Annotated in this window: 106 protein-coding genes and 2 pseudogenes (2 of these 108 only partly in view); 52 read left to right on the top strand and 56 right to left on the bottom strand. The window is 70.8% G+C overall.

All coding sequences use genetic code 11. The features are described 5' to 3' along the window. Positions 1-261, top strand: the 3' end of a protein-coding gene (locus O1G22_RS30335) for a hypothetical protein (RefSeq protein ID WP_270084229.1). Its footprint begins 507 nt before the window's first position; only the last 261 of its 768 coding nucleotides appear in the window; its start codon lies beyond the left edge, outside the window; its stop codon occupies positions 259-261. Here the strand turns inward: O1G22_RS30335 and O1G22_RS30330 are convergent. After that, a complete protein-coding gene (locus tag O1G22_RS30330; RefSeq protein WP_270084228.1) occupies positions 198-965 on the bottom strand; it encodes a hypothetical protein in 768 nt (255 codons plus the stop codon). The two genes, O1G22_RS30335 and O1G22_RS30330, sit on opposite strands and share 64 nt — an antisense overlap. Before the next feature lie 146 nt (positions 966-1111). Between O1G22_RS30330 and O1G22_RS30325 the strand changes: the two genes are divergently transcribed. Beyond that, a complete protein-coding gene (locus O1G22_RS30325; protein WP_270084227.1) occupies positions 1112-1939 on the top strand; it encodes an adenosylcobinamide-GDP ribazoletransferase in 828 nt (275 codons plus the stop codon). 57 nt (positions 1940-1996) lie between these two features. Continuing rightward, positions 1997-2602, top strand: coding sequence for an RDD family protein (locus O1G22_RS30320; RefSeq protein WP_270084226.1), 606 nt, complete (start codon positions 1997-1999; stop codon positions 2600-2602). On the opposite strand, the gene O1G22_RS30315 is transcribed toward O1G22_RS30320, so the two are convergent. The 4 genes from O1G22_RS30315 to O1G22_RS30300 all read right to left on the bottom strand — a co-directional run bounded on the left by O1G22_RS30315 (position 2557) and on the right by O1G22_RS30300 (position 8367). Further along, positions 2557-3207 (bottom strand): spherulation-specific family 4 protein, encoded by a 651-nt coding sequence (locus O1G22_RS30315; RefSeq protein WP_270084225.1) that lies wholly within the window; start codon positions 3205-3207, stop codon positions 2557-2559. The genes O1G22_RS30320 and O1G22_RS30315 overlap by 46 nt on opposite strands. Next, positions 3204-4673, bottom strand: a complete 1470-nt coding sequence (locus tag O1G22_RS30310; protein ID WP_270084224.1) for a hypothetical protein — start codon at positions 4671-4673, stop codon at positions 3204-3206. Before O1G22_RS30310 ends, O1G22_RS30315 begins: the two co-directional genes overlap by 4 nt. Continuing rightward, positions 4670-6166: a GT4 family glycosyltransferase PelF gene (gene pelF / locus O1G22_RS30305; protein ID WP_270084223.1), complete on the bottom strand. Its 1497-nt coding sequence runs from the start codon at positions 6164-6166 to the stop codon at positions 4670-4672. The genes O1G22_RS30310 and pelF overlap by 4 nt, the downstream gene beginning before the upstream one ends. A 161-nt stretch (positions 6167-6327) precedes the next feature. Then, entirely contained in the window at positions 6328-8367 is a 2040-nt protein-coding gene (locus O1G22_RS30300) for a hypothetical protein (protein WP_270084222.1), read from the bottom strand. A gap of 372 nt (positions 8368-8739) precedes the next feature. Between O1G22_RS30300 and O1G22_RS30295 the strand changes: the two genes are divergently transcribed. From O1G22_RS30295 to O1G22_RS30265, 7 genes are all read left to right on the top strand, one after another. Further along, positions 8740-10278 (top strand): leucyl aminopeptidase, encoded by a 1539-nt coding sequence (locus O1G22_RS30295; protein ID WP_270084221.1) that lies wholly within the window; start codon positions 8740-8742, stop codon positions 10276-10278. Between the two features lie 293 nt (positions 10279-10571). After that, positions 10572-11960: a dihydrolipoyl dehydrogenase gene (lpdA, locus tag O1G22_RS30290; protein WP_225096814.1), complete on the top strand. Its 1389-nt coding sequence runs from the start codon at positions 10572-10574 to the stop codon at positions 11958-11960. 61 nt (positions 11961-12021) lie between these two features. Continuing rightward, positions 12022-13815, top strand: a complete 1794-nt coding sequence (gene sucB / locus O1G22_RS30285; protein WP_270084220.1) for a 2-oxoglutarate dehydrogenase, E2 component, dihydrolipoamide succinyltransferase — start codon at positions 12022-12024, stop codon at positions 13813-13815. Between the two features lie 221 nt (positions 13816-14036). Further along, positions 14037-14660, top strand: coding sequence for a GntR family transcriptional regulator (locus O1G22_RS30280; protein ID WP_270084219.1), 624 nt, complete (start codon positions 14037-14039; stop codon positions 14658-14660). Positions 14661-14951: 291 nt separating this feature from the next. Next, on the top strand, positions 14952-17654 hold the full coding sequence (aceE, locus tag O1G22_RS30275) for a pyruvate dehydrogenase (acetyl-transferring), homodimeric type (protein ID WP_270084218.1): 2703 nt from the start codon (positions 14952-14954) through the stop codon (positions 17652-17654). 57 nt (positions 17655-17711) lie between these two features. Continuing rightward, positions 17712-18737: a helix-turn-helix transcriptional regulator gene (locus tag O1G22_RS30270; protein ID WP_270084217.1), complete on the top strand. Its 1026-nt coding sequence runs from the start codon at positions 17712-17714 to the stop codon at positions 18735-18737. Positions 18738-18813: 76 nt separating this feature from the next. Further along, a complete protein-coding gene (locus O1G22_RS30265; protein ID WP_225102321.1) occupies positions 18814-19332 on the top strand; it encodes a DUF4240 domain-containing protein in 519 nt (172 codons plus the stop codon). On the opposite strand, the gene O1G22_RS30260 is transcribed toward O1G22_RS30265, so the two are convergent. Together O1G22_RS30260 and O1G22_RS30255 are read right to left on the bottom strand one after the other, a co-directional pair. Continuing rightward, a complete protein-coding gene (locus tag O1G22_RS30260) occupies positions 19299-19502 on the bottom strand; it encodes a hypothetical protein (RefSeq protein WP_270084216.1) in 204 nt (67 codons plus the stop codon). The two genes, O1G22_RS30265 and O1G22_RS30260, sit on opposite strands and share 34 nt — an antisense overlap. A gap of 41 nt (positions 19503-19543) precedes the next feature. Next, entirely contained in the window at positions 19544-20509 is a 966-nt protein-coding gene (locus tag O1G22_RS30255) for a peptidoglycan recognition protein family protein (protein ID WP_428986519.1), read from the bottom strand. A 423-nt stretch (positions 20510-20932) separates the two neighbouring features. On the opposite strand from O1G22_RS30255, the gene O1G22_RS30250 reads away from it, so the two are divergent. Continuing rightward, positions 20933-22123 (top strand): MarP family serine protease, encoded by a 1191-nt coding sequence (locus tag O1G22_RS30250; protein ID WP_270084215.1) that lies wholly within the window; start codon positions 20933-20935, stop codon positions 22121-22123. Positions 22124-22132: 9 nt separating this feature from the next. On the opposite strand, the gene O1G22_RS30245 is transcribed toward O1G22_RS30250, so the two are convergent. Further along, complete coding sequence (locus O1G22_RS30245) at positions 22133-22612, bottom strand: GNAT family N-acetyltransferase (protein ID WP_270084214.1); 480 nt, start codon at positions 22610-22612, stop codon at positions 22133-22135. 80 nt (positions 22613-22692) lie between these two features. On the opposite strand from O1G22_RS30245, the gene O1G22_RS30240 reads away from it, so the two are divergent. Continuing rightward, positions 22693-23586 carry a TIGR01777 family oxidoreductase gene (locus tag O1G22_RS30240; RefSeq protein ID WP_270086591.1) on the top strand — a complete coding sequence of 298 codons (894 nt, stop codon included), beginning with the start codon at positions 22693-22695 and terminating at the stop codon, positions 23584-23586. Between the two features lie 247 nt (positions 23587-23833). Continuing rightward, positions 23834-25207 (top strand): NAD(P)/FAD-dependent oxidoreductase, encoded by a 1374-nt coding sequence (locus tag O1G22_RS30235; RefSeq protein ID WP_270084213.1) that lies wholly within the window; start codon positions 23834-23836, stop codon positions 25205-25207. Between the two features lie 18 nt (positions 25208-25225). Here O1G22_RS30235 and O1G22_RS30230 read toward each other — a convergent pair whose 3' ends face one another. Continuing rightward, complete coding sequence (locus O1G22_RS30230) at positions 25226-26683, bottom strand: NsdA family TPR-like regulatory protein (protein ID WP_270084212.1); 1458 nt, start codon at positions 26681-26683, stop codon at positions 25226-25228. 260 nt (positions 26684-26943) lie between these two features. On the opposite strand from O1G22_RS30230, the gene lipB reads away from it, so the two are divergent. From lipB to O1G22_RS30210, 4 genes are all read left to right on the top strand, one after another. Then, entirely contained in the window at positions 26944-27741 is a 798-nt protein-coding gene (gene lipB, locus O1G22_RS30225) for a lipoyl(octanoyl) transferase LipB (RefSeq protein WP_270084211.1), read from the top strand. Between the two features lie 123 nt (positions 27742-27864). Then, a complete protein-coding gene (gene lipA / locus O1G22_RS30220; RefSeq protein WP_225102302.1) occupies positions 27865-28830 on the top strand; it encodes a lipoyl synthase in 966 nt (321 codons plus the stop codon). Positions 28831-29051: 221 nt separating this feature from the next. Continuing rightward, positions 29052-29249 (top strand): SCO2195 family GlnR-regulated protein, encoded by a 198-nt coding sequence (locus tag O1G22_RS30215; protein ID WP_225102303.1) that lies wholly within the window; start codon positions 29052-29054, stop codon positions 29247-29249. A 69-nt stretch (positions 29250-29318) separates the two neighbouring features. Then, entirely contained in the window at positions 29319-30008 is a 690-nt protein-coding gene (locus O1G22_RS30210; RefSeq protein WP_225102304.1) for a DUF4191 domain-containing protein, read from the top strand. A gap of 3 nt (positions 30009-30011) precedes the next feature. On the opposite strand, the gene O1G22_RS30205 is transcribed toward O1G22_RS30210, so the two are convergent. From O1G22_RS30205 to O1G22_RS30195, 3 genes are all read right to left on the bottom strand, one after another. Next, positions 30012-30512 (bottom strand): flavin reductase family protein, encoded by a 501-nt coding sequence (locus tag O1G22_RS30205; RefSeq protein ID WP_270084210.1) that lies wholly within the window; start codon positions 30510-30512, stop codon positions 30012-30014. Between the two features lie 134 nt (positions 30513-30646). Beyond that, complete coding sequence (locus tag O1G22_RS30200; protein WP_270084209.1) at positions 30647-31861, bottom strand: acyl-CoA dehydrogenase family protein; 1215 nt, start codon at positions 31859-31861, stop codon at positions 30647-30649. A gap of 139 nt (positions 31862-32000) precedes the next feature. Then, positions 32001-32468, bottom strand: coding sequence for an RDD family protein (locus tag O1G22_RS30195; protein WP_270084208.1), 468 nt, complete (start codon positions 32466-32468; stop codon positions 32001-32003). A 210-nt stretch (positions 32469-32678) separates the two neighbouring features. Here O1G22_RS30195 and glnA (O1G22_RS30190) point away from each other — a divergent pair, with 210 nt between their 5' ends. Continuing rightward, positions 32679-34088, top strand: a complete 1410-nt coding sequence (gene glnA, locus O1G22_RS30190; RefSeq protein ID WP_225102308.1) for a type I glutamate--ammonia ligase — start codon at positions 32679-32681, stop codon at positions 34086-34088. A gap of 155 nt (positions 34089-34243) precedes the next feature. Here glnA (O1G22_RS30190) and O1G22_RS30185 read toward each other — a convergent pair whose 3' ends face one another. The 21 genes and pseudogenes from O1G22_RS30185 to O1G22_RS30085 all read right to left on the bottom strand — a co-directional run bounded on the left by O1G22_RS30185 (position 34244) and on the right by O1G22_RS30085 (position 47367). Beyond that, the gene (locus O1G22_RS30185; RefSeq protein ID WP_270084207.1) at positions 34244-35503 is read right to left on the bottom strand and encodes a tyrosine-type recombinase/integrase; all 1260 of its coding nucleotides are present in this window, start codon (positions 35501-35503) and stop codon (positions 34244-34246) included. Positions 35504-35579: 76 nt separating this feature from the next. Beyond that, on the bottom strand, positions 35580-35852 hold the full coding sequence (locus O1G22_RS30180) for a helix-turn-helix domain-containing protein (protein WP_270084206.1): 273 nt from the start codon (positions 35850-35852) through the stop codon (positions 35580-35582). Positions 35853-35878: 26 nt separating this feature from the next. After that, positions 35879-37321 (bottom strand): DNA primase family protein, encoded by a 1443-nt coding sequence (locus tag O1G22_RS30175; RefSeq protein ID WP_270084205.1) that lies wholly within the window; start codon positions 37319-37321, stop codon positions 35879-35881. After that, entirely contained in the window at positions 37318-38271 is a 954-nt protein-coding gene (locus tag O1G22_RS30170) for a bifunctional DNA primase/polymerase (protein WP_270084204.1), read from the bottom strand. The genes O1G22_RS30175 and O1G22_RS30170 overlap by 4 nt, the downstream gene beginning before the upstream one ends. Before the next feature lie 88 nt (positions 38272-38359). Next, positions 38360-38848, bottom strand: coding sequence for a single-stranded DNA-binding protein (locus O1G22_RS30165; protein ID WP_270084203.1), 489 nt, complete (start codon positions 38846-38848; stop codon positions 38360-38362). A 5-nt stretch (positions 38849-38853) separates the two neighbouring features. Beyond that, the gene (locus O1G22_RS30160) at positions 38854-39042 is read right to left on the bottom strand and encodes a hypothetical protein (protein ID WP_270084202.1); all 189 of its coding nucleotides are present in this window, start codon (positions 39040-39042) and stop codon (positions 38854-38856) included. Further along, positions 39039-39635: a hypothetical protein gene (locus O1G22_RS30155; protein WP_270084201.1), complete on the bottom strand. Its 597-nt coding sequence runs from the start codon at positions 39633-39635 to the stop codon at positions 39039-39041. The genes O1G22_RS30160 and O1G22_RS30155 overlap by 4 nt, the downstream gene beginning before the upstream one ends. Before the next feature lie 13 nt (positions 39636-39648). Continuing rightward, the gene (locus O1G22_RS30150) at positions 39649-39843 is read right to left on the bottom strand and encodes a hypothetical protein (protein ID WP_270084200.1); all 195 of its coding nucleotides are present in this window, start codon (positions 39841-39843) and stop codon (positions 39649-39651) included. Next, a complete protein-coding gene (locus O1G22_RS30145; protein WP_270084199.1) occupies positions 39840-40112 on the bottom strand; it encodes a hypothetical protein in 273 nt (90 codons plus the stop codon). Before O1G22_RS30145 ends, O1G22_RS30150 begins: the two co-directional genes overlap by 4 nt. Positions 40113-40252: 140 nt before the next feature. Further along, complete coding sequence (locus O1G22_RS30140) at positions 40253-42493, bottom strand: FtsK/SpoIIIE domain-containing protein (protein WP_270084198.1); 2241 nt, start codon at positions 42491-42493, stop codon at positions 40253-40255. 140 nt (positions 42494-42633) lie between these two features. After that, a complete protein-coding gene (locus O1G22_RS30135; RefSeq protein ID WP_270084197.1) occupies positions 42634-42939 on the bottom strand; it encodes a hypothetical protein in 306 nt (101 codons plus the stop codon). Next, positions 42936-43112: a pRL2-8 gene (locus O1G22_RS30130; RefSeq protein WP_270086590.1), complete on the bottom strand. Its 177-nt coding sequence runs from the start codon at positions 43110-43112 to the stop codon at positions 42936-42938. The genes O1G22_RS30135 and O1G22_RS30130 overlap by 4 nt, the downstream gene beginning before the upstream one ends. Further along, positions 43109-43426 (bottom strand): hypothetical protein, encoded by a 318-nt coding sequence (locus O1G22_RS30125; protein ID WP_270084196.1) that lies wholly within the window; start codon positions 43424-43426, stop codon positions 43109-43111. The genes O1G22_RS30130 and O1G22_RS30125 overlap by 4 nt, the downstream gene beginning before the upstream one ends. Positions 43427-43491: 65 nt before the next feature. Continuing rightward, positions 43492-43821: a hypothetical protein gene (locus O1G22_RS30120; RefSeq protein ID WP_270084195.1), complete on the bottom strand. Its 330-nt coding sequence runs from the start codon at positions 43819-43821 to the stop codon at positions 43492-43494. Continuing rightward, positions 43818-43979 carry a hypothetical protein gene (locus tag O1G22_RS30115; RefSeq protein WP_270086704.1) on the bottom strand — a complete coding sequence of 54 codons (162 nt, stop codon included), beginning with the start codon at positions 43977-43979 and terminating at the stop codon, positions 43818-43820. The genes O1G22_RS30120 and O1G22_RS30115 overlap by 4 nt, the downstream gene beginning before the upstream one ends. Positions 43980-44002: 23 nt before the next feature. Further along, the gene (locus O1G22_RS30110; protein WP_270086703.1) at positions 44003-44569 is read right to left on the bottom strand and encodes a hypothetical protein; all 567 of its coding nucleotides are present in this window, start codon (positions 44567-44569) and stop codon (positions 44003-44005) included. Positions 44570-44621: 52 nt separating this feature from the next. After that, positions 44622-45041, bottom strand: a pseudogene (locus O1G22_RS30105) (DNA cytosine methyltransferase); the annotation flags it as partial. Continuing rightward, positions 45038-45688 (bottom strand): GGDEF domain-containing protein, encoded by a 651-nt coding sequence (locus tag O1G22_RS30100; protein ID WP_270084194.1) that lies wholly within the window; start codon positions 45686-45688, stop codon positions 45038-45040. The gene O1G22_RS30100 and the pseudogene O1G22_RS30105, both read right to left, overlap by 4 nt. Continuing rightward, on the bottom strand, positions 45685-46701 hold the full coding sequence (locus O1G22_RS30095) for a DUF2637 domain-containing protein (protein ID WP_270084193.1): 1017 nt from the start codon (positions 46699-46701) through the stop codon (positions 45685-45687). Before O1G22_RS30095 ends, O1G22_RS30100 begins: the two co-directional genes overlap by 4 nt. After that, positions 46698-46991, bottom strand: a complete 294-nt coding sequence (locus tag O1G22_RS30090) for a hypothetical protein (protein ID WP_270084192.1) — start codon at positions 46989-46991, stop codon at positions 46698-46700. Before O1G22_RS30090 ends, O1G22_RS30095 begins: the two co-directional genes overlap by 4 nt. Positions 46992-47184: 193 nt before the next feature. Continuing rightward, positions 47185-47367 (bottom strand): hypothetical protein, encoded by a 183-nt coding sequence (locus tag O1G22_RS30085; protein WP_270084191.1) that lies wholly within the window; start codon positions 47365-47367, stop codon positions 47185-47187. A 910-nt stretch (positions 47368-48277) separates the two neighbouring features. Between O1G22_RS30085 and O1G22_RS30080 the strand changes: the two genes are divergently transcribed. Next, the gene (locus O1G22_RS30080; RefSeq protein WP_270084190.1) at positions 48278-48673 is read left to right on the top strand and encodes a GntR family transcriptional regulator; all 396 of its coding nucleotides are present in this window, start codon (positions 48278-48280) and stop codon (positions 48671-48673) included. Between the two features lie 117 nt (positions 48674-48790). On the opposite strand, the gene O1G22_RS30075 is transcribed toward O1G22_RS30080, so the two are convergent. From O1G22_RS30075 to O1G22_RS44930, 4 genes and pseudogenes are all read right to left on the bottom strand, one after another. Further along, positions 48791-49953 (bottom strand): IS3 family transposase gene (locus O1G22_RS30075; RefSeq protein ID WP_270084189.1). Its coding sequence is split into 2 segments (ribosomal slippage): positions 48791-49666 and positions 49669-49953, totalling 1161 coding nucleotides; the frame shifts between segments, so codons are not numbered across the junction. A gap of 203 nt (positions 49954-50156) precedes the next feature. Then, positions 50157-50666 (bottom strand): flavoprotein, encoded by a 510-nt coding sequence (locus tag O1G22_RS30070; protein WP_270084188.1) that lies wholly within the window; start codon positions 50664-50666, stop codon positions 50157-50159. A 50-nt stretch (positions 50667-50716) separates the two neighbouring features. Then, positions 50717-51952, bottom strand: coding sequence for a helix-turn-helix domain-containing protein (locus O1G22_RS30065; RefSeq protein WP_270084187.1), 1236 nt, complete (start codon positions 51950-51952; stop codon positions 50717-50719). A gap of 177 nt (positions 51953-52129) precedes the next feature. Beyond that, a pseudogene (locus O1G22_RS44930) lies at positions 52130-52213 on the bottom strand (IS5/IS1182 family transposase); the annotation flags it as partial. Positions 52214-52380: 167 nt separating this feature from the next. On the opposite strand from O1G22_RS44930, the gene O1G22_RS30060 reads away from it, so the two are divergent. The 5 genes from O1G22_RS30060 to pspAB all read left to right on the top strand — a co-directional run bounded on the left by O1G22_RS30060 (position 52381) and on the right by pspAB (position 56412). Then, positions 52381-53070, top strand: a complete 690-nt coding sequence (locus O1G22_RS30060) for a hypothetical protein (RefSeq protein WP_270084186.1) — start codon at positions 52381-52383, stop codon at positions 53068-53070. Between the two features lie 126 nt (positions 53071-53196). Continuing rightward, the gene (locus O1G22_RS30055) at positions 53197-54144 is read left to right on the top strand and encodes a reverse transcriptase family protein (RefSeq protein WP_270084185.1); all 948 of its coding nucleotides are present in this window, start codon (positions 53197-53199) and stop codon (positions 54142-54144) included. Between the two features lie 360 nt (positions 54145-54504). Further along, positions 54505-54762, top strand: coding sequence for an SCO2583/SCO2584 N-terminal domain-containing protein (locus tag O1G22_RS30050; RefSeq protein WP_225102309.1), 258 nt, complete (start codon positions 54505-54507; stop codon positions 54760-54762). A gap of 116 nt (positions 54763-54878) precedes the next feature. Next, positions 54879-55796 carry a zinc metalloprotease HtpX gene (gene htpX / locus O1G22_RS30045; protein ID WP_270084184.1) on the top strand — a complete coding sequence of 306 codons (918 nt, stop codon included), beginning with the start codon at positions 54879-54881 and terminating at the stop codon, positions 55794-55796. Positions 55797-55827: 31 nt separating this feature from the next. Continuing rightward, a complete protein-coding gene (pspAB, locus tag O1G22_RS30040; protein ID WP_270084183.1) occupies positions 55828-56412 on the top strand; it encodes a PspA-associated protein PspAB in 585 nt (194 codons plus the stop codon). Positions 56413-56437: 25 nt separating this feature from the next. Here the strand turns inward: pspAB and O1G22_RS30035 are convergent, their stop codons facing one another. After that, positions 56438-56719: a hypothetical protein gene (locus tag O1G22_RS30035; RefSeq protein WP_270084182.1), complete on the bottom strand. Its 282-nt coding sequence runs from the start codon at positions 56717-56719 to the stop codon at positions 56438-56440. A 150-nt stretch (positions 56720-56869) separates the two neighbouring features. On the opposite strand from O1G22_RS30035, the gene O1G22_RS30030 reads away from it, so the two are divergent. After that, on the top strand, positions 56870-57616 hold the full coding sequence (locus tag O1G22_RS30030) for an alpha/beta hydrolase (RefSeq protein ID WP_270084181.1): 747 nt from the start codon (positions 56870-56872) through the stop codon (positions 57614-57616). Between the two features lie 52 nt (positions 57617-57668). On the opposite strand, the gene O1G22_RS30025 is transcribed toward O1G22_RS30030, so the two are convergent. Beyond that, a complete protein-coding gene (locus O1G22_RS30025; protein ID WP_225102314.1) occupies positions 57669-57983 on the bottom strand; it encodes a hypothetical protein in 315 nt (104 codons plus the stop codon). Positions 57984-58148: 165 nt separating this feature from the next. Here O1G22_RS30025 and O1G22_RS30020 point away from each other — a divergent pair, with 165 nt between their 5' ends. Together O1G22_RS30020 and O1G22_RS30015 are read left to right on the top strand one after the other, a co-directional pair. Beyond that, entirely contained in the window at positions 58149-58517 is a 369-nt protein-coding gene (locus O1G22_RS30020; RefSeq protein WP_270084180.1) for an arsenate reductase family protein, read from the top strand. Between the two features lie 119 nt (positions 58518-58636). Then, positions 58637-59344, top strand: coding sequence for an RlpA-like double-psi beta-barrel domain-containing protein (locus O1G22_RS30015; protein WP_270084179.1), 708 nt, complete (start codon positions 58637-58639; stop codon positions 59342-59344). 3 nt (positions 59345-59347) lie between these two features. Here the strand turns inward: O1G22_RS30015 and O1G22_RS30010 are convergent, their stop codons facing one another. Beyond that, positions 59348-60205 carry an alpha/beta fold hydrolase gene (locus O1G22_RS30010; protein ID WP_270084178.1) on the bottom strand — a complete coding sequence of 286 codons (858 nt, stop codon included), beginning with the start codon at positions 60203-60205 and terminating at the stop codon, positions 59348-59350. 80 nt (positions 60206-60285) lie between these two features. Here O1G22_RS30010 and O1G22_RS30005 point away from each other — a divergent pair, with 80 nt between their 5' ends. The 8 genes from O1G22_RS30005 (at position 60286) to O1G22_RS29970 (ending at position 69559) form a co-directional block, all read left to right on the top strand. Then, complete coding sequence (locus O1G22_RS30005) at positions 60286-60750, top strand: MarR family winged helix-turn-helix transcriptional regulator (protein ID WP_270084177.1); 465 nt, start codon at positions 60286-60288, stop codon at positions 60748-60750. 152 nt (positions 60751-60902) lie between these two features. Continuing rightward, positions 60903-61934 (top strand): glutamine synthetase, encoded by a 1032-nt coding sequence (glnII, locus tag O1G22_RS30000; RefSeq protein ID WP_270084176.1) that lies wholly within the window; start codon positions 60903-60905, stop codon positions 61932-61934. Positions 61935-62002: 68 nt separating this feature from the next. After that, positions 62003-63931 carry a hypothetical protein gene (locus tag O1G22_RS29995; RefSeq protein WP_270084175.1) on the top strand — a complete coding sequence of 643 codons (1929 nt, stop codon included), beginning with the start codon at positions 62003-62005 and terminating at the stop codon, positions 63929-63931. 320 nt (positions 63932-64251) lie between these two features. Further along, positions 64252-64821 carry a winged helix-turn-helix domain-containing protein gene (locus O1G22_RS29990; RefSeq protein ID WP_270084174.1) on the top strand — a complete coding sequence of 190 codons (570 nt, stop codon included), beginning with the start codon at positions 64252-64254 and terminating at the stop codon, positions 64819-64821. 69 nt (positions 64822-64890) lie between these two features. After that, entirely contained in the window at positions 64891-65943 is a 1053-nt protein-coding gene (locus O1G22_RS29985) for an NAD-dependent epimerase/dehydratase family protein (protein ID WP_270084173.1), read from the top strand. A gap of 33 nt (positions 65944-65976) precedes the next feature. Next, positions 65977-67251 carry a sensor histidine kinase gene (locus tag O1G22_RS29980; RefSeq protein WP_270084172.1) on the top strand — a complete coding sequence of 425 codons (1275 nt, stop codon included), beginning with the start codon at positions 65977-65979 and terminating at the stop codon, positions 67249-67251. Continuing rightward, a complete protein-coding gene (locus O1G22_RS29975; RefSeq protein ID WP_270084171.1) occupies positions 67236-67889 on the top strand; it encodes a LuxR C-terminal-related transcriptional regulator in 654 nt (217 codons plus the stop codon). Before O1G22_RS29980 ends, O1G22_RS29975 begins: the two co-directional genes overlap by 16 nt. A 149-nt stretch (positions 67890-68038) precedes the next feature. Then, on the top strand, positions 68039-69559 hold the full coding sequence (locus tag O1G22_RS29970) for a DUF1996 domain-containing protein (protein WP_270084170.1): 1521 nt from the start codon (positions 68039-68041) through the stop codon (positions 69557-69559). A gap of 65 nt (positions 69560-69624) precedes the next feature. On the opposite strand, the gene O1G22_RS29965 is transcribed toward O1G22_RS29970, so the two are convergent. Continuing rightward, positions 69625-70020, bottom strand: coding sequence for a hypothetical protein (locus tag O1G22_RS29965; protein WP_270084169.1), 396 nt, complete (start codon positions 70018-70020; stop codon positions 69625-69627). A gap of 96 nt (positions 70021-70116) precedes the next feature. On the opposite strand from O1G22_RS29965, the gene O1G22_RS29960 reads away from it, so the two are divergent. The 5 genes from O1G22_RS29960 to O1G22_RS29940 all read left to right on the top strand — a co-directional run bounded on the left by O1G22_RS29960 (position 70117) and on the right by O1G22_RS29940 (position 75392). Then, a complete protein-coding gene (locus tag O1G22_RS29960; protein ID WP_270084168.1) occupies positions 70117-70644 on the top strand; it encodes a tetratricopeptide repeat protein in 528 nt (175 codons plus the stop codon). A 60-nt stretch (positions 70645-70704) separates the two neighbouring features. Then, positions 70705-72627, top strand: coding sequence for a hypothetical protein (locus O1G22_RS29955; protein ID WP_270084167.1), 1923 nt, complete (start codon positions 70705-70707; stop codon positions 72625-72627). 111 nt (positions 72628-72738) lie between these two features. Then, on the top strand, positions 72739-73617 hold the full coding sequence (locus tag O1G22_RS29950) for a metal-dependent hydrolase (protein ID WP_270084166.1): 879 nt from the start codon (positions 72739-72741) through the stop codon (positions 73615-73617). After that, complete coding sequence (locus O1G22_RS29945; protein WP_270084165.1) at positions 73617-74639, top strand: PDR/VanB family oxidoreductase; 1023 nt, start codon at positions 73617-73619, stop codon at positions 74637-74639. The genes O1G22_RS29950 and O1G22_RS29945 overlap by 1 nt, the downstream gene beginning before the upstream one ends. Positions 74640-74675: 36 nt before the next feature. Then, positions 74676-75392, top strand: coding sequence for a TetR/AcrR family transcriptional regulator (locus tag O1G22_RS29940; protein WP_270084164.1), 717 nt, complete (start codon positions 74676-74678; stop codon positions 75390-75392). Here the strand turns inward: O1G22_RS29940 and O1G22_RS29935 are convergent. Next, the gene (locus O1G22_RS29935; RefSeq protein WP_225097137.1) at positions 75389-75745 is read right to left on the bottom strand and encodes a 5-carboxymethyl-2-hydroxymuconate Delta-isomerase; all 357 of its coding nucleotides are present in this window, start codon (positions 75743-75745) and stop codon (positions 75389-75391) included. The genes O1G22_RS29940 and O1G22_RS29935 overlap by 4 nt on opposite strands. A gap of 33 nt (positions 75746-75778) precedes the next feature. Beyond that, positions 75779-81187 carry a pullulanase-type alpha-1,6-glucosidase gene (gene pulA / locus O1G22_RS29930; protein ID WP_270084163.1) on the bottom strand — a complete coding sequence of 1803 codons (5409 nt, stop codon included), beginning with the start codon at positions 81185-81187 and terminating at the stop codon, positions 75779-75781. Between the two features lie 188 nt (positions 81188-81375). Here pulA and O1G22_RS29925 point away from each other — a divergent pair, with 188 nt between their 5' ends. Then, positions 81376-83460: a carbohydrate-binding module family 20 domain-containing protein gene (locus tag O1G22_RS29925; RefSeq protein ID WP_270084162.1), complete on the top strand. Its 2085-nt coding sequence runs from the start codon at positions 81376-81378 to the stop codon at positions 83458-83460. A gap of 56 nt (positions 83461-83516) precedes the next feature. Here the strand turns inward: O1G22_RS29925 and O1G22_RS29920 are convergent, their stop codons facing one another. The 4 genes from O1G22_RS29920 to O1G22_RS29905 form a co-directional block, all read right to left on the bottom strand. After that, a complete protein-coding gene (locus tag O1G22_RS29920) occupies positions 83517-85187 on the bottom strand; it encodes a glycoside hydrolase family 13 protein (RefSeq protein WP_270084161.1) in 1671 nt (556 codons plus the stop codon). A 170-nt stretch (positions 85188-85357) separates the two neighbouring features. Continuing rightward, entirely contained in the window at positions 85358-86263 is a 906-nt protein-coding gene (locus tag O1G22_RS29915) for a sugar ABC transporter permease (protein WP_270084160.1), read from the bottom strand. A 19-nt stretch (positions 86264-86282) separates the two neighbouring features. Then, positions 86283-87287 (bottom strand): carbohydrate ABC transporter permease, encoded by a 1005-nt coding sequence (locus O1G22_RS29910; RefSeq protein WP_270084159.1) that lies wholly within the window; start codon positions 87285-87287, stop codon positions 86283-86285. Positions 87288-87392: 105 nt separating this feature from the next. Next, positions 87393-88667: an extracellular solute-binding protein gene (locus O1G22_RS29905; RefSeq protein ID WP_270084158.1), complete on the bottom strand. Its 1275-nt coding sequence runs from the start codon at positions 88665-88667 to the stop codon at positions 87393-87395. 381 nt (positions 88668-89048) lie between these two features. Between O1G22_RS29905 and O1G22_RS29900 the strand changes: the two genes are divergently transcribed. Both O1G22_RS29900 and O1G22_RS29895 read left to right on the top strand, forming a co-directional pair. Continuing rightward, positions 89049-90083: a LacI family DNA-binding transcriptional regulator gene (locus O1G22_RS29900; RefSeq protein WP_270084157.1), complete on the top strand. Its 1035-nt coding sequence runs from the start codon at positions 89049-89051 to the stop codon at positions 90081-90083. A gap of 68 nt (positions 90084-90151) precedes the next feature. After that, on the top strand, positions 90152-91081 hold the full coding sequence (locus tag O1G22_RS29895; RefSeq protein ID WP_270084156.1) for a phosphatase PAP2 family protein: 930 nt from the start codon (positions 90152-90154) through the stop codon (positions 91079-91081). On the opposite strand, the gene O1G22_RS29890 is transcribed toward O1G22_RS29895, so the two are convergent. Then, the gene (locus O1G22_RS29890) at positions 91069-94077 is read right to left on the bottom strand and encodes a bifunctional [glutamine synthetase] adenylyltransferase/[glutamine synthetase]-adenylyl-L-tyrosine phosphorylase (RefSeq protein ID WP_270084155.1); all 3009 of its coding nucleotides are present in this window, start codon (positions 94075-94077) and stop codon (positions 91069-91071) included. The two genes, O1G22_RS29895 and O1G22_RS29890, sit on opposite strands and share 13 nt — an antisense overlap. A gap of 932 nt (positions 94078-95009) precedes the next feature. Between O1G22_RS29890 and O1G22_RS29885 the strand changes: the two genes are divergently transcribed. From O1G22_RS29885 to O1G22_RS29875, 3 genes are read left to right on the top strand one after another with little or no spacing between them, the layout of a single operon-like run. Next, positions 95010-95897 carry an alkaline phosphatase family protein gene (locus O1G22_RS29885; RefSeq protein WP_270084154.1) on the top strand — a complete coding sequence of 296 codons (888 nt, stop codon included), beginning with the start codon at positions 95010-95012 and terminating at the stop codon, positions 95895-95897. A 1-nt stretch (position 95898) separates the two neighbouring features. Then, complete coding sequence (locus tag O1G22_RS29880) at positions 95899-97170, top strand: MFS transporter (RefSeq protein WP_428986419.1); 1272 nt, start codon at positions 95899-95901, stop codon at positions 97168-97170. Further along, entirely contained in the window at positions 97167-98186 is a 1020-nt protein-coding gene (locus O1G22_RS29875; RefSeq protein ID WP_270084152.1) for a TolB family protein, read from the top strand. The genes O1G22_RS29880 and O1G22_RS29875 overlap by 4 nt, the downstream gene beginning before the upstream one ends. A 9-nt stretch (positions 98187-98195) precedes the next feature. On the opposite strand, the gene O1G22_RS29870 is transcribed toward O1G22_RS29875, so the two are convergent. The 4 genes from O1G22_RS29870 to glnA (O1G22_RS29855) all read right to left on the bottom strand — a co-directional run bounded on the left by O1G22_RS29870 (position 98196) and on the right by glnA (O1G22_RS29855) (position 104503). Then, positions 98196-99170 carry an antibiotic biosynthesis monooxygenase gene (locus O1G22_RS29870; protein WP_270084151.1) on the bottom strand — a complete coding sequence of 325 codons (975 nt, stop codon included), beginning with the start codon at positions 99168-99170 and terminating at the stop codon, positions 98196-98198. Next, on the bottom strand, positions 99167-101893 hold the full coding sequence (locus O1G22_RS29865) for a molybdopterin-dependent oxidoreductase (RefSeq protein ID WP_270084150.1): 2727 nt from the start codon (positions 101891-101893) through the stop codon (positions 99167-99169). Before O1G22_RS29865 ends, O1G22_RS29870 begins: the two co-directional genes overlap by 4 nt. Further along, a complete protein-coding gene (locus O1G22_RS29860) occupies positions 101890-102717 on the bottom strand; it encodes an FAD binding domain-containing protein (protein WP_270084149.1) in 828 nt (275 codons plus the stop codon). Before O1G22_RS29860 ends, O1G22_RS29865 begins: the two co-directional genes overlap by 4 nt. A gap of 424 nt (positions 102718-103141) precedes the next feature. After that, a complete protein-coding gene (gene glnA, locus O1G22_RS29855) occupies positions 103142-104503 on the bottom strand; it encodes a type I glutamate--ammonia ligase (RefSeq protein ID WP_270084148.1) in 1362 nt (453 codons plus the stop codon). 282 nt (positions 104504-104785) lie between these two features. Between glnA (O1G22_RS29855) and O1G22_RS29850 the strand changes: the two genes are divergently transcribed. Next, positions 104786-106006 carry a globin domain-containing protein gene (locus O1G22_RS29850; RefSeq protein WP_270086589.1) on the top strand — a complete coding sequence of 407 codons (1221 nt, stop codon included), beginning with the start codon at positions 104786-104788 and terminating at the stop codon, positions 106004-106006. Between the two features lie 5 nt (positions 106007-106011). Here the strand turns inward: O1G22_RS29850 and O1G22_RS29845 are convergent, their stop codons facing one another. After that, positions 106012-106221, bottom strand: coding sequence for a hypothetical protein (locus tag O1G22_RS29845; protein WP_270084147.1), 210 nt, complete (start codon positions 106219-106221; stop codon positions 106012-106014). A gap of 80 nt (positions 106222-106301) precedes the next feature. Next, positions 106302-106745 carry an RrF2 family transcriptional regulator gene (locus tag O1G22_RS29840; protein ID WP_270084146.1) on the bottom strand — a complete coding sequence of 148 codons (444 nt, stop codon included), beginning with the start codon at positions 106743-106745 and terminating at the stop codon, positions 106302-106304. Positions 106746-106900: 155 nt separating this feature from the next. Here O1G22_RS29840 and O1G22_RS29835 point away from each other — a divergent pair, with 155 nt between their 5' ends. The 5 genes from O1G22_RS29835 (at position 106901) to O1G22_RS29815 (ending at position 111943) form a co-directional block, all read left to right on the top strand. Next, positions 106901-107602, top strand: coding sequence for a thioredoxin-like domain-containing protein (locus O1G22_RS29835; protein ID WP_270084145.1), 702 nt, complete (start codon positions 106901-106903; stop codon positions 107600-107602). Next, positions 107602-108234: a DUF305 domain-containing protein gene (locus O1G22_RS29830; RefSeq protein WP_270084144.1), complete on the top strand. Its 633-nt coding sequence runs from the start codon at positions 107602-107604 to the stop codon at positions 108232-108234. Before O1G22_RS29835 ends, O1G22_RS29830 begins: the two co-directional genes overlap by 1 nt. 258 nt (positions 108235-108492) lie before the next feature. Continuing rightward, positions 108493-110430, top strand: coding sequence for a S53 family peptidase (locus O1G22_RS29825; protein ID WP_270084143.1), 1938 nt, complete (start codon positions 108493-108495; stop codon positions 110428-110430). Between the two features lie 376 nt (positions 110431-110806). Next, complete coding sequence (locus O1G22_RS29820) at positions 110807-111307, top strand: hypothetical protein (RefSeq protein WP_270084142.1); 501 nt, start codon at positions 110807-110809, stop codon at positions 111305-111307. A 204-nt stretch (positions 111308-111511) separates the two neighbouring features. Further along, entirely contained in the window at positions 111512-111943 is a 432-nt protein-coding gene (locus O1G22_RS29815; protein WP_270084141.1) for a hypothetical protein, read from the top strand. A 286-nt stretch (positions 111944-112229) separates the two neighbouring features. On the opposite strand, the gene O1G22_RS29810 is transcribed toward O1G22_RS29815, so the two are convergent. Together O1G22_RS29810 and O1G22_RS29805 are read right to left on the bottom strand one after the other, a co-directional pair. Further along, positions 112230-113447: an MFS transporter gene (locus tag O1G22_RS29810; protein WP_270084140.1), complete on the bottom strand. Its 1218-nt coding sequence runs from the start codon at positions 113445-113447 to the stop codon at positions 112230-112232. Between the two features lie 96 nt (positions 113448-113543). Then, on the bottom strand, positions 113544-113849 hold the 3' portion of the coding sequence (locus tag O1G22_RS29805; protein WP_270084139.1) for an endonuclease/exonuclease/phosphatase family protein. 744 nt of this gene lie beyond the right edge of the window; the window shows 306 of its 1050 coding nt (coding positions 745-1050); the start codon falls outside the window, past its right edge; it ends in the stop codon at positions 113544-113546.

Below are 113849 nucleotides of genomic sequence, written 5' to 3'. Positions count from 1 at the left end.
GCCTACACGACGGCGGGTGCGGTGACCATGGCCATGGTGGCCGAGGTGCTGGTCAAGGAGAACCTGGCGGGCAAGGAGCATCTGGCGGCGCTGATGGCCGTGGGGACGCTGTGCCTCGCAGTGGCGGTACGGCACCGGTTCGGGCGCGAGCTGCGACTGCGGCTGCGCCGCGCGTACGGCCACCGGATGCGACGCGGTCAGCGGCGGCCGCCGGGCAGCCGTACCGAGCGGGGGTCGGGCTTGCCGCCGATCCAGTCCTGAAGCGCGCGGCGCGGCCGGGCCCAGCGGCGGTCGTGGCGGTAGGCGCGCAGCGCGGCCTTGGCGCGGGCGCGGGGGCGGCGGCCGTAGAAGCGGCGGGCCCACGGGGAGCCGGGCCGGGCCAGCCGGATCGCGCCGACGAGCGCGACGAGGGGCACGACGATCCCGAACACCGCGGTGCGGGCCTTGCCCTTGCTGAGCGCGACGAGCGAGAAGAGGAAGTTCCCGGCGATGTTGGAGATGACCGTGCCCCGGTCCTGGAGCTCCTGCTGGGACAGGTCGTTGACGCCGAACGGCGCGAACCCGGCCAGCAGCAGCCCGACCAGGGCCGCGGTGAGGACGACGACCTCGACGCTCTTGCGGCCCTCCTCGGTCCAGTAGACGTCGTCCAGGTGCAGGATCAGCGCGAACTCGTCCAGGACCAGCCCGGCGCCCATGCCGAACAGCACGGCGGACACCGCTCCCCCGGCACCGTGCCGGTCACTGGCGACGGCCCCGAACCCGCCGGCAACGGTGAGGACGACCCCGGGCACGACATGGTGGATGTGCAGCCCGCCCGCCCTGACGTTGCGGAACGGTCCCTTGCCGGCCCGGATCAGGCGGGTGATCACCCGGGTGACCAGGAAGGTCAGCACGAAGGCCAGGAGGGCGAGCAGCAGCGGGAGTTTGCCCGGTTCGAGGATGTTCCGTTCCCACCAGTGCCCCATGTGCGCACATTACCTGCATACGCTCAGATTTATTGCGCTCCGTCCCGGCTGAGGTACGGCCGGGGGTCCGGGGGCCCGCGGCGGCAGCCGCTGATGTCACAGCCCCCGGGAGGACACAGCATCCCCGGCAGCGTGAAGGGAGCCTGATGGCAGCCCGATACCCTTCGCCGGTGCTCACGTCCTCGTCGGCTTCCTCGCCCTCGCCCCTCGACGGCCTCCGATTCGCCTTCGGCACCCTCACCGTGCTGCCCGTCCGGGTGCACCGCTGGGACCGCGGGGCCGCGTGCGGCGGGATGCTGGCCGCGCCGGCGGCCGGGCTGGTCGTCGGCGGCTGCGCGGCCGGCCTCGGGCTGCTCCTGCTCCTGCTGGGCGCCGGCCCGCTGCTCGCCGCCGTCGCCTCCGTCGCCGTACCGGCGGCCCTGACCCGCGGCCTGCACCTCGACGGCCTCGCCGACACGGCGGACGGCCTGGGCAGCGGCAAGCCCGCGGAGGACGCCCTGCGGATCATGAAGCAGTCGGACATCGGCCCGTTCGGCGTCATCACCCTCGTGCTGGTGCTGCTGGCCCAGGTCGCCGTGCTGGCGCAGCTCTACGGCGACTCCTGGGCGCGGGGTGCGCCGGCGGCAGTGACCTCTGCCGTGACGGCCCGCCTGGCCCTCACCCTCGCCGCCCGCACCGGCGTACCGGCCGCCCGCCCGGAGGGGCTGGGGGCGGCGGTGGCCGGGGTGGTGCCGGTGCGGGGCGCGGCGGGGGTCGCGGCGGTCTGCGTCCTCGCGGCGGCGGCCGCGGGTACGCCGTTCGGCGCGTACGGCGTCGTCCGCGCCGCGTTCGCCGTGCTGCTGGCCCTGGCCGTCGCCGAGTGGCTGCTGCGCCGCTGTGTACGGCGGTTCGGCGGGGTGACGGGGGATGTCTTCGGGGCGCTGGAGGAGACGGCGGCCACGGCGGCGCTGGTCGTGCTGGCTTTCGGCCACTGACCGCTAAGCTCATCGCCCGTACACGGACAAGACAGGTGTGATCGGGGGAACTCCGTGTTGAGGCTGCGTCGTGCCACGGCCTGGTTCATAGATTTCGCACTGGTGGTGGGCGCCGCCTCGCTGCTCGCCCTCCTCACCTTCCACCGCGTCACCCTGCTCGTCACCGATGTGCCGTCCCTGGCCACGAAGGGCGGCCTGGACCTGGTGACCTCGCGCGGTGACGTCGTCGGCGCCTCCGAGCATCTCGGGCTGTCCCTGTGGGACTCCGTGGTGCTGGACGTGGAGGAGGCCTTCGGGGCGCTCGTGCTCGTCACCTTCCTCTACCAGTGGGCCTGTCTGCGGCTGCTCGGCCGCACCCTCGGCAAGGGCCTGCTCGGCCTGCGGGTCACCCCGCGGCTGTCCCGGCACGCCCTGCGCCGCGCCGCCGTCACCACCGCCGCCGACGTCGCGGTGTACGCGCTGGCCTGCGTGCTGCTGATCGAGGGGCACGTCCTGGCGTCGATGCTGGTGTGGGCGGCCGCGGTGGTGCTGTTCCTGGTCAACGCGCTGCCGGTGGTCTTTCCCGGCCACCGCTCCCTCGCCGACCGGCTGGCCGGCACCTCCGTCCGCGGCGTCTTTCAGCGGGCGGGCTCCAGCCCCCGGGGCGGTGTGCCCCAGGGGTGAGCGCCCGCGCCGGGCACCGCGCAGTGCACGGCGGCGCCCCGCTCCCGCGCCGCACCGGCCACGTCCGCGCCCGGCGGGACGCCGTACACCAGGTGGGCCTGGAGCGCCCCCGCCGGATAGGCGCGGGGCTGCGGCGGTGTGCGGAGGTACGTCGACCAGGGGCCCTCGAAGGTGACCAGGAGGTCGGCGAGCGCCGCGTACGCGGGGTGCGGGGGTGTGCCGTGGTTCAGCGCGAGCCGGTCGTGGCCGAGGATGCGGGCTGTCATCGCCAACCGCTCGTAGAACCCGAACTCCCGTACTCCCGTGCTCACTTGGTCCAGGAAGACGCCCTGGGCGCCGTACCAGGCGCGGTGCCGGCTCAGGTCGCGTACGACGTCCTCGTACGGTCTGCGGGCGTAGCCGGTGTCGACGTAGCCGAGGACGGTGACGCCCGCCGTGCGCAGTCGGGCGGCCAGTTCCGCGAAGGCCGGGTCGGGGCGGTCGCCGGGGCCGCTCGCGGGGTTGAGGACGACGCCGTACAGGCGGGGCGCCGCCGCGAGGATCGCCGCCCATTCGGCGGGGCGGACGGACGGGTGCTCGTAGTACGGGACCAGCAGCGTGTTCATCGGTGAGCCGTCGCCTTTCCGAGCAGGCCGCACACCAGCGCGGACTGGGCCAGAGCCGCCATCGCCGACACGGCGAGGGCGACGGTGTGCGGGCGGCCGGTGTGGGTGAGCAGCGCGAGCGTCTGGGCGAGGGCGGCGGCACCGCACACGGCGGTGGCGCCGAGCACGGCTCCGAAGGACTGCAACAGCAGCCCGGTCCACAGCACCACCCCGAGCGCGAGCAGTCCGGCCGGGTGCGCGGTGGTCGTGGCCAGGGCGAGCGTGAGCAGCGCCGCGAGGTAACCGACGAGGCAGCGGGCCAGGATGCGGGCCGTGGCCCGGCGGAACGCCCGGGAGGTGCCGCTGCCGCGCAGGGCGGCGAGGGCTCCGCTGCGGAAGCGGTACAGGAGGTATTCGGCGGGGCCCATGCTGAGCGTCAGAGCGAGGGCGCTGCGCTGGGCTTCGGCCGGGGGGTCGGTGAGGGTTGCGTAGACGACCAGGGCGCCGGTGGTCAGGCCGAACAGTGCGTAGGGGAGGGAGGAGATCAGTCGGGGACCCTTTGCCGCCGTTCGACTGCGGCGCCGTTGTGGTTGCTCGCTCCCCCAAATTCTCGGCTTCGCTCGAACCCGGGGGGACCCCCATCGCGGCGGTAGCCGCATATCAGACACAGCCCCGCGCCCCTTTGGGGCGCTTGCCGCTGGGGCGACTTCCAAGAGACCCAGGACAGCCACAGCTGTGAGCGACGTCAGCAGCAGGAGCAAGCGTGCGTACATCGGAAGCGGATGGGCCGAGGCCGCCAGCGCGCCCACCGTCATCGGTGCCAGAGCCATCAGCAGTACACGTTCTCTGCCCAGCACCAGCAACGCACTCGACGCGCCCAGGTAACAGGACTGGCCCGCCGCGAAGGCGACCGACGCCGGATGACCGGGGTCCGTTGCCGCGAAGGCGAGGGCTGTGCCCAGGAGCATGCCGGCCGGGGTGCCGAGGAGCAGGCAGTGGCGGGCCGCGGTGGGGTCGGCGAGGCTCAGCCAGGAGTAGGCGCGGTGGGCCAGGCCCTGGTTCCAGGCCCAGCCGCACAGAGCGCCCGCCAGCAGGGTGCGGGTGCCGGACGGGCCGGCGAGGAGGGGGGCGCCGAGGACGTAGGCGAAGCCGGGCAGGGCGAAGACGAGGCCGCGCAGGAGGCAGGCGAGGAGGCTGACCCGCCAGGGGTCGGGGGGCGGGCCGTCCGGTTCGGGGTGGCGGCGCGGGACGCGGTCGTAGAGCTGCTCGGCGAGCGCGAAGGAGTCGGGGACGCCGTAGCGCTCGCGTATCTGGTCGTCGGAGAGGCCGTCGGACTCCAGCAGCGCGGCTATCTCGTCCGGGTGGACGGCGCCGGCAACCGACGCGTCCAGCTCCTGGGCGAGTACGTCGATCGGGTCGGGCCGGGCCCAGGCGGGGCGCGTGCGCTGGTGCGGGACACCGGGGCGCACGCGGGTGCGGTCGCTCATCGGCGGCCCCCGTCCGTGCCGCTCTTCGTGTACCAGGGGTCGCGCAGTTCCGTGGTCCAGTCGGCGACCGTCTCGACGGCGGGCTCGTAGCGGCGGGGGCGGCCGGCGAGTTCCTGGTAGATGGTGCGGAAGTTGTCGACCGAGCGGCGCAGGGTGAAGCGGTCGATGACGCGCTGCCGGGCCGACTCGCCCAGTTTCAGGCGGCGTTCGTCGTCACGGAGGAGGGTCAGGGCGGCGGCGGCCATCTTCTCCGGCTCGCGCGGCGGGACCACGAGACCGGTGTCGCCGACGGCCTCGCGGACTCCGCCGACGTCCGTCGAGACCGTCGTACGGCCGCAGGACATGGCCTCGATGATCGAGAACGGGAAGCCCTCGGAGATGGAGGACAGCAGCACGAGGTGGCCGGCCGCGTAGGCGCGCCAGACCTCGCTGATGCGGCCCTCGAAGGTGAGGCCGTCGGTGACGCCGAGTTCGGCGGCGAGCTTCTCCAGGCGGGTGCGGTAGGCCTCGCCGCCGGGCGGGACCGGGCCGAACAGACGCAGGCGGGTCTCGGGGAGGTCGGCGCGGACCAGGGCGTAGGCGCGCAGCAGGGTCTCCAGGTCCTTGATGGGGTCGATCCGGCCGCACCAGGCGAGGGTGGGGACGTCGGGTTCGGGGCCCGCGTGCGGGAAGGCATGCGGGTCGACGCCGTTGTAGACCGTGCGGATGCGGTCGGCGTCGGCGCCGCCGCGCTCCTCCCAGCGTCGGTTGTACCGGTTGCACGGTGTGATCAGATCGGCCGTGCGGTAGCCGTGCGAATTCAGTTCACGGTAGAAGCCGAGGAGGAACGCCTTCACGGGCCAGCGGTGGCCGTCGGCCCGTTGTCCGAGGTAGCGCTCGCGCAGGTAGATGCCGTGCTCGGTGAGCAGGAACGGCACGCCGTCGAGGTGGTGTGCGGCGAGCGCGGGCAGGGTCGCCAGGCCGCTGCTGACCGCGTGCGCCACCGAGTCCTCCGGGATGCGTACGCCGAGCGGGCGCAGGGCGTGTTCCAGCAGGTCGGTGGCGGTCAGGGCGTCGTGGACCGTGGGCCGGGCCGCCGCCGTCGGCAGGTGCGGCATCGTCCAGATCCACTGCAGCGAGCGGAGCGCGGACTCGGTGCGCAGGGCTGCCGCCAGCCATCCCTCACGGGCGATGACGGCCAGGTCGTACAGCGCCGCGCCGAAGTCGCAGTGGGTATCGGGGGCGAGGAAGGAGAGCAGGAAGCGCTCGTAGGTGTCGGTGAAGCGGCGCCGGGTCCTGCCGTACGGCGGACGGGCCCGGCCGGGGCGCGGGCCCCAGGTGGGCACGGTGGTGTGCCGGCGGACGTTCTCCGGCAGCTCCCAGGTCACGGGTTCGCGTCCGCTGCCGGTGAGGGAGATCACGGTGAAGCCGACCTCGGGCATGCCGTGGATGAGTTGGTGGCACCAGGTGCTGACCCCTCCGGGGATGTGCGGGTAGGTGCCTTCGGTGAGCATGGTTATGTGACGGCCGGTACGGATTGGGTCCCCCTGGGGCGCCTGAGAGCTCGGCTCGTTCCGTTGGTTCGGCGACTGCCGGTCCGTTGTGGCTTGTCGCGCCCACGCGGCGGCAGCCGCATGTCGGACACAGCCCCGCGCCCCTTCGGGGCGCTTCCCCCTTACGGCAGCTTCAAAGTGAGCGACGCCTGCAGCACCCCCGGCATCCCCCACGCCTCGCGCTCCCCCGCGTACGCCGTGCCGAAGGTGTCCGTGCCGACCAGGAGTTGTTGCCGCGTGCCCTCCGGTGCCGTCACCGGGATGCGGGTGCCGGGTGGGGCCGTGATCGTCACCGTGGTGCCGATGCGGTAGGCGGTCACCTTGCCGTTGTCCAGGGCCGACTGCCAGCCGGCGCGGTTGTGCAGCTCGGTGCCGATCGCGCTCTCACGGAGGTTGACGATCGGGGTGTTGTCGGCGAACAGGGCCTGGTAGTCGGCGAGTACGCGGTCCAGGACCGGGTACAGGATGCGGTCCTCGGCCAGGTTGGACTGGTGGGCGTAGTGCGGACGCGGGTCGTTGCTCAGCACGTGGCCGAGGTCGGTGTGGGCCTCGGTGGGGACGATGTGGCCGGTGTAGCCGGTGGCCGTGTCCAGCGGCTGGGGCAGGCAGGTCGAGGTCGGGTTGTTCTCGCACAGCCCGCTGCCGCCGTCCGCCTTGGACGTGTAGATCCAGTTGTACTCGTCGGCCATCTCCGCTCTGGTGCCGACGTTGTAGTACACGTTCATCGGGTAGCGGGGCACGGTGAGCGTGCTGCCGCCGGTGACGGTGCGCTGCTCGGACTCGCGGGAGTTGTCCGAGGCGGTCCACTGCACGCCGTTGGCGGTCAGGGCGGGGGCGAGGTTCGGGTTGTCCTGGGGCTGCTGCGGGAGGGTCTTCAGGCCGGAGTGCTCGCCGGTCACCAGCTCGCTGCGGTCGAGCGAAAGTCCGTGCTTGACGGCCCAGTTGACGTTGTTCGCGATCTCCGCCGAGATGGCGGAGCGGCTCACCCACTGCGTCGTACCGTCGGCGTTCTTCGCGCACGACCACGGCACGGTCGTCGTGTCCTGCACACAGCCGAGGAACAGGTGCGTGTAGGTGTGGTTGATCCAGCGGTACCTGGCCCTGTCCGCGAGCAGCTGGTCGGTCAGCGTGTCCGTGCCGCCGTTCTCGCTCTTCCACTCCTCCCCCGCACCCGCGTTGAAGACCATGTCCAGGGTGAAGCCGTGGCTCTGCTCCCAGGAGGCCGCGTACTGGGCGTCGGCCGCCGTCATCCGGATCGGCGTGGTCGTGTCCGTGCCGCCGCTGCCGCAGTCGATGTCGCCCGGCGTGCAGTTGCGCCCGGTGTCCCAGCGGGCGTCCGGGGCGAAGACGTCGTCCACGTGGACGGCGAAGTAGTTGCGGGCCTGCCCGAGGTGGACGCCCTGGGTCAGCCACTCGACCATGCCCCGGGCCAGCACCCGGAACTGCTGCTGGTACTGGTTGTAGGCGAACGTCACCACCAGTTCGCGGCGGCCGTCGTGGGCGTACTCGCCGAGCAGGCTGCCGGTGCCGGTGCCGCCGGGCACGGGCATGTCGACGTAACTCGTGAAGCCGGTGCGGGGATGCGCGAGATAGCCGTAACTCTCCTGCACCGAGGGCGAGTTGTCCTCGAAGGTGAAGGAGCCCCGCAGATAGCCGAAGGGGCCCGCCCGGCCGGCGTCGGTGACATCGGCGGTGCGGCCGTCCAGGGTGCCCGCGTAGCCGCCCGCGTCGGTGTAGTCGAGGCCGACCTCGGGATGCGCCCAGGTGTACGCGTCCACCTGAGGGATCCCGTACGTCTTCTCGTACGTCTCCAGCGCCGTCTGCTCGGCCGAGCCCGCGCCGAACGGGGCCTCGTCCGGCAGGACCACGCCCTGGAACTTCGCCCGGGGCCGGCCGTCGACGGTGTCGGCGAGGAAGGCGGCGGTGACGGCGGGACGGTTCGGGTCGGCCAGGTCGACGGTGGTGTACGGGACGCCCTCGCTCTTCAGCTGGGCGGTGATCGCGCCGACCGGCCCCGCGCCGTCGTCGACGACCAGGACCCGCAGGTCGATGCGTGGATCGGTGGCCGCCGACGCGCCCGGCGCGGTGAGCCCCAGCGTGAGCAGTCCGGCGGCCGTGGCGGTGGCGCCGGCCGCTCTCCAGCGGCGCGGGCGATGAGTCATGACAGGTTCCTCCCCCCAGAGGCCTCCGCGCCGGGCCCGTGGCGGGACGCGGAGGAGCAGCGAGAAAGCGAAGAGAAGCGCGAGACATGCGCTGCCGGTGCGGCCCGATGGCCCACCGGAACGCGATGAGTGTGGCTCAGGTCACCGGTGCTCAGGGGGCGGAAGTGACCATGACGCCACGGACAGGTGAACGCCCGTAGGAATGAGCGAACGCCCGCACGCGCGTAGGCTCGTCCCGGGTGTTCGCCGACAGGGTGAAGGCCCCGGTGGCCACCTGTCCCAGGGCGTGGACCTAGGGTCGGCTCTCGGGCCCGGTCGACCCACCCCATATCGGCCACAGCAACTTCACATCGGAAGCGAGATTTCACCACCGTGACTGCTCTGACTCTCAGCACCGCCGCGGCGCCCGGCCTGCGGGCCGACGCGATCGTGATCGGTGTCGCCAAGGGCGCCAAGGGCCCTGTCGTAGCGCCGGGCGCCGAGGCCGTGGACAAGGCGTACGACGGCCGGCTGGCCGGCGTCCTGGAGACTCTCGGCGCCTCGGGTGCCGAGGGCGAGCTGACGAAGCTGCCGGCCCCGGCCGGCTTCAAGGCCCCGCTCGTGGTGGCGGTCGGCCTGGGCGCCCGGCCCGGCGAGGGCGACACCGACGGTGGCTACGACGCCGAGGCGCTGCGCAGGGCCGCCGGCGTGGCCGCGCGGGCGCTCAGCGGGTCCAAGAAGGCCGCGTTCGCGCTGCCCGTCGACGGCCCGGGTGCCGTCGGCGCGATCGCCGAGGGCGTGCTGCTCGGCGCGTACGCCTTCGACGTCTACAAGGAGGCCGGGAACGGCTCCGCCAAGGCCAGGAACGGCAAGGCGCCGCTGGCCGAGGCCGCGCTGCTCGGCGGCAAGCCGCGCGACGCCGCCCACAAGGGCGCCCTCGCCCGCGCCGTCGCGGTCTCCGAGGAGCTGAACCGCGCCCGCGACCTGATCAACACCCCGCCGAACGACCTGACCCCCGCCGCCTTCGCCGAGCTCGCGCAGACGGCGGGCAAGGAGCACGGCCTGAAGATTCAGGTGCTCGACGACAAGGCCCTGGTCAAGGGCGGCTACGGCGGCATCCTCGGCGTCGGCAGCGGCTCGGCCGCGACGCCGCGCCTCGTGAAGCTGTCGTACAAGCACCCGAAGGCGACCAAGCACCTGGCCTTCGTCGGCAAGGGCATCACCTACGACTCGGGCGGCATCTCGCTGAAGCCGGCCGGGCACAACGAGACGATGAAGTGCGACATGAGCGGTGCGGCCGCCGTGTTCGCCGCCGTCGTCGCGGCCGCGCGCCTCGGCCTGGAGGTCAACCTCACCGGCTGGCTGGCGCTGGCCGAGAACATGCCCTCCGGCTCCGCGGTGCGCCCGGGTGACGTGCTGCACATGTACAGCGGCAAGACCGTCGAGGTGCTCAACACCGACGCCGAGGGCCGGCTGGTGCTCGCCGACGCGCTGTGGGCGGCCTCGCAGGAGAAGCCCGACGCGATCGTGGACGTCGCCACGCTGACCGGCGCGATGGTGCTGGCGCTGGGCCACCGGACGTTCGGGGTCATGGCCAACGACGACGCGTTCCGCTCCGCGGTGTACGACGCGGCGGAGGAGGTCGGCGAGCCGGCCTGGCCGATGCCGCTGCCGGAGCACCTGCGCAAGGGTATGGACTCGACCGTGGCCGACATCGCGAACATGGGTGAGCGGATGGGCGGCGGCCTGGTCGCCGGTCTCTTCCTGCGCGAGTTCGTGGGCGAGGGGATCACCTGGGCGCACCTCGACATCGCCGGCCCGGCGTTCAACGAGGGGGGTCCGTTCGGGTACACGCCCAAGGGAGGCACGGGTTCCGGTGTGCGGACGCTGGTGCGGCTGGCGGAGCTGACCGCTGCGGGTGACCTGGGCTGATGTTCGCCTGCTAACTCGGGTCGCGATGTCGTATTGCGGCTCCGCCGCGTGGGGGCTGGTCCCGCCCGCGCGGCGGAGCCGCATGTCGAATACGACCCCGCGCCCCTTCGGGCGCTTGAACGTGGGGCGTCTCACACCCCGGCCCGGCGTCTCGATCTCGTCCGACAAGTGCAAAGATGGAGCCCGGCAGGACAGGGCCCCCACCGAAGGGCCGAAGCATCAAGCGGCCGGACACCAGCCGCCCGCCGGTCACAGGAGATCGGCGTAAGGCGCACATGCATGGAGGACGTGACGTGGCGAACGACGCCAGCACCGTTTTCGACCTAGTGATCCTCGGCGGTGGTAGCGGTGGTTACGCCGCGGCCCTGCGCGGGGCGCAGCTGGGCCTGGACGTCGCCCTGATCGAGAAGGACAAGGTCGGCGGTACCTGCCTGCACCGGGGTTGCATCCCCACCAAGGCCCTGCTCCACGCGGGCGAGATCGCCGACCAGGCTCGCGAGAGCGCGCAGTTCGGCGTCAAGGCCACCTTCGAGGGCATCGACGTCCCGGCCGTCCACAAGTACAAGGACGGCGTCATCGCCGGCCTGTACAAGGGTCTGCAGGGTCTGATCGCGTCCCGCAAGGTGACGTACATCGAGGGTGAGGGCCGGCTGTCCTCCCCCACCTCCGTCGATGTCAACGGCCAGCGCATCCAGGGCCGCCACGTCCTGCTGGCGACCGGCTCCGTGCCGAAGTCGCTGCCGGGCCTGGAGATCGACGGCAACCGCATCATCTCCTCCGACCACGCCCTCGTCCTGGACCGCGTGCCGCAGTCCGCGATCATCCTGGGCGGCGGTGTCATCGGCGTCGAGTTCGCCTCGGCGTGGAAGTCCTTCGGTGCGGACGTCACGGTCATCGAGGGCCTGAAGCACCTCGTCCCGGTCGAGGACGAGAACTCTTCGAAGCTTCTTGAGCGCGCGTTCCGCAAGCGCGGCATCAAGTTCAACCTGGGCACCTTCTTCCAGAAGGCCGAGTACACCCAGGACGGTGTGAAGGTCACCCTCGCCGACGGCAAGGAGTTCGAGGCCGAGGTCCTCCTCGTCGCCGTCGGCCGCGGCCCGGTCTCGCAGGGCCTGGGCTACGAGGAGCAGGGCGTCGCCATGGACCGTGGCTACGTCCTGGTCGACGAGTACATGCGCACCAACGTCCCGACCATCTCCGCCGTCGGTGACCTGGTCCCCACGCTCCAGCTCGCGCACGTCGGCTTCGCCGAGGGCATCCTGGTGGCGGAGCGTCTGGCCGGTCTGAAGGTCGTTCCGATCGACTACGACGGTGTCCCGCGGGTGACGTACTGCCACCCGGAGGTCGCCTCCGTCGGTATCACCGAGGCCAAGGCCAAGGAGATCTACGGCGCGGACAAGGTCGTCGCTCTGAAGTACAACCTGGCGGGCAACGGCAAGAGCAAGATCCTCAACACCGCGGGCGAGATCAAGCTCGTCCAGGTGAAGGACGGTGCCGTGGTCGGCGTCCACATGGTCGGCGACCGCATGGGTGAGCAGGTCGGCGAGGCCCAGCTGATCTACAACTGGGAGGCGCTGCCGGCCGAGGTCGCCCAGCTCATCCACGCCCACCCGACGCAGAACGAGGCGATGGGCGAGGCGCACCTGGCGCTCGCCGGCAAGCCCCTGCACTCCCACGACTGAGCCTTCGGTCAACGGGCGCGACGACACAGACTTCCGCAATTCGTAAGGAGCAACCGAAACCATGGCGGTTTCCGTAACCCTTCCGGCGCTCGGTGAGAGCGTCACCGAGGGCACTGTCACCCGCTGGCTGAAGGCCGAGGGCGAGCGCGTCGAGGCCGACGAGCCGCTGCTGGAGGTGTCGACCGACAAGGTCGACACCGAGATCCCCTCGCCCGTCTCCGGTGTGCTGTCCTCCATCAAGGTCGCCGAGGACGAGACCGTCGAGGTCGGCGCCGAGCTGGCCGTCATCGACGACGGCACCGGCGCCTCCGCGGCCGCCCCGGCCCCCGCCGCCGCCGAGGCCCCGGCCCCGGCCGCCCAGCCCGCCGCGGCTCCGGCCCCGGTCGCCGAGGCCCCCGCGGCTCCGGCTCCGGCCGCCGCCCCGGCCGCCCCGGCCGGTGGCGCCACCGGCACGGACGTGGTCCTGCCCGCGCTCGGTGAGTCCGTCACCGAGGGCACCGTCACCCGCTGGCTGAAGGCGGTCGGCGACTCCGTCGAGGCCGACGAGCCGCTGCTTGAGGTCTCCACGGACAAGGTCGACACCGAGATCCCGGCGCCCGCCTCCGGCGTGCTGCTGGAGATCGTGGTGAACGAGGACGAGACCGCCGAGGTCGGCGCCAAGCTCGCCGTCATCGGTGCCCCGGGTGCCGCCCCGGCCGCCGCTCCGGCTCCGGCCGCTCCGGCGCCGGCGCCCGCCGCCGCTGCCCCGGCCGCCCCGGCCCCGGCTCCGGCTCCGGCTGCCCCCGCGGCTCCGGCTGCCCCGGCCCCGGCGCCCGCCCCGGTCGCCGCCGCTCCGGCTCCGGCCCCCGCGCCGGCTCCGGCCCCGGTCACCCCGGCCACCGCGCCGACCTCCCCGACCGCCGTCCAGGCGACGGACGAGGGCGCGTACGTCACCCCGCTGGTGCGCAAGCTCGCCGCCGAGAACGGCGTCGACCTGTCCGCCGTCAAGGGCACCGGCGTCGGCGGCCGTATCCGCAAGCAGGACGTCATCGCCGCCGCCGAGGCCGCGAAGGCCGCCGCCGCCGCTCCGGCTCCGGCCGCCGCTGCTCCGGCTGTCGCCGCCGCCAAGAAGGCGCCGGTCCTGGAGGTCTCCCCCCTCCGTGGTCAGACCGTCAAGATGCCCCGCATCCGCAAGGTCATCGGCGACAACATGGTCAAGGCGCTGCACGAGCAGGCCCAGCTGTCGTCGGTCGTCGAGGTCGACGTCACCCGCCTGATGCGCCTGCGCGCCCAGGCCAAGGACTCCTTCGCCGCGCGCGAGGGCGTCAAGCTCTCCCCGATGCCGTTCTTCGTGAAGGCGGCGGCCCAGGCGCTGAAGGCCCACCCGGTCATCAACGCCAAGATCAACGAGGCCGAGGGCACGATCACCTACTTCGACTCCGAGAACATCGGGATCGCGGTGGACTCCGAGAAGGGCCTGATGACCCCGGTCATCAAGCACGCCGGCGACCTCAACATCGCGGGCATCGCCAAGGCCACGGCGGAGCTGGCGGGCAAGGTCCGCGCCAACAAGATCACCCCGGACGAGCTGTCCGGCGCGACCTTCACCATCTCCAACACCGGTTCGCGCGGTGCGCTCTTCGACACGATCATCGTGCCGCCGGGCCAGGTCGCGATCCTCGGCATCGGTGCCACGGTCAAGCGTCCGGCCGTCATCGAGACCGAGGAGGGCACGGTCATCGGCGTCCGCGACATGACCTACCTGACCCTCTCCTACGACCACCGCCTGGTCGACGGCGCCGACGCGGCCCGTTACCTGACGGCGGTCAAGGCGATCCTGGAGGCGGGCGAGTTCGAGGTCGAACTCGGTCTCTGACAGGGCTGAGGATCTCAACGACGTAGAGCTGGGCCTCTGACCCTCCCCACTCGGGCAGTACGGCACCCCGTCCGGAGCTTCTTCCGGGCGGGGTGTCGTGTTTGTCGGCACACGGTGCGTGTAAGGCTCGTCTCACCTGCGCAAAAGCACCCCCACACGCCCCACCCCCGGAGCGAACCCGCCGTATTGTCTAAACGTCAGCCCTCCCTAAGGAGCCCCTCATGACCGCGCCCGTCGTCCACTCGCTGCGCGAACAGATCCGCGAGCACATCGTGGAGGGGATCGTCAGCGGGCGCTGGCAGCCGGGCGAGCGCATCGTGGAGCGCCGGATCGCCACCGAGCTGGAGGTCAGCCAGACCCCGGTCCGTGAGGCCCTGCGCGAGCTGGAGTCGCTCCGGCTGATCGAGTCGGCGCCGAACAAGGGCGTCCGGGTGCGGAACCTGAGCGCGGCCGACCTGGAGGAGAGCTACCCGGTGCGCGCCGGGCTCGAAGCCATCGCCGCCGAGCTGGCCGCCGACCGCCTCGCCGAGGACTGCTCGGCCCTGGAGCCGCACGTCCTGGCCCTGTACGAGGCGGACCGCGAGGCCGACGGCACGGCCCAGGTCCGGCACACGGTCGGCTTCCACCGCGAACTGGTCCGCGCGGCGCACAACTCGGTGCTGCTGCACACCTGGGAGGGCCTCGGCATCGAGGTCTTCACGGCACTGTCCATCCGCTGGCTGGGCACGGTGCAGCAGTCGTACGCCGAGGAGCACGAGGAGCTCGTTCAGGCGTTCAAGCGCCGGGATCCGCGGATCGCGGAGCTGGTGAAGTCGCACGTCCTCGGCTGCGCCCCGCGGCCGTGAGCGTCCCTGGCACGCCGTAGCACCAGCGAGCAGAGTCATGCTCAAACGTGGCTCGACCTGCGAAAACACGCCTCAGGACCGACACTCGGTGCCCTGATCGAAGGCACCGGGTGCCGACTTTTTCGCAATCGAGAAGTTTTGCCCCTCAACCCTTTGATCGATCATCGATCAGGGAGTTACAGTCGCCGACGGACTTCCACCGAAGTTCACGCCCTGTCCTGCCAAAGACCTAGGGCACCCCCGAACCCTTCACCGATGAGGGAACCCCCTTCGACTGAGGAAGGCGGCGACATGACCGACCCCAACGCCATCCAGCCGAGCGCGCTCGACCAGCTCCCGGACCGCGACCCGGAGGAGACCGCCGAGTGGCAGGCCTCCCTGGACGCCGTGGCCAGGGAAGCCGGGCCGCACCGTGCCGCGTACCTGATGCGCCGCACGCTGGAGCGCGCCGAGGCGGGCGGCATCGCGCTGCCGAAGCTCCTCGAAACCGACTACGTCAACACCATCCCCACCTCCGCCGAGCCGGCCCTGCCCGGCGACCCGGAGATGGAGGCCCGGATCACCGCCTGGAACCGCTGGAACGCGGCTGCGATGGTGACCCGTGGTGCGAAGCACGGCGTCGGCGGCCACATCGCCACCTTCGCCTCGGCCGCGTGGCTCTACGAGACCGGCTTCAACCACTTCTTCAAGGGCAAGGAGGGCGACGGCTCCGGCGACCAGCTGTACATCCAGGGCCACGCCTCCCCCGGCATCTACGCCCGCGCCTTCCTGGACGGCCGCCTGACCGAGGCGCACCTGGACAACTTCCGCCAGGAGGCCGGCGGCAACGGCCTGCCGTCCTACCCGCACCCGCGCCGCCTGCCCTGGCTGTGGGAGTTCCCCACCGTCTCCATGGGCCTCGGCCCGCTCTCCGCGATCTACCAGGCGCGCTTCAACCGGTACCTGACCAACCGCGGCATCAAGGACGTCTCCGCCTCCCACGTCTGGGCCTTCCTCGGCGACGGCGAGATGGACGAGCCCGAGTCGACGGCCGCGCTCGCGCTGGCGAGCCGCGAGGGCCTCGACAACCTGACCTTCGTCATCAACTGCAACCTGCAGCGCCTCGACGGCCCGGTCCGTGCCAACTTCAAGATCGTGCAGGAGCTGGAGGCCCAGTTCCGCGGCGCCGGCTGGAACGTCGTCAAGACGCTGTGGGGCTCGGCCTGGGACGAGCTGTTCGCGCTCGACACGACCGGCGCGCTCGTACGCCGTCTGCGCGAGGTACCGGACGCCCAGGTGCAGACGTACCAGACCCGCGACGCCGCCTACATCCGCCAGGACTTCTTCGGCAAGGACCCGGCGCTCGTCGAGATGGCGAAGCTGCTGAGCGACGACAAGATCCTTGAGTGTTTCCACCTCTCCCGTGGTGGTCACGAGGCCCGCAAGGTCTACGCCGCGTACAAGGCCGCCGTCGAGCACAAGGGCGCGCCGACCGTGATCCTGGCCCAGACGGTCAAGGGCCACACCCTCGGCGAGGGCTTCGCGTCGAAGAACGCCAACCACCAGATGAAGAAGCTGACGGTGGACGAGTTCAAGACGATGCGCGACCTGCTCGGCCTGCCGATCAAGGACAGCGACTTCGTCGACGGCGTGGTGCCCTACGGCCACCCGGGCGCCGACTCCCCCGAGGTCCGCTACCTCCAGGAGCGCCGCGCGGCCCTCGGCGGCCCCGCTCCGGCCCGCCGTACGCACGCGCTGGCCCCGCTGCCGGCCCCGGCGGAGAAGGCGTTCGCCTCCTTCGACAAGGGCTCCGGCTCGCAGAACGTGGCGACGACGATGGCCTTCGTCCGCCTGGTCAAGGACCTGGTCCGCGACAAGGAGACGGGCAAGCGCTGGGTGCCGATCGTCCCCGACGAGGCGCGCACCTTCGGTATGGAGTCGCTGTTCCCGTCCCTGGGCATCTACTCCCCCAAGGGCCAGACGTACGAGCCGGTCGACCGCGACCAGCTGATGTACTACAAGGAGGCCCAGAACGGCCAGATCCTCAACGAGGGGATCACCGAGGCCGGTTCGATGGCCGACTTCATCGCCGCTTCGTCGTCGTACGCGACGCACGGCGAGGCGATGATCCCCTTCTACATCTTCTACTCGATGTTCGGCTGGCAGCGCACCGCCGACCAGATGTGGCAGCTCGGCGACCAGCTCGGCCGCGGCTTCCTCGTCGGCGCGACGGCCGGCCGTACGACCCTGACGGGCGAGGGCCTGCAGCACGCCGACGGCCACTCCCCGATGATCGCCGCGACCAACCCGGCGGCGCTGTCGTACGACCCCGCGTTCGCGTACGAGATCGCGGTGATCGTCCGTGAGGGTCTGCGCCGGATGTACGGCGAGGCGAAGCCGGGCGAGGACCAGAACGTCTTCTACTACCTGACGGTCTACAACGAGCCGCTGCCGCAGCCCGCCAAGCCGCAGGGCCTCGGCATCGACGAGGGCATCGTCAAGGGTCTGTACCGCTTCAACACGGCGGAGTCCGCGGGCCTGTCCCCGGCCGCCAACGCCGCCCGCATCCAGCTGCTCGGCTCCGGTACGGCGATCCACTGGGCCCTTGAGGCGCAGAAGCTGCTCGCCGAGGAGTGGGGTGTCGCGGCCGACGTCTGGTCGGCGACCTCCTGGACCGAGCTGCGCCGGGACGCCATGGAGGCCGACGCGGCCCTGCTGCGCGGCGAGGAGCGCGTGCCGTACGTCCGCCAGGCCCTGCAGGGCGCCGAGGGCCCGGTCCTCGCGGTCTCCGACTACATGCGCCAGGTCCCGGACCAGATCGCGCAGTGGGTCGAGCAGGACTACTCCTCGCTGGGCGCCGACGGCTTCGGCCTCTCGGACACCCGCGACGCCGCCCGCCGCCACTTCGGCGTCGACGCCCGGTCGATCGTCGTCGCGGCCCTGGCCCAGCTCGCCCGGCGCGGCGAGGTGAAGGCCACGGCGGTCAAGGAGGCCCGGGAGAAGTACGGGCTGTAAAGAGCCGGACGATGAGGCCCTCCGCTGTGGCGGGGGGCCTCATTGCATGATGGCCGTATGCGTGCGGCCCGGCTCATCAAGATGGTGCTCCTCCTCCAGTCCCGCCCCGCCATGACCGCGGCCGAACTCGCGGCCGAACTGGAGGTCTCGGAGCGGACGGTCACGCGGGACGCGCAGGCGCTGTCGGAGGCGGGCGTGCCGGTGTACGCCGACCGGGGGCGGGCCGGAGGGTATCGGCTGGTCGGCGGGTACCGGACGCGGCTGACGGGGCTGGCCAGGAGCGAGGCGGAGGCGCTGTTCCTGAGCGGGGTGCCGGGGGCGCTCAGGGAGATGGGCCTGGACGACGCGGCGTCGGCGGCCCGGCTGAAGGTGTCGGCCGCCCTGCTGCCCTCGCTGCGGGACGCCCCGGACAGCGCGGGCCGGCGCTTCCATCTGGACGCGCCGGCCTGGTTCCGGGAGCCGGAGACGCCCGCGCTGCTGCCGGCGGTGGCCGAGGCGGTGTGGGACGACCGGCGGATCCGCGCGGTCTACCGGCGCGGGGAGAGCACGGTCGAGCGGGAGCTGGAGCCGTACGGGCTCGTGCTGAAGGCGGGCGTCTGGTACCTGTGCGCGCGGGTGTCCGACGGCCACGGCGACTTCCGGACGTACCGGATCGACCGGTTCGGCGCCGTGGATCCCCTGGAGGAACGCTTCACCCGTGACCCGGACTTCGATCTGCCCGGCCACTGGGCGGGCCAGGCCGAGCGGTTCGCGCGCTCGATCCTGCGCGCCGAGGTCGTCGTACGGCTGTCTGCGGACGGGGTGCGCCGGCTGCGGTACGCCGTCGATCCGCTGTCCGCGCGGGAGGCCCTGGCGGAGCCGGGCGAGCCGGACGGCGAGGGCTGGGTGACGGTCACGGTGCCGGTGGAGTCCGAGGAGGTCGCGTACACACAGCTGACGGCGCTCGGGGCGGAGGCCGAGGTGCTGGCCCCGGCGAGCCTGCGGCAGCGGTTCGCGGCGGACGCGGCCCGGCTCGCCGCGCGGTACGGGAACGGGGCGCCCGATGAAGACGGAGGGCCCGATGAAGACGGGGGCGCCCGATAACGATCCGCCGTACTCCGCCGTACTCCGGCGTACTCCGCGTGCGTCGCAGGGGTCCAGGCACGATGCTGGTCCCGTGATGGACGAGACGGAGTTCTGGGAGCTGATCGACACCAGCCGCGAGGCCGCCGAGGGCGACCCCGAGGATCAGGCCGACCTGCTCCTGGACCGGCTGCTCCAACTGGAACCGGACCTGGTGCTGGACTTCGCCCGTCACTTCGAGGCCCGCTACAACCGGGCCTACCGCTGGGACCTGTGGGGTGCCGCCTGGGTGCTGCTGGACGGGGCCAGCGACGACGCGTTCGACTTCTTCCGGTGCTGGCTGATCGGCCAGGGCCGGGAGGTCTTCGAGGGCGCGCTGCACGATCCGGACGCGCTGGCGGACCTGCTGGGCGACTTCGACGAGGAGATCGACGGCGACGGCGAGGAGCTGGGCTACGCGGCGGACGAGGCCTACGAGCAGCTGACCGGCACCGTCGCCCCGGACCTGGGCATCGCCCCGGCCCCCGCGGAACCGGAGGGCACCTCGATCGACTTCGAGAACGAAGCCGTCCTCGCGGAGCGTTACCCCAGGCTCTGGGATCGCTTCAGGGGCTGATCGGCCGGGACGTGCAGGGGCGGCGCCGCGTTGGCCCGGTCGAGCGCGGCGGCCGTGCCGGCGGCCGGGCCGACCACGACCGCGGCGACGACGCAGACCACGGTCCAGGGGCTGCGCACCGCCCGGCCCCACAGGGAGACCTTTTCCTGTCGCTGTGTACGACCGCTCATCGTTACCCCACCTCCGGTCGGCTTGTCGGCGTGCGTCGACCCTAGGGGGCGGTCCTCGGAGAAGGCTGCGGGACGCCTGTGGCGTTCCTGTGGGCGGGGCGGCCCTGGAGGCGGGCGGCGGCCTCGCGGATCTCGGGGAGGCGGGCGGTGAGGGCGGCGCCGGGGCAGCTGGTCATGTAGCCGGCGTCGTGGCCGGCCAGGGCGGGCAGGGTGACGGTGGTACCGGCCTGATAGCGGCTGAGGCTGCTGCTGGAGAGCAGCCGGGTGCTGTCGCGCGGGTCGACCCCGGCGAGGCCCAGTTTCCAGGCGACCAGGGCGGCGATCGCGTCGGTCATGGCGCGGGGTACGGGGACGCCCTCGGTGAAGGTGCCGAGGGCGGCGATGCCGGCGGTGCGGTGGTTGAAGCCGAGGGTGTGGGCGCCGGTGACGGGCCGGTCGACGCCTCCGGCGCGGCCCTCGTAGATGGTGCCGCAGCGGTCCACGACGAAGTTGTAGCCGAGGTCGTCCCAGTTGCGGTCACCGGTCTGGCCGGCGTACAGGTGCCGGATGATGCTGGGCGCGTCCGCGCAGTCGTAGGAACTGGGTGAGTCGGTGTGGTGCAGGAAGACGGCGATCACCTTGTCGTCGTAGTGGGGCGGCGGCTGGTGCGGGGTGAGGGGGCCCAGCCAGACGGACCGGGGCACGATGGCCGGGCGGTGCGCACGGTAGGGCGCCGTGGCCGCCCCCGCCCCGTGCCGGTCGGCCCGCACGGTGACGGGCGCGTCGCCTCCTCGGGTGAACAGCACCAGCGCGAGCAGCGCGAGGACCCCGGGCAGACACCCGGCCAGCACCAGCACCGCCACAGGCACCCGGCCACGCCACCGCGCCCGCCCGGACACGCCTGTCTCCGGCTCCGCCTTCCCGCCCGGCGCCACGGCGGCGGCGAACGGCGGCTCGGATCCCCCGTACGGCGGCGCGAAGGCTCCGGGCAGCGGCGCCGACGGCCCGGGCGACCCGGCGGGCCCCATCAGCCCTGTCGTCCACCGCGTCCCCTGCTCGGCGGATTCCCCGGGCTCCGGCACCTCGGAGCTGCTCAGCGCCTCAGGGACCTCTCCTGCGGCCACGGGCGCCCGCCGCACCCCCCACAACGGCACCCGCCCCCCACGCAGTGGCCCCCGCAGCCCGGGCAGCAGCCCCACCCCCGGGCGTCTCAGCGTTCTCAGTCTTCTCAGTGGTCTTCGAACAGCACGCATGGTCCCACTTTCAAGGCGACACGCCGTGCCCGCGATGTGCGCTGTGCCACCTGGTGGAACCATCATCCCGGTCCGGGACGTTTCTGGGGGTACACACATACGTGGTCGGTTCGCCGCGCGGTGGTCGTCCAGATGTGGGTGACTGAATCACCGGGCCCGTCCCGTCCGTACTGAGGGGTCCGAGAGAAAGGCGGCTCCGTGGACCTGCTCGACCTGGTGCTTGTGCTGGTGATCCTCGTCTACGCGGTGTCCGGCTACCGGCGCGGACTGGTGGCCGGCTGCGTCTCCCTGGCGGGGTTCGTCGGCGGCGCGGCCGTCGGCGTGTGGGTGCTGCCGTGGGTGACCGGTCTGGTGGCGCGTGGCACGGCGGCGGCGACGGTGCTCGCGGTGGTGACGGTGCTGGTGCCCGCGGTGGTGGGCCATGGGCTGGCGGGCCGGCTGGCGCTGCGGCTGCGCGGGGAGCTGGACCAGGGGCCGCGGCCGCTGCGGGTGCTCGACGGGATGGGGGGCGCCGCGGCCAATTCCGTCGCGGTGCTGATCGTGGCCTGGGTGGCGGCGAGCGTGCTGGGCGCGGCCCCGTCGCAGATGCTGACGACGGCGATACGGAACTCGACGCTGCTCGGCGCGGTGCAGCAGTCGATGCCGCAGACGACGCCGGCGTGGTTCTCCCGGGCCACCTCGGCGCTGACCGAGGCGGGTTTCCCGCAGGTCTTCAACCCGTTCGAGAACGAGTCGACGGCCCAGGTGGCCCGCCCCTCCGGCGACAGCGTGACCCCGGCCGCGACCAGCGCGGCGAAGCTGAGCACGGTGAAGATCGAGGGTGTCTCGGGCAACGAGGGCCGCGAGGGCAGCGGCTTCGTCTACGCCACGGAGCATGTGATGACCAACGCGCACGTGGTGGCGGGCATCGACCACCCGAGCGTGCGGATCGGCGGGGTCGGGCGGTCGTACGACGCCCGGGTGGTGCTCTTCGACCCCGACCGGGACGTGGCGGTGCTGTACGTGCCGGGCCTGCGCGCCCCGGTGCTGCACTTCGACGCGAAGGCGTCGCGCGGGGACTCGGCGGTGGTCGCGGGCTATCCGCAGGACGGCGGCCTGGATCTGCAGGCGGCGACGGTGGCGAGCCGGGTGGAGGCGACCGGGCAGAACATCTACAACGACGCCACGGTCACCCGGGACATCTACGCGATCCGCTCCACGGTCCGCCCGGGCAACTCCGGCGGCCCGCTGCTGACCACGGACGGCAGGGTCTTCGGGGTGGTCTTCGCCCGTTCCACCTCCGACGCCGAGACGGGGTACGCGCTCACGGCGTCCGAGGTGGCGGGCGACGCCCAGCGCGCGGCCACGGCGACCGCGCCGGTGGACGCCGGCCACCTGGTCAGCTCCTGAGCGTTCAGGTCACAGCGTGCGGCCCATGAGCACGTCGTCGACGTAGGCGCCGTCGAGGAGGAACTCCCCCGGCTGTACGCCCTCGACGGCGAACCCCTCGGACGCGTACAGCGCGCGGGCCGGGGCGTTGTGCCCGAGCACGCGCAGGCTCAGCCGTCGCGCACCGCGTCCGCGCGCCTGCGCGACGGCGGCCCGGATCAGCGCGCGCCCGATGCCCTGCCCGCGCGCCTCGTCGGCGACGGCGAGGCCCTGGATCTGCAGGACGTGCGCGTTGGAGGCGAGCGGGGTCGGGCGGGCGAGGCGGACGTACCCGACGATCCGGCCGCCGGACTCGGCGACCAGGTAGTCCCCGGGGACATGGCGCTCGTCGAAGAACGGCCCCTCGGGCGGGGGCGAGACGGCGTGCAGGGTGGACCAGGTGGCGCGGTCGAGCAGGGCGAGGCCCTCCTCGTCGTCGGCCACGGCCACGCGTATGTACGGCTCCGGCATGGCGATCACCCTACGGCGGGCGGCCGGAGCACCTCACGGGTTTTCGCCGCGGCCGCGGGCATGCTGGGGCCATGGAAGCCATGGAACGGATGCGTATCGCGGTGGCCGGTGCGTCGGGCCTGATCGGCAGCGCCCTGGTGCGGTCCCTGACGGCGGACGGGCACGAGGTGGTACGGCTGGTGCGCCGGGCGGCCGCGAAGCCGGACGAGGTCTGCTGGGATCCCGAGGGGCAGTATGTGGACGCGGCGGGGCTGACCGGGTGTACGGCGGTGGTGAATCTGGCCGGGGCCGGGATCGGCGACCGGCGCTGGACGCCGGCGTACAAGCGGCTGCTGCGGGACAGCCGGGTGCTGGGCACGGCCGCACTGGCGGAGGCGGTGGCCGCGCTGCCCGAGCCGCCGCGGGTGTTCGTCAGCGGCAGCGCGATCGGTTTCTACGGCGACACCGGCGACCGGGCGGTGGACGAGGAGGCGCCGCCGGGCGACGGGTTCCTGCCCTCGCTGTGCGTGGAGTGGGAGGAGGCGGCGGCGCCCGCGCAGGAGGCGGGCGTGCGGACGGTGTTCGCCCGGACGGGGCTGGTGGTGGCCCGGGGCGGCGGGGCCTGGGGGCGGCTGTTCCCGCTGTTCCGGGCGGGGCTCGGGGGGCGGCTGGGCGACGGGCGGCAGTACTGGTCGTACATCGCGCTGCACGACGAGGTCGCCGCGATCCGGCATCTCATCGACACCGAGTCCCTGTCCGGGCCGTTCAACCTGACGGCACCTGAGCCGCTGACGAACCGTGAGATCACGGCGGCGATGGCGCGCGTCCTGCATCGCCCGGCCGCGTTCGCGGTGCCGGCGCCGGTGCTGCGGGCGGTGCTGGGCGAGATGGCGGGCGACGTGCTGGGCAGTCAGCGGGTGGTGCCGAAGCGGCTGTTGGAGTCGGGGTTCACCTTCGCGTTCCCGGGCATCGACGACGCGATCCGGGCGGCCTGACGTATACGATCCGGCGGCCGGAGGCATGCGATCCCGCCCGCCCGCCGTACACGCGCCGTGCACGACGTGCACGAAGGATGTCCTGCGACCTCTTGTGACCGAATGCGACCTCCATGCGACCGTGCCCTGCCCATGCGCGACTGTTCGTGACCGATCACGGCCCTAACCTCGACCCGAACTCGGGTATCCCTGGAGCCTGTTGGGGGCATGACGTCTCCACCGGCCGCGCAACCACAGGAGGGGCCTCGTGCTTGAGCCCGCGTACCAGGTGGACGTCGTCATCGTGGGAGCCGGAATCGCCGGACTCTCGGCGGCTCATCGGCTCACCAGCGCAGGAGTAACGACCGCAGTCCTTGAGGCCGCCCCTTACGTGGGCGGCCGTATGTCGACGGAGAAGGTCGACGGCTTCCGGCTCGACCGCATCGGACAGCTGCTGTCCACGTCCTACCCCGAACTCCGCACGACCCCGGGCCTGGACTCCCTCGTCCTGCGCAGCTTCGCGCCCGGTGTCCTGCTGCACCGCGACGGGCACACCCAGCGCGCGGGCGCACCGGCACCCGGCGGGAGCGCAAGGGGCGCACGGGGCGCACTCCATGCGGTGCGCGCCCTGGCGAGCGCCCCCAGGAGTCCGGCGGCGGCTCCCGGCCGGGCCGGCGCGCCGGTGGGCGGCGCGGTGGACCAGGCCCGGCTGAGCGCCGCGCTCGGCCGGATCGCCGCCACACCCGTCGAGCGCATCCTGGCCCGCCCCGAGATGCCCGCCGCCCAGGCGCTCGCCCGGCGCGGGGTCCCGGCGCGCACGATCGACGGCTTCCTGCGCCCCCTGCTCGCCACGCTGCTCTGCGACCCCGGGCTGACCACCTCCAGCCGGTGCGCCGACCTCGCGCTGCGCGCCTTCGCGAGCGGCCGGCTGTGTGTGCCGGAGGGCGGGGCGGACGTACTGCCGGAGCTGCTGGCGCGGGCGCTGCCGCCCGGCACCGTGCGCACCGGGACGCGGGTGACCTCGGTGTCCACCACCTCGGTGACCACCGCCGAGCACGGGGAGATCCGCTGCCGGGCGGTGCTGCTGGCCACGGACGCGCGGGCCGCGGCGGAACTGCTGCCGGGCCTGCGGGTGCCGGACTTCCACCCGGTGACCGTGGTCCACCACACCACCGACGAACCGGCGGCCGTCTTCGCCACCGGCACCTCGCTCCTCCTGGACGCCGACCGGGGCGGGCCGGTGGCGCACACGGCGGTGATCAGCAACGTGGACCCGAGCCGGGCGCCGGTCGGTCGCGTCCTGATCTCCTCGACGGTCCTGGGGCCGCCGCCGGAGAGCGTGGACACCGCCGTCCGCATCCACCTCTCCCGGCTCTACGGCACCTCGACGCGCCGCTGGGAGACGCTGGCCGTGCACCACACCCCCGAGGCGGTCCCGGCGATGCGGCCCCCGCACGACCTGCGCCGCCCCGTACGCCTGCTGGCCGGCCTGTACGTCTGCGGCGACCACCGCGACACCAGCACGGTCCAGGGCGCCCTGCACTCCGCCCACCGGGCCGCGTCCGCGATCCTGGCGGACCTGGGAGCGGCGGGCTCGATGCACAACGCGGACCCGGCGCCGACGCTGCCGCGCGCGGCCTAGGGGGTGTTCAGCCCGGACTCACCCCAACGCCGCCACCTTCTCCCGATACCCCCTGGCCGGTGCCGCGTCGCGATACGGCTCCAACCGTCGCTCGAAGTCCCTCACGTACTCGATCGCGCGAGCGCTCCGCATCTCCGCGGCCTGGCCGGCGGCCTCCGCGGCCAGGGCGCAGGCCTGGTCGAGTTCGCCGAGGCCCAGGCGGGCGGTGGCGAGGACGACACGGCAGAAAAGGCGGCTGCGGGCGAAGGAGGGCGCGCGGAGCTGGAGGGAGCGTTCGGCGTGCTGGGCGGCGGCCCGGAACTGCTGCAGATCCCGGTGGCAGTGCCCGAACTCGTCGGCGAGCTGGGCCTCGTCGAAGAACTTGGCCCAGTACGGCACGTCGTCCCCGGGCCGGGCCGCCTCCAGGGCGCGCTCGGCCCGCACGAGCGCCGCGGTGCACGCCCGCACCTCGCCGAGCACGCCGTGCGCCCGTGCCTCGGAGGCGTGCAGCAGCGCCTGCACGACCGGCGGAGCGCCGGTGCCGACCCCCTGCTGGGCCACCCGGGCCAGCTGCACCGCCTCCCTGCCGTGCCCGAGATAGACGGCCTGGCGGCTCATGGTGACCAGCACGTAGGAGCCGTACGCCCGGTCACCGGCCGCCTGGGCGAGCCGCAGGGCCTGCACGAAGTAGCGCTGGGCGAGCCCGTGCGCGGCGATGTCGTACGACGTCCAGCCCGCGAGCCGGGTGAGGTCGGCGGCGGCGCCGAAGAGGCGGCGGCCGGTCTGTTCGTCGTAGGCGCCGCGGAGCATCGGCTCGCACTCGTGCTCCAGGTAGCGCACGAGGGCCTGGCGGGCGTGGCCGCCGCCGAACCGGTCGTCGAGGGTGCGGAACAGCTCGCCCACCGAGCGGAGCGCGGCGATGTCGCCGCCGGTGACCTTGTGCCCGGGGACGCGCTCGGCGTTCCCGCGCGCCCGGGGCGGGGCGAGCGGCTGGGGCTTCACCGGGCCCGGCCGGGCCTGCGCGGGCACCCGGGGCGCCGGGTCCCGGGCCACCTTGTCGTCGGGCTTGCCGATCAGCCAGTCCCGGCTGGGCACGACGAGTCCCGCCGGGGTGAAGGCGATCTTGCGCAGCTCGGCGTGGCTGCCGGAGTCCTTGCGCCACAGCCCGCTGACGATGTCGACGGCCTCCTCCGGGGTGGCCGCGAACTCCAGTCCGGCGTACACCGGCGCGCACGCGTCCAGGCCGAGATCCTGGGCGGTGAGCCGGCGCCCGAGCCGGCGCGTGAACACCTCGGCGATCAGGGCGGGGGTGGTACCCCGGGGCTGCTGTCCGCGCAGCCAGCGGGTGACCGAGGTCTTGTCGTATCTCAGGTCCAGTCCGTGCTCCAGGCCGAGCTGGTCGACTCGACGGGCCAGACCCGCGTTGGAGAACCCCGCCTCTGCGATGAGCGCGGCGAGCTGGCGGTTGGGGGTGCGCTGCGCGGGTCGGTCCGTCATCTGCGGTGCGGTCTCCTGCCTACCGGGCCTGAAGTGCCCGGATTGCCTTTGAGCAGCCCATATGGCCTCACGAACGGCGCGAATGTAGCGGAGAGTGAGCAGGCGATCGCACTTTACGCCAGGCATTCATCCGATCGTGTGAGGAACGCCCGCAGGGCTGACGTATGCCGGACGGACGTACAGTGACGTGGGCGCGTTACGTGCCTGACACACCGATTGCTCGGTCGATTGCCCGGTCGTCGCTGAGGGAGGCGCTTGCCGTGAGTGAGTTGCGGTTCGTCCGCATGGGGTTCGGTGCGGATGCCGTCGATTACCAGGAGGCCTGGGACGAGCAGCGCCGGGTGCACGCGGCCCGGTTCGCCGACGAGGTCCCGGACACCGTGATCCTCCTGGAGCACCCCCCGGTCTACACCGCGGGCCGGCGCACCGCCGACAACGAGCGCCCGCTGGACGGCACCCCGGTCATCGACGTGGACCGCGGCGGCAAGATCACCTGGCACGGCCCGGGCCAGCTGGTGGGCTACCCGATCCAGAAGCTCCCCCGCCCGGTGGACGTGGTCGCGCACGTACGGCGGCTGGAGGAGGCGCTCATCCGCGCCTGCGCCGAGTTCGGTGTGGAGACCACCCGGGTCGAGGGCCGCAGCGGGGTGTGGGTGCTCGGCGACCCGGTCGAGCAGCGGCCGGCGCTCGGCGGGCTGTCGCTGGACTTCGACCCGAGGCTGCACGACGAGGAGTTCGACCCCCGGCTCAACGGCCCGGAGTACGCCCCGTCCAACGCCGGCCAGCGCCGTGAGGACCGCAAGATCGCCGCGATCGGCATCCGGGTCGCCAAGGGCGTCACGATGCACGGCTTCGCCCTCAACGTGAACCCCGACAACAAGTGGTTCGACCGGATCATCCCGTGCGGGATCCGGGACGCGGGCGTCGCCTCGCTCGCGGACGAGCTGGGCCAGGACGTCACCATCGAGGAGGTCCTGCCGGTGGTCGAGCGGCACCTGAGGGACGTACTCGAAAATGCGGAGCTGAAGCCGCGGGTGATCGAGAAGGCGTCCGCCTGAGCCGGGAATGAGGCCTGCGGTCGCGAGGTTGGCCTCTGCGGCAGGGCGTGAAGAGTACGGGCGTACGCTGGTGTGCGCCGAGGAATCGAAGATTACGCGAAGTCGAACAGCAGGGAGCCGGTCGTGTCCGCAGTCTCACCCGACGGACGCAAGATGCTGCGCCTGGAGGTCCGCAACAGCCAGACCCCCATCGAGCGCAAGCCCGAGTGGATCAAGACCCGGGCGAAAATGGGCCCCGAGTACACGAAGATGCAGAACCTCGTGAAGAGCGAGGGCCTGCACACGGTCTGCCAGGAAGCCGGCTGCCCGAACATCTACGAGTGCTGGGAGGACCGCGAGGCGACCTTCCTCATCGGCGGCGACCAGTGCACCCGGCGCTGCGACTTCTGCCAGATCGACACCGGCAAGCCCGAGGCCCTGGACCGCGACGAGCCGCGCCGGGTCGGCGAGTCCGTGGTCACGATGGACCTGAACTACGCCACCATCACCGGCGTCGCCCGCGACGACCTGGAGGACGGCGGGGCGTGGCTGTACGCCGAGACCGTGCGCCAGATCCACGCGCAGACGGCGGAGCGCGAGGGCGGCCGTACGAAGGTGGAGCTGCTGGCTCCCGACTTCAACGCGGTCCCGGAGCAGCTGGCCGAGGTCTTCTCCTCGCGCCCCGAGGTGTTCGCGCACAACGTGGAGACGGTGCCGCGGATCTTCAAGCGGATCCGCCCCGGCTTCCGCTACGAGCGCTCCCTGAAGGTCATCACCGAGGCCCGCGACTTCGGCCTGGTCACCAAGTCCAACCTGATCCTCGGCATGGGCGAGACCCGCGAGGAGGTCAGCGAGGCGCTCCGGCAGCTGCACGAGGCGGGCTGCGAGCTGGTCACCATCACCCAGTACCTGCGCCCCTCCGTGCGGCACCACCCGGTCGAGCGCTGGGTGAAGCCGCAGGAGTTCGTGGAGCTGAAGGAGGAGGCCGAGCAGATCGGCTTCTCCGGCGTGATGTCGGGCCCGCTGGTGCGGTCCTCGTACCGGGCCGGCCGTCTGTACCAGATGGCGATCGAGAAGCGTGGCGCCTACGTCGCCTCGCAGGCTGTGTGAATTCGCGCACAAGCAATTACCGGCCAGTAACGGCCGGAACCGACGCGGTCCTGACCGTCCTCGCTGATGAGGGCGTCCATCAGGGCCGCGTCAGCGTTTGGACACCCCGCATCAAGGCTTCATGGTTGTTTGACCGGTCGGACACTCCCTGGTAACACCAAACAGTGACTCTGGTATCACGCCACGTACACCATCCGCTGCCCCGAGGGGGGACCTCGAACATGCAGGCCGCGCCCGTACGCGCCACCGCCATCCCGTCCTTCACCGACGCGCTCCGCGCCGTCGAGTCGCTGCTCATGAGCGGCGGTCAGCGCACCGCCCGCCGCAACGCCTGGACCTCCGTGCTGGAGGACCGCCGCCGCGCCAAGGACCGGGTCGAGGCGCAGCGTGTCCTGGAGCAGGCCGCGGGCGGCTCCTGACGCTCCGCCCGCCTTCCGCCCCGGACACTGCCGTCGTCCGCGCTCCCGGGGCCACGTAGACTTCGTGCCATGGCGAGGAAGGAAACCGCGGCGGACGCCGCGAACGCAGGGCGACTGAAGCAGATCGCTCTCACCTACAAGATGACCCGTAAGGTCGACACGAAGATCGGCCTTGTGCTCGGGGCCGTCGGCATCGGCACCTTCGCTGTCTTCCTCGCGATCGGCTTCCTGCTCGGGCACCCGGTCTATCTGGGTATCTTCGGCCTGCTGATCGCTCTGCTGGCGACCGCGATCGTGTTCGGCCGCCGCGCCGAGCGCGCCGCCTTCGGCCAGATGGAGGGCCAGCCGGGCGCCGCGGCCGCCGTGCTGGACAACGTCGGCCGGGGCTGGACGACGACTCCGGCGGTGGCGATGAACCGCAGCCAGGACGTGGTGCACCGGGCGGTCGGCAAGGCCGGCATCGTGCTGGTCGCCGAGGGCAACCCGAACCGGGTGAAGAGCCTCCTGGCCGCCGAGAAGAAGAAGATGAACCGCATCGTGGCCGACGTTCCGGTGCACGACGTCATCGTCGGCAACGGCGAGGGCCTGGTCGAGCTGAAGAAGCTGCGCACGACCATGCTGAAGTTCCCGCGCGTGCTGACCGGCCCCCAGGTGACGGCCACCAACGACCGGCTCCGGGCGATGGGTGACCTCATGTCCAACATGCCGTTGCCGAAGGGTCCCATGCCCAAGGGCATGCGCATGCCGAAGGGCCGCTGAGGCTCAGTTCAGCGAGCGGAACTCCCGCTCGCAGTAGACCATCGGCGACCCCTCGCCCAGCCGCACTCCCGTTACCCGGCCGACCAGGATCGTGTGATCCCCGGCCGGGTAACGCGCGTATGCGGCACAGTCCAGCTGGACCGGCGCCTGCCACACCGCGGGCAGCCCGGCGGGGCTCGGCCGCAGCAGGCGGTCGGAGAACTTGTCCGCGCCCTTGGTGGCGAACCGCAGCGCCAGATGCTGGTGCTCCGGGGCCAGCACGCTCACCGCGAAGTCCTCGCAGAGCGCGAAGACCGCCGCCGAGTCGGCCGTGTCCGACAGACACACCAGGACCAGCGGCGGTTCCAGGGAGACCGAGCAGAAGGAGCTGGCCGTGAAGCCGCGCGGGGTGCCGTCCTCGCAGCGGGCGGTCACCACCACCACGCCCGACGGAAAGCGCGCCATGGCGTCCCGGAACTCCTCGGGAGTCACCCCGGCCGCCATCACATCCTGACCATCGGTCATACCGCGCACCACCCGTCCCGCGACGTCCGGCCCGGTGACCGTTCGTGTCCGGGAGGTCACCGTCACCGATCACGACTATGCCGCCGTCGCCGGTACCGGGCAACCAGAGAGAGCCGTGGGGGGCGGTACGGCGGTCAGCGGGCCGGGGTGGGGTTCTCGGCGCCGAGGGCCCAGGCGCCGTAGGCCGCGCCGGTGGTCTCGAAGGACAGGGCCACGTGGGAGGCCGCCGTGTCGATGTCCCGCCGGAACCGCTGGACGGGGTCGGACTCGAAGTGCCCCGAGGTGCCCGTGGCCCGGAAGAGCCGCTCCACGGCGGACACCAGCAGTTCCACGGCCAGCGCCAGATCCCTCGGCCCGCGCACCGCCGCCTCGGCCGCGCCGGGCTCGTCGATGCCGTCGGCCGCCCGGGCGGTGCGCCGGACGAGGAGTTCGGCGGCGTCCACCTCGGCGGCGGACCGGGCCAGGTCGATCTGCACCGACGGCTTGTCGCGGACCAAATTGCCGCGCCGGTCCAGACGCCGCCCGGTCTGCTCGTGCGCGGCCCGCAGCGCACCCCGGGCGGCACCGACCAGCGGGGCGGCGAAGGGCAGCGCGTTCACGGCGTACATCGGGACGATGTGGCAGCGGGCGTCCGTGCCGATCGCCCGGCCCTCGTGGACCGCGGATCTGCCGAGGGTCAGATGGTCGGGCACGAAAGCCTCGGAGAGGACCAGGGTGTCGCTGCCGGTCCCGCGCATGCCCAGCGTGAACCAGCTGTCCCTGACCGAGACGTCCGGCTTCGGCACCGCGAAGAACCGCACCTCGCCGCCCCCGCCGGGACGCCCGCCGCGATGCCCGTCCGAAACGGCCTCACCCGGTACGACCGAACAGGCGAGGACCCAGTCGGCGAAGTGCACCCCGCTGATGTACTTCCACTCACCGCTCAGCCGCCAGCCGCCGGGCACCCGCTCGGCCTGCCCGGCGGGCATGAGCGCTCCGGCCAGCAGGACGTCGGGGCCGTCGGCCCAGATCTCCGCCTGCCCGGCGGCGGGCAGGAACGCGGCGTACCGGCCGGCGTACGCGGCCAGCGAGGCGGCCCAGGCGGCCGAGGCGCAGCCCTCGCCGACCAGGCCGACCGCGTGGGTCAGCTCCTCGAAGCCGCCCTCGGTGCCGCCGTGGGCCGCGGGCACGAAGTGCCGGGCGAAACCGGCCTCCTTCAGTGCCTCGACCACCTCGGGCGTGAGCCGCCGCGCGGCCTCCGCCTCCTCGGCGCACCGCGCCGCGAGCTGTGCGACCCGTGGCGCGCGGGCCACGATCGCCGAGAGGCTCAGTGCCTCGTCCGTACACGTCTGTGTGCTGTCGCCGGTCATCCTGTCCGCCACCTCCACCAGAGATGGCGGCAGTCTCACCGGGTCGGGGCGGCGCGGGCCGCGTGCCGGTCCGGCGATCACCCGACCGGGACCGGGAAATTCGGACAATCGGACGAGCCGACCACCCAGGGGTGGCGGCTCAGATACGGATCTCGACCGTCTTGGCGAGCCGGTCGTGCAGCCCGCGCCCGTCCCGGTCCCAGACCAGCGCGGGGATCGCGAGGCACAGCAGGACCGTGCGCAGCAGCGCGCGCACCGGACTGACCGTGCCGGTCTCCAGGGCCACGACCCGGATGCCGAACAGGCGCTTGCCCGGGGTGAAGCCGACCGTGCCGACGGTGAGGGCGCTCAGGAGGAAGAAGATGCCGAGGGCCCAGTTGCTGGTCGCCTGGCTGTAGCCGTGGGTGATCAGGCCGTATGCGATCAGGACGCTCATCGCCCAGTCCACGGCGAGGGCGCCGAGGCGCCGGCCGGCCCGTGCGACCGAGTTCGGCCCGCTCTCCGGGAGACCGAGCTGTTCCCCCCGGTAACCGAAGTCGGCACCGGCCTCCTCCAAGGCCTCACGAGGCCCGGAGAGCCATGATCCGATGACACGCCTGTTGTCCACCCGTCAAAGGTACTGCGCCCGGTGGCGCGCCCTGTGCCGAGGGGTGCGCCGGGGCTACGGTGGACACGTGGCTGGTTAACTTCTGCGAAACAAACGGGTCACGCCCGAGAAATCACCCGTCCCTAGGGTCGAGACCAGCGTGTGCCACCGCACTGGCCGCACGAACGATCTACCACCCCGGCGAGGACGGTCGGGAGTAGGAGGAGCTGGATGTTCCAGAACGCCGACGAGGCCAAGAAGTTCATCGCGGACGAGGACGTCAAGTTCGTCGACGTCCGCTTCTGCGACCTGCCGGGCGTCATGCAGCACTTCACGGTGCCCGTCGAGGCGTTCGACCCCGACGAGGAGCTGGCCTTCGACGGATCGTCGATCCGTGGTTTCCAGGCCATCCACGAGTCCGACATGGCGCTGCGCGCCGACCTGTCCACGGCCCGGGTCGACCCCTTCCGCCGGGACAAGACGCTCAACATCAACTTCTTCATCCACGACCCGATCACGGGCGAGCAGTACTCCCGTGACCCGCGCAACGTGGCGAAGAAGGCGGAGGCGTACCTCGCGTCGACCGGTATCGCGGACACCGCGTACTTCGGCCCCGAGGCCGAGTTCTACGTCTTCGACAGCGTGCGTTTCGCCACCTCGGCGAACGAGTCCTTCTACCACATCGACTCCGAGGCGGGCGCCTGGAACACCGGTGCGCTGGAGGACAACCGCGGTTACAAGGTCCGCTACAAGGGCGGCTACTTCCCGGTCCCGCCGGTCGACCACTTCGCCGACCTGCGCGCCGAGATCTCCCTGGAGCTGGAGCGGTCCGGCCTGAAGGTCGAGCGCCAGCACCACGAGGTGGGCACCGCCGGCCAGGCCGAGATCAACTACAAGTTCAACACGCTGCTCGCCGCCGCCGACGACCTCCAGCTCTTCAAGTACATCGTGAAGAACGTGGCCTGGCGCAACGGCAAGACCGCGACCTTCATGCCGAAGCCGATCTTCGGTGACAACGGCTCGGGCATGCACGTGCACCAGTCGCTGTGGAGCAACGGCGACCCGCTGTTCTACGACGAGGCCGGTTACGCGGGCCTGTCGGACACCGCCCGCTTCTACATCGGCGGCATCCTCAAGCACGCCCCGTCGCTGCTGGCCTTCACCAACCCGACGGTGAACTCGTACCACCGTCTGGTGCCGGGCTTCGAGGCGCCGATCAACCTGGTGTACTCGCAGCGCAACCGCTCCGCGGCCATGCGTATCCCGATCACGGGCTCCAACCCGAAGGCCAAGCGCGTCGAGTTCCGCGCGCCCGACTCCTCCGGCAACCCGTACCTGGCCTTCTCGGCCCTGCTGCTCGCGGGCCTGGACGGCATCAAGAACAAGATCGAGCCGGCCGAGCCGATCGACAAGGACCTGTACGAGCTGGCTCCCGAGGAGCACGCGAACGTCGCCCAGGTCCCGACCTCGCTGAACGCCGTCCTCGACGCCCTTGAGGCCGACCACGAGTTCCTCCTCCAGGGCGACGTGTTCACGTCCGACCTGATCGAGACGTGGATCGACTTCAAGCGCACCAACGAGATCGCGCCGCTCCAGCTGCGTCCGCACCCGCACGAGTTCGAGCTCTACTTCGACGTGTGATATCGCCCCAGGTCAGAGCGAGTATCCGCTCCCCTGGGCCGTGTCTGGGCCGTCGGCCGTGTTCTTCCTCCGCTGGAAGAGCCCGGCCGACGGCCTGTTTCGGGCCCAGCACCGCGGGCCGGTGTCGAGAGCTTCCGACCGCGCTGCCGCTCAGGTCAGTGCAGCGGCTTGGCCGGGGCCGCGCCCGCACCCGGCACGCCGAATGCGGCATCAATGGCCCTGCGGGCACGGTCCTGGCTGTTCGGCATGAGGTGCGTGTACGTCCGGAGCGTGAATCCTGGGTCGGAGTGACCGAGGTACTCGGCCAGGGCCTTGATGTTCTCTCCCGAGTCCAGCAAGACCGACGCGTAGTAGTGCCGCAATGCGTGCATACCGTGTTCGCGCGACTGTTTGAACCGCTCCCCTGGAGCCCGTTCCGGAATGACGCCGGCGGCGATCAGGGCTGGCTTCCACAGGTACATGTTGAAGTAGTTCCTGTTCAGCGCCTTCCGCTCCCGCGAGTAGAAAAGCAGTTTCGCCGTGACCGGCGGTCCGTCCGGGGTCTTCCACGGCAGAGTGACGTCGATGGGGGGCCGTCGGGTGATGTGCGCGGCGAGCGCACCCGACACCACGTCGGGCAGCGGCACGTCTCGCAGCTTGCCGCCCTTGGGTGGGGCGAACACCATGTGCGGGCCGACCAGCTTGACCTGTCGCACGACGTGCACCACTCCCCCGACGAAGTCAACTTCGTCCACGGCAAGCCCGAAGATCTCTCCCTGCCGCAAGCCGCACCCGGCACCGATGTCGGCGGTCGTCGCGTACTGGATCGGGAGTCCATCCCGGACGGCGACCACCCGGTCACGCGTCCACGGCTTGATCTTCCGCCGATCCAGTTTGGGCGCCCGCACTGAGCCTGCACGGCAGGGGTTCCGGGTCAGAATGCCGTCGTCCACGGCAGCGCCGAACACAGCGGAGACGTTCGCGAAGACCGTCCGCTGATACGACGCTGCCATCCCGGAGTCTGCCAGGGCCCGTGCCCACGTGCGGATATGGGCAGGTTGGAACGCGCTCAGGGAGCGAGAACCGATGTAGGGGAAGGCGTGCAGCCGGAACCTCAGCTCCATGTTCACGATGGTGGAAGGGTCCGTGGTCTGGGACGCCAGCCACTGAGTGGCGAACTCCCTGAACGTCTCCTTGCCGGCCGACGGGTCAACGTACTGGCCACGGGTCATGTCAGCCGCGATCTGAGTTAGCCAGGCTTCCGCAAGCCGCTTCTGCTTGTCCGGGAAAGACTTGCTGCGTTCGGTCCCATCCGGCGCGACGTAGCGCGCCCGGTAGCGCAAGCCAGTCCCGTATCGGTCGGTCTTTACCCTGCTCGTCTTGCCGTTGGACGCCGTCTCGGTCTTGTACCAACGGTCTTGGATATGGCCAGCCATACGGCGGCGGTCCTCTCGACATGCAGCAGGGAGAGCCGCACATGGCGGGCTCTCCCTGCTGTCTGGGGGTGGTTGGCTACGCGGCGCCCTGGCAGGCGCTCTTGCGCTGAATGACATAGGCGCGCACGTCGGCCGGGTCGTAACGGAGGTGCTTGCCGATGCGGAAGCCGGGCGGTCCGGTGCGCTTCCTGCGCCACTGGTAGACGGTTTCGAGCGGCACGCCGAACATGTCGGCGATGTCGTCGGGGGTGAGGTAGCGGTCCGGGAGTCCGCCGCGAAGGTTGGCGCGGGGGTCGTCTCGGACGGAGGCGGGCGCGCTCACAGTCTCCTCCACGAGTTGGAAATACATTGCTCTGAGTCGCGACTCATCGGCACTCAGCGGCTCTCAGAGAGGCTCTGAGACGCGATGAGTCGCGACTCAGGCAAATGTGGTTCGGACACGTTCAGGGTGATCCCGGTGTAGGTGACCACCTGCCGGCCGTACGCGTCGCGGGGCCGCGAGCGGCTGAGCTGGGGGACCACGGAGAGCAGGTTGCGGCCGAAGACTTGCTTCGTGCCGGGGCGGACGCCGTTGTCTTCGGCCCACTCCCGCCAGACCGCCCACAGTGCGTCCACGGGGACGCTGCACGTGGGTCCGGTGGTGCAGCGTTCGCGGATGAACGCGGACGTGGGTGAGGCGGTGTCCTGCATGGTGGTGATCGCCTCGCGGCTGGATGCCGGTTCGGTGATCCGGCCGGTTCGCTGGAGGCGGGCGAGGCCGTCGAGGGCCCAGTTCAGGATCCCGGGCATCTCTGCCCTGAGCCGGTCGAACAGGGTGGGGTCCTCCCTGCCCAGCCACGACACGGTCATGTTGAGCAGCACGAACCGGCGGGCGATGACCCCGGAGGAGTCGCCGAAGTGCGGCAGCTCGTTGGACAGGATCATCAGGCGCGTGGGGAGCTTGCCGGTCCACACCTGGCGGTACTTGCGGTCGACGTCGATGGTGTCCTCACCGGAGATCGTCAACAGCCGTTCCACGACCTGGCTGTTGTCGTTGCCGGACAGCCGGGCATCGGCGATGACCGCCAGTGGCTTGCCGATCAGGGTGGACAGCCCGAAGTTCGTGCCGAGTCCGGCGAGGGTGGGGCCGGCGAGGTTGTCTTTGCCGACCAGCTCTTTCAGCACGCGGGCGATGGTGCCCTTGCCCGAGCGGGACGGGCCGACCATGAGCAGGATCTTCTGTTGGTCGGTGCGCCCGGACAGGATGTAGCCGAACCAGTCCTGTACCGCCTGGATGGCGTCCAGGTCGTTGGGCCAGACCTCCCCCAGGAACCATTCCCATGTCGGTGCGGTGGCGTCCGGGTCGTAGGCGAAGGGGACGGAGACGAAGTTGAAGAACCCGGGCCCGTGCGGCAGTAGCGCCCGGTCGCGGATCCTCAGCAGCCCGTTCTCACACGCCACGATGGGCCCGTGGTCCTGGTCGCTCGCGTTGCCGTTGGCGTCGAACCACGTGGGCGCGTCCAGGTCGGTGGGCAGGAGAGTGATGGATCCGAGCGCGTCGAGGAGGTTGCTGATTTTCGGCTTGGTCGGTGCCCAGTCGCGTTCCTCGGGCTGTCCGTCCTTGCCGGGTGCCTGGTAGACGGCGTGTTCGAGGCGCTCGTACATGCTCTTGCGTACCTGGGCTTCGTCCAGCTCCCGCCAGCAGGTGCCGGTCCAGCGCATCCACGAGCCGCGCCAGCGCCGGTAGGCAAGCTGTCCGTCCTCGGTCTGCCAGTCGGGCAGGATGCGGCGGGCGACGGCGAGCGGGTTGGAGGGTGCGGGCAGTTCCTCGGCGGTCATGCGGCGTGCTCCTTGCCGGTGGCGAGGCCGTTGGCGACGGCCCGTTGCGCGTACGGCTCGGGGACGCCGACCGCGACGGCCGCGGCCACGATCTCTTCGCCGATGGCGTCCAGGCCGCACGGTCCGGGACACTGGGTGTGCTGGGCTGCCAGGAACCGGGCCACGCCGAACGCCTGTGATCCGGCGCCGGATTCGGTGTGGGCGGTGACCATGGCGAGGCCGCGTTCCAGGCCGGTGCGGATGTAGCGCTCGGTGTGGCGGCATCCGTGGGCTACGGACCGGTCCCAGGTGGCGCGCATGGGGAGGGAAGAGGCCACCCCGGCGCGGGCGGGGGTGGCTTCTTCCTTCACCACCAGGGCGCGGGCGGTGGACGGCAGGGACGTCATGGTGCCGGTGCCGGGTCCGAGCCAGCGGGCGTAGACCATGCGGGATTTGATGTCCACGCCGGGCCGGACGGCGTTGGCGGACTGCATGGTCCCCAGGTAGAGCCAGTGCTCGCCGCGGGTGGTGGGAACGGTCCGGGTGGCCGGGAGCGTATGGCGTGCCCAGTCCAGGGCGCGGGCGTTGTCCAGGTCCACGACGGTGAGCCCGCATCCGGCGGGGTGGTAGCCGACCACTCCGGCCGCACGCCATGCCGCAGCCCAGGCGGGGGAGGTGATCACGCGGGGGTCGGTGGTCGCTGCGGCCCAGGCGTGGCACGGGGCGGGGCAGTGGCAGGTCCCTGCGCTCTTCATGTTGGGTCGGCCGCCGCAGGCCCCGTGGGTGCAGGCGTGGCAGTTGCCGAAGGGCCCCTTGCCTTCTCGCAGGGGCAGCACCGGAACGCCCGCTTCTGCCAGGGCCAGGGCGGTCCGCAAGTGGTCACGGGCGCCGAGCGGGACGCGGAGGGAGGCGCGGCTCGTCTGGGTGGTTCGGGCCGGTTGGCCCTCGCCGAATGCCGCGTGTTGGGTCATGCTGGGGGTCTCCTGATTCTCTGCGGAGGGACTGGAGAACCGGGGCGGGCGCAGGCTTGTGGTGAGACGGCGCCCGCCCCGGGCGTATCTAGAACGGCGGTTCGTCGCCCTGCCGCCGATCGCCGGCAGGGGCGGACACGCCCCGCCCGCTGGAGGCGGGGGCGGCGGTGTTCCACGGGTCGGCGGCCGGGGCGGAGGTGACGCCCTTGCGTTGGACGCGTTCGACTTTGGCCGTGGCGAACTGAAGCGAGGGGCCGATGTCGTCCACCTCCAGGGCGAGCATCGAGCGGTTCTCCCCCTGGTCCGTCTGCCAGTTGTGCTGACGCAGACGACCGGTGACGACCACGCGCGTGCCCTTGGTCAGGCTGTCGGCGACGTGTTCGGCGAGGTCGCGCCATGCGGTGCAGCGCAGGAACATCGCGGTGCCGTCCTGCCACTGGCCGGAGGTCTTGTCGTAGGTGCGCGGGGTGGAGGCGACGGAGAACTTGGCCAGCGCGGCACCGGAGGGGGTGAAGCGGAGTTCGGGGTCGTCGGTGAGGTTGCCGACGACGGTGATGGGGGTCTCTCCCACGGCCATGGGGATCACTCGCTTTCGGTGTGGGTGGGGTTAGTGCTGGAGTCGCGGTGGTCTGCGGTGACGTACAGACGGGTGCGCTTGCCGTCGCGGGTGGGGTACCGGCGCGCGGCGCCGGTCTCGAACGCAGCGGCGAGAGCGCTGCTGACGCGGTTGGCGTCGTCCGGGGTGCAGATGACGCGGATCTCGAACGTCACCGGTCCTCCCGCGCGGTGGGGAGTTCGGGCAGCCCGGCGGACTCCAGGGCGGTGAAGTCGAAGCCGGGCAGTGCGGCGCGGTGGACGAGGGCGGCGGCGAGCTGTTCGGGGTAGGCACCGCCGGCGCGGGCCACCTCGATCTGAGCGGTGGCGCGGATGGTCTCCACACGCTCGACGTGGGCGCGCTCCTCGCGACGCTCGCTCACGTGCCGCTCGTGATCGAGGGCGTCGCGCCGGTCCTGACGCCAGTGGCGGGCGGCGAAGCAGTAGGCGAGCACGGTGGCCAGGGCCCACAGCAGCACCGGCAGGGACAGGCCGTCGGAGTACCCGGCGACGCCCGCAAGGGCGAGGCTGCCAGATACGGCGTAGCCGGTGGCGGCGAGCACGGGCTCTCCGGCGCGGGCCAGGGACACGCCCCCGGCCGCGGCTCCGGCGGCGAGGACCGCCATGAGGGCGGCGTTGCCGACGGAGTGTTCGGCGCCGTTGGCGTTCCAGATCCGGGCGAGGGCGAGCACGGTCGTGGTGGCGACGGCGGGCGCGGCCTTGGGCGCGGCGGCGGTGAGCCAGTGCCGCACGACGATGGGTTCGTTCACGGGATGCCTCCGGTCAGTGGCCGAGCTGGGACAGGAACCGGGCGAAGGACGCCACCAGGTCGTGAATCGGGCCGTAGGCGCCGGTCCCGGCGGTGAAGAACCCGAAGAGGAACAGCAGCACCGCGGCACCCGCTCCGGTCGACCTGGTCTTGACGGCGAAGAACGAGGCGATGCCGAACAGCAGCACGGCCGAGATGGTGAGGGTCACCGCGACACCTCCGGGCGGGTGTCGGTGCCCGCGCGGTAGATGCGGGCCCAGCGGTTGTAGAGCCAGCGGCCGGCGCGGATGCGCTTGCCGGTGGCGTGGCAGCGGCGGCAGTCCTTGCCGCGCTTGAGCCGTCCCTTGCGGTCGGTCTTGAGCTGGTGGCCCATGCCGCGGCACTTGCGGCAGTTGCCGAACGGCGATGCCGCACACAGCCCGACGTAACTCAGAGTGACTATGAGCAGGCAGGCGATAGCGAGGAAAATGGGGGTCACAGGGGCCCTTCCAGGCGGTTTTCAGGGGTTTCCGCAGGTGGGCCGCTAGCTACTAGCGGCCTGATCGGAGTGCGGATGGGGCGATAGGTGCGGTGCTAGGTCTAGCGGTGCACCCTGCTAGACCTAGCACCGCGTGACGGTCAGCCCGCGTCCCGCTTTCCGTCACGCTCCGCAATCGCGGCCGTGATGCGGGCCCGCTCGATGCCGCGCCGGTTGGCGCCCTTGCCGGAGTCCGTCTTGCCCCACACCTGCAAGGTGGGCACGCCGTGCGGCTTGAGCATGTAGGCGAGCTGTTCGGGCTCCCACCCGGCGTAGACGTCGGGCCGCAGCTCGGCGAGCCGGGCGACGACCGTTTCGGACCACACCTTGGGCTCCTCGGACGGGACGACGGCGAGGATGTCGGCGAGCAGGTCGTACCGGGCCGACTCGCTCACCTCGGGCTCGTGTCCGAGGGCGTACCCGGCGAGCGTTCCGGCCACCTCGCGGGCGCCGCGGGCCCGCAGAGCGATGTTCTCCGCGGCCACCGCGTCCACGAACACGGAGCGGACGATGCGGGCGTCCGCTCCCTCGCCGACGAAGTAGCAGATGCCCTTGTCGGCCCAGCTGAACATGGTGGCCCGCACGCCGCGCTTGTAGCTGGACGTGCCGAGCACCATGTCGTTCTCCAGCTGGCCCATGACCTTCAGGCACCAGCGGGCCGACGCGTTCGCGGAGATGCCCGTGGGCAGCGACTTGGCGTCCGGGCGCTGCGTGGCCAGCAGCAGCACGATCCCGGTGGCCGGGCCGCGCTTGACCAGGTCGGTGCAGATCTCCTCGAACTCCGCCCCGTACTTGGGGTGTTCGAACCACTTCTGGCACTCGTCCACCCCGATCACGATCGGGTGCAGCCCGAGCGTGGGCATGTTCGCCAGCTCGGTGGTGACCTTCGACTCCGGGCAGATGTCCCGGGGCAGGGAGCGGATCACCTTGGCGCGGCGGCGCAGCTCGCCGCGGACCTCGCGCATGTCGGCGAGCGCGTATTCGAAGTCCTCCTCGTCCTCGCCGGCGCGGTGCCGGTAGGAGACGGCGTCGCCGACCGGGTCCAGGTCGCCGGTGCCCTTCATGTCGTAGGTGTGCAGCTCGGCGCGCGGGTCCAGGGCGGCGATCAGCATGAGCAGGCGCAGAAGGAACGTCTTGCCCATGCGGGGGATCGCGCCGATCACGCCCGCGATGTACATGAGCGTGACCTCGACCCAGCGTCCGCGCTGGTCGGTGGAGAACGCGGCGGGCTTGAACAGGTCCACCGCCCCCGACTTGGCCAGCGGCCACACCGGCGCCGGGGTCTTGGACATGTCCTGATCGCCCACCCACAGCACCAGGCGGCCGGTGTGCTCGTCCGGGACCGACTCCGGCCACACGCACCCCAGCGGGCGGCGCAGACCGGACGCGAGCCGCTCGCGGCGGTCCATGACGTCGGTGACGGTCACGCCGTACGGGAGGTCGCCCTCCGCGCGCCAGCCGGGGCCGTCCCGGGTGATCGGGGCGGTGAAGGCGAAGCCGTCCCGGCCCTTGCCCTGCGCCTGGTTGATCGCCGGAATGCCCAGCGCACCCAGCGCCCGCAGCACGATGTCACTGGTGAGCTTGGGCGCGTCCGGCAGTTCCACAGCCTTGTGGATGACCGGGGCGTCCGCCTTGCGGCCGGCGTAGCCGAGCGCCATCACGACCGCGCTCACCGACACCGCTTGAAGCCAGTCGGGGGCGAGCACGTAGATGGCCAGGGCCGCGCCGACTCCGACGAACAGGGCCAGCACCGCCACCAGGGTCCGGAGCCGGACCCGGCCGTCGCGCTGCCGCGACAGCTTCAGGTACTCCGCGGCGTCCTCGCGGCGGACCGCGGCGAGTCGGACCGGTTCGCCCTCGCGGTCGGCCACCCACCGCATGGTGCCGCCGATGAACCGGGCAGTACCAGTCGGCGCCTGGAGGGTGAGGCGGGCGGCGTAGACCGGGGCCCGCAGGGCGTGGTACCCGGCAGTGTGCGCGTAGTGGCGGGCCACCCACGTCGCGGCGGTCCGCAGCTCGGCCATTGAGCGCAGCCACACCGGGACGACCGCCCGGCGCCGGGCACCCGCGAGCCGACCGAGGTAGCCCGGACCGGTGACGGTCGGGGTCGGCTGGTCGACCATCACGCGGACGGTCGGGTCGGCCGATTCGGCACCCGACCGAGCCGCGCCGGAGTCGGGCGACCGGTCGACATCCGGTCGGGCAGTCGGGTCGGCCGACTCGGAGCGGGCCGACCGGGCCTTGTCGAGGTCGACCACCTCTCCCCCCGAGTCGGGGCGGGAGTCGGCGGCCATCTCGGCTTCGAGTCGGTTGAAGAGTTCGTTGTCGTCGGGGTGGTTCACTGAGGTTCCTTCCACTTTCGGGTGTGAGGGAGAGCGGGCCCGGCCGTCGCTGTAGGAGGTGGGCGGCCGGGCCCGTGGAGCGATGGTGAGTGCTGCGGAGAGCAGGACAGGGGGCGCATTCGTGCCCCCGTCGGCGCGGGTCAGCGGCCGTGCCGCTCGCGGTTCTCCGCGTGGCTGAGCTGGGACGGTTCGGTACGCTCGCCGTCGGCCCAGCAGAACGGGCGGATGCCGTCGGCGGCCTTGAAGACGCGGATGGCAACGCCGTGCGGGGCGTCCGGCAGGGCGTAGACGCGTCCGCTCTCCAGCGAGGCCAGTAGTCGGGCACCGTGGTGCTCGCACCCGTCGGCGCCGGCGTTGACGGCGTCGAGCACGGTCACCACGGCCGGACCGACGCAGTCGGTCGGGTCCTCGGGGTGGGCAGCGGGGCAGCGACGCTCCACGCTCACCACCAACTCGACTTCGTCTTGGGCACGATGTAGGGGCAGCCGTTGACCATGTGGTCCACGCACTGCGGGCAGTCCTCGCGGGGCCGCAGCTTGCGGTGAATGCTGCGGTCGTAGGCGTGCTGCCAGCACTGCGGGCACTCGCCCGGAGGCGTCTGCTGTGCGGCCACGGTCACCACCACCCCGAGGACTTCTTGGCGGCCTTGGCGGTGGCGGCCTCGTGCACGATGCGCTGCCGCTCGGTCTGAAGCGCGGTGATCTCCGCGGACAGCCGCGTCTCGGCCGATCCCCACGCGGTCTGAAGCTTCCGTTCGGCGCGCGCCGGGCTGTTGCCCCGGACGACCTTGTAGGAGCCGCCGGCCAGCGCGGCGAGGACGGCGCGCCGCTCGCGGCCATTCAGCGGCCACATCTCGCGCTGTTGGACGGCCTTGAGCTTGCGGGTGGTCTGCTGGATCTCGCGGTCCAGGCGGCGGGTGTCGGGCTTGGCCATGGTCAACCCCTCCTCGGGGCGGTGTGTCGTCCGGCGGGCGCACGGCCCGCCGTGAGCAGATGGGGTCACAGGTCGAACAGGCCCGGCGCGTCGCCGACCGGGGCCGTGGCGCTGGCACGGCGGGCGGCGGCGGTGTGGCAGTCCGGGCACCAGGCGCGCAGCGCGCCAGCGGGGAGGCGGGCGGCGGCGACGTCGGAAGCGAGCGGGTCGGCGGGCGCGGCCATGAGCCGCACCCGGCGCCCGTGCTTGCTGGTGTAGTGGTCGTGCTCGTGCGGGCACCTGCCGTCGCCCTTGGCGTGGGGGTTGCCGCACTCACCCGCGCACTGGCAGCGGTAGCCGGCCGCCTCCATCACCGTGCGGAAGAGCGCGGCGCCGACGATGGGCTGTGACTTCACGCCGCTGCCCTCCCCCACGCCGGAGGTTCGGACCGGCTGAGCAGGAGGCGCAGGGCGGCAACGGCCTGGGGAGGCACCACGCCGTTGCCGAGCGCCTTGAGCTGCGCGGTGCGGGACAGGCCGGGGACGGCGGTCACGTGGCCGTCGTCCAGGGCCATGAGCCACTCGACGAACGGCGGGTTCAGCCGTCCCAGAGCGTCAGTTGGCCCGGGGGCGGGGCGGCCGATGACCTGCGCCCACCTCTCGATCGCGGTGGTGTACTCGCCCCAATCCGGTGAGCCGCCGACGGCAGCGTGAGGTCCCCCTTGCTGCCACGCTGATTCGGGCCGCCCTCCTCCCCGTCCGTCGCACGCGGAGTCGGCAGCAGCGAGCCCACCTCGGCAGCCAGGCTCTTGCCGTGCGTCCCGGCTTCCTGCGACGGCGACCGCTTGGTCTGCCGGTTCTCGTTCGCCGACGCCCGCGGGGTGGGCAGCAGTGCCCCGCTGAACGTCAGGTCCGTCAGCGTCGGTGAGCTGCTGCGAGGGTTCCGGGCCGTCGCCTGACGGGAACCCTTGGAGTCCCCGACCAACGGCGTCGGCAGCAGGGAGACGACGTGCCGCAGGTTCATCCCGCCCTGTGCCGCGTGCCCCGCCCCCGTCGCCTCCGAGGTCGACGGCGTCGGCAGCAGCGAGCCGACCACGGTGGGCAGTTGCCCGCTCTGCCCACCGCCGCGCCAGTCCCGGGCCGCCGGAGTCGGCAGGCCAGGCATAGAAGAACAGGCGGTTGCGCCGGTGGGCGGCGCCGATATCCGACGCGCGTACACAGCACCAGTCCGCATCGAACCCGAGGGCGGCAAGGTCTCCAAGGACGGTGTCGAAGCCGAGTGAAAGGTGACCTGCGACGTTTTCAAAGACCGCGAGGCGGGGTCGTAGAACCCCAAGGGCGCGGGCGATGTGCGGCCAGAGGTGCCGGGCATCCTTGGTCCCCTTCCGTTTGCCCGCAGTGCTGAACGGCTGGCACGGATAGCCGCCGATGTAGATGTCGACCGGTTCGACGCCGTGCCAGTCCAGGGCGGTGATGTCCCCGAGGTTCGGCACCTTCGGGTGGTGGTGGGCGAGGATGAGCGAGGCGCCGGGGTCGTTGTCCGCCACCCACGCCAGCTCCCCGCCGAACACGGCTTGGACGGCGATGTCCAGGCCGCCGTATCCGGTGCAGACCGAGCCGATCCGCGGGGCGTTCATGCCGCCACCCCCACGACCGGGGCGTCCGTGCGGGCGCCGGTCCGTCCGGCGCGGCGGCCGGTGACAGTGGCGAACAGCCGGCCGAGCCCCGCGCGCCGGGTCCCTGCGCGTGCCTGCTTGGCCGCGTACATCGCCTCATCCGCCCGCCGCAGCAGTCCGGACAGGTCGTCGCCGGGGAAGTCCGCGGCGCGCACCCACCCGAGACTGACCGTGGTGCGGACGGCCGGGTCCTGGCCGTCGACCGGCCGGGCCAGCACGCCGTGAAGGACGGCGAGCAGGTCACCGGCGGTGCCGTGGTCGTCGATGAGCACGGCGGCGAACTCGTCGCCCCCGAGTCGCCCGGCGACCCCGGAGCGGCCGACGTGGTGGGCGAGCCGGTCGGCGGTCGCCTTGAGCAGGGCGTCACCGGCGGCGTGCCCGTGGGTGTCGTTGATGTGCTTGAACTTGTCGACGTCGGCGAGGACGACGACCGCGCGCGGGTCCTTGAGCAGGGTTGTGGCGCGGCGGGTGAAGCCGTCGCGGGTGCGTAACCCGGTGAGCGGGTCACGCCGGGCGGTGTTCAGGCAGCCGCGCAGCCACCACACGTGGACCGCCCACCCGACGGCCAGGGGCAGTACGGACAGCAGGACCGTGGCCAGGGTGTTCACGCGGCCACCCCCTCAGGGGCGCTCTCCGCCTCGTTGACCGGGGCGGGGGCGGCGTACAGGGGGTACGCCGCAGCCCGCTCGTCGAGCAGGGCGTCACGCACCTGCCGGGCGGGACGGGCGCCGCAGTGCAGCGCCTTGCGCAGCGCTTCGGCGTTGATCTCGCCGTTCGTCCAGTCGGCCGTGATCCTGCGTGCCTCGGCGAGCAGTTCGGCCGCCGTGCGCTGTGGCGTCTTGGCCTTACTCCTGGCAGGCCGCTTGCGGGGCGGCTTCGGCGCCACCTGCTCCGGCTCCTCCGGGACCTGTTCCGGCTCCGGCGTCGGGGCGGGCTTGATGTCGGCGGCGGCCGGGGCGAGTTCTCCCAGTCGCAGCAGGACGCGTTCGCGACGCGGGGTCTGGCGACGCCACGTGCGGCCGTAGCGCTCCCGCAGGTCCGCGCGGGCCAGCAGCCGTTCCCTCTCCAGCGCGAGGGCGTCGGCGTAGGAGGTGACCTCCCACAGCGTCATCCGACGCCACAGAGCAAATGTGGAGCCCGGGGCCAGCAGCCAGCGAGAGAACCGGATCTTCTCCATGCGCCGACCGGTGACGGCGCCGATGCGGACGGCGTAGACATGGGCGCCGATCTCGGAAAAGACCACCCACAGCAGCGGCATCGTGCCGTGCGCCACCTTCGCCGACAGAGAGTGCCCAGCGGCGACGTTCAGCCCGCAGGTGACCAGGGTGAGTACCCAGGGCACGAACCGCACCCACGCCAACGCCATGTCCAGCCGGATCAACAGCAGGTTGGCCAGGGTGAACACCGGAATGGCCACGTCGATCGCGATGGGCAGGATGTGCGGCTGAGAGAAGCCCCAACGGGCAGCGGCGAGAGACACCGCGTCGAAGGAGGAGACCAGGCCCAGGACGCCGACAGCGGCGGCAGCGAGCGCGCCGACACCGGCAAGACCCATCTCCGGCTTCGTCAGCGGCGGGACCGCCGGACGTTCCGCGGTCTGTGCCGTTTCGGCGGCGTTCATGCCGCCGCTCCCTTTCGCGACGGCCGCCGGCGCCCGGCCGGGCGGGTCAGCGGGACGACGTTGAACAGCTCAGGGGCGTGCGCCTCGATCACCTCGGCGACCACCCGGCTCACGTCGTCCGGAAGCTCGGGGTTCTCGGCGAGGATGTCGCGCGCCGCGTCCAGACGGGCCGCGCGCTCCTCGTCGGTCTCGCCCTCCACCCCGAGCCACAGCTCAGCCGGGGTGCCCAGGGCCAGTTCGATGAAGTCGTTCACGGAGACGGCCTGATGACCGCCGATATACGTGCGCATGGGAGGGCTCCTGATACGGAGGGACTGGGAGCCGGAGGGACCGCAGGCGTGTGGTGAGACGGCGACCACTCCGGAGTCCCCTGCCGCGAGCGCGGCGGGGAGAGTGCCCCGGGCCGGATTCGATCCGGCAGCGTCATGCCGGGACCGGGGCTGGATGTTCCGGGTTGGAGTTGGAGGCGCTGGCGCGGTTCGATCAGCCGGTGATGCGGATGTTGCGAGCGGTCTTGCGCCGGCTGGCGAACTCGCGACCGATGGCAACCTCGGCCTCATGCCGGGTGACCATGAAGTGGTCGAAGGTCGCGGTGTCGGAGACCTCCTCCGTCTTGCCGGTGTCCAGGTCGGTGACGGTCGCGGTGAAGCGGTAGGTACGGTTCACGTCAGGCTTCTTCCTGCTTGGCGGATAAGTGGCGGCGTGTGCCCCGGGCCGCGTTCGACGCGGCGCCGTCACGAGGGAAAGCCGGCCGGGAGCCGGACCCGGCCTTCGACCATCGGGGCGGCTGGAATCAGCGGCCGGTCAGGACCGCGTGCGGATGGGGGCGGGGCGGACGGACGGGAAGCGGCGGTTTCGTCTTGCCGTGCTCGGTGTCGGCCATCAACGGCCGCCCTGGGCACGGGCGTTGTCCTCGCTGCGCTTGTTCGCCTCAGCAGCCTTCCGGGCCAGTTCCGCCCGTTCGGCTTCTGTCAGACTGGTGACCACAGGTGCCTCCTCAGTAGGTGCCTGTACGCGGTCCTCCGGGGTGCCACCTGGGGGACCGCTCTGGTTTCTCATCAAACGGGCAGGCCACCGACGTGATGCCGGCGCCCTGCCCGCATGACGAGTGACGGGAAAGCCCGTCACTGTCGTCTCGCGGCTTCCGTCTGCGCCTTGCTCCGCCTCCTTTGGACGGCGCACGGTCACCGCGTCACTCAGTCGTCACTCGCTGAGTCGATCTCCCTGGAATGGCTACCTGTCATGGACCGGGTGCAGCCCAATCACCGGGATCCCCGCCGATCCGATCCCTGGGTCCACGCCCGAGGGTCAGACCAACGGCTTAGCCGATGACACCGATCGATCCGTGAAGACGACGGACTTTTACGTCTCCCCTACCGCTCGAACCGCGTGTAAGCGGGTCCGGCGGGGACGTTCGTGGCGCGTTTTTGCAGGTCAAGCACTTGCAGGCACGGCGAGGAAGTCCTTTCGGGCCTCTCGTTCCGGCGTGATTACAGATTGACCTAGGTCAATCTGACTGTCAAGCGGGTCCACCGAAGGATCAGAGATTGACCTAGGTCCGGCTACTCTCGATGCCATGGACCAGAGCCCCGAAGCGCCCAAGCAGACGCCCACGGCCAAGGAGATTGCGGCGCAGTTCCGCGAGAAGATCACGGGCCCCGACCGCGAGTACGAGCCGGGCGATCAGCTGCCAGCCGCTCGCAAGCTCGCCAAGGAACTTGGCGTGCAGCTCATGACCGTTCAGAGCGCGTTCGGTCAGCTCCGTGACGAGGGGTTGGTTCTCACGCAGCAGGGCCGCGGGACGTTCGTCCGCGATCCTTCTGTGCCCCTCGGTAGCGAGCCGGGCAGTAGCCCGGCGTTCACTGCCCTGGCCACGGAACTCAGCACGATTCATGACGCCCTGCGCCAACTTGGCGAGCGGCTTGATCGCCTTGAGCGGCTTGTCGGTAGCGAGACTCCACCGTCGCCGTGAGTTCGTCCGCGCGCCTCAGCAGTCGTTCGACCTTGGCGCGGGCCTCGCTCAAACTCGCTTTGATCAAAGCGAGTTCGGCGGGAGTGGGTCTGATGCAGGTTTGGGTGACAGGTTCGGTTACGCAGCCTGGAGGGCCGGTGTGGTCATGACGGTTTCGTATTCGACAGGTGTCAGCCAGCCGAGCGAGGCCTGTCGGCGGCGTCGGTGGTAGGTCCTCTCGATCCAGGTCACGATCGCGATCCGCAACTCCTCGCGGGTGGTCCAGCTCCGGCGGTCGAGGACGTTCTTCTGCAGCAGACTGAAGAAGGACTCCATGGCCGCGTTGTCGCCGGCCGCCCCGACTCTCCCTATCGATCCGACCATCCGGTGGCGATCGAGGGCCCGGACGAACTTCCGGGACCGGAACTGCGAGCCGCGATCGCTGTGCAGGATGCACCCGTCGACGTGTTCCCGTCGGGCCACGGCGTTGTCCAGGGCGGTCACGGCCAGGCGGGACTTCATCCGCGCGTCGATGGAGTAGCCCACGATCCTGTTGCTGAAGACATCCTTGATCGCGCAGAGGTACAACTTGCCTTCGGCGGTGGCGTGTTCGGTGATGTCGGCGAGCCACAGCCGGTTCGGGCCGGTCGCGGTGAAGCTGCGGCTCACGAGATCGTCGTGCACCGGCGGGCCGGCCTTCCTGCCCCGGCCACGCTTCTTGCCGAACACGCTCCACCAGTTGTTGTCCCGGCAGATCCGCCACGCGGTCCGGTCCGCCATCCGAGCCCCGGCACTACGCGCTTCATCGGCCAGGAAGCGGTAGCCGAATTCCGGGTCCTCGCGGTGAGCGTCGAACAGTGCGTTCGCGCGGTACGCCTCCTCCAGTACGGCGTCGGCCATCGGCTTGTCGAGCCAGCGGTAGTAGGGCTGTCTGGCGAGCTTCAGCACCCGGCACGTCACCGTGACGGGCACCCCGTCCACGGCCAGCTCTTTTACGAGCGGGTAGATCCTTTTCCCGGCAGATGCGCCTGCGAGAGATATGCCGCGGCCCGGCGCAGGACCTCGTTCTCCTGCTCCAGCAGCTTGATCCGCCGACGCGCTTCCCGCAGTTCCGCGCTCTCGTGGCTGGTCACCCCGGGCTTGGGCCCGTCATCGATGTCCGCCCGGCGCATCCACTTCCACAACGTCATCGGGTGGACCCCGAAATCGGTGGCCACCTGCTCGACCGTGACACCCGGGCCGCGGTTCCTCGCGACTCGCACGACGTCTTGGCGGAACTCTTCCGGATAGGGCTTGGGCACAGCGACATCCTTCCCACCCGCCCTGCAGGGCAAGCCAGTTCAGATGTCACCCGATCGTGCATCAGACCCAGTCATGCCTTCCAGCTCGCCGCTTTGCTCATTGATCCCTGACATGCCAATGAGCATGTGGCCCGGAACGGCAGAGGACCCGGACAGACTGTCCGGGTCCTCTTTCCTTGCAGGTCAGACGTGTTGACGAATCGTCATCGGGTGGCCGCATCCACTGTGTCGAGCACTGCCGACCAGGGGAGCGGGCGACCCGCCGGCGCCTCCCGAGGCTCGTACAGCGGCCATACATCCGGGCCGTAGACGACATGCACGCCCCCAGCCCGGAGGGTGTCGATGTGGTGCTGCCACGCCGGATGGCGAGCGTGCGCCGCGTTCACCCGGGGGAAGACGACGACCGGCAGGCCTAGGGTGCCGATGGCCTCGCCCACCTGTGTAAGGGCCTGGTTGTCCATCAGGCCGGTCGCGAGTTTGGCGATCATGTTCGCCGACGCGGGAGCGACGACATAGCAGTCAACCGGCGGGTGCGGGCGGGCCTCGCCGGGCAACCGCGGCTCATCGCGAACGGGCAGGCCGGTCAGTTTCTCCAGCCGCTCCGCCTCGCCACTGAGCCTCAGCCACTGAGCCGCGGTCGGCGTGAGCGTGATGGCCACCTGCCAGCCGCGTTCCATGGCGGGCTCCACCAGGCCCGTGCGCAGGGCCTCCACGCCTCCAGCTGCGGACCCGACGACCCCGAGCACTCCACGCTTGACTGAACTCACTGCACCGCCCTGCACCGCTGAGCCATCACGAACACTTCGGATGAGCGCGAGCCACCAGTGACCGGAGACTGTTTGATCAGGTCCCGCAGCGTCTCGCGCACCCTGGGATTGTTGCGCACGAGCTGTGGCGAGGTGCGCTCAGCCGTCCGAAGCTCCGTGAACGCCTCATCGCCCTGTCCGACGAGCGAAAGGGCGCGCGCGTAGTCGATCCGGTGCGAGACGCTGCGTTCCTGCGGCATGTGGTCGACGTTGATCCGTCCGTGCTCCACCACGTACGAAACGTTGTCGAGGTCCAGCTCAACGGACAGACGGTGAAGCAATACGTTCGTCGGCCCAAAGCCGGTCTGCCAGTAGTTCTCATCCGACCCGAGATCGTCCGCGAGTTCTTCGGCCCGGTTCAGCAAGCCGGTCGCGGTGGGTCGGTCCTGGTGACGTGCTGCCGCTACGGCGGCGCGTAGGTGGATCATGCCCAGCAGGCTCAGCGCCACGGGGTCGCTCTCGGTGACCCGGGAGGACAGCCATGCGGCGGCCGTGTTGCCCAGCTCCAGCGCGTCGTCATACCGGCCGTTTGCCAGTAGGGCGTGTGTGCCGGAACGTGCGGCCGATGCCAGTACCAGGGGATCGTCTGACTCGTCAGCGGCCCGCATCGCACGCTCGGCGGCAAGCCATGAGATGTCTGACTCACCGATCTTTGCGAGCGTCGTAGCTGCGAGGTGGTGTGTGCGAGCCGACACCGCCCAGCAGTCGCTACGGTCGTCGCCGCGGCGTGCCGCTCGCTCTTCAAGTTCCTGAGCGGTCTGCAAGAGCGCCGGGAGAGCCGCGATGACGCTGCCGAGCCGCCCGCCCTGGTAGTCGTTCCATGCTTGCTCCACGCGCATGGCCACGGGGGCCGGCGTCGGAAGCTGCGCATCGGCTTCGGGACCGAAGAGCAAGCGCGACAGACGCCGCGGGCTCATGAGCGCGTCGCGTACGGCCGGGACGTCGTCCTGCTGCCTCTCGTCTTCCATGAGCACGGTCTGACCGAGCAGGTCCCCGAGGGGCACGCGCAGGATGCGCGACAGCTCGGCAAGCATGTCGATACGCGGCGGTTTCCGGCGCCCCGTTTCGATCTTCGCCAGCCAATCGGTGCTCCGGCCGACCAGGCCGGCCAAGACCTCTTGCGTGTAGCCGCGACGCTTGCGGTAGAACGCGATCCGCTCGCCGATGCTGAGGTGATCTCCAAGACCACGCATTGCGTGCTGCCTCCTGCTGGTTGGGGGCTGGTTTCACGGTACCCAGGTGGTCGCGAGGCTGGTAGTTGGCCTCGGTCAGCGCTTGGTCAGAACCAGGGGCAACGGATAGACGTCAGGAGACCCGGACACTGTGTCCGGGTCTCCTGAGGGTTGCGAACAGCCAGAACTTCTCTACTCCATCAAGGCAACTCGGTCCTCCAGCGGCAGCCGCCACGGCCGGCCACGCTGAACGTCACCGCCGCGACGCCACTCCCACGCCACCCCGCCGATGCCCCAGCCAACGCACCAACCGCCTCACCGATTCCGGGACAACCTAACGGCAGGTTGTCCTACTCTGCGTAGAGCCAACGCGTCTTAGCGCGACGACGCGGACGGATTGGCGGCGTTGCGGCAGGCCTCACGGAAGGTTCTTTGCGGTGAAGCTATTTATGGACGAGTCAGGAAACGGAAACACCTCCCAGCCGCTGATCGTCGGCGCAGTTGAACTGGGCGAAGATGCAGATGACATAGAGCAAAGAATTAAGGATTTGCATGCAAGGCTATCCGCGAAGAGCAGCTTGGCCGGACTTACCAGCTTCGAAGAATTTCGCAGGAACGGCTTTCACAGCTCGACCGATCCACTAGAGGTCTCCGGCCCATTTCTAGAGCTCATGCGGACCATCTTCTTTAGGTCATACATGGTCGTAACCGATCGAACAGGCGTCCTTGGCGACACGGAATCCGGACTGATCGAGTACATGTATGTGAAATTGCTGAGTGATCTATTGATCCGCCATCGACATGAATCTGAGTTGCTTTGCTATATAGAGCAGAGCGAGGGAATGGCGGCAATTATTCGCCGACTTCCCGGTAACGTCGTCAGGCAGGCCTACAAGACGATCGGCGAAGCCGCACCGTTGCCGCAGTTGAATATCACAATGGTCGCTAAGAGTGACTACATGTCTACGGCCATCATCGACTATGTCATGGCGGCAGTAAGTAGATGGATCCAAGCGGACTGTACCACAAAACCGAAAGATTGGGCCTATAGGGCATTCCGCGAGCTTGAGCCGTCCATTTCCATGCTCTATTCATTCGAGCACGGTCGCATCTCTAGCCGGAAGGACCCACTTCATTGATGTATGATACGATCGCGTGCGAGGTAGGGTCGCGGTCAACATTGTGCGCGAGTTCGCGTGCGTTGCATGATAGTCCTTGCATGGGAGTGCGGCCCTACCTCCTGATGTCCCACCACAGGGGGGCCCGTGCCGTACTCGGTTGACGACTTGGCAGAGCAAGCCGGCGTATCGGTTGAAATTCTAGAACGGCTGTCTTTGATTCTCCCTGCGGGTGCCGGGCGTATCTATGACCAGCGGATATACCGCAAGAAGCACGGCGGCATACGAGAAGTATTTAATCCGAAGCCGCCATTCGACGCCGTCAGCAAGAATTTGCACCGGAGTTTCACAAGCCGGTTGTCGTATGAGGCTCCCGACCATGTTCACGGATTTGTTCGCGGGCGTTCTACGATCAGCAACGCCAGTCAGCACCTGGCAAAAGCGTGCGTACTGCGCATGGATCTTGAGGATTTCTTTCCGTCGATTGACGCGGCAAAAATAAAGGCCTCATTGCGGGAGCAAGATTACGAAGAAAAGGCCGCCGACTTTGCTGTCAATCTCGTCACTATCGGCGGCAAGCTACCGATCGGACTTAGTACGTCGCCCCTCTTGTCTAACTTGGCCTTCCTGAGCACAGACCGCTCCCTCGCCGAGTATGCACAGTCGGAGGGTCTGTCGTTTACGCGTTATGTAGACGATCTCACGTTCTCTGGCGATGTCACTGACCGCCATTCAGTGGATATCGCTCAAATCCTCGACGACGCTGGCTGGTCGGTGAACACGCGCAAAACCGCTTTCATGCGCCGCGGCGGTCCACAATATGTCACCGGCTTGTACGTCGGCGAATCGGATAGTCCGCGGATTCCGCGTCAGGTAAAGCGTAAGATGCGATGGATCTTGCACGTGATATCGAAATTCGGTTACTACACCTACATGACAGAGTTCGGCGGCGCGGAAGAGGTGATGCTTCGGCGTCGTCTGTTGGGCTGGGCATGCTATATCGCCGCAGTCGAGCCAGACGTAGGCTACCCACTACTGCGGGCATTCGATGAGCTGGTTCCGGACCCGGATCAGGATATATACGATCTCCTCTAGGTCTGCCCCATCACCGGGCCGTCTGTGGGCCGTCCGAGGGTGGCCAACGACTACCAACAACGACGAACAACGACAGCGTCCTCGCTGGTCACAGCGGCCCCTTGAACAGGGCCCCAAGGTAGCGGCGCTGCATCATCACTTCTTCGACGTGTGACAGACGCGGCCGCACGGCACAGGGAAACCCCTCGGCTCTCCCCACGGAAGGGAGAGGACCGGGGGGTTTCCCCATGTCCGGCCGCTTCCGCCGGGGCGGGGACGTCGCGCTGACGGCGGTCCGGCAACCATTCCCGCTTCCCAGACTTCCTCCTTTCGGGGGATCATCCCTCCTGACCCTTGACGGACGAGAGAGGTTGAACGGGGATGACGGAACAGGGCGACTGGGAACGGGAGTTCGATCACCGGTGGGCCGAATCCGCCGCGCACAAGGAGCCCTCGGCGCGGGCCCGGATGCTGGCCGCGCGCTGGCGGGAGAATCCGCCGGACCCGGCGCCCTTCCGCGCCGACCCGGAGCCGGTACGGCGCCGGGCAGGGTCCTGGGCATCGACCGCCGTGGTGGTCGGCTGTGTGGTCGCGGTGATGGTACTGATCGGATTCGTGCAGTTTCACTCTGCGCACTAGGGGCGGCGCTCACAGGTACGTTTTGCTGCCCCTAGGGCCGTTCGGAACCACTTCATGGGAATCGGCAGGTGCACACTGGACAGCGGGACGAGTGCCTGACTGCGGGGTGATGCAAAATGCGGAGCCGGTTCCGGAGCGATCGGCGGCTGACCGTGCGCATGGGACTCACGATGTTCCTGCTCGGTCTGCTCTACGTGGGCTTCGTCGCGGCGTTGATCGTGCTGCTGAGGTCCTGGGTGCTGGTCGTCGTCGTGGTCGGGGCGATGTTCGTGGCACAGTTCTGGTTCTCCGACAAGATCGCCATGTTCGCGATGCGCGGGCGGGTCGTGGAGCGCGAGGAGTATCCCGAGCTGCACGCGGTGGTGGACCGGCTGTGCGCGATCGCGGACATGCCCAAGCCGGTCGTCGCCGTGTCCGATCTGGACATGCCGAACGCGTTCGCGACCGGCCGGAACCCCGACCACGCGGTGGTCTGCGTGACGACCGGGCTGCTGCGGCGGCTGGAGCCCGCCGAGCTGGAGGGCGTGCTGGCGCACGAGCTGTCCCACGTGGCGCACAAGGACGTCGCCGTGATCACGATCGCGTCGTTCCTCGGGGTGCTGGCGGGCCTGATCGTCCGGTTCGCCTTCTACTCGGGCCTCTTCGGGGGGCGCCGGGACCAGAACACGGCCGCCGTCATGGGCGCCGTGCTGGCTGTCTCGGTGGCGGTGTACGCGATCAGCTTCCTGCTGATCAGGGCCCTGTCGCGGTACCGGGAGCTGGCGGCGGACCGCGCGGCCGCGCATCTCACCGGCCGCCCGTCGGCCCTCGCCTCGGCGCTCACCAAGGTCTCCGGGGACATCGCCCGGATCCCGACCAAGGATCTGCGCACGGCCCAGGCCTTCAACGCCTTCTTCTTCACCCCGGCGGAGGGCAAGGAGCCGGGCCTGGAGCGGTTCTTCTCCACCCACCCGACCCTGGAGCAGCGGCTGGAGCAGCTGGGCCGCATCTCGGCCGAGCTGGGCGAGGCCGCCACTCCGGGGAAGGCGGGCTGAGTACATGGCACTGCGGAAGGCGGGCTGAGCCTTGGGGCTGCTGGACATCCTGCTGGGCCGTACGAAACCGGTCGCGCCCGATCTGGATCAGCTCTTCGCGCTGCCCTCGGCTGCCGTGACCCTTGAGGCCGCGGCCGGTTTCACCGCCACCGGGAGCGGGGCGGTGTGCTTCGCCACGGTGGAGGGGGCGGCGTTCGAGCAGACCCATCGGGAGGTGCAGGCGCTGCTGGACGCGGACACCGACCGTACGGGTCCGCCGGTGGAGCTGCTCCGGGACACCTACGGTTACTCGTGGCTGGTGTCCCAGCGGGACCCGGACCAGCTGGTGGAGCTGGTCAATGATCTGCACGCGGTGAACAGCGCGATGGAGGTCAACGGGTTCGGCCCGCAGCTGCTGTGCTCGCTGGCCGCGTTCCAGGACGGCACCGGCCGCAAGCTGGCCCTGGTCTACCTCTACAAGCGGGGCACCTTCTATCCCTTCGCGCCCGTCCCCGGTGCGGGCGAGCGACGGGACAGCGCGCTGGAGCTCCAGGTGAAGGCGGCCCTCGTGAACGACCTGCGCATCGAGCAGGACCTGAGCCGCTGGTTCCCGGTGTGGGGCGCCCCCGGGCTGTGACCGGGGACGCCGTGGCTCACCTGTCTCACCTGCTCTTCTCCCGCTCCTGCCGACGGGCCTCGTAGGGACGCTCGCGGCGGTAGCGCCGCTCCCACTTGGCCTGCCGGTCCCGGCGCTCGCGGTAGGCGCGGTAGCTGTCGGGCGGGGTCGGGCCGCCCGTGCCCGTGGTGGTGGGTGGCGTGCCGGGAGAACCGCGTCCGTGCGTCGCGTACAGGTACAGCAGCGCGACGGCGGCGAGCCACCAGAGATGGTTTCCGAATCCGAGGATCACCAGGACGACGGTCCCGGACGCGACGATGCCACGCATGACGGACCTCCGTGGGGTGAGGGTGGCGGGGGTGGGGTGTGTCGGCTTTCGCGCCGTTTGTTCAGCGTAGGGAGCCCGCCACAGGGGCCGCATCCCGTTTTCCGTCTGCCTTCCCGCCTGCCTCTCCGCCCGCCGTGAGTGAATGACCCCATGAGCGAACTCTCCGGTTTCACCTACGCCTTCGACGGCGAACGGCTCAGCGGGGTGCACGCCGGGGCGGCGGGGCGGGCCACGGTGGTGCTGCTGCACGGTGCGGGGAACGGCAGGAAGGAGCGACTGCTCCCGCTGCTCACCGAGTTCACCGCCCGCGGCTGTCACACCCTGGCGTTCGACTTCTCCGGCCACGGCGACAGCACCGGCGCGCTCGCGGAGTTGAGCCTGCGCCGGCGGTACGAGCAGGCGGTGGCGGTGCTCGACGCAAACGCGCCGGCGGACGACCCGGTGGTGCTCGTCGGCTTCAGTATGAGCGGGCAGACGGTCGCCGATCTCGTACGGCACTACGGCCCTCGGGTGACCGCCGTAGGCCTGTGCTCGCCCGCCGTCTACGCGCCCGAGGCCTGGGACGTGCCGTTCGGGGACGGCCGGGGCCGGTTCAGCGAGATCATCCGTACGCCGGACAGCTGGCGGAGGTCACCGGCCCTGGAGGCGTACCGGGCGTACGAGGGCCGGGCGGTGCTGGCGGTTCCGGGCACCGACGCGGTCATCCCGCCGGCCGTGACCGAGGCCGTGCAGGACGCGCTGTCGGCACGGGCCCGCTACTCCCGCTTCGAACTCCCCGACGCCGAGCACCGGCTGGGCCTGTGGTTCCACGAGCACGCCGAGGACCGGCGGGCGTTCGTGGAGTGTCTGCTGGCCGGGGTGGCCGAACCCGGTCCGCTGGAGGCGGCGCCGGCGTGACGGTGTGCCGGGTGCCCCGCCGGTTCGCGGGGCACCCGGTGCGCGGCCGTGTTCAGCGGCTGTAGCGCATGAACGCCCGGACCATGTGGCAGGTCGTGTCGGACGGCGAGCGCATGCCGATGTCCTCCGCCGTGGTGCGGATCGTGGCGTCGGAGGCCTGGGCCGGGAGGTAGACGCCCGAGTCGAGGAGGGCTATCGCGAGACGCATGGCCTTCAGCCGACGGTTGTGGCTGACGTACCACTCGCGCGGCCGTCCGGCCGGCAGCGGGCGCTTCGTCACGGGCTCGTAGGGCGAGTCGAAGAGAACGGGATGCTGGGCGGTGGACTGGGTCGGGAACGGCTTCGGCTTCAGGGCGGCAGCGGGCACGGGCATCCTCCTGTCGCGGTCAGGGTGCCGGCCGGACAACCCGGCGACACCCTCGAACACTGCTTCTATTCTACGACCCACCACTGACAAAAGCCCCTGGCCACAAGGGCCTTCGGGGCTCGCGTGACCTGGGGTGCGGGATGGTTTTCGCGTACCGTGTCCCGCATGGAAATCTGGATCAATCCGGCCTGCTCCAAGTGCCGCAGCGCCCTCAGCCTGCTCGACGCCGAGGGGGCCGTGTACACCGTCCGCCGCTATCTGGACGACGTGCCGAGCGCGGACGAGATCAGGGCCGTACTCGACCGGCTGAACCTCGAACCATGGGACATCATCCGCACCCAGGAGGCCGACGCCAAGGAGCTGGGGCTCAAGGAGTGGGCGCGGGACGCGAGCACGCGCGAGCGGTGGATCACCGCGCTCGCCGAGCACCCCAGGCTCATCCAGCGCCCGATCATCACCGCCGACGACGGTACGGCCCTGGTGGCCCGCACCGAGGAGGCCGTACGGGAGGCCCTCTCCCACAACAAGAGCTGAGCCGGTTCAACTCGCTTGTGACGCAGGTTACTTTCAGCAAGCGCTTCAACCACTGAGCAACCCTGTTCGATATCTCGTACCTAGCGACGTACGCTCCCCTACCTCTTCAGGAGGCGCGCATGTCGCGCAGGAGAACACTCGGTACGAAGAAGAAGCTCGCGCTGCTCGTCAGTGCCGCGGCGGTGGCGGGCGGCGGGGCCTTCGCCCTGGCCACCACCTCGAACGCCGCACAGCCGGCACAGCACGCGAAGACGCTGTCCGCCGGGAACTCGAACGTCTGCCAGGGGCTCGCCACCGCCCTCGGCAACAACCAGAAGTTCATCGCGGACCAGCAAGCCCACCCGGACGCCCAGTCCGCGGCCCGGATCGCCAACCGGCAGGCGGTCGTCCAGCAGATCGAGGTCCAGCAGAAGGCGGCCGGCTGCACCGTTGGGGAGTCGGCTCAGGGCTCCCAGGCGGCGCAGCAGGGCGCGGGTCAGCAGGGCGCGGGTCAGCAGGCCGGTGGCGCCCAGCAGAGTGCGCAGCCCTCGCAGTCCGCCGCCGCGGGAAACGCCGGTGGTGGTGCCGCCGCGGCCTCCGGTCAACAGGTCTGCAAGGGCTCCACCGTGACACTCTCCGGAGAAGGCGGTGCCCCGGCCGCTTCCAGTAACCAGTTCCCGGCGGGGACGACCCTGAAGGTGACCAACCTGGACAACAACAAGTCCACCACGGTGAAGGTCACCTCCGTCTCCGGCAGCTGCGTCCTGCTCAACAACGCGGCCTTCGAACAGGTCCGCGAGCCGGGCAAGTTCCTCATCCGCCACGCCGTGATCGAGAAGGTGGGGTGAGGCTCAGGAGCCGTTCAGGAAGGCGGTGAGGCGGCCGGCCAGGGTGTCATCGGCCGCGCACTGGGGCAGCGCGTGGTGTGAGACCCCCGGCAGGACGGCGGTCTCCACGTGCGGCAGCAGTGCGCGAGCCCGGTCCGCCACCGCGCGCGCCTCATGAGTCCTGCTGCTCGCGGCTGTGAGCAGCAGGACCGGCACCTCCAGGCCGCGCAGCGCGTCCGGCGCCGGGCGCGGGCCGGTCACGGGCTTCGCGGCCGGGAAGCCCGCGGCCGCCTCCTGGAGGGCGAGCCAGTCCGGGTCCAGCGGCACTCCCCCCGTCTCCCACTCCAGGAAGGCGCGGACCCGGCGGGGCGTGGGCCGCAGCAGCATCGGCAGGGCATGCAGCAGGTACGCCGCCTTGAACCCGGCGAAGCACTGGGTCGGGTCCAGGAGGAACAGGCGGCGCACCCGGCCCGGCGCCCGCAGGGCGTGGTGCAGGGCGATCCAGGCGCCGTACGAGTGCCCGCCCACGTCGGCCGAGGGGGCACCCAGACCGTCGAGGAGTGCGTCCAGCCAGGCGGCCAGGTCGGCGACCGTACGGGGGTGACGGTCGCCGGCCGGGGTGGTCAGGCCTGGCGCACCGATCAGGTCGGGGGCGTAGACACGGCGGATCCGCGCGAGGGCGGCGGTCTGTGCGTACCAGGAGGCCGAGGTGGCGCCGCCGCCCGGCAGGAGGAGCAGCGGGGGCGCCTGGCGCGGGCCGCAGGCGTTGACGTGCGTGTTTCCGAAGGGTGTGGCGACGGTCAGCGCCTCCCGCTCGGCGGGCCATTTCGCCAGGACCTTGTCGTACGCAACGCGGAAGGCCTCGCTGTCGTATCCCGCCACGGCACCGCCCCTCTTGTCTCGCCCAGCAGGACATTCGCTCAGCGAGACAATAGTCTCGGAGGCCCCGCGCGCAGCCCGACATGGAGATCGTCCACCTCCTGCGTGCCGTCGCCGTAGAACTCGGCCTGCACAGCGCCCGGTTCGCGCAGCGGAACGGCATGCATCCCACCGACGTACGCGCCCTGATCGCGCTCATGGACGCCCGGCGCGCGGGTGAGGAGCTGAGCGCCGGACGGCTCGGGGCCGTACTCGGGCTCAACTCGGCCGGAACCACGGCTCTGCTCGACCGGCTGGAGCGGGCCGGACATGTGCGGCGGGTGCGCGGTGCGCGCGATCGGCGGAAGGTCGTCGTAGAGGTGACGGAGCGTGCCGTGGCCCTCGGACAGGCCTCCTTCGGGCCGCTCGTCGAGCGGTCGGTGGAGCGCTTGCGCGGATACGACGAGGACCAGCGGGCCGCGATCCGGACCTTCCTCGAAGGGGTCCGCAAGGCCGCGGCGGAGCAGGCCCATACCCCGCCGGAATCCACCTCACAACGTGAGTCGTGACACAAAAAGACCAGGTAACACGGGGTTCACATACGAGCAATGGACGGGAAACGGCCTGTTGACAGGCTGCCCGCAGTTCGAGCGGCGCCCCAGTGCCGCAGCGCCGCAGCACCCGCAAGTGCGCCAAGACCCACCCCTAAGGATGTGGCCCCGTGACCTTCAAGGCTGAGTACATCTGGATCGACGGCACCACGCCGACGGCCAAGCTCCGTTCCAAGACGAAGATCATCACGGGTGCCCCGGCCGGTCTCGACGCGCTGCCGATCTGGGGCTTCGACGGCTCCTCCACCAACCAGGCCGAGGGCCACTCCTCGGACCGCGTGCTCAAGCCGGTCTTCACCTGCCCGGACCCGATCCGCGGCGGCGACGACGTCCTGGTGCTGTGCGAGGTCCTCGACATCGACATGACGCCGCACGCGTCCAACACCCGTGCCGCGCTGGTCGAGGTCGCCGAGAAGTTCGCCGCACAGGAGCCGATCTTCGGCATCGAGCAGGAGTACACCTTCTTCGACGGCTCCCGCCCGCTCGGCTTCCCCGAGGGCGGCTTCCCGGCCCCGCAGGGCGGCTACTACTGCGGTGTCGGCGCCGACGAGATCTTCGGCCGCGAGATCGTCGAGGCCCACCTGGAGAACTGCCTGAAGGCCGGTCTCGGCATCTCCGGCATCAACGCCGAGGTCATGCCGGGCCAGTGGGAGTTCCAGGTCGGCCCGCTCTCCCCGCTGGAGGTCTCCGACCAGATGTGGGTGGCCCGCTGGCTGCTGTACCGCACCGCCGAGGACTTCAACGTCTCCGCGACCCTCGACCCCAAGCCGGTCAAGGGCGACTGGAACGGCGCGGGCGCGCACACCAACTTCTCCACCAAGGCCATGCGCGAGGGCTACGACGCGATCATCACCGCGTGCGAGTCGCTCGGCGAGGGCTCCAAGCCGCTGGACCACGTCAAGAACTACGGCGCCGGCATCGACGAGCGGCTGACCGGCCTGCACGAGACCGCCCCGTGGAACAAGTACTCCTACGGCGTCTCCGACCGCGGTGCCTCGGTCCGTATCCCGTGGCAGGTCGAGAAGGACGGCAAGGGCTACATCGAGGACCGCCGCCCGAACGCCAACGTCGACCCGTACGTGGTGACCCGCCTGATCGTGGACACCTGCTGCTCCGCCCTGGAGAAGGCCGGCCAGGTCTGATCCGCCCGACTCCCGTGAGGGGCGCCCGCCGTCTTGGCGGGCGCCCCTCACGCATATCGTGCGCTGTCATGGAGACCCCCTGGGCGGACCTCAGCCACGCGTACGGCCCGGCCGACGACATCCCCGGCCTGCTGCGCGCGATGGAGTCCGAGGACGCCGACGTACGCGAGCAGGCCTGGCACGACCTGTTCTCCGCGCTGTGCCACCAGGGCACCGTCTACGACGCGTCCGCCCCCGCCGTCCCCCACCTGGCCCGGCTCGCCCGCCACGGCCCCGGTCACCGGCGGGAGTTGCTCTGGCTCATCGGCGGCATCGCGGACGGGTCCGCACAGCCCACCGTCCGCGGCGCCGCACGGCGGGCCGTGGCCGAGGTGCTGCCGGACCTGCTGCCCTTCGCGCACGACACCGACGCGGAGATCCGGGACGCCATGGTGCTGCTGATCGCCCACCTCGGCCATCCGTACGCCCTGCCCCTCCTCCCCCTGCTGCGCGCCCGGCTGGACGCGGAGTCCGACCCGGAGGTGCGCGAGCATGTCGTCACCGCGCTGGCGCTGCTGGAGGCGGGTGGCGGTGAGTGGCGGCACGGCTTGCTGGCCGATCCAGCACCCCGGGTACGGCTGGCCGCCGCCGAGGATCTGCTCCGCACCGCCGAACTGCCGCTGCCCGGCGACCTGGTGGACATCTGCGCGCGGGCGTACACGGCCGACCCGCACGACCGCCATGCCGGCTACTGGCCGCATCCCTACCGCCCGTTCACCCACCGGCTCGTACAGGACGATCCCGAGGCATCGCTGCGGGCCCTCGCCCAGGGCGTGCCGCTCGCCCATGAGATCACCGAGCGCTGGCGGGACCAGGAGGCGGACACACTTCCGTGGGTGCTGGCCGAACTGGGCGGTCAGGCCTGGGAGTTGTACCGGCTGGCCCGGTTCACCTGTGCGCTGCCGACCGAGGCACACGAGCGGGTCCGGGAGCGGGTGCTGCCGTACCTGGACTCGGCCGACCGGGCCGTACGGTCCGCGGCGCTCACCGTGCTCGCCCGCGCCGGTACGGCGGAGGCGGTGCCGGAGGTCGTACGGCTGGTCGAGGAGGCCCCCGGCCCGGACGACACCGTGCGTGCCGTCACCGCGGTGGCCGAGGCGTTCGGGGCGCAGGCGCTGCCCGTGGCACGGGCCGTGGCCGGACGGCTCGACGCGGCCTCGCCCCTGCTGGTCGGCATGCTGGCGCGGTATCCCGAGGTGGCCGTGGAGACCGTGCCCGGACTCGCCGCGCTGATCCAGGCGTACGCCGATGGGTACGGCGGCGGCGCGAGCGGCGTGCATGGGGCGCCCGGACCTGCGGCCGGTGCCGTCGGCATGCTCGGCACTCCTGGACCGGCCGTCGGTGCCGTCGACATGCCCCGCACAGCCGCCAGTGCCATCGCCGTACTCCGTGCGCTCGGCCCCGCCGCCGGTGCCGACGGCGCCGAGGCCCTGCGGGCGACGGCGAGCGGAGATGCAGCCTCCCCGGTGTCGATGGCCGCCGCGCTGGCGTACCACCGCGTGACCGGCGATCCGGAGCTCGCCTTGGGTCTCCTGCGCCGCGAAGTCGCCGGCCCGGCTTCGGGGTGGGTCGCGCACGCGGGGGAACTCGGGCCCGCCGCAGCGCCGTTGCTGCCGCGGCTGGAGTCCCTGCTGGCGGGCATCCGCACGGCCGGCGGGCGGGGGCGAGCGGCGCTGGCCGTGTGGCGGGTGACGGGGCGGACCGAGGACACGGTGGAGCCACTCGCCCGCTGGCTGGTCGGGCACCGGGACTGGAGCGGTCCCGGACTGCCCACGGCGCTGCCCGCGCTCACCGCGATCGGTCTTCTTCCCCGGTTCGCCGTGGACCCGTTGCGCAAGGTCGCCGAGTCCCGGCGCCGGGTCGCCTCCGACGTGTTCGTGGAGGGCGGCCCGCACCCGGACTACCTTCTGCGGTCCGCCGTACGCGCGCTGCTGGACTCCGCCACGGTGCTCGACTGAGTGATTCCTGTCCGGATGCCGAGATCGCATCTCGGACAGGGGTCCTGTCCGGCGCCCGCGTCTGCTTCAATGGGCACATGGCCAGCTTCCAGAAGTGCACCGCGACGGGTCGCCATGACCTTGAGCCCTTCTGGCCTTCCCGTCAGCACCACGACTTCGACCGGGTGTGTTGCCGCGCGACGAACGCGCGGGCCCTCTAAAGCCGTAACCCCCGGCCTTCGGCCAGCGCGAAACGACGTACGTCCCTCCGGCGCGCCCGACCACGAATCGGGGCCGTCGCATCGTCCGACGAACCTCTCGCGCGAAAGAGCTGACCTCTCATGGCGACCACTCGTTCCCTCTCCTCCGCCCCTTCTCTCACCGCTCCCGCCCGGCACCGGCTGCGCGCCGTCGACCGGGACGAGGTGATCGACGTCGCGGACTTCCTGCCGCCGGGCGCCACCTGGCTGCCCGCGCCGCAGCACACCCTGCCCACCCTGCCCGGCCAGCCGCCGATGGTCGGCTACCTGGTGCTGGTCCCCGCCGACCAGCGGCCGCCGTTCCTGCCGGTCGCGATGCCGGAGCAGTCCGCCGGGACCGAGCCGGCCCCGGACCCCGAGCCGCTGGTGCGGATCGACCCCGTGCAGCGCACCGCCAGCGTCGACGGCCGTGAACTCGACCTGACCTACCTGGAGTTCGAGCTCCTCGCGCATCTGGTGGCCCACCCGCACCGGGTGCACACCCGCGACCAGCTGGTCACCACGGTGTGGGGCTACGGCCATGTCGGCGACGGCCGCACCGTCGACGTGCACATCGCCCGGCTGCGCCGCAAGCTGGGCGCGCGGTTCCGGCAGACGATCCAGACGGTGCGCCGGGTCGGCTACAAGTACACGCCGCCGACCGCCCGCTGACCCGGCCGCCGCTCTGCCCACAGCAGAGTCCCGTGTCGGGGCGCGCCCGGAGCGGGCATGATCACCGGCATGAGACTTCTTGTGCTGGGCGGTACGGAGTTCGTGGGGCGGGCGGTCGTCGAGGCCGCGGTGGCGCGTGGCTGGGAGGTCACCGTCTTCCACCGGGGACGGCGCCAACCCCCGGCCGGGGTACGGTCGTTGCACGGCGACCGCACCGCTGCCGACGGTCTCGCCGCCCTCGCCGCCGAGCCGGGCGGCTGGGACGCCGTGCTCGACACCTGGTCGGCCGAGCCGCGTGCCGTGCTCGCCGCGGCACGTCTGCTGCGGGACCGTGCCGCGCAGTACGTGTACGTCTCCAGCCGGTCGGTGTACACCTGGCCCTGGCCTTCGCTGGGCGGGCCCGCGGAGGCCGGGGCCGTGGTGGAGGGCGCCGCGGCCGACGCGGGGCCGACGGACTACGCCCGCGACAAGCGGGGCGGCGAACTTGCCGCCGCCCGGACCTTCGGCGCGGACCGCTCGGTGCTGGCGCGGGCCGGGCTGATCCTCGGCCCGTACGAGAACGTCGGCCGGCTGCCCTGGTGGCTGGCCCGGATCGCCCGTGGCGGCCCGGTCCTCGCCCCCGGCCCGCGCGACCTCCCGCTGCAGTACATCGACGCCCGCGACCTCGCCGACTGGCTGCTCGGCGCGGTCACGCAGGAGTTGAGCGGGCCGTACGACCTGGTCAGCCCGTCCGGGCACACCACCATGGGCGAGCTGCTGGAGGAGTGCGTCCGGGTCACCGGCGCGGACGCCGAACTGCGCTGGACCGACCCGCAGGTCGTCCTCGACGCCGGGATCGAACCGTGGACCCAGCTGCCGGTGTGGACGCCGCCGGGCACGGACCTGCACAACTCGGCCCACCGCGCGGACGTGTCCCGGGCGCTGGCCACGGGCCTGACGTGCCGGCCGGTCCGGGAGACCGTCGCCGACACCTGGCGCTGGCTCACCGCGATCGGCGGCGAGGCACCCCGCCGCCCGGACCGCCCGGCCCCCGGCCTGGACCCGGAGACGGAGGCGAAGGTGCTGGCCGGGGCGGGGGGTGTACCTGTCACCACCCCCGAGGAGGGGGCCTCGGACGACTGACCCGGGGAGGGGGATTCGGCGAGACTTCAGGGCATGAACACCGACATCACGCGCGGCACGGTGCGGGCCCGTGCGAAAGAGGTCCTGCTGGACGCCGTACGCGGCCTGACGCTGGCGGTGGCGGTGCTGCCGCTCGGCGTGGCGTTCCTCGTCCTGACGCTCCTCTCCGTCGCCTTCGTCCCGCTCGGCATCGGGCTGTTCACGACCCCGGCGATCCTGACCGGGGTGCGGGCCCTGGCGGACGTCCATCGCAGGCTCGCCGAGGAGTGGTGCGGGGTGCGGATCCCGGCCGCGTACCGGCCGATGCCGGCGAAGGCCAATCCGTGGACCCGCACCTTCCGTCTGCTCGGCGACCCGCAGGTCCGGCGCGATGTGCTGTGGCTGCCGGTGAGCGTCACGGCGGGGTTCGTCACCGCGCTGCTCCCGGCGCTGCTGGTGTTCTACCCGGTCGAGGGGTTCCTGCTGGCGGCAGGGCTGTGGCGGCCGTACGTCTCCGGCGCCGGCGGCACCTACTGGTACGCCTTCGTGCCGGTCTCGGACCAGACGAGCGCCTTCGGCGCCGGCGGGCTCGCCGCCGTACTCGCCGTCGTCGCCTACCGGTTCGTCCCACGCACAATGAAGGCACACTTCAAGCTCGGCCGCGCCGTGCTCGGCGGTGACGCCGAACTGACCGAGCGGGTACGGGTGTTGACCGAGACGCGGCGGGACGCCGTGGACACCTCCGCCGCCGAGCTGCGCCGCATCGAGCGCGATCTGCACGACGGGGCGCAGGCCCGGCTCGTGGCCATGGGCATGGACCTCGGCACCATCGAGATGCTGGTGGAACACGACCCGGCGCAGGCCAAGCAGCTGCTCGCGCAGGCTCGCCGGAACTCCGCCGAGGCCCTGGAGGAGCTGCGCGACCTGGTGCGCGGCATCCATCCGCCGGTCCTCGCCGAGCGCGGACTCGGCGACGCCGTACGGGCGTTGGCACTGCGGCTGCCGCTGCCCACGGAGGTGACCGTGGAGCTACCGGGCCGCGCGGACGCCCCCGTGGAGTCGGCGGCCTACTTCGCGGTGAGCGAGGTGCTCACCAACGCCGTCAAGCACTCCGGCGCCGACCGGATCTGGGCCGACCTGCACCACACCGACGGCCGGCTGCGGATCACGGTGACCGACAATGGCAAGGGCGGGGCGGCGGTCGGCGCCGGGTCGGGGCTGGCCGGGGTCGAGCGGCGGCTCGGTACATTCGACGGCGTCCTGGCCGTCAGCAGCCCCGCAGGCGGCCCCACCATGGTGACCATGGAGATCCCGTGCGTGTTGTCGTAGCCGAAGACCTCTTCCTGCTGCGCGACGGGCTGGTCCGGATGCTGACGGCCTTCGGCTTCGAGATCGCGGCCGCAGTCGAGTCCGGTCCTGAACTGGCCCACGCGCTGGCCGAGTTGGAACCGGACGTGGCCGTGGTCGACGTACGGCTGCCGCCCACGCACACGGACGAGGGGCTCCAGTGCGCCCTCGCGGCCCGCAGGGCGCGGCCCGGACTGCCGGTGCTGGTGCTGTCGCAGCACGTGGAGCAGTTGTACGCGCGCGAGCTGCTCGCCGACGGCACCGGCGGGATCGGCTATCTGCTGAAGGACCGGGTGTTCGACGCGGAGCAGTTCGTCGACGCCGTACGGCGGGTCGCGGCCGGGGGTACCGCGATGGACCCGCAGGTGATCCAGCAGTTGCTGTCCCGGCGCTCCGCCGAGGACCGGCCGCTCGGCCGGCTCACCCCGCGCGAGCGGGAGGTGCTGGAGCTGATGGCGCAGGGCCGGTCGAACGCGGGCATCGCCGCCCAGCTCGTGGTGACGGAACGGGCCATCGCCAAACACACCTCCAACATCTTCGCCAAACTGGGACTGGAGGTGTCGGACGACGACAATCGGCGCGTCCTGGCGGTGCTCGCCCACCTCGACCAGGACCGGTGAGCACGGCCGCTGACCTGCCAACTCACCTGTTTCTACGAGGAATTTGTGAGACCGGTGAACACCTCTGAGGCGGCGTCCGTACACAAGGGCGCCGCTTCACTCCTGTCGGGCGCCTCGATGCTGCCCCGCAAGGAAGTCAGAGGAGTTCCATGGGACGCAACACACGAAAACGCCGTACGCCGCTGGCCACCAAGGCCATAGCCGCATCGGCGGCCCTAGCGCTCGGTGGGGGCGGGCTGATCTGGGCGAACTTCTACGCCTCGGCGCATGAGTCGAACAACCAGATGTGGGGAGGGAACACGACCAAGGCCGCGACGGCGCAGGTCGCGACCATCTCCTGCCCGGACGTCGGCCAGAAGCTGACGAACGTACCGCAGGCGGCCCGCCAGGGCGTGGCGACGGAGCTGGCCAACCTCGACAAGCAGATCACCGAGGCCTACAACCGGCTCGCCTCCACCCGGCAGGCACAGACGAACGACCCGAGCTTCGTGCAGAATGCGATCGTCGGGCCCCTGAAGGACAAGCGGGCGGCGACGATCGACCGGATCCGCATCGACATCCAGCGGGTCGGCGGCCAGTTCGACAGCTCGCTGTCCCAGCTCGCCGCCTGTACGACGCAGAACGCCAACCAGACCACCGCCGGCGGCCAGAACAACGGGCAGAACGGCGGCCAGAACAACGGTGGCCAGCAGCAGAACGGCGGCCAGCAGCAGGGCGGTCAGCAGCAGGGCAACAACGGCGGTCAGGGCGGTGACGGCCCCTCCGCGGCGGACTTCGTGGACATCACGAAGGTCGCGCCGAACGTCCAGGCCAAGCCGAACAAGACCCCCAACGCCTCGACGGGCACGTTCATCACGCGCTGCGGTGTGAACGCCAATCAGAACCACAACAGCGACAACGTGATCGTCGCGCCCGGTGTGACCAACGGCGCCCACCACGTGCACGACTACGTCGGCAACCAGAAGGTCAACGCGTTCTCCAGCAACCAGACCTTCCTGCAGGGCGGCACCAGCTGCCAGAACAAGAACGACCTGTCGGCGTACTACTGGCCGGTCATCCGTCTGCAGGACGGCACGCAGGAGAAGGACGCGAACGCCGACGGCGGTGGCAAGGACCTCAACGTCGGCAAGATCCTGGTCGCCCAGCAGGCCCAGATCAAGTACGTCGGCAACCCGACCAGCAAGGTCGTCGCGATGCCGCAGTTCCTGCGCATCATCACCGGTGACGCCAAGGCCTTCGTCAACGGCCCGGCCAACGCCAACGCGCACTGGAGCTGCACCGGCTTCGAGAACAGGGTCCAGCTGACGACGCAGTACCCGATCTGCCCGGCCGGCAGCAAGGTGGTGCGGACGTTCGCCTTCCAGAGCTGCTGGGACGGCAAGAACATCGACAGCGCCAACCACCGTACGCATGTGGCCTTCGCCGACCCGGCGAGCGGCGCCTGCCCGGTGGGCTTCAAGGCGATTCCGCAGCTGACGATGCGCCTGGTGTACAACGTGCCGCAGCCGGTCATCCAGAACGGCCAGGTGAAGAACGCCTACGCGGTGGACGGCTTCCCCGAGGAGCTGCACAAGCCGATCACCGACCACGACGACTTCATCAGCGTCACCAACGGCGGTCTGGCCAACACGATCGCCAACTGCATCAACACCGGACAGCGGTGCCAGTAGTGAACACCCCCTAGGGAAGCGGGCGGTGGGAGTCTCCCACCGCCCGCTTTCCTTGTTCATGGCCGTCAGTGCCCGGAGTGGGCGGAGTGGTTCGTGCCGATCTCCACGTCCCCGCCGAGCGTGCCGCGCAGCGCCTCGACGGTGCCGTCGTCGCCGACGGCGACCCACTTGCGGCCGACGAGGTAGTAGCCGCCGTAGTCCTTCGCGTCGTTGATCCACTCGCGCTGGCCGCGGTCGGTGGAGAAGGTGGCGAGGATGAACTTGCCGTCGGTGTTCGTGCAGATGGCCTGACGGATCGTGTCGGCGTCGGTCTGCATGTTCGGCTTGCACTTCACCTCGGCGGCCAGGCTCTCCAGGCTGCCGGTCGCCATGGGCGGGGCGCTCCTGGTCTCCCCGCCCGCGCCGCAGCCGGCCAGCGCCAGTACGGCAGTGGCGCCCAGCAGCAGTCGTGTCACCCTCATCAGTTCCTCCGGTCCTGGTGGCCCAAGCATGCCTCGGCTCCTTCGGATACGAGCCCCGGCCGCCGTACGCTCAAATCCGGTGCCAGTCGGGCACTGATGTGCGAAGGTGCCCGGGTGAACGAGAACTGGGAACACCGCGTGACCGCCGCCTGGGCCACCTTCGACGACTATCCGGAGGAGCGCGCGCACGAGTTCCGCGCACTGATCGACGCGCTGGTCGCCGAGCTGCCCGAGGACAGCCCGCTGGGCCCCTTCGAGCAGGCCTGCGCCTGGGACTCGACCGGGCACTCGGACAAGGCGGTGCCGCTGTACCGGGAGGCGCTGGCGCGCGGCCTGAGCGAGGTGAGCCGGTACAAGGGACGCCGGGCCAAGATCCAGCTGGCCAGCTCGCTGCGGAACCTCGGTGAGGCGGAGGAGGGCGTCAGGCTGCTCACGCCCGAACTGCTCGCTCCGTCCGACGAGTTGGACGACGCGGTGCGGGCGGCTCTGGCCCTGTGTCTGTCCAGCCTCGGCCGGGACCGCGAGGGTCTCTCCCTGGTCCTCGGCGCGCTGGCCGCCCATCTGCCGCGTTACCAGCGGTCGATGGCCAACTACGCGCGTGCACTGGTCGATCCGGAGGACTGAGCCACGGGCGAATCACCCATCCGGCGGTGACCAACCCCCGACTCACTCGTTCTCCATGACGTGCAGTCACAGGATGTAGCCCAGCGTCACGCAGCCAGCTCGGCCGGGAACCCCGGCCCGGTCGACGTCGAGCAGGCCGAGGCCGCGCTCGTCGAGCACTATCCCCGGCTGGTCCGGATCGCCTATCTGGTGCTGCCGCCGGGCCTCGGCCGCGGCCGCCGGGTGCTGACCGCACACGCCCTCGTCCAGCGCGCCCTGCCCCGCGGCCGGAAGCAGCGGCCGTCCGTGATCCCCGCGCAGACCTCGGGCCGCGAGGGCGACCTCGGGTACGCGTTCCTGCGCGAGCGCGTGCTGCGTACGGCACTGGAGGCGGCCCGCCCCCGCAAGGGTCTGCCCCGGCTCGCCCAGCTCCCGCCGCTGCTGCCCCAGGTGTGGGGCCTGAGGCTGTTCCCGCGCTCGGGCGGCGCCGACGAACTCGCCCTGGACCAGCGGCTGTCCGCCCTGTCCGGCCCGGCCCGCGCCGCCTACGTGCTGCGCGGTCTGGAGAAGCTGTCCGACGCCGACATCCGCAAGCTGCTCACCGCGGCCGGGGTCGACGACCCGGGCGGCGCGCTGGCCTCGGCGAACCGCGTGCCCGAACAGCCCGCGCTGCTCACCTCCCCCGAGTTCGACCCGTGCTCGCTGCAGGCCCGGCCCACCGATCTGATGCGCCGCCGCCAGCACACCAAGGCCGCCCTCGCCGCGGCCGCCGCGCTCGCGGTGTGCGGGGCGCTGGTCGCCATGCCGAGCGGCGGCTGGGGCCCGGACGGCGCCGCCGCGCCCGCCTACGCCGAGAACCCCGCCGCCCAGGCCGCCCTCGACCCGGCCCGCCTCACCCGGGTCTCCCCCACCACCTGGGAGACCTCCGCGCGCGCCGACTTCTCCGTGTGGCCCGCACGCGGCCCGCTCACCGGCGACCAGGCCCTGCTGCGCCGCGCCCTCGCCGTCTGGGCCCGCCCCGGCGGCACGGTCCGGGTCTCGGCGACCCCCGGCACCCAGACCGGCGGCCCGGCCGGCCCGCCCCAGCTGCTGTACGCGGGCCAGGTGAGCGGCGCCCGGGTGGTGATCCTCTACGACGGTCTGCGCATCGCCCGCTATGCCGAGCCGGTGAGCGGCACGCAGGGCGCGGCCCTGGACTTCGCCCGGGTGGACGGCGCGAGCGGTGCCGAGGCGAGCGCGCTGGTGCTGGGCCGCTCCGACGGCAATGTGCAGTATCTGACCGCGCCCTGGGTGAAGCGGGCGGCGGCCCGGGACCTGATGAAGCCCGCCGCGGCGGCGACCCCGCTCGCCCTCAGCGGCGGCGTCACCGCACCGCTGACCAGCCCGGCGCTCCAGCCCGGCAGCTGCACCTCGTGGACCGTGCTCCAGCTGACCGACGCCTCCGGCACCGAACTCGCCACCGACCTCGGCGAGTTGGCCCCGGCCCACCTCACCGCGGGCAGGCCCGGCTCGCCCGGTACGGCGTCCGACGCGGCCGGGCTGCACACCTGGGCGCCGTTCGCCTGCTCCCTGTCGGCGGAGCGCTCGGCGGGCATCCGCAGTGTCAACGCCTGGGAGTTCGCCGCGCAGCCGCTGCCCGACGGCAGCGGGGCCGGGCAGTGGGTGTGCACCCGGGCCGAGACCTGGCGCGGCGACGGCACGGCCGCGCTGGCCCAGTTCCGCACGCCGAAAGCGCCGGTCGGGGCGGTCGTCGCCAAGGGCACGGATGTGCGGGCCTGCGGGCCGCGTGATCCGCATGTGCTGGCCGGGGTGCTGTGGAAGTCGGCGGCCGGGCACTGGTATCTGCTGGCGGCGGGCGGGAAGGACACGGCGACGATCCAGGCCGGCGGCGGGATCACCGCGGCCGGGCAGGGGCCGCTGCTCGTGGCCCGGGCCGAACAGGGCGCTTCGGCGACGCTCAAGGGGACGCTGGAGGACGGCCGGGCGATCAGCGGGCTGCACTGAGGAAGCTTGGCGAGGAGGAGACTTGTCGACGGAGGAAGCTTGTTGACGGTGGCGTAAACAAGGTGCGGCACAGGGGTTCCCAGACCACCTACCCATCAGTACATTGACGCCATGTCTAACACGCAGGCCCGGGTGCCGCTCAAGGCACGCAAAGTGTCCTTCTCCTGGGACGGCACGCCGTTGCACTGGGTGCCGGGCGATCCCTTCACCACGCACACGATCAACGTGCTGCATCTGCTGTTGCCCGCCGGTGAGCGGTGGTTCGTGCACGTCTACAAGCAGGCGCTGCCGCTGATCCGGGACGAGCGGCTGCGCGAGGACGTCATCGGGTTCATCGGGCAGGAGGCGATGCACTCCCAGGCCCATGACGAGGTGCTGCCGCATCTGCGCGAGCAGGGCCTCGATCCGACGCCGTACACCGCGCAGGTCGACTGGTTCTTCGAGAAGCTGCTCGGCGACCGCACGCTGCCGCCGGGCCGGGCCAGGCGCTGGTGGCTGCTGGAGCGGGTCGCGCTCATCGCGGCCATCGAGCACTACACCGCGTTCCTCGGCGACTGGGTGCTGGGCGCCGGGGAGCTGGACCGGCGGGGCGCCGACCCGACCATGCTGGACCTGCTGCGCTGGCACGGCGCGGAGGAGGTCGAGCACCGCTCGGTGGCCTTCGATCTGTTCATGCACGTCGACGGGAGCTACCGACGGCGCGTGCGGACCTGGGCCACGGCGTTCTCCGCGCTGGTGTTCCTGTGGCAGCGCGGGGCGCGGTTCTTCATGGAGAACGACCCGACTCTCGTCGACGGCAAGGCGTCCTTCAAGGAGTTCCACGACCGTGGCAGGCGGGGCCTGCTCCCCTCGACCGGGGCCATGATCCGGTCCATCCCCCGCTATCTGAGCCGTGACTATCACCCCTCGCAGGAGGGTGACACCGAGCAGGCCGTCGCCTACCTGGCGTCCTCCCCGGCCGCCATGGCAGCGGAGAAGAGGGCCGCGTGATGCCGAAGCTGCGTGCTGTCGCGCTCGTCGCGGGTGCCGTACTGCTGACCCGGGGTGCCCTGCGCCGCCGTATCCAGGTCTCGCCGCTGTGGCCGCTGCCCGCACTGGAGGAGCCCACCTCGGGCCGGCCGCGCTCGCGGGCGCTCAGGCTGCTGGTGACCTCGCGCGAGACGGTGGCCGACGGGGTCGTCCGACTCCGCCTGGAAGGGCGGGACCTGCCGCGCTGGGAGCCCGGTGCGCATCTCGACCTCGTGCTGCCGTCGGGGCTCGTGCGGCAGTACTCGCTGTGCGGCGACCCCGAGGACACCTCCTCGTACACGGTCGCGACCCGGCTGGTCACGGACGGGCGGGGCGGCTCGCGCGAGGTGCACGAGCAGGTGACCGAGGGCATGGAACTGGAGGTGCGGGGGCCGCGGAATCGCTTCCCCCTCGTCGAGGCGGAGTCCTACGTCTTCATCGCCGGCGGAATCGGGATCACCCCGCTGCTGCCGATGCTGCGGGCGCTCCCGGAGCACACCGAATGGCGGCTGCTGTACGCGGGGCGCGACCGGGCCTCGATGCCGTTCCTGGAGGAGGTCGAGAAGCTGGGCCGGGGCCGGGTGACCGTCGTGACGGGGCGGCCCGATCTCGACGCGCTGGAGGCGGGCGAGGGTGCCGCCGTCTACGCCTGCGGTCCCGAGGGGCTCATGGCGGCCGTCGCGGAGCGCTTCCCGGAGGTCCGGCTGGAGCGGTTCGCGCCGCGTACGTCGTCCGACGGCAACACCGAGTTCGAGGTCGAACTGCGGCGCAGCGGGCGCACGTTGACCGTCCCGGCCGACTCCACCGTGCTGGCCGCCGTCCGCCGGGAGCTGCCGGACACCGCCTACTCCTGCGAGCAGGGCTTCTGCGGGACCTGCCAACAGCGGGTGCTGGAAGGGGAGATCGACCACCGGGACGAGCTGCTGACGGACACGGAGCGTGCCGACTCGATGCTGATCTGTGTGTCGCGCGCCCGGAGCGATCGTTTGGTGATCGACATGTGAACACTCGCGGTCCGAACCGGTCGGTAAGGTGTTCGCATGAGTACCGGGGTTCGCCGCAGGATGGGCGTCGAGGAGCGGCGGCAGCAGCTGATCGGCGTCGCCCTCGACCTGTTCAGCCGACGCTCGCCCGACGAGGTCTCCATCGACGAGATAGCGTCGGCCGCCGGCATCTCACGCCCACTGGTGTACCACTACTTCCCCGGCAAACTCAGCCTGTACGAGGCCGCGTTGAAGCGCGCCTCGGAGGATCTCGCGGCACGCTTCGCCGAGCCGCACGAGGGCCCGGTCGGCGCCCGGCTGCTGCGCGTGATGCGCCGCTACTTCGACTTCGTGGACGAACACGGTCCGGGCTTCTCGGCGTTGATGCGGGGCGGCCCGGCGGTCCCCGCGGACGGAGTCCGCTCAAAAGACCACGTGTCGGCCACCAACGCCCTGATCGACTCCGTACGGCAGGCGGCGTACGACCAGATCCTGGCGCATCTCCAGATCGCCGAGGCGCCCCCGCGCCTGGAGCTGGTGGTCCGCTCCTGGATCTCCCTCGCCGAGTCCACGGCCCTGCTCTGGCTGGACGGCCGGCGCGTCCCCCGCGCCGAGCTGGAGCTCCAGCTCGTCCACGACTTCGCCGCACTGGCCGCGGTCAGCGCCGCCTACGACGAGGAGATGGCGGCCCTGCTGAAGACCATGGTCAAGGACGAGCCGGCCGACGGCCCCTTCGCGGAGCTGGTCGGCCGGCTCATCGCCCTGGGTTCCTAACGCTCGAACTTCCGGTAGGAGGCGTCGAGGTCGCGGACCTCGGCGGAGGCGTGCAGGGTGACCCCGTCCTGCGGTGCCACGTGCTTGCGGAGCACGTCCAGCACGGCCTCCGTGAGCTTGGCCTTCGTCTCCTCGCTGCGTCCGGCGAGGAGCCCGATGGTCACGTGCACCACGTGGTGGCTCTCGTCCGCGACCCCTTCGTATCCGTAGCCGGTGTGCCCCTCCCGGAACAGCGTCTTGCAGGCCTCCGGCCTGGCGGCCGCGATCTCGACGACCGTCTCGTGCAGCTCCCGCACGAAGGTGTCCGAGATGACCTCGGCGTTGTACGAGAAGTCGACGGTGATCTGCGGCATGAGCACTCCTGTTCTACGGCGACCGGAACGACCCTACTTGTCCGACCGGCTGAACACCGCCACCGTCCGTGCCGGGACGCCGAACGTGCCCGAGCCGACCGTGTAGGAGGAGGTCTTCACCACCGGATCGGCGCCGGAGGCCTGCACCGGGTGCAGCCGGTAGGCCGTCCCGGCGAGGGCGCCGATCGTCTGCTCCTGCCGCTGCGGGGTGGCGTTGAAGACGACGACCAGGTCACCGAGCTTCATCGTGATCACACCCGGTGTCTCGTCCTTGCCCGACAGCGGGAAGGACAGCTCGTCCTGCACCTGCGCGGCCGTGTCGAGGGAGAACGCCTTCTCCGTCGTACGGATCCTGAGCAGGTCCTGGTAGGCGGCCGAGGCGGCGGTGATGTCGGAGCAGCCGACCCTGACCGAGCTCAGCAGCGGACCCGCGTACGACCACTTCGACCGGTTGTCGGCCGCCATCGGCAGCCCGCGTCCGAAGCCGTTGCCGTCGGCGCAGTTCCAGTGGATGGCGTTGAACCAGTCACCGCTGTCGTACGAATTGCGGTCCAGCGACTTGGAGCGCAGCAGGTCGGTGCCCGCCTGGGAGAGGGCAGGGCCCTGGGAGAGGGCGGCCGTGGCCATCGCCAGGACCTGCATCCGGGCCCGGTCGGCGGCGCCGGTCTTCGCGGGCAGCTTGTAGGTCAGCGCGTCGAACAGCGACTCGTTGTCGTGCGCGTCCACATAGGCGAGGGCGTCACCGGGAGCGTCCGCGTAGCCGGCGGGCGAGCCGCCATAGTCGACCTCGGCTCCCGTGACCTCCTTGCCGTCGGTGTCCGTGAAGCGGTACTTCGCGAGGTTGCCGCTCAGCCCGACCTTGATCAGGTCCTGGTAGTGCAGGAGGCGGGCCTTCTGCTCGGCCGACGTGCCGTTGGCGGACGAGGAGTTGGGGTCGGTGTAGAGGCCGGACGCGAAACCCTGGACGCCGGGGTCGGAGTCGAAGGGGCTGCCGCCGCGCACCGCGTCCCGGGCCCGGTCGGAGAAGGTGGCGATGCCGGTGCCGGCCATGTTCTGCTGCGTGGCCTGCACGAAGCGGGCGTCGTTCGCGACCTCGCCGAAGTTCCAGCCCTCGCCGTACAGGATGATCTTCTTGCCGTCGACGCCGTCCTTGGCGACGGTCAGCGCGTCGAGCGCCTTGCGGACCGCCAGGATGTTGGCCTTCGGGTGGTGGCCCATGAGGTCGAAGCGGAAGCCGTCGACCTTGTACTCCTTGGCCCAGGTGACGATCGAGTCCACGACCAGCTTGCCCATCATCGCGTTCTCGGGTGCGGTGTTGGAGCAGCAGGTGCTGTTGGCCACGCTGCCGTCGGCGAGGAGCCGCTGGTAGTAGCCGGGCACGATCTTGTCGAGCACGGAGGTGTCGGCCTGGCCGCTGGCGGCGGTGTGGTTGTAGACGACGTCCATGACGACCCGGAGGCCGTCCCCGTTCAGGGCCTGGACCATCTTGCGGAACTGGACCGTGCGGGCGGTGCCGTCCGGGTCGGTGGCGTAGGAACCCTCGGGGACCGTGAAGTGGTACGGGTCGTAGCCCCAGTTGTAGGCGTCCTTCGCGGCGGTCTTCGCCACGCACGCCTGCTGCTGGTCGGAGTCGGCCGGGTAGGAGGCCAGGTCACAGGCCGGGCTCGCCTGGTCGGCCTTCTTCTCGGGGACGGTGGCGAAGTCGAAGGCCGGCAGCAGATGCACGTACGAGGTGCCGGCCCTGGCCAGCGCCCGCAGATGCTTCGAGCCGTCGCTGTTCTTGTCGGTGAAGGCCAGGTAGGTGCCCTGGTCCTGGGCCGGGACGGTCTTGTCGGCGACCGAGAAGTCCCGGATGTGCAGCTCCTGGATCTGCGCGTCCTTCAGCGGTACGGCCGTGGGCTTGCGCAGGGCCGCCCAGCCGCTCGGGGCGAGCGACCGGTCGTCCAGGTCGACGACGAGGCTGCGCTCGGAGTCGGCGGTGAGGGCGAGCGAGTAGGGGTCGGTGACCTTGTTGACGACCATCTTGCGGACGCTGGGCGCCCAGACCCGCACGACGTACCGGTAGGGCTTGCCCGTCCAGGACGCGGGGCCGGTGACGGACCAGACGCCGGTCGTGTCGTCGCGGTGCATGGCCTTGACCGAACCGTCCAGCTCCAGCGAGACGCTCTGCGCGGTCGGCGCCCAGACGGAGAGGGTCGGCTTCCCGTCGTGGAAGACCGGGCCGAGCCGGGCCTTCGTGGCGCCCGGGTAGAGGTCGTCCAGCACGCCGGCGATCTGCACGCCGGTCGCGGCCAGCACGGCGCCGTTGGCGGCGCGCTGGGAGGCGACGAGCTGGCCGGTGAGGGCCGTACGCACCCGGCCGCTGTCCCGCGGGTCGACGGACCAGGCGGTGTAGTCCTTCAGATACGGGAACTTCGCCTTCTGGGCGTCGGTGAGGGTGGTCTTCTCCAGCCGGATCCAGCGCTCGTCGTCGCTGGTCAGCGTCCCGTCCTTGACGGCGATCGAGCCGTCCCGGGAGGAGAGCAGCTGGGTGGAGGCGGCGCCGTCGGCGCCGTTCCAGGCAACGGTGTCGCGGTCGATCCAGACCGCCTTGGACGTGGTCAGGTCGAGTGCGGCCGTGCTGCCGGCCGGCTGCGGGAGCAGGTACTTCTCCTGGCCGTTCAACAGCCACACCTCGTAGCCGTTCGCCTTGAGGTCGAGCGACTGGTCGGTGGGCAGGTCCTTGTCGTCGCCCTTGTGGATGATGTAGCTGAGGCTGGTGGCACCCGCGGTGAGCGGCACCTCGAAGACCGCGCCATAGGCATCAGTCTTCACCGGCTGGAGCGGCTTCGACCAGTCGGTGGGGTTCGCGGCACCCGTCCAGACGTGCAGGCCCCAGCCGTCGTAGTTCCCGTCGGCGCGGTGGTAGTGGATGACGGCCTTGGTGGTGTCCTGGGCGGGATAGGCGGGCTTCGTCGTCTGTACGTCCGGCTTGCCCTGCTCGACCCAGACCTCACCGTTCTTGGTGACGTCGATGTCCCGGTCGGCCGAGACGTCCTTGTTCCCGTTCTTGTCGACGACCAGGAAGCCCACGGTCGAGGCGCCGGGCTTGACCTTGACGTAGGCGAAGGCGCCCCAGGCGTCCCGGCCGGTGAAGGGGTGCCCGGCCGGCCAGGTGGTGGCCTCGCCGTCGGCGATGTCGCCCCAGGCGTACAGGCCCCAGTTGTCGTAGTCGCCGTCGGTGCGCTTGTAGTGGACGATCACGTAGTCCCGCGAGGAGGCCGTGGGGACCGGGGGCGCGGGCGGGGTGCCGGAGGTGCTGCTCGCCGTGGCGCTCGCGGTGTGCCCGGCCGAGTCGACGACGACGGCCTTGTAACGCAGCGCGGTCCCGGCGGGTACGGCCTTGTCGAGGGTCTGGGTGACCTTGTACGGGGCGTGGTCGGCAGAGCCGAGCACCTGCCACCGGGCGTTGCCGACCTGGGCGGCGAAGACGACCCGGTTCAGCCGGCCGCCTCCCCCAGTCTCGGCTTCGCTCGACCGGGAGGTGCCCCCAACGTCGGCGCTCAGCGACACCGTCCCGGTGGCTCCGGCGGCCGGGGCCTGGAGGGTGATCACCGGCTTGACCGCGGGCTGGGCGAGGGTGCCGGTGGCCCGGTAGACGACGGCGGACTCGGCCGGGACGGTGAGGGTGACCTTGTCGTCCCCGTCGGACTTCACCGCGTCCGTGGCGCCGTAGATCCCCCGGTACGCCATGCCGGCGGACCCGGTGGCGAAGGTGGCCGTCTTCGGCTCGCTCGCGTTGTTGAGGGCGACGACGTACTCCTGGCCGGTCCTGGCGTCCGTCCGGGTGAAGGCGTAGATCCCGGCGCCGTCGGCCGCGTACCGCTCGGTCTGGACGCCGTCGGTCAGCGCCGGGTTGGCGGTGCGGAGCCTGGAGAGGGCGGCGATCTGCCGGTAGAGCGGGGCGCCGGGGTCGTAGGAGTCGCTGGCGTGGGTGCGGGTGGTGCCGATCTCGTCGTCCTTGAGATAGTCGGGCACCTTGGAGGCGAACATGGTCTGGCGGGCGTCCTTGTCGCCGCCGGACCCGGTGAAGCCCTGCTCGTCGCCGTAGTAGACGACCGGGTTGCCGCGGCTGAGGAACATGACCTCGTTGGCGAGCTCGTCCTTCTTGAGGATCTCGGCGTCCGTGGCCTTCGGGTTGTCCTGCTTCAGGAAGTACCCGATGCGGCCCATGTCGTGGTTGCCGAGGAAGGTGACCTGCTCGTACGCGTTGGCCTTGTCGGTCGTGTACTTCCAGTCGTCGCCGAAGACGTTGGCGAGCTTCTGCGCGCTGCCGCCCTGGGAGGCGTAGCTGCGGGCCGCGTCCTGGAAGGGGAAGTCGAGGGTGGCGTCGAGGCGGCCCTGGGTGACGTACGGGGAGGTGAGGGAGGTGTCGGCGGAGTAGACCTCGCCGAACATGAAGAACTTCTTCCGCCCGTGCGCGGCGGCGTACGTGTCCAGTGCGGTCGCCCACTGGGTCCAGAACGGCATGTCGACGTGCTTGACGGTGTCGATCCGGAACCCGTCGACGGCGAAGTCCTCGACCCAGCGCTCGTAGATCTTCTCCATGCCGTGGACGACCTCGGGACGCTCGGTCCACAGGTCGTCCAGGCCGGAGAAGTCGCCGTAGGTGGCGGACTCGCCGGCGAAGGTCGAGTCGCCGCGGTTGTGGTACATCGTCGGGTCGTTGAGCCAGGCCGGGACCTTGCTCTTGCTGGTGACCTGCGGGGTGTACGGGAAGGAGTTGCTGTCGACGGCCGGGAACTTCTTCGTGCCGTCGGCGTAGTCGGCGTCGTCGAACGGCCTGCCGTCCTTCGTCAGGTACGGGAAGGCGCCCTTGGAGAGGTAGTCGGAGGACTTCTCCTTGTAGCTGACGACGTCGGCGGTGTGGTTGGTGATGACGTCGAAGAAGACCTTCATGCCCTTGGCGTGGGCCTTGGAGATGAGGGTCTTCAGGTCCTGGTTGGTGCCGAAGTGCGGGTCGACCTGGGTGAAGTCGGTGATCCAGTAGCCGTGGTAGCCGGCCGAGGCGTTCGCGCCGGTGCCCTGCACGGGCTGGTTCTTGAAGATGGGGGCCATCCAGATGGCGGTGGTGCCGAGCCCCTTGATGTAGTCGAGCTTCTGTGTCAGGCCCTTGAGGTCGCCGCCCTGGTAGAAGCCCTTGTCGGTGGGGTCGTAGCCGGTGACCGTGCGCGAGCCGGTCAGGCCGCCCTGGTCGTTGGCCTTGTCCCCGTTGGCGAAACGGTCCGGCATGACGAAGTAGAACTGCTCGCGGGTGTCGTCGTGCCGGGCGGGCTGGGCGGCGAGCGCCGCGTCCGACGGGGGTGCGGGCGGGGTGGCTGCGTGGGCCGCCAGTGGCTGGATCAGGGCGGCGGCCAGGGCTGTCGCGGTGACGGCCGCGGCCCGTCTCGCTCTCGGTATCACAGGCGGTAACTCCTTGCGAATGCGGCTCTCTTGGGTCCGACCCCGCGCGACCGTATCGCCGCCGAAAGCTTTACTGCAAGAGTCTTGAAATTCATAGCAAGAAGTTTCAGCGTCAACCTTGACGTGCCCTTCTCAACTGCCGCAGGCTCACCGGTTGTTGAAACCCACCCCCTTCTTCGGAGCCGCACATGACCGGAAACCGACACCGACCCCCGGGCTCGCCGGGTGTCGTCCGCAGGACGGCAGGGGCCGTGGCCGCCGGCGCCCTGGCGCTCGCGGGCGTGCTCGCCCTGCCGGCGACCCCCGCCCAGGCGAAGACGACCGCCAAGGGCGATGTGATCGCCAACCTGTGGGAATGGAACTGGGACTCCATCGCCTCTGAGTGCACCGACGTGCTGGGTCCGGCGGGCTACGGCGCGGTCCAGGTGGCACCGCCCGAGGAGTCCCTGAAGCAGACGAACTACTACTGGTGGGACGTCTACCAGCCGTACTCGTACAGCCTGAACAGCCGCTTCGGCAGCCAGGCCAAGTTCAGCGCCATGATCACGGCCTGTCACAAGGCGGGCGTGAAGGTCTACACGGACGCGGTGATCAACCACACGGCCGCGCAGACCGGCACCGGCTACAACGGCACGACGATCACCAACAAGTACGCCACCCCCGACTGGACCCGCACCGACTACCACGACTCCACCGACTGCCCGACCTCGGACCTGACCATCCAGGACTACTCGAACCTGACCCAGGTCCAGAACTGCGAGCTGCTCGGCCTGCCCGACCTCAAGACGGGCTCGGACACGGTCCGCGCCGGCCTCGCGAACTACCTCAACTCCCAGCTGGCGCTGGGCGTGGACGGCTTCCGGGTCGACGCGGCCAAGCACATCCCCGCGGCCGACCTGGCGGCGATCGAGGGCAAGCTGACCAACACCACGTCGGGGACGGCGCCGTACGTCTTCCAGGAGGTGTACCCGGGCGCGACCCCGCAGCCGAGCGACTACTACGGCTCCGGTGACGTCCTGGACTTCACCTACGCCGGCAAGATGAAGTCGGCGTTCCAGGGCAATGTGAGCGACCTGGCCTCACTGTCGTCGTCCGGCATCCTGCCCGCCGCCAACTCGGTGTCGTTCGTGACCAACCACGACACCGAGCGCAACGGCACGGACATGTCGTACAAGGACGGCGACACCTACAAGCTCGCCAACCTCTTCCAGCTCGCCTACAAGTGGTCCACGCCGACCGTGTACGCCAGCTGGGAGTGGACCCAGAGCGACCAGGCCCCGCCGAACTCGTCGGGCTTCGTCACGGACACGGACTGCGCCGGCGGCGCCTGGTACTGCCTGGACCGGGACACCTCGGTGGTCGGCATGGTGGCCTGGCACAACGCGACCGACACGGCCGCGGTCTCCAACTGGCAGACCATGTCGTCCGACGTGATCGGCTTCGGACGCAGCGGCAAGGGCTTCTTCGCGCTGAACAACGGCACGTCCGCGGCCACCTACACGTTCGCCACGGGCATGGCCGACGGCACGTACAGCAACGTGATCGACGGCGGCAAGAGCACGGTGACCGTCTCCGGCGGCAGCGCGTCGCTCACGATCCCCGCGAAGGGCGCCGTCGCCTTCTACAACTCCTCCTACACCTGCACGGTGGGCTGCGGCGACGCGGGCGGCAGCTCCGGCGACACGGTGAGCGCGACGTTCCACGAGTACGCGTCGACCACGTCCGGCACGAACGTGTACGTCGTGGGCTCCATCCCGGCGCTGGGCTCCTGGGACACATCGAAGGCGATCCAGCTGTCGTCCACCGGCTACCCGATCTGGTCGGGTGAGGTGAACGTGCCGGTGAACACGTCCTTCACCTTCAAGTACATCAAAAAGGACAGCTCGGGCAATGTGACATGGGAGTCGAACGCCAACAGGTCGGGAACGACGACGACTTCGGCACTCGCCCTGAACAACTCCTGGAACGTGGCGGACACCGACGCCACCGACGTCACCTTCAACGAGACCGCGACGACGACCTTGGGCACCAACGTCTACGTCGTCGGGTCCATCCCGTCCCTCGGCTCCTGGAACACGAGCGACGCGATCCCTCTGTCCTCGGCGGCGTACCCGACGTGGAGCAAGCTCGTCATCGTCCCCAAGAGCACGACCTTCACGTACAAATACATCAAGAAGGACAGCTCCGGGAACGTGACCTGGGAGTCCGGCTCGAACCGCTCGTACACGACGGGCAGTTCGTCCGGGTACACGACGAACGACAGCTGGCAGTAGCGCCTGACCGCATGACAATGGCCCGCCGCCCCGAGGGGCGGCGGGCCATCCGGCTGTCACTCCGCCGTCGTCCACCAGACGGTCGTGTCGGCCGGCACCGTGGTCTCGCCGCCGGTGTCGGTCACCTCGCCGCTGGCGAGCAGGACGCGGCCGTACGCCGGGACGGTCACCGCCTTGCCCGTGGTGTTCGCGACGCACACGAACGTACCGCGGCGGAAGGCCAGGACGCCCTGCGGGGCCGGCAGCCACTCCACCGCGTCACCCGCGCCGAGTGCGGGGTGCTCCCGGCGGGCGGCGAGCGCGGCGCGGTACAGCTGCAGGGTGGAGCCGGGCGTGCCGCTCTGCGCCTCCACGCTCAGCTCGGCCCACTCGGCCGGCTGCGGCAGCCAGCTGCCGCCGCTGCCGAAGCCGTACGACGAGCCCGTGCGGGTCCACGGGATCGGCACGCGGCAGCCGTCGCGGAAGCCGTCCTGGCCGGCGCCCCGGAAGTACGCCGGGTCCTGACGCACCTCGTCCGGGAGGTCGACCACGTCCGGCAGGCCCAGTTCCTCGCCCTGGTAGACGTACGCCGAGCCGGGCAGCGCGAGCATGAGGAGGGTGGCGGCACGGGCGCGGCGCAGGCCCAGTGCGCGGTCGCCCGCCGTGCGGATCTGGGTGCCCAGGCCCGGGGGGTTGGCGAAGCGGGTGGCGTGGCGGGTGACGTCATGGTTGGACAGGACCCAGGTGGCGGGGGCGCCGACCGGGCGCATCGCCTCCAGCGTGCGGTCGATGACCTCGCGCAGTTCCTTCGCGTCCCACGCCGTGCTCAGGTACTGGAAGTTGAAGGCCTGGTGCAGCTCGTCCGGGCGGACGTAGTTCGCGGTGCGCTCGACGGTCGGCGTCCAGGCTTCCGCGACGAAGATCCGCTCACCGGAGTATTCGTCCAGGATCAGCCGCCACTGGCGGTAGATCTCGTGCACGCCGTCCTGGTCGAAGAACGGCATGACATCGTTGCCCAGCAGTTTGAGCTGGTCGTGCGCGCCCAGGTCGGGGAGGCCCTCCGCCTTCACCAGGCCATGGGCGACGTCGATACGGAAGCCGTCGACGCCCATGTCCAGCCAGAAGCGGAGGATGGAGCGGAACTCGTCGCCCACCGCCGGGTGTTCCCAGTTGAAGTCGGGCTGCTCGGGGGCGAAGAGGTGGAGGTACCACTCGCCGTCGTCCACCCTGGTCCAGGCCGGGCCGCCGAAGATGGACTCCCAGTCGTTCGGCGGGAGTTCGCCGTTCTTCCCCTTTCCGGGGCGGAAGTGGTAGCGCTCGCGCAGCGGTGAGCCGGGGCCCTCGGCGAGGGCGCGCTTGAACCACTCGTGCTGGTCGGAGGAGTGGTTGGGGACCAGGTCGACGATGATGCGCAGGCCCAGCTCGTGCGCGTCGCGGATCAGCGCGTCGGCGTCCAGCAGATTGCCGAACATCGGGTCGACGGCACGGTAGTCGGCGACGTCGTAACCGGCGTCGGCCTGCGGGGAGGCGTAGAAGGGGCTGAGCCACACGGCGTCGACGCCGAGGTCGCGGAGGTACGGCAGACGGGAGCGGATGCCTTCCAGGTCGCCCATGCCGTCGCCGTCGCTGTCGGCGAAGCTGCGCGGATAGACCTGGTAGATGACCGCGTCCCGCCACCAGTCGCGGCGGTCGGCGATGGCGGCTGCGGTGGAGCGGGGGGCCGGTGCGGCAGGGTGCTGCTGGCTCATGGCGTCCTTGAGGGGTAAGCGAGTTCTGGTCATGGGCGCGTGGGTGCGGCGGGGGTGCCGGGAACCGGGGGTGTGCGAGGCGGCCGCGGTCACAGCGGGGTCGGATGGGGACCGCGGCCGCCTACCCGCGCATCGCTGTCGCTGTGCGCGGGAGCCTCTTTTCGGGGCCGTCAGCCCTTCGTGCCGCCCGCGGTCAGGCCGGTGACGAGGTTCTTCTGCACGAGGTAGAAGAACACCGACACGGGTATCGCGATCAGCACGGCGGTGGCGGCCATGTAGTTCCACTGGGCGTCGTGCTCGCTGACGAAGGTCTGCAGGCCCACGGCGAAGGTGTACTTCGAGTCGTCCAGCATGAAGGTCGTCGCGAAGGCGACCTCGCCGACGGCGGTGATGAAGTTGTAGAAGGCGGCCACGGCCAGGCCGGGGCGGGCCAGCGGCAGGATCAGCCGGAAGAAGGTGCCGAAGGGGGACAGTCCGTCGACGCGTCCGGCCTCGTCTATCTCGAAGGGGATGGTGTCGAAGTAGCCCTTGAGCAGCCATGCGCTGTATGGCACGGCCGTGGTGCAGTTGATGACGATCAGCGCCCAGTAGGTGTCGATGAGATCGAGCTGGCTGAAGATCTCGTACATCGGCACGATCAGGATGGCGATCGGGAAGGCCTGGGTGAGCAGCAGGACCCACATCAGCTGCTTGTAGCCGGGAAAGCGCATCCGGGAGACGGCGTAGCCGGTGGTGGCGGCGACGAAGACGCCGATCAGGGTGGTGCCGCCGGCCACGATCATCGTCGACTTGAACCAGTCGAAGAAGCCGGTGTGCTGGAGCACGAAGCTGTAGTTGGAGAAGCTGAGCTTGCCCAGGATCTTGCCCGGGTGCAGGTAGTCGTCCTTCTCGGGGCCGAGCGACAGGAAGATCAGCCAGGCCACCGGGGCGAGTGCGATCAGACTCGCGACGGCGAGACCGCCGTGCAGGAGGGCGGTGCCGAGCGGGCCGCGCTCGCCGCGCCCGCGCGTCCGGCGCGGCACGGCGCCGGCGGGGGCCGGTGCGGCCTCGGTCTTTTCCAGGGTCGTGGTGCTCATGGCGGCGGCTCCTGCGGCGTCAGACGGCGAGCTGGTCATTGCGCTTCAGCCAGCGGAAGTAGAAGGAGGTGAAGACGGTGACGATCGACAGCAGCAGCACGCCGTACGCGGCGGACTGGGCGAAGTCCCGTGGCTGCTGCCCGAAGCCCAGGTAGTAGGCCCAGGTGACGAGGATCTGCGCGTCCGGGGCGCTGGTCGGGCCGAACAGCAGGAAGATGATGGCGAACTGGTTGAAGGTCCAGATGATGCCGAGGAGGACGACGGTGGAGCTGACGGACCTCAGCCCCGGCAGGGTGACGTGCCGGAAGCGCTGCCAGGCATTGGCGCCGTCCATCTCGGCCGCCTCGTAGAGGCTGGAGTCGATGGACTGCAGGCCGCCGAGCAGCGAGAGCATCATGAACGGCACACCGCACCAGGTGTTGACCATGATCGCGGCGAACCGCTGCCAGAAGGTGTCCTCCAGCCACTGCGGCTGGGGCATGTGGAGCGCGTGCAGGATCTGGTTGATCACGCCGGAGTCGGAGAGCATGATCCGCCAGGAGAAGACGGTGACGAAGGTCGGCACCGCCCAGGGCAGGACCAGCAGCACCCGGTAGAAGGTGCGGCCGCGCACCTTCTCGTTGAGCATGAGCGCGAGGCCCAGGCCGATGGTGTAGTGCAGGGTCACACAGGCGGCCGTCCAGACGACGGTCCACAGGAAGTGCGACCAGAACCGGTCGTACGACAGCGGGCCGAAAAGGATGTCCTTGTAGTTGCCCAGGCCGATGAACTTGTACGTGGCCGCGATGTGATTGACGCCGATCGTGCGCGCCGAGTTGAGGCTGTTGGCGTCGGTCAAGGTCAGGTAGACACCGCGGATCAGCGGATAGCCCACGATCACCGCGAGGACGACGACCACCGGGGCGATCATCGCGTAGGCGTACCAGTACTTCTGGTAGCCGTTTCTGATGCGCTGCCCCAGCCCGGGCCGAGGCGCGCGGTCACCGCGTCGCTTGCCGGTCGCGCGGTCGATGGCGACTGTCATGGTTCGACACCTTCAAGAGGATCAGAGGGTGGGCTGGGCACAGGGCGGTGGCCGCCGGATCCTTCCCCCCGATCTCGTACGGGAGGATCCGGCGGCCACGCGGGCTCACTTGCTGAAGTCGGGGACCAGCTTGGTGATGGCCACCTGGGCGTTGCCCAGGCCGGTGTCCAGCGACTCCTTGCCGGCCGCGACCTTGGGCAGCTCGGTGTCGAGCGGGCCCCACAGGGAGCTGTACTCGGGCAGCGCCGGGCGCGGCTGGGCGGAGGAGAGGACGCCCTGGTAGCCGGCGATGCCGGGGTCGGCCTTGACCTGGGCGGTGTAGGCGTCCGAGCGGGTGGGCAGGGTGGAGTTCTTCAGGGCGATGGTCTCCTGGGAGGACGCCGAGGTCATGAACTTCACGAACGTCAGCGCCGCGGCCTGGTGAGCCTTGTCGGAGCCGGCGTAGACCGAGAGGTTGTGGCCGCCGGTCGGGGCGCCCGCCTTGCCGGAGGAGCCGGCCGGGACGGTGGCGATGCCGAGGTTCGACTTGTCCGTGAAGGCGCTGCCCTTGTAGATGTTCGTGATCTCCCACGGGCCCTGGAGGATCGCGGCGACCTTGCCGTTGACGAACGCGTCCTGGATGTGGGCGTAGGCGTCGGCGGTGGTGTCGGCCTTGTGCAGGCCCTTGCCGGAGAACAGGCTCAGCCAGGTGCCGTAGGCCTTCTTCGCGGCGGCCGAGTCGACGGTGATCTTCTTGGCGGCCGCGTCGACGGTGTCGGTGCCCTCGCCGTAGAGGAACGGCTGGGCGAAGTAGGCCTGGGTGGAGCCCCAGTAGCCGTCGGCGCCGGTCTTGTCCTTGACCTTGGCGGCGTCCGCCTTCAGCTCGTCCCAGGTCGTGGGGGCGGCGGTGATGCCGGCCTTCTGGAACAGCGCCTTGTTGTAGACCAGCGCGAGGGTGTCGGTGACCAGCGGGACGCCGTAGGTCTTGCCCTCGTACTGGGCCTGCTTGATCAGGTTCGGCTGGAAGCTGCTCTGCTCGGAGAGCGCCTCGGTGCCGTCCAGCGGCAGGAAGTAGCCCTTCTTGGCGAAGGCGGGGGTCCAGCCGACCTCGGAGCGCAGGATGTCCGGGGCGCCCTTGGAGCCGGCCGCGGTGTCGAACTTGTTCTGCGCCTGGTCGAAGGGCACGTTGACGTACTTGACCTTGATGTTCTTGTTGGCGGCCTCGAACTGCTTGATCAGGGCCTGGTACGTCGGCGCCTCGTTCGTGGCGTTGGAGGTGTCCCACCAGGTGATGGTGACCGGGCCGTCCGACTTGCCACTGTCGCTGCTCCCGCCACCGCAGGCCGTCGCCGCGAGGGCGATGGACGCCGCCAGCGCGGAGGCCGCTATGCCACGCCGCATGAGTTCTCCTTGAGGGTGAAAGCCCGTGTGCCAGGGGCGGTCCCGTCCGCCGTCCCCGGTCGTGGTGCCGACTGCGCCGTTGCGGCGGCCGGGCGACCAGGAACGTAACAGCGTTGTAAGCGTTGCGAAAGACCTTGCAGAAAAAAAGTGCAAGGGAACACGATGGTTACCCCGCCGTGACCGGCGCTCGACCGGGGCGCAACCGCGCATTGGGGCCTGTGGGGCGGTTTCGGCGGCACTTGTGCAAGACTCTGCAAGCTCTTGCCACCATGACTTCGAGGGAGCGCGATGAGGCAGCAACCCAGGGCGGGCCGTCCCGCTTCCCGGGCCCGGCGTCCGGCCGGTGTGCAAGGCGACATACGACCGGTACAGTCCAGTGCCGTGACCACACGGCTTGCCGACATCGCTGCGCAGGCGGGGGTGAGCGAAGCGACCGTCAGCCGGGTCCTCAACGGGAAGCCGGGCGTCGCCGCCACCACCCGCCAGTCCGTGCTCGCCGCGCTGGACGTGCTCGGCTACGAGCGCCCGGTGCGGCTGCGGCAACGCAGCGAGGGCCTGGTGGGTCTGATCACGCCCGAGCTGGAGAACCCGATATTCCCGGCCCTGGCCCAGGTCATCGGCCAGGCGCTGACCCGCCAGGGCTATACGCCGGTGCTCGCCACGCAGACCCCGGGCGGGTCGACCGAGGACGAGCTGACCGAGATGCTCGTGGACCGCGGGGTCGCCGGGATCATCTACGTCTCCGGACTGCACGCGGACACCACCGCCGACATGCAGCGCTACGAGACGCTGCGGGCGCAGGGCGTGCCGTTCGTGCTGGTGGACGGGTTCTCACCGAAGGTGCAGGCGCCGTTCATCTCCCCCGACGACCGGGCCGCGATGACGCTCGCGGTGACCCATCTGGTGTCCCTGGGCCACACCCGGATCGGGCTGGCGCTCGGGCCGAAGCGGTTCGTGCCGGTGCAGCGCAAGATCGAGGGCTTCGTGCGGGCCATGCAGGACCAGCTGGGGCTGGCCCCCGGGGTCGTCGAGGCGGAGCTGGTCCAGCACTCGCTGTACACGCTGGAGGGCGGTCAGGCCGCCGCGAGCGCCTTGATCGAGCGGGACTGCACGGCCGTGGTGTGCGCCAGCGACATGATGGCCCTCGGTGCCATACGGGCCGCCCGGCAGCGGGGGCTGGAGGTGCCGCGTGACGTCTCGGTGGTCGGTTTCGACGACTCCCCGCTGATCGCGTTCACCGACCCGCCGCTGACGACCGTACGCAAGCCGGTGCCGGCGATGGGGCAGGCCGCGGTGCGCACGTTGCTGGAGGAGATCGGCGGCACGCCCGCGCCGCACAGCGAATTCGTGTTCATGCCGGAGCTGGTGGTGCGCGGTTCAACCGCTTCTGCCCCACATGTCGTCCGTACGTCGTAGAAGATGCGCCACGGACCCGACCTTGGGATGATCTGCCGGAGAAGCCTTTTCTGGCAGACTTGATGCCTATGAGTGACTCGACCGTGACGCAGTCGGAAGGTCGCGAGAAGGTGGCCGTTCCGAGGTCGGTCACGGGCGAGGTCACCCCGGGTCCGCTCAGCCGGCTGCGACGGCCGCGGCGGCCCCGGCTCTGGTTCGAAATCCTTCTGATCGCGGTGAGTTACTGGACGTACTCGCTGATCCGCAATGCCGTCCCGGAGCAGAAGGCCGAGGCGCTGCGCAACGCGGACTGGATCTGGCGCGTCGAGCACCATCTGGGCATCGCCCTCGAACAGTCGGTCAATCACGCCATGAACTCGGTGACTTGGCTGATCATCGGGATGAACTACTACTACGCCACACTGCACTTCATCATCACGATCGGTGTGCTGGTCTGGCTGTACCGGTGGCATCCGGGGAGGTACGCGGCGGCCCGGCTGACGCTGTTCGCGACCACCGGTGTGGCTCTCGCCGGTTACTATCTGTTCCCGCTCGCGCCGCCTCGGTTGATGCGCGGCGGGCACTTCGTGGACACCGTGATGGTCCATCACACCTGGGGTTCGATGGCCTCCGGCGACCTGAAGGACATGTCGAACCAGTACGCCGCGATGCCGTCCATGCACATCGGATGGTCCCTGTGGTGCGGGCTGACCGTCTTCGCGCTCGCCTCGGTTCCATGGGTGCGGGTGCTGGGGCTGCTCTACCCCGCGGCCACGCTCCTCGTCATCGTCTCCACCGCCAACCATTTCTGGCTGGACGCGCTGGGGGGCATGCTGTGCCTGGCCTTCGGGTTCACCGTGGCCCGGGTGTGGTACGGGGCCCTGCCGTATCGCCTGCCTCGGCGAGTCGAGCGGGTCGAGAAGGGCGAGAAGGGCGAGCGGGTCGAGCTGCGGAGTTCTGTGGCGGAGTCCGTCGGTTCCGGCTCCGGCTCGGGGCCGGGCCGTCGTCACGTTCCGTAGAACAGCTTCTCCACCGTGGTGCGTGCCCTGCGCGTCGTACGGCGGTACGCGTCCAGCATGTCCCCCGCGTGTCCCGCGCCGTAGCCCAGGTAGCGGCCCACCGCCGCCAGCTCGCGCGACTCCGTCGGGAAGGTGTCCCCGGCCCGGCCGCGCACCAGCATCACCGCGTTGCGCACCCTCGTCGCCAGCACCCACGCCTCGTCCAGCGTCTCCGCGTCCTCCGCCGCCAGCAGCCCGGCCTCCCGGGCGGCGGCCAGGGCCTCGCGGGTACGAGTGGTGCGCAGGCCGGGCACCTCCCAGCCGTGCCGCAGCTGGAGCAGCTGGACCGTCCACTCGACGTCCGACAGCCCGCCCGGACCGAGCTTCGTGTGCAGCTTGGGGTCGGCGCCCCGGGGGAGGCGCTCGGACTCCATCCGCGCCTTCAGGCGGCGGATCTCGCGTACGGCGTCCTCGGCCAGGCCGTGGTGCGGGTAGCGCAGCGGGTCGATCAGTTCCGTGAAGCGCCGGCCCAGGTCTTCGTCCCCGGCCACGGGTTCGGCTCGCAGCAGCGCCTGCGACTCCCAGACCAGGGACCAGCGGCGGTAGTACGCCTCGTACGCCTTCAGTGTGCGCACCAGCGGGCCCGACTTGCCCTCCGGGCGCAGGTCGGCGTCGATGAGCAGCGGCGGGTCGGCGCTGGGCAGCGCGAGCAGGCGGCGCATCTCCTCGACCACCTTGTTCGCGGCGGCGGACGCTTCGTGTTCGTCCACGCCGTCCTGCGGTTCGTGGACGAACAGAACGTCCGCGTCGGAGCCGTAGCCCAGCTCGTGACCGCCGAAACGGCCCATCCCTATGATCGCGAAACGGGTGGGAAGCGTGTCCCCCCAGCCGTCCCGGACCACCGCGCGCAATGTGCCGGCGAGGGTCGCCGCGGTGAGGTCGGAGACCGCCGCGCCGACCCGGTCCACCAGGGCGCCCTGGTCGGGCTCGGCGTGGTTGTTCTCCGTGCCGTAGGAGTCGACGATGTCGCCGGCCGCGGTGCGGAACAGTTCGCGCCGGCGTACGCCACGCGCCGCGGTGACGCCCTGCCGGGCGTTCTCCGCGCGGCCCACCGCGGCCAGGATCTCCTGCTCCAGCGGGGTGCGCTCGCGGGGTGTCAGGCCGGCTCCGGGCAGGTTCGCGCTGTCACCGTCGCCGAGGAGGGCCACGGCTTCGGGGGCGCGCATGAGGAGGTCGGGGGCGAGGCGGCCCGCCGACAGGACGCGGGCCAGGTTCTCGGCTGCGGCTCCCTCGTCGCGGAGCAGGCGCAGATACCACGGGGTCTTGCCCAGGGCGTCCGAGACCTTGCGGAAGTTCAGCAGACCCGCGTCCGGCTCCGCCGAGTCGGCGAACCAGCCGAGCAGGACGGGGAGGAGCGTGCGCTGGATCGCCGCCTTGCGGGTGACGCCGGAGGCCAGTGCCTCCAGGTGGCGCAGGGCCGCCGCGGGGTCGGCGTAGCCGAGGGCCACGAGGCGTTCTCTGGCCGCTTCCGGGCTCAGGCGGGCCTCGCCCGGGGCGAGTTGGGCGACCGCGTCGAGGAGGGGGCGGTAGAACAGCTTCTCGTGGAGGCGTCGTACGACGCCTGTGTGTTTCTTCCATTCGCGGATCAGTTCCGCGGCGGGGTCCGTGCGCAGGCCCAGGGAGCGGCCCAGGCGTCGTTGGTCCTCCTCCGCCACCGGGACGAGGTGGGTGCGGCGCAGGCGGTACAGCTGGATGCGGTGTTCCATGCTGCGGAGGAAGCGGTACGCCTCGTCCAGGCGGGCGGCGTCCTCGCGGCCCACGTAGCCGCCTGCGGCCAGAGCCTGGAGGGCGTCCAGGGTGGTGCCGCTGCGGAGGGACTGGTCGGCGCGGCCGTGCACCAACTGCAGGAGCTGGACCGCGAATTCGACGTCTCTGAGGCCGCCGGGGCCGAGTTTGAGTTCTCTGTCGATCTCGGACGCGGGGATGTTCTCGACGACGCGGCGGCGCATCTTCTGGACGTCGGTGACGAAGTTCTCGCGTTCGGCCGCTTTCCAGACGAGGGGTTCGAGTGCGGTGACGTAGTCCTGGCCGAGTTCCGCGTCGCCCGCTACCGGGCGGGCCTTGAGCAGGGCCTGGAACTCCCAGGTTTTCGCCCAGCGTTGGTAGTAGGCGAGGTGGGAGGAGAGGGTGCGGACGAGGGGGCCGTTGCGGCCCTCGGGGCGGAGGTTCGCGTCCACCGGCCAGATGGAGCCCTCCACGGTGGTTTCCGAGCAGATCCGCATGAGGTGTGAGGCCAGGCGGGTGGCGGAGATGAGAGCCTTGGCTTCGGTGGTGTCCTCGGCTGCTTCCGCTACGAAGATCACGTCGACGTCCGAGACGTAGTTCAGCTCGTGGCCGCCGCACTTTCCCATCGCGATCACCGCCAGGCGGCAGGCCTTGGCGTCCTCGGGGGCGTGCACCTTCGCTATGGCCAGGGCTGTACGGAGGGTGGCGGTGGCGAGGTCGGCCAGTTCCGCGGCGGTCTCGGCGAGGTCTGTGGTGCCGCAGACGTCGCGGGCGGCGATGGAGAGGAGGCAGCGGCGGTAGGCGATGCGGAGGGATACCGGGTCGGTGGCTTCGGCAAGGCCGCGTTCGAACTCCGCGAGGCCTGGGTGGAGGTCCTGGGGTTCGTAGGTGACCAGGGCGTGCCAGTCGGCTGGGTGGCGGGCCAGGTGGTCGGCGAGGGCGGCGGAGGCGCCGAGGACGCCCAGGAGGCGGTCGCGGAGGGGTTTGGCCGCGATGAGGGTGTCGAGGAGTTCGCGGTGGGCGGTGGGGGTGGGCTGGGCCTCCAGGAGGCGGACGAGGCCGTGCAGGGCCAGGTCGGGGGCGGCGGTGGCGCCCAGGGCTTCCAGGAGGACGGGGTCGTTGCGGACGGGGGTCAGCTCGGGGCCGTCGAGGAGGCGCTCGGCTGCGGAGGGGTCGGTGAAGCCGTGCCGTAGCAGGCGGGTGAAGGTGCTGCTCCTGCGGCCCGGCGTCATGGCGGCCTCCCCTTGGATCTCGGTCGTCCTGGCCAGAGCCTAACCGGATCGGGGGGTTGTGGGTCGGTTGTGCGGGTGCGTGCGGCGGCCTGCGCGGATGCCTGCGGCGGCCTGCGCGGGTGCCTGCGGCGGCCTGCGCGGGTGGGTGGGGGCTGGTGTCGCGCCTACGGGGGTGGGTGAGTCGGTGCCGCGCCGGGTGGTGTCCGTCCTCGGTCCGGCGGACTCTTGGCCGAGGGGCCGGGCGCGTTCACGCCGGCCGCTGCGGGCGGACACCACCCGCCACGTCCCCTCCCCGCCGTCCGCGACCAACGGCCCCCGCCCGGGGACCCGCCCCGCCGTGCGCGACCAACGGCCCCCGCCCGGGGACCCGCCCCGCCGTGCGCGGCCGACGGCCCCCGCCCGGGGTCCCGCCCCGCCGTGCGCGGCCGACGGTGGTCGCGGTCCGGCACGTCATCCGGTCCGGCCCGTCGTCCGGTCCCGCCCGTCATCCGGTCCCGCCATATCCGGCCGCCGGTGGTACGTGGCCCGGCCCGCCGCGCCCCGCCCCGCCGCGCCGCCGTCCACGGCCAACGGCCCCCCGCCCGGGGTCCCGCCCCGCCGTGCCCGGCCTCCCCTCACACGCGGCCCCGCCCGCCGTCCGGTCCCGCCGCGCCCCGCCGCCCCGCCGCCCACGGCCCCCGCCCGTGGTGCGCGGTCCAGCCAGTCGGTCCGTCCCACCGCGCCTGAATTCCCCAGTGTGTCCGCCCCCCCGGCCCGTCCCCATGCGCAGCCCCCGTCGTGCGCAGCCCGGCCGGTGGGGCGTTTCGTCGGCGTACCCGGCGTTCATCCGGTCTTCACTCGCGAGGTTGGCTTACGTGGGGTGCGGGAATGTTGGCGTGTGCATGCTCTGTCCGCACCGCCAACCCCGCTCATCCCCCCACTCGGAGGTTGAAGTGTCCGGCAGTTCCGTGTACCGCCGTGCCCGTACCGCCGTGGCGTCGGCAACCGCCTTCGCCGCGGTCGCCGTCGGGCTGTGGACCGGACTCGGTGGCGAGTCCGCGCACGCCGCTGGCGCCGTGCCGAGCCCGGACCACGTGGTCGTCGTGGTCTTCGAGAACCATGCGTACAGCCAGGTCATCGGTTCCTCCAGCGCGCCGTACATCAACTCGCTGAAGTCGGGAGGTGCCAACCTGACGCAGTCGTACGCCGAGACCCACCCGAGCCAGCCGAACTACTACGCCCTGTTCTCCGGCGACACGCAGGGCATCACGGACGACAGCTGTGTCACGCCCGGCTTCTCCTCGGCGGACAACCTCGCGTCCGAGGTGATCGCCGCGGGCAAAACCTGGGCCAGCTACAACGAGGATCTGCCCAGCCAGGGCGACACCTCGTGCAGCAGCGGCGACTACGCCCAGAAGCACAACCCCTGGTTCGGGTTCAGCAACGTGCCGACAGACAGCGCCATGACGTTCGACCAGTTCCCGACGGACTACTCGACGCTGCCCCAGATGTCCTTCGTGACCCCCAACTTGTGCAGCGACATGCACGACTGCTCGGTGTCCACCGGTGACACCTGGCTGAAGAACAACCTGGGCGCCTACGCCACGTGGGCCAAGACTCACAACAGTCTGCTCGTCGTCACGTTCGACGAGGACAATCGGCTGAGTGGCAACCGGATCCCCACCGTGCTGTACGGGCAGTCGGTTGCCGCCGGGTCGTCCAGCTCCACGACGTACAACCACTACGACCTGCTGCGCACCCTGGAGGACCTGGAGGGGCTGAGCACGCACGCCGGCAACGCCTCCTCCGCTCAGGACATCTCCGGCATCTGGGCGTCCTGACGTGTACGTAGCGGACAGCCGCGCGAACCTGGCGGCGTCCGCGGACGGTGCTGTCCGGTCGGTGACCGGGCGGCGCCGTGCCGCGGTCGCTCCCGCCGTCTTCGCCCTGGGAGCGGTCAGTCTCATCACCGACGTCTCGTCCGAGATGGTCACCGCCGTACTGCCGTTGTATCTCGTCACCGGGCTCGGTCTGTCGCCCCTGGGCTTCGGGCTGCTCGACGGTGTCTACAACGGCTTCTCGGCGCTCGTACGGCTCGTGGGCGGGCACCTGGCGGATCGTGGTGGCGGGCGGCACAAGTGGGTCGCCGGGTTCGGATATGCCGTCTCGGCCGTGTGCAAGCCGTTGTTGCTCGTCGCTCACTCGCTGACGCCGATCGGGCTGGTGCTCGCGGCCGACCGGACGGGGAAGGGGCTGCGGACCGCTCCGCGCGATGCCCTCATCTCGCTGTCCAGTACGGCTGAGGGCCGGGGGCGGGCCTTCGGGGTGCACCGGGCCATGGACACCGCCGGTGCACTGCTCGGGCCGTTGGTCGCGTTCCTGATTCTCCGGGCCACCGTGGACGGGTACGACGCCGTGTTCACCGTCAGCTTCTGTGTGGCTGTGGTGGGTGTGGTGGTGCTCGTTCTGTTCGTGCCCGGCGGGCGTGGTGAGAGGGTTCCGGCGGGCGAGCGGCCCACCCTGTCGGCCGCCGTACGGCTGCTCGGGCGTCGTGATCTGCGCCGGATCACCGTGTGTGCGCTGCTGCTGGGGCTCGCCACGGTGAGTGACTCGTTCGTGTATCTGCTGCTCCAGCGGCGGCTGGGGGTGCCGGATCGGTGGTTCGCCCTGCTGCCGCTCGGTACGGCCGCCTCCTTCCTGCTGCTCGCCGTCCCGCTCGGGCGGCTCGCGGACCGGGTGGGGCGGTGGGCCGTGTTTCTGGCCGGTCATGGGGCGCTGCTCGTCGCGTACGCGCTCCTTCTCACGTCGTGGCACGGGGGCGGGCTGCCGTACGTCGTCCTCGCGCTGCACGGTGCCTTCTACGCCGCCACGGACGGGGTGCTGATGGCGGTGGCCTCGGACGGGGTGCCGGAGGCGTTGCGCTCCTCGGGGCTGGCCCTTGTGCAGACCGGGCAGGCGATGGCCCGGTTCGCCTGCTCGCTGCTGTTCGGCGCCGCCTGGACGGTGTGGGGCGACCGGGCGGCGCTGAGCGGGGCGGCCGTGGCGCTGGTCGGCTGTGCGCTCTTCTCTGTCACGCTTCGACCGAAGAATGCGAAAGGTGCCGTCGCCGCATGACCACCCGCAGCCGCATCCTGATCCTTGTGTCGGCCGTCGCCGTGCTGGGCGCGATCGGGCTGGCATCCGTCCTGCACGCCTCGGCCCGGGCCGACCGCCGCAATCACGTGCAGGCGGGGGGCCCACGCGTCACACCGGGGACGGTGGCCTTGAGCGGGCACGGGCAGATGCTCTTCCGGAACATGGCCTGGGGCCCGCATCGGGATGAGGTCGTCAGCGTTCCGGCCGGTGATCCGTCGGGCGCCCGTACCGCCTCCGGGGTCAAGTGCCTGCGTTTCTACGCCGCTTCGGGTACGGGGGTGTGTCTGCAGGCCGTGCACGGGCCGGTCTCGGACACGTATCGGGCGCTCGTTCTGGACTCCCGGCTGCGGACCGTGCGGCGGTACGACGTCCCGGGCATTCCCTCGCGTGCCCGGGTCTCACCGACGGGTCACTTCGCCGCCTGGACCGCGTTCGTGGGGGGTGACAGCTATGCCGGTACCGACTTCTCGACGCGTGCGGCCATCGTGGACACCCGCAGTGGGGAGCTGATTCCGTCGCTGGAGGACTTCCGCATCGTGAAGGACGGGCATCCGTACCATGCGGCGGACGTCAACTTCTGGGGCGTCACCTTCGCGGCGGACGACCGGACGTTCTACGCGACGCTTGCGACGGGTGGGAGCACCTATCTGGTGCGGGGTGACCTGCGGGCGCGTACGCTCACGACCCTGCACGCCAACGTCGAGTGCCCGTCCCTCTCCCCCGACGGGACGCGGATCGCCTACAAGAAGCGCGTCAAGGGGCTGCCCAAGGACGCCCCCTGGCATCTGTACGTCCTCGATCTGCGGACCATGCGGGAGACTCCGCTGGCCGAGAAGAGGAGCGTGGACGATCAGGTGGTCTGGCGGGACGGACGTACGGTCGTGTACGCGCTGGCGGGCGACTACGGCGCCGACCTGTACACCGTTCCCGCGGACGGCTCCGGCGTGCCGCGCCGGATCGCCTCCGCCGCGCTGTCCGCCGCGTTCCCGGGCTGAGCCGGCCGGTCAGGGCAGCGTCCAGAATCTGACCGTGACCAGATAGAAGACGGCGGCCCAGAAGACCATCGCCGCCGCCACGATGCCCAGGCCACGGACGTTGGTTCTGACCGCCGCCTCGGCCGGGGGCGGGCGCAGCCAACGGCCGAGCAGCGGGTTCACGTAGTAGGGCATCGTGAGGAAGCTCATGAGGAAGCTCGACAGCAGGTTGCCCACCAGCAGGCCGATCCAGAGCGGCAGGTGCAGTGGGAACAGGGCGAGCGTCAGGAGTACGACGGTCGGGTAGAGGCCGACCCAGACGGCGAGCGAGGTCTTCGTCTCGGAGGGCGGCGGCGGTGTCTCCTTGCCGTCGCCCTCGAAGGCGAACCAGCTGCCGAACGAGTTGTCGATCGTGCGCAGTCTGAAGTCGTTGAACTTCTCGCCCTCGGCCAGGACCTTCTGCCGTTGGGGCGACGTCAGCCAGGCGTCGAGGTGCTCGGCGCTGTCGTAGCGGTACAGGGTGGTCCATTCCTCCTGGAGGCCCTCGATGGGGCGGAAGAGCTCGGTCCCGCGGAACCCTTCGAATTTGCTCTCCTCCTCCACCATGTGGTGCTGCCAGTCGAGGAAGTCGTCGACATGCTTCGGAGCGACGCGGTGAGTGACCACCACGGTCACGAGGGGGTCGAGTGTCTGGGTGCCGCTGCTGACCACCTGCTGGGTCGCCGGACCGTCGAAGTACTGGGCGCCGACGTCGAGATACGTCTGCCGGGTCGCGCTGTTGATCCACGTCTGGAGATGCGCCACCGAGTCGAAGCGGTACACGACGACCCAGTCGGGTTGCAGCGGTGTCGGCGGGGAGGTCTCGGCGCCGAGGAAGCCCGGGTAGTAGGAGGCCGCGGTGTTGAGGTCCTGCTGCCAGGAGGCGAATTCCTGTTCCCTCCCGGGCAGGACCTTCTGGCCGATGATCGCCGTGGCCGCGGCGGCCACGTTCTTTTCGGTGTTCATGGTGTTCGACCTGCCGACACCGACTGCTGTGCCTGGAGTCGGCCGTAGATCCGTTCCGGAGTCAGCGGCAGCGCACGGTAGCGGACGCCGGTGGCGTCATGGACCGCGTTCGCCAGCGCGGGGGCGACCGGGTTGATGCAGCACTCCGCCATGCCCTTCGCGTGCAGGGGCCCCACCGAGTCCGCCGAGCCGGCCAGGAGGAGCTCGGTGCGGGGGATGTCCGCGTAGGTGGGGATGCGGTAGTTGCGCAGGCTGGGGTTGGTCATGACGCCGTTGTCGTCGAGGTGGTGGTTCTCGGTCAGCGCGAAGCCGATCCCCTGGGCGACACCGCCCTCCACCTGCCCCCGGACCTGCGCGGGGTTGATGACCACGCCGACGTCGGCCGCCTGCACGCTGTACAGGATGCGTATCTCCCCCGTCACCCGGTGCACGGCGACCCGGAACCCCTGGGTGTTGGAGGTGACGCTCCGGGGCGAGCCGTAGGCCTTGCGGGCGGCGGTGAACCGGATGCCGCGGGCCCGGGCCACCGCGACGAGCTCGGCCAGCGACAGCCGCCGGTCCCCGCAGACGACACCGTCGTCGTCCATGGAGCACAGCACGACGTGCACGCCCGTGTGCGCCGCGGCGAACTCCAGGATGCGGTCGCGTACGGCACCGGCCGCGCGCAGGACGGCGTTGCCGGCCACGGAGAGGCCCGCGCTCGCGAAGGCGCCGGTGTCGAATCCGTTGCGGTCGGTGTCGGACTGCACCAGGCGGATCCGCGACGGTGTCGTGCGCAGCTGGTTGGCCGCGATCTGGACGTGGGCCGTGGAGGTGCCCTCCCCGAACTCGGCCGTTCCTACGGCCAGTTCGTAGATGAGGTCGTCGCCCAGCGTGACCCAGGCCTCGGAGAGGTGCTCGGTCGGAGGTGCGGTCTCGTGCAGGGAGCTCGCCACGCCGGTCCCGACGAACCACTCGGGGCCGGGCGGCGGCTGGTCGGCCGTACGGGTCAGGGCGTCGCCCACCAGATCGATGCACTGCGCGAGGCCGTCCTCGGTGAAGACCACGTCGTCGGGGCCGTCGTGCAGGGCGACCAGGGGCTCGCCCGGCCGCACGATGTTGCGCCGGCGCAGTTCGAGCGGGTCGAGGTGCAGGGCGCGGGCCAGTTCGTCCATCGCCGACTCGACCGCGAACGCCGGCTGGGTCATCCCGTAGCCGCGCAGGGCACCGCTCGGCACGGTGTTCGTGTAGACGGAGTAGGCGTCGTACCTCTTGTTGGGGCAGCGGTAGATCATGACGGCGGCGCCGCCCGCGTACAGCGTTTCGCCGCCGTGGTTGCCGTAGGCGCCCGTGTTGGAGACGTTGCGCACCTGGAGGGCGGTGAGTGTGCCGTCCGCCTTCGCGCCGAGCTTGACCGTCAGGGTCATCGGGTGCCGCGGCGAGGCCGTGGTGAACTCCTCCTCGCGGGTGTACTCGAAGCAGGTGGGCCGCCCGGTGTCCAGGGTGGCGAGCGCGACGAGGTCCTCCGCGATCACCTCCTGTTTGCCGCCGAACCCTCCGCCGACGCGCTTGCAGAACACCCGTACCTGGTCCGGGCGCAGCGCGAACAGGTATTCCAGTTTGACCTTGGCGATCGACGGCGACTGCGAACTGGTGCGGACGTTCAGCCGGCCGTCCTCCATCCACGCGATCGAGCCATGGGTCTCCAGATGTGCGTGCTGCACCCGCGGGGAGAAGTACGTGCCCTCGTGGATCACGTCGGCCTGGGCGAATCCCGTGTCGACGTCGCCGATGTGGGAGTGGAGTTCGACCAGGATGTTGTGGACGGGGTCGCGGACGAACGGGTCGTGCGAGCCGTGCAGTTGGGGGGCGCCGTCGGCCATCGCCTCCTCGGGGTCGAACACCGCCGGCAGCACCTCGTACTCGACGGCCAGGCGCCGGCAGCCCTCCTCCGCCGCCCCGACCGTGTCGGCCAGGACCGCGGCGACGCGCTGGCCGGCGAAGCGGACCGTGTCGTCGAGGACGAAGGTGTCGTCCGGGTCGACCAGGTGGTCGGTGTGGATCGCCGTGGTGAAGCGTTTGCGGGGTACGTCCTGCCAGGTGTAGACCCGGTGCACGCCGGGCACCGCGAGTGCGGCGCTCTTGTCGACCGAGAGGATCCGGGCGTGCGCGTGGGGTGAGTGCAGCACCTTGAGGTGCAGCAGGCCGTCGATGTGCGTGTCCATCGTGAACTCCGCGTGGCCGGTGACCACGTCGTGGCCCGCGGGCGCGCCGACGCTCGTCCCGACGGCCTTGCCGGGTGCGGCCGTCTCCACCGCGCGGACGCCCTTCACGGCGTCCTCGACGGCCCGGTAGCCGGTGCAGCGGCAGAGGTTGCCCTTCAACGCCCGGGGCAGATCCGCCTTCTGTTCCTCGGTGAACGTCGCCGTCGTCATGATCATCCCGGCGGTGCAGAAGCCGCACTGGAATCCCGGGGCGTCCTCGAACTGCCGCTGCATGGGATGCGGGGCGCCGGGCCGTCCGAGGCCCTCGATGGTGGTCACCTCCCGGCCGTCCGCGCGGAACGCGGGGGTGATGCAGCTGTGTACGGGTTCGCCGTCCAGCCACACCGTGCAGGCGCCGCAGTCGCCCGCGTCGCACCCCTTCTTGACGCCGAAGTGGCCGAGTTCGCGCAGGAAGGTGCGCAGGCACTGGCCGGGGGCCGGTTCCCGGTCGAATGTCCGGCCGTTCACGAGGCAGGTCATGGCAGGTCCCCAGCGTTGAGTTCGCGGCGGATCTCTTCGGCGAAGTGGTGTGTCAGATGGCGGCGGTGGTCGGGGGTCCCGTTGGGATCGGCGAACCAGACGTCGGCCGGTACGGCGTCGATGCTCTGCCTCAGGGTCCGGGCATCGGGCAGGGAGGCGAAGGCGATGCGGACGGGCCGGGTGGTGCCGGCGGTGATGGTGAGCAACAGGTCGTCCCCGCCCCGTCGTTGGGTGCCGATGAGGAACACCGTCGAGCGGCCGAGCCGGGTCAGGCTGAAGCGGCGGTGCGCGGTGCGTTTCCGCAGCGCGTGCGCCGGAATGGTGATGCGCCGCAGTATCTCGCCGGGCGTGAGGATGTTGCGATGGTCGCCCGTGACGAAATCGCGGGCGTCGACGAAGTGCTCGGAGCCGTCGGGAGCCCACAGTTCGTACTGCGCCTCCAGCGCCACGGTCAGCGTGATCATCGGGCCGGCGGGCAGGGACATGCAGATGTTGCCGCCGACGGTCGCCGCGTTCCAGACCTTGAACGAGGACAGGAACGCCTCACAGGCTGCGCGGAAGAGGATTCCCGCCGTCCATTCCGCGGGCCAGGTGCGGGCGTACAGGTCGCGGATGGTGCAGGTGGCGCTGATCTCCAGGCCCTCGTCGCGCTGGACGAGGGGCTCCCAGGGCAGCGCCGTCAGGTCGATCAGCCGGCTCAGGTCCGGCTGTTCCCCGGAATAGAGCCACGTCCCCCCGGCGAGCCAGGCGTCCCCCTCGTGCCAGTCCGTGCCGGGCCGTTCGGACGGTCGCCGGACTACTTCGGTGATGGTGTTGAGGTCCATGAGAACCGACCTGCGGAGAACCGGCCTACGGAGGACGACTGCCCCGTGGCGCTGTATGAGCTGATTTCCCGCTCACGGACATCCAGCCGATTCCCTCGCCGGATTCCGGGGGGACGAAGGCCGCCACGGCCGGACCGTTCGGGGCGGGACCGGCGGGGCCAGACACTTTTGTCACAGCCTATCGCAGCGCCCCGAGGGCGGCCCGGGGGACGAAGCCCGGGAGATGAACCCCGGGGGCGGACCCCGGGGGACGAAGCCCGGGGGATGAACCCCAGGGGCGGACCCCGGGGGATGAACCCCGCCACCCGGAACAGCGTGGTCGAGAAGACCGACGGCTGCGCTCGGCCCGGCCGGCGGAGCTGCTGGACAGCGTGTTCCAGCAGCTCCCGCAGATCGAGTGCCTGACGGGGCCCCGGCGGGGGCCCTACAGCACCGGCAGATTCTTCCGCAGCTCGAACGCCGTGACCTCCGAGCGGTACTCGTGCCACTCGGCCTGCTTGTTGCGCAGGAAGAAGTCGAAGACGTGCTCGCCGAGGGTCTCGGCGACCAGGTCGCTGCGTTCCATCAGGGTGAGGGCCTCGCCCAGGTTCTGGGGCAGGGGCTCGATGCCCATCGCGCGGCGCTCGGCGTCGGAGAGGGCCCAGACGTCGTCCTCGGCGCCGGGCGGGAGCTCGTACCCCTCCTCGATGCCCTTCAGGCCGGCGGCCAGCAGGACGGCGTAGGCCAGGTAGGGGTTCGCGCCCGAGTCCAGGGAGCGGACCTCCACGCGCGCGGAGCCGGTCTTGCCGGGCTTGTACATCGGAACGCGGACGAGGGCCGATCGGTTGTTGTGGCCCCAGCAGATGTACGACGGGGCCTCGCCGCCGGCGCCCGCCGTGCGCTCGGAGCCGCCCCAGATGCGCTTGTAGGAGTTCACCCACTGGTTGGTGACCGCGGAGATCTCCGCCGCGTGCTTGAGCAGGCCCGCGATGAAGGAGCGGCCGACCTTGGAGAGCTGGTACTCGGCGCCCGACTCGTAGAACGCGTTCCGGTCGCCCTCGAAGAGGGAGAGGTGGGTGTGCATGCCGCTGCCGGGGTGCTCGGAGAAGGGCTTCGGCATGAAGGTCGCCTGCACGCCCTGCTCCAGCGCCACCTGCTTCATGACCAGGCGGAACGTCATGATGTTGTCGGCCGTCGACAGTGCGTCGGCGTAGCGCAGGTCGATCTCCTGCTGGCCCGGGGCGCCCTCGTGGTGGGAGAACTCCACCGAGATGCCCATCGACTCCAGCATGGTGATCGCCTGGCGGCGGAAGTCCATGCCGACGTTGGTCGGGGTGTGGTCGAAGTAACCCGAGTTGTCCGCCGGGGTCGGGCGGCTGCCGTCCATCGGGCGGTCCTTCAGCAGGAAGAACTCGATCTCCGGGTGGGTGTAGAAGGTGAAGCCCAGGTCGGAGGTGCGGGCCAGGGCACGCTTGAGGACGTAGCGCGGGTCCGCGAAGGACGGGGAGCCGTCCGGCATGAGGATGTCGCAGAACATGCGGGCGGTGCCCGGGGCCTCCGCGCGCCAGGGCAGGACCTGGAAGGTGGACGGGTCCGGCTTGGCGATCATGTCGGACTCGTAGACCCGGGCGAAGCCCTCGATGGCCGAGCCGTCGAAGCCGATGCCCTCGTCGAAGGCCTGCTCCAGCTCGGCGGGGGCCACGGCGACGGACTTGAGGAAGCCCAGCACGTCCGTGAACCACAGGCGTACGAACCGGATGTCGCGCTCCTCCAACGTCCGGAGCACGAACTCCTGCTGCTTGTCCATCTTCCGCTTCCCCATCCTTGCTGGTCAGGCCGCCTGTCCCCGTGTCCCACGGGAGGCGGTCGGGCACCTGAGCATCACACCACAACACCGTTTCGAACGCGTTGCGGACCTTGATCGCCCGAGCGTCCCCCGCCTGAACGCCTCTCGTACGGCAGGTGTACCGCTCTGTCGCCCATCTTGCCTGCTCGCACCGACATCCGTAATGGCCGGTTCGCATCGCGGAGTGAGCGATACCACGCCTCGTTAATTTGCATCTCAGATGCAACTTTTCATACGGTCCGAATCAGTCGAGCCAGGAGGAGATTCCTGATGCTGTCCGAGCAGTCAGCCGCCACCGTCCGCGCCACTCTGCCCGCCGTCGGCGGGGCGATCGGCGAGATCACCGAGCGCTTCTACGCCCGCCTCTTCGCCGCCCACCCCGACCTCCTGCGGGACCTCTTCAACCGCGGCAACCAGGCTTCCGGCACCCAGAAGCAGGCTCTCGCCGGCTCGATCGCCGCCTTCGCGACGCATCTGCTGGAGCACCCGGACACCCGGCCCGACGCCATGCTCAGCCGCATCGCGCACAAGCACGCCTCCCTGGGCGTGGCCCCCGAGCACTACCCGGTGGTGCACGAGCACCTCTTCGCCGCCATCGCCGAGGTCCTCGGCGAGGCCGTCACCCCCGAGGTGGCCGCCGCCTGGACCGAGGTCTACTGGCTGATGGCGAACGCCCTCATCGCCGTCGAGAAGCGGCTGTACGAGGAGAGCGGCACGACGGTCCGGCGGCCGTGGGAGGTCGTGGAGCGCATCGAGGAGACGGCGGACGTCGTCACCTTCCGGCTGCGCCCGGCCGACGGCGGCCCGGTGCGCGGCTTCCGCGCCGGCCAGTACGTCTCCGTCCAGGTCGAGCTGGCCGACGGCGCCCGCCAGATACGGCAGTACAGCCTGTCCGGCGCCCCCGGCGAGTCGGTGCGCCAGTTCAGCGTCAAGCGCGTGAGCGGCGACGACACGACGCCCGAGGGCGAGGTCTCGAACCACCTCCACGCGCGCGTGCGCGTCGGCGACGTCCTGGACCTGTCCGAGCCGTACGGCGACCTCGTCCTCGGCGACATCGCAGGCCGGCCGCTCCTGCTCGCCTCCGCCGGCATCGGCGTGACCCCGATGGTCGCGATGCTCGCCGCCCTGGCCGACGGCGGCCACAGCGCCCCGGTCACGGTGGTCCACGGCGACCGCTCCCCCGCCGACCACGCCCTGCGCACCGACCACGAGGCCTACGCCGAGAAGCTCCCGGACTCCTCCGTCCACCTCTTCTACGAGCGCGACGCGGAGCCCGGCACCCGCACCGGCCTGGTCGACCTCACCGGCATCGCCGTACCGACGGGCACGCGCGCGTACCTGTGCGGCCCCCTGCCCTTCATGCGCGCGGTCCGCACCCAGCTGATCGAGAAGGGCGTGGCCCCGGCGGACATCCACTACGAGGTGTTCGGCCCGGACCTGTGGCTGGCCCGGCAGGCCGGCTGACGGAATCAGCCCCGGTCGCGTCCGGCGGCCGCCTCGGTCACCTTGTCCAGGAGCGGCTGCACCCTGGCGACCAGGTCCTGGTAGTCGGAGCTGCGGCCGAGTCTCCGGCGTCGCGGACGGTTCGCGGCGGCCTCGGGCTCAGGTGCGTTCGGGCCGTGGATCCTCCCGCTCCGGGCCTCCTGCTGCGCTCGAAGTCCCTGACGAACTCGTTCCACCGTTCGTCATCCGTCCCCTGGTTCCCCTCCGTCACGCGCTCGCCGTCGGCCCACCGGTGAACGCAGTGCGGCGAAGACCGTCAGCCGGTCGGCGCCCCGCGCGAGATCCCCAGGAGCAAAGGCCCCGTCGGCTCGGCGACGATCTCCCCGATCGTGATCGGGTCCAGGCTGGCGAAGAACGCCTCCTGGGCCCGCCGCAGCGCTCCCCTCAGACGGCAGCCGGACCGCAGCGGGCACGGCGTGGCCCCCTCGCAGTCGACCACGTCACCGTCACCCTCGAAAACCCGCACCACCGCCCCCACCGACGCCGTACGGCCCGCCTCGGTGAGCGTGAGGCCGCCGCCCCGGCCGCGCCGGGCGTCGACCAGGCCCAGGTGCTGGAGCTCGGCGACGACCTTGGCGGCGTGGGTGTAAGGCACGTCCATGTCCGCCGCCACCTGGCGGGTGGTGGGCGTGGCGTCGGCGGCGACGGCGAGGCGCATCAGCATCCGCAGGGCCAGGTCGGTGGAGCGAAGGAGCCGCATACCGCGAGCGTAGATAATACGCATCCCAGGTTCAAATTATCCGTTTGCCTGTCTGTTTGCTCTCCGTTCCTACGGCGGGGCGGCGGTTGCCGATTACGATCAGCGGGCCCCACCCACCCCGCCCGTCCCCTCTCCCCCAGAAGGACACAAGCCTCATGGGTTCCGCGAAGAACAGCAGCAGCGCGGCGCGCAAGGCGCGCATCGACGAGATGCGGCGCGCCGAGCGTGCCCGCGAGCGCCGCAACCGGGCGCTCACCATCGGCGCCTCCGTGGTGGTCGTCACCGGTCTCGTCGTCGGTGGTGTGGTCCTCGTGAACTCCCAGTCGGACAAGAAGTCGCTCACCGCGAGCGACTCCAAGAGCGGCTCCGACAGCGACTCCAAGGGCGGCTCCGCCGGGGACTCCGGGCACTTCACCGCCGGCAAGGACGGTGTGCGGACCTGGTCCGGCACGCTGTCGCGCACGCACGTGACGACCAGGGTGTCGTACCCGATGCACCCCCCGGTCGGCGGGAACCACAACCCGGTCTGGGCGACCTGTGACGGCACCGTCTACACCAAGCCGCTCCAGGACGAGAACGCCGTGCACTCTCTGGAGCACGGCGCGGTCTGGGTGACGTACACCAGCAAGGCGAGCAAGGCCGACGTGGACCTGCTCGCGGCGAAGGTGCAGAAGACGCCGTACTCGATGATGAGCCCGTACGAGAACCAGGCCGCGCCGCTGATGCTGTCGGCCTGGGGCCGCCAGGTGGCGGTCAAGAGCGCGAGCGACCCCGAGGTGGACAAGTTCTTCACCGCCTACGTCCAGGGCCCGCAGACCCCGGAGCCGGGCGCCGCCTGCACCAGCGGGGCGATGTAGTGGGCCGGCGGCGCGTCGGCTGGGTGGCGGGCACGGCAGCGGCGGTGCTCGTCGCCGCCGGCGCGGTCACCTACGCGGTGGCCGAGGACTCCGGCGGACCGGACACGAAGACGCCGGCGGCGGAGTCGGCCGACGCCGGGTTCGCCCGGGACATGGCCGTGCACCACCAGCAGGCCGTCGAGATGTCGTACATCGTGCGCGACCGCACGACGGACCCGGACGTGCGGCGGCTCGCCTACGACATCGCGCAGACGCAGGCCAACCAGCGCGGCATGCTGCTGGGCTGGCTGGATCTGTGGGGGCTGCCGAAGGTGTCGGCGAAGCCGCCGATGGCCTGGATGGGCATGGGTGACATGCCCGAGCGCGGGGACGGCTCGCTGATGCCGGGCATGGCGACGAACACGGAGCTGAAGAAGCTCCAGTCGCTCAGCGGCAAGCAGGCCGAGGTCTTCTACCTCCAGTTGATGACGGACCATCACAAGGGCGGTATCCACATGGCCGAGGGGTGTGTGGCCAAGTGCACCGTCACGGTGGAGAAGCGGCTCGCGCAGGGCATGGTCGACGCGCAGCAGTCGGAGCTTCAGGTGATGGCCGGGATGCTCAAGGAGCGGGGAGCGAAGCCACGTTCGTGAACGGAGTGAAAGCGCGTTCGTGAACAGTGCCTCATCTGTTCCGTTACGCAGCCGTAAGGACAAAAGGGATCAAATCGCCCCACCTGACGGCTACTTGAGCTTCTCTTGACCTTTCCGTTCCCCTGACATGAACGGTTCATCGGACAAAGTAACCCCCATCGTGTGATCCATACGGCCGGCCGAACCGCCGCGGGCGGCACGCGGACCGCATGACGTATCGACCACTACATGCATGCGAACCGCATCGCAGGGGGTTCTATGAGATCCAACCGCGCCAAGCTGCGCGCCGTGAGCATGGCAGCGACACTGCCCATGGTCGCCGGCGCGCTGGCGCTGGGCATACCCGCGGCACACGCCGCGGACAGCCCCGCTCGTCAGGCACTGAACGGCACCAAGCCGCTGTGGGCCACGGCCAAGGCGGACAAGGGGGCCACCGCGAACAGCGCCGCGGTGAACGCCCGGGTCTACCTGGCCGGGCGGGACGCGGCGGGCCTCGCCGCCTACGCCAAGGCGGTGTCCGACCCGAGCTCGCCGCACTACGGCAAGTACCTGAGCGCCAAGACCGCGCAGGCCCGCTTCGGGGCCACCAAGGCCCAGGTGGACGCCGTCAAGTCCTGGCTGACGTCGGCCGGCCTGAAGGTCACCGGGGTCACCCAGCACTACGTCGCCGTCTCCGGTGACGTCGCCGCCGCCGAGAAGGCGTTCGGCACCCAGCTGCACAACTACACCAAGGGCTCGGCCACTTACCGCGCCCCGGCGCAGACGGCCTCCGTCCCGGCCGCCCTGCAGGGCGCCGTCCTGACCGTCACCGGCCTGGACAACGCCCCGCACAAGGCGAACCACGACGACCAGCTGCCGGGGCCGGACGCCGTGTTCAAGAACTCGGGCCCGTTCTCGTCGTACTTCGGCTCGAACATCGCCACCACGCTGCCGGACGCGTACGGCGGCAAGATCCCGTACGCGATCAAGGGCTACACCGGCAAGCAGCTGCGCGCGGCGTACGGCGCCGGCACGTACACCGGCAAGGGTGTCCGCGTCGCCATCACCGACGCCTACGCCTCGCCGACCATCGCCTACGACGCCGGCACGTACGCGCTGAAGAACGGTGACGCGGCCTGGAAGACCAGCCAGCTGCACCAGGTGCTGCCGAACAACTACACCAAGGTCAAGGAGTGCAAGGCCGCGGGCTGGTACGGCGAGGAGACCCTCGACGTCGAGGCCGTGCACGCGGTCGCGCCGAACGCGGACGTCACCTACGTGGGCGCCGCCTCCTGCTACGACGACGACCTGCTCGACTCGCTCAGCAAGGTCGTGGACAACCACCTGGCCGACATCGTCTCCAACTCCTGGGGCGACGTGGAGTCCAACCAGACTCCGGACCTGGCCGCGGCCTACGACCAGGTCTTCCAGCTGGGCGCGGTGCAGGGCATCGGCTTCTACTTCTCCTCCGGCGACAACGGTGACGAGGTCGCCAACACCGGTACGAAGCAGGTCGACACCCCGGCCAACTCGGCCTGGGTGACCGCGGTCGGCGGTACGTCCCTGGCGGTCGGCAAGGGCGACAAGTACCTGTGGGAGACCGGCTGGGGCACCGAGAAGGCGACCCTGTCGGCGGACGGCAAGAGCTGGACGAACTTCCCCGGCGCGTTCACCTCGGGCGCGGGCGGCGGCACCAGCAAGACGGTCGCCGAGCCGTACTACCAGAAGGGCGTCGTCCCGGACGGGCTGTCGCAGGCGAACAACGCCTCCGGCAACCGTGTCGTCCCGGACATCGCGGCCATCGCCGACCCGAACACCGGCTTCCTGGTCGGCCAGACGCAGACCTTCCCGGACGGCTCGCAGCAGTACAGCGAGTACCGCATCGGCGGCACGTCGCTGGCCGCGCCGACCATCGCGGCCATCCAGGCCCTGGCCCAGGAGGCCCGCGGCGGCAAGGCGATCGGCTTCGCCAACCCGACGATCTACGCCGACTACAAGAAGGGCGTCTTCCACGACGTCACGGACAACCCGACAGGCTCCGGCCTGGCGGTCGCCCGCGTGGACTTCGCCAACGGCCTGGACGCCTCCGGCGGCCTGCTGTACTCGGTCCGCAGCCTCGGCAAGGACAGCTCCCTGTCCGCGACGAAGGGCTACGACGACGTGACCGGCGTGGGCACGCCCGCGAACGGCTACGTGCAGTCGTACGCGAAGCACTGACGCGCTGACGCGCTGACGCTCCGCTGAGGAGCGGGGGGCGTGGGGTCCTGGTGGACCTCACGCCCCCCTTTGTTTTTACGCGCCCGCCCTAACACGACTCACCGCGTCACATCCGCAGCGACACGCCGTGCTGACCTGTGATGAGCGGACGTCAGAAGATCACTCCGACGGCGTAAAAGTACGTCAATCATTCTTTTTTTCTCGGCCAGTTGAGACGGACGTCAGCGTCCCGGAGGGGCGGCACCCGAGGTCACAAATACCCTGATCGGCCCTCACGTCGACTTTCCGGTATGACTGATATGACCGCGATGGGTATGTTCGTTCCCGAGCCGGCTGACGGGCCGGCACCTCGGAGATACGAGACAGGAGAAGCGACATGAAGCTCGCACGATCCACCATGGTGACCGCTGCCGTCGGGGCCGCCGCAGCTCTTGCCGCGACCGGCATCACGTACGCCTCGGCTGCTTCCGCTCCGGTTCCTCAGGCTGCTCCGGCGGCTGCCTTCGTCGCGCCGCAGGGCGGCGACTCCGGCAAGGGCAACGAGAACTGGGGCAAGGGCAACGAGGGCCGGGGGGAGGAGAACCGGGGCCGCCGGCACGAGGGCCGGATCGAGATCAACGAGCGGTCGTACAGCCCCCACCCGGGTGACTGCATCACCGTCATCAGCGGCCTGGGTGCCAAGACCCTGAACATCCGCAACGACAGCCACAAGACCGTCGAGGTCTTCCGCGGAGCGGTCTGCGACAACGGCGCCCCCATCGCCACCGTCGGCCCCCACAGCTCCAGCTTCGGCGTGCACGCGTGCCCCCCCGAGGGCGTCAAGGTCGAGGACGGCGTGCTGGCCAGCTTCCGCGTGGTCAAGGGCCACGAGGCCTAGTCCGGAACCGACTGCATCACGTGGAGCCCCGGCCCGCCGGAATCGGGCCGGGGCTCCTGTCCCGATCATTGTCCGGCAACCCCGCGCCGCGCACACCCCGGCCCTGGGCCGAACGCGAGGCGCCTCCCGTGGGCGCGCGCACCGGCCGCGCCCGGGTTGTCCGAGACACCGAGACGACACACCGCAGGGTGAGCGAGGTGAGCCATGCGCCTGGTGGAGGACGCGAGCGACGAGACCTACGTCCTGGACATCCGTGACATCAGGTTGACCCCCGCACTGCCGTGGCTCGGGCGCCAGGTCCGCTGGGAGATCGACGGTCATCTCAAGGAGACCGTCGACCTGACCCGGGTCACCTGCAGTGTGGTCATGAAGTTCGGCCCGGTGAAGATGCTGGACAGAAGCTACCGGCTGCCCGATCTCTTGGCGGGCCTGGGCGCGAGACTGTCGGGCGACCCCAGGCCGCCCGCCGGCCCGTGGCGGCAGGCATGGAACCTGCAGCTTCCCGAGACGGTGCCGGTGGCCCAGCACCGGATCCGCCTGCGCGCCAGGACGGGAAACGGCAAGAACTTCCTGGCCCTGGACATCCCGCTGGACTTCAGCCACAGATTCCGGCCGGCCGCATCGGCCGTCTGCTAGGGCCCGTCGTCAAACTCCTGCCGTCCGCCCGGAGGGCGGGCCTCGCGCCCGCTGCGGAGCAGCTGATGTCGCTGTAGGTGCGTGCTATCGGCGTGCCGGGCCCTGGCCCTCGTACTGGACGTACCTGGGTCAGGGCCCGGTGCGGCGAGTGGGGGTCCCCCTGCTCGAAGAGCTTGGGGGAGCGTGCATGGCGTCGCGAGGCTGGGGGCACCTCCCGGCCGAAGGCTGGGGGAGGGAGTTTGACGACGGGGCCCAGGGGCTGACCGCTGCACCGCTGACCGTGGGGTCAGCGGTGCAGCGCCGCCAGGTCCTCCGGCACGTGCGACGTGACGACGCGCCCCACCGACGGAGTCGCCCGCCGCCGGTCCACCGCGTACGCCACCCCCGCCACGCCCAGCCCCAGCACCGCCAGGGCCGCGCCGGCCAGGGCGGGCGACGTGGCGCCGAAGCCCGCCGCGAGGGCCAGGCCGCCGATCCAGGCGCCACCGGCGTTGGCCAGGTTGAAGGCCGCCTGGTTGGCGGAGGAGGCCAGGGAGGGGGCCGCCGACGCCTTCTCCATGACCATCAGCTGGAGCGGCGAACCCGTGATGAACGCCGCCATGCCGAGCAGGGTCACCGCCAGCGCCGCGCTCCACTCCGCCCGCATCAGTACCGGGAACAGCAGCAGCACGGCACCCAGTGAGGCCAGGCCGCCGAACAGCGTGCCCCGCAGCGAGTGGTCCGCGAGCCGGCCGCCCAGCAGGTTGCCCGCCGTCGCGCCCACGCCGAACAGGGCCAGGAGCAGGGTCACGCTGCCCTCCGCGTAGCCCGCCGACTCCGTCAGCATCGGGGTGACGTAGCTGTAGGCCGCGAAGAGCGCGCCGAAACCCGCCACCGTCGTACCGAGCGCGAGCCAGACCGGCAGGGACCTCAGTGCGGCCAGTTCGCCGCGCAGGCCGCCCGTCGACCCGGCGTGCGTCCTGTCGTGCGGGATCAGCAGCGCCAGCGACGCGATCGCCGCCAGGCCGATCACGCTCACGCCGAGGAAGGTCGCCCGCCAGCCCAGGTGCTGGCCCATCAGGGTCGCCACCGGCACGCCCGCGACGTTGGCGACGGTCAGGCCGAGGAACATCAGCGACACGGAGCGGGCCTTGCGCTCCGGCGGCACCATCGACGTGGCGACGACCGCGCCCACACCGAAGAAGGCGCCGTGCGGCAGGCCGCTGAGGAAGCGGGCGGCCAGCAGGGAGTCGTTGCCGGGGGCGAACGCCGACAGGGCGTTGCCCGCGACGAACAGCCCCATCAGGCCGATCAGGACCGTGCGGCGGGACATCCGCGCCGTCACGGCGGCCAGCAGGGGGGCGCCGATCACCACGCCCAGCGCGTACGCCGAGACCAGGTGACCGGCCGTGGGGATGGAGATGTGCAGGTCGTCCGCGACGTCGGGCAGCAGGCCCATCATCACGAACTCGGTGGTACCGATACCGAAAGCGCCGACGGCCAGAGCGAGCAGGGCCAGGGGCATGAAGGGCCTGTGCCTTTCGAAGTAAGAGAGCGGAGTTCCGTCACAGCCTATGTTCAGCTACGGAACAAAGCCTCTCAGGCCCAGTATTCCAGCGGGTTACGACGACGTGTCCAGCTTCACACGGGCCGCCACCGGGAGGTGGTCGCTGCCGGTGCGCGGCAGGGTCCAGGAGCTCCTGGGCTCGACGCCCTTGACCATGATCTGGTCGATCCGCGCCATCGGGAACGACGCCGGCCAGCTGAACCCGAAGCCGCTGCCCGCCGCGCCCTGCGTGGAGCGCATCTGGGAGGTGACCGCGTTGAGTGAACGGTCGTTCATCGTGCCGTTCAGATCACCGAGCAGGACGACCCGCTTCAGGCTCTCGCCGGCGATGGCCTCGCCGAGCGCGTCGGCGCTCTTGTC

It is taken from the genome of Streptomyces camelliae (assembly GCF_027625935.1).
Lineage (GTDB): Bacteria > Actinomycetota > Actinomycetes > Streptomycetales > Streptomycetaceae > Streptomyces > Streptomyces camelliae.
This window is presented reverse-complemented; position numbering and strand designations above follow the sequence as displayed.

Coding starts and splice junctions, on each gene's coding strand:
- O1G22_RS30330 (WP_270084228.1), bottom strand. CDS start 965: ATGGGGCACTGGTGGGAACGGAACATCCTCGAACCGGGCAAACTCCCG.
- O1G22_RS30325 (WP_270084227.1), top strand. CDS start 1,112: ATGGCAGCCCGATACCCTTCGCCGGTGCTCACGTCCTCGTCGGCTTCC.
- O1G22_RS30315 (WP_270084225.1), bottom strand. CDS start 3,207: ATGAACACGCTGCTGGTCCCGTACTACGAGCACCCGTCCGTCCGCCCC.
- O1G22_RS30310 (WP_270084224.1), bottom strand. CDS start 4,673: ATGAGCGACCGCACCCGCGTGCGCCCCGGTGTCCCGCACCAGCGCACG.
- pelF (WP_270084223.1), bottom strand. CDS start 6,166: ATGCTCACCGAAGGCACCTACCCGCACATCCCCGGAGGGGTCAGCACC.
- O1G22_RS30300 (WP_270084222.1), bottom strand. CDS start 8,367: ATGACTCATCGCCCGCGCCGCTGGAGAGCGGCCGGCGCCACCGCCACG.
- sucB (WP_270084220.1), top strand. CDS start 12,022: ATGGCGGTTTCCGTAACCCTTCCGGCGCTCGGTGAGAGCGTCACCGAG.
- O1G22_RS30280 (WP_270084219.1), top strand. CDS start 14,037: ATGACCGCGCCCGTCGTCCACTCGCTGCGCGAACAGATCCGCGAGCAC.
- aceE (WP_270084218.1), top strand. CDS start 14,952: ATGACCGACCCCAACGCCATCCAGCCGAGCGCGCTCGACCAGCTCCCG.
- O1G22_RS30270 (WP_270084217.1), top strand. CDS start 17,712: ATGCGTGCGGCCCGGCTCATCAAGATGGTGCTCCTCCTCCAGTCCCGC.
- O1G22_RS30265 (WP_225102321.1), top strand. CDS start 18,814: ATGGACGAGACGGAGTTCTGGGAGCTGATCGACACCAGCCGCGAGGCC.
- O1G22_RS30260 (WP_270084216.1), bottom strand. CDS start 19,502: ATGAGCGGTCGTACACAGCGACAGGAAAAGGTCTCCCTGTGGGGCCGG.
- O1G22_RS30255 (WP_428986519.1), bottom strand. CDS start 20,509: ATGGGGCCCGCCGGGTCGCCCGGGCCGTCGGCGCCGCTGCCCGGAGCC.
- O1G22_RS30245 (WP_270084214.1), bottom strand. CDS start 22,612: ATGCCGGAGCCGTACATACGCGTGGCCGTGGCCGACGACGAGGAGGGC.
- O1G22_RS30240 (WP_270086591.1), top strand. CDS start 22,693: ATGGAACGGATGCGTATCGCGGTGGCCGGTGCGTCGGGCCTGATCGGC.
- O1G22_RS30230 (WP_270084212.1), bottom strand. CDS start 26,683: ATGACGGACCGACCCGCGCAGCGCACCCCCAACCGCCAGCTCGCCGCG.
- O1G22_RS30215 (WP_225102303.1), top strand. CDS start 29,052: ATGCAGGCCGCGCCCGTACGCGCCACCGCCATCCCGTCCTTCACCGAC.
- O1G22_RS30210 (WP_225102304.1), top strand. CDS start 29,319: ATGGCGAGGAAGGAAACCGCGGCGGACGCCGCGAACGCAGGGCGACTG.
- O1G22_RS30205 (WP_270084210.1), bottom strand. CDS start 30,512: ATGACCGATGGTCAGGATGTGATGGCGGCCGGGGTGACTCCCGAGGAG.
- O1G22_RS30200 (WP_270084209.1), bottom strand. CDS start 31,861: ATGACCGGCGACAGCACACAGACGTGTACGGACGAGGCACTGAGCCTC.
- glnA (WP_225102308.1), top strand. CDS start 32,679: ATGTTCCAGAACGCCGACGAGGCCAAGAAGTTCATCGCGGACGAGGAC.
- O1G22_RS30185 (WP_270084207.1), bottom strand. CDS start 35,503: ATGGCTGGCCATATCCAAGACCGTTGGTACAAGACCGAGACGGCGTCC.
- O1G22_RS30180 (WP_270084206.1), bottom strand. CDS start 35,852: ATGTATTTCCAACTCGTGGAGGAGACTGTGAGCGCGCCCGCCTCCGTC.
- O1G22_RS30175 (WP_270084205.1), bottom strand. CDS start 37,321: ATGACCGCCGAGGAACTGCCCGCACCCTCCAACCCGCTCGCCGTCGCC.
- O1G22_RS30170 (WP_270084204.1), bottom strand. CDS start 38,271: ATGACCCAACACGCGGCATTCGGCGAGGGCCAACCGGCCCGAACCACC.
- O1G22_RS30165 (WP_270084203.1), bottom strand. CDS start 38,848: ATGGCCGTGGGAGAGACCCCCATCACCGTCGTCGGCAACCTCACCGAC.
- O1G22_RS30125 (WP_270084196.1), bottom strand. CDS start 43,426: ATGGCCAAGCCCGACACCCGCCGCCTGGACCGCGAGATCCAGCAGACC.
- O1G22_RS30115 (WP_270086704.1), bottom strand. CDS start 43,979: ATGGCCCTGGACGACGGCCACGTGACCGCCGTCCCCGGCCTGTCCCGC.
- O1G22_RS30110 (WP_270086703.1), bottom strand. CDS start 44,569: ATGCCTGGCCTGCCGACTCCGGCGGCCCGGGACTGGCGCGGCGGTGGG.
- O1G22_RS30095 (WP_270084193.1), bottom strand. CDS start 46,701: ATGAACGCCGCCGAAACGGCACAGACCGCGGAACGTCCGGCGGTCCCG.
- O1G22_RS30090 (WP_270084192.1), bottom strand. CDS start 46,991: ATGCGCACGTATATCGGCGGTCATCAGGCCGTCTCCGTGAACGACTTC.
- O1G22_RS30080 (WP_270084190.1), top strand. CDS start 48,278: ATGGACCAGAGCCCCGAAGCGCCCAAGCAGACGCCCACGGCCAAGGAG.
- O1G22_RS30065 (WP_270084187.1), bottom strand. CDS start 51,952: ATGCGTGGTCTTGGAGATCACCTCAGCATCGGCGAGCGGATCGCGTTC.
- O1G22_RS30060 (WP_270084186.1), top strand. CDS start 52,381: ATGGACGAGTCAGGAAACGGAAACACCTCCCAGCCGCTGATCGTCGGC.
- O1G22_RS30050 (WP_225102309.1), top strand. CDS start 54,505: ATGACGGAACAGGGCGACTGGGAACGGGAGTTCGATCACCGGTGGGCC.
- htpX (WP_270084184.1), top strand. CDS start 54,879: ATGCGGAGCCGGTTCCGGAGCGATCGGCGGCTGACCGTGCGCATGGGA.
- O1G22_RS30035 (WP_270084182.1), bottom strand. CDS start 56,719: ATGCGTGGCATCGTCGCGTCCGGGACCGTCGTCCTGGTGATCCTCGGA.
- O1G22_RS30030 (WP_270084181.1), top strand. CDS start 56,870: ATGAGCGAACTCTCCGGTTTCACCTACGCCTTCGACGGCGAACGGCTC.
- O1G22_RS30020 (WP_270084180.1), top strand. CDS start 58,149: ATGGAAATCTGGATCAATCCGGCCTGCTCCAAGTGCCGCAGCGCCCTC.
- O1G22_RS30015 (WP_270084179.1), top strand. CDS start 58,637: ATGTCGCGCAGGAGAACACTCGGTACGAAGAAGAAGCTCGCGCTGCTC.
- O1G22_RS30005 (WP_270084177.1), top strand. CDS start 60,286: ATGGAGATCGTCCACCTCCTGCGTGCCGTCGCCGTAGAACTCGGCCTG.
- O1G22_RS29995 (WP_270084175.1), top strand. CDS start 62,003: ATGGAGACCCCCTGGGCGGACCTCAGCCACGCGTACGGCCCGGCCGAC.
- O1G22_RS29990 (WP_270084174.1), top strand. CDS start 64,252: ATGGCGACCACTCGTTCCCTCTCCTCCGCCCCTTCTCTCACCGCTCCC.
- O1G22_RS29985 (WP_270084173.1), top strand. CDS start 64,891: ATGAGACTTCTTGTGCTGGGCGGTACGGAGTTCGTGGGGCGGGCGGTC.
- O1G22_RS29980 (WP_270084172.1), top strand. CDS start 65,977: ATGAACACCGACATCACGCGCGGCACGGTGCGGGCCCGTGCGAAAGAG.
- O1G22_RS29970 (WP_270084170.1), top strand. CDS start 68,039: ATGGGACGCAACACACGAAAACGCCGTACGCCGCTGGCCACCAAGGCC.
- O1G22_RS29965 (WP_270084169.1), bottom strand. CDS start 70,020: ATGAGGGTGACACGACTGCTGCTGGGCGCCACTGCCGTACTGGCGCTG.
- O1G22_RS29960 (WP_270084168.1), top strand. CDS start 70,117: ATGTGCGAAGGTGCCCGGGTGAACGAGAACTGGGAACACCGCGTGACC.
- O1G22_RS29950 (WP_270084166.1), top strand. CDS start 72,739: ATGTCTAACACGCAGGCCCGGGTGCCGCTCAAGGCACGCAAAGTGTCC.
- O1G22_RS29945 (WP_270084165.1), top strand. CDS start 73,617: ATGCCGAAGCTGCGTGCTGTCGCGCTCGTCGCGGGTGCCGTACTGCTG.
- O1G22_RS29940 (WP_270084164.1), top strand. CDS start 74,676: ATGAGTACCGGGGTTCGCCGCAGGATGGGCGTCGAGGAGCGGCGGCAG.
- O1G22_RS29935 (WP_225097137.1), bottom strand. CDS start 75,745: ATGCCGCAGATCACCGTCGACTTCTCGTACAACGCCGAGGTCATCTCG.
- O1G22_RS29925 (WP_270084162.1), top strand. CDS start 81,376: ATGACCGGAAACCGACACCGACCCCCGGGCTCGCCGGGTGTCGTCCGC.
- O1G22_RS29920 (WP_270084161.1), bottom strand. CDS start 85,187: ATGAGCCAGCAGCACCCTGCCGCACCGGCCCCCCGCTCCACCGCAGCC.
- O1G22_RS29915 (WP_270084160.1), bottom strand. CDS start 86,263: ATGAGCACCACGACCCTGGAAAAGACCGAGGCCGCACCGGCCCCCGCC.
- O1G22_RS29910 (WP_270084159.1), bottom strand. CDS start 87,287: ATGACAGTCGCCATCGACCGCGCGACCGGCAAGCGACGCGGTGACCGC.
- O1G22_RS29905 (WP_270084158.1), bottom strand. CDS start 88,667: ATGCGGCGTGGCATAGCGGCCTCCGCGCTGGCGGCGTCCATCGCCCTC.
- O1G22_RS29895 (WP_270084156.1), top strand. CDS start 90,152: ATGAGTGACTCGACCGTGACGCAGTCGGAAGGTCGCGAGAAGGTGGCC.
- O1G22_RS29890 (WP_270084155.1), bottom strand. CDS start 94,077: ATGACGCCGGGCCGCAGGAGCAGCACCTTCACCCGCCTGCTACGGCAC.
- O1G22_RS29875 (WP_270084152.1), top strand. CDS start 97,167: ATGACCACCCGCAGCCGCATCCTGATCCTTGTGTCGGCCGTCGCCGTG.
- O1G22_RS29870 (WP_270084151.1), bottom strand. CDS start 99,170: ATGAACACCGAAAAGAACGTGGCCGCCGCGGCCACGGCGATCATCGGC.
- O1G22_RS29865 (WP_270084150.1), bottom strand. CDS start 101,893: ATGACCTGCCTCGTGAACGGCCGGACATTCGACCGGGAACCGGCCCCC.
- O1G22_RS29860 (WP_270084149.1), bottom strand. CDS start 102,717: ATGGACCTCAACACCATCACCGAAGTAGTCCGGCGACCGTCCGAACGG.
- glnA (WP_270084148.1), bottom strand. CDS start 104,503: ATGGACAAGCAGCAGGAGTTCGTGCTCCGGACGTTGGAGGAGCGCGAC.
- O1G22_RS29840 (WP_270084146.1), bottom strand. CDS start 106,745: ATGCGGCTCCTTCGCTCCACCGACCTGGCCCTGCGGATGCTGATGCGC.
- O1G22_RS29835 (WP_270084145.1), top strand. CDS start 106,901: ATGGGTTCCGCGAAGAACAGCAGCAGCGCGGCGCGCAAGGCGCGCATC.
- O1G22_RS29825 (WP_270084143.1), top strand. CDS start 108,493: ATGAGATCCAACCGCGCCAAGCTGCGCGCCGTGAGCATGGCAGCGACA.
- O1G22_RS29820 (WP_270084142.1), top strand. CDS start 110,807: ATGAAGCTCGCACGATCCACCATGGTGACCGCTGCCGTCGGGGCCGCC.
- O1G22_RS29815 (WP_270084141.1), top strand. CDS start 111,512: ATGCGCCTGGTGGAGGACGCGAGCGACGAGACCTACGTCCTGGACATC.
- O1G22_RS29810 (WP_270084140.1), bottom strand. CDS start 113,447: ATGCCCCTGGCCCTGCTCGCTCTGGCCGTCGGCGCTTTCGGTATCGGT.